This window comes from Ligilactobacillus sp. JN-6 (Y).1, from assembly GCF_058111525.1.
In genome coordinates, this window is sequence record NZ_CM176599.1 from 749,731 (window position 1) to 865,073 (window position 115,343).

Below are 115,343 nucleotides of genomic sequence, written 5' to 3' on the forward strand. Positions count from 1 at the left end.
AGAAAAAACTTAGGACAAGTTGGTGTCTTGCGGATCGGTTACCCAGCCACAGCGTCGATCGTTCCTTACACCGAATGGCCAGAAGATATTGTTCAAACCTTGTCAGGCACATATTCTTTAGTCCACGGTGGCTACGAATTCAATGGTGATCCTCTTTCTGCTTTTGACGAGGATGAAATTCGCCAAGTTTTGGAAGGTTGGCAAGGCAAAGTCGACGGTGTTGCAGTAGTCTGTGTCTTTTCTTCGATCAACGCTGACCAGGAACAAAAAGCCATTGATCTTGTTCACGAAGTCCTGGGCAAGGACTTTCCAGTTTCTAAATCAGCAGACATTGGTTCTGTCGGTTTGATCGGTAGAGAAAACGCAACGATCTTAAACACCGCCTTGTTCAAGGTCATCAAAAAAGTGACTAACGGTTTTTCTTATGCCTTGAAAGCAGAGCATGTCACCGATGCTAAAGAATACTTATGCCAAAACGACGGAACATTAATGGCCCTAGATTACGCAGAACAGTATCCTATTTTAACGATCGGCAGTGGCCCTACCAACAGTATTCGAGGAGCTGCTTATCTTTCTGGCAAGAAGAACGCACTAGTCTTAGATATTGGAGGAACAACTTCTGATATTGGGGCACTCGTCAACGGTTTTCCCCGTGAATCTTCCAAATCCGTGGTCGTCGGTGGAGTTGAAACCAACTTTAGAATGCCGGACATTTTCTCAGTTGGCTTAGGTGGCGGAAGTGTCGTCCATAAAGCAGACGACGGTTCGATCACTGTTGGGCCTGACAGTGTTGGCTACGAGATCACAGATAAAGCCAAAGTCTTCGGCGGAGATGTAGTTACAGCAACAGATATCGCAGTGCGCATGGGAATGACAGAACTTGGCGACCCTAGTTTAGTTGCTGACATTCCTGAAGAAGATGCGGTCAAAGCTCTTCAAGCAATCAAACAGATCTTAGAAGATGGTATTGACCAAATGAAAACCAGCGCTGAGGACATTAGTTTGATATTAGTTGGTGGCGGTTCGATCATTTCCCCTAAAGAATTGGCCGGAGTGTCTGAAGTTTATACTAATGAATTTGGTGGTGTTGCCAACGCGATCGGCGCCACTATCGCTCAAATCGGCGGTGAATTCGAGAAAATGTATCAATATGTAAGTATCCCTCGAAAAGACGCTTTAGATGACGCAACTAAATACGCCTCAGAGCACGCAGTCAGCGCCGGGGCCCTAGCCGATACACTTGAAGTTGTTGAAGTATCCGAAACTCCGCTGTCTTACGCACCAGGCGACACAACTAAAGTGAAGGTCAAAGTCGTGGGTGACGCCCAAACAATGCAATAGATCGTAATTAAGTCCGTAAAGGGAATTGCTGTCCCTTCAAGACAGTAACTCAAAACTAACTAAACAGACATAAAGTCGCCCCGTAACTTGCGAAAGTTATAATGGGGCGACTTTTTTCTCTTCTGCAAATTATAGATTTTTATAAAACTCTGAAATATTTATCGGTTGAAACTTTGGTAATTTTATCACAAAATAGTACTTGTAGTAAAAAGTCAGGAGTACACATATTTATGGTAAAAAAAATCATTATTACATTTATATCTGCTATAGTAATGATAGTAGCAGTCTTCGTCACATTAGTTTTTTCTTTCGACCATCGTATACAAAACGCTACGGAAAAAACACTAAACAATGAAATAGTAAGCAAAGACTATTCCGCTTTGAGAAAGCAGTCCGACAATTATTCCTATACATTCCTAAAAAAGCAAAAACATATCACAGTCACCTTTTTAGCAGACAATCAAGGATCAGGGAGACTTGCCTACTACCCAGCAAAAATTAATGGGAAAGATACTTTTTGGATCACGACTTCACTCAAAAACATTTTTATTCCTCATTCGGAAATACAAGAGATCTATCATTTCAAAAATGATGAAAAGTAAAGATTTGACTGTTAATAACGCCCAGGAGCCTTAATTTTAAAATGTTCGCGCACTTTATTACCGCCCGTTTACCGTATTCGACTACAACAAAAGGCCATACCAAATGACTTATTTTCTCTCATTTGGTATGGCCTTTGTTTTTTTGTTCCGTAATATTCTAAAATTATGAAATTAAAGTTTTATCCAGTAAATTACCCCATGGCTCCATTGGGATCTAGCATCGTCAATACAGAATAAGTGACATCAGGAAAACCAAAGATCATTTGTTCCAAATCTGCATTGGTTAACCCTTTATCGACCACGAAAGTCAAAACGTTGATCAAAGAAGCAGCCTGTCCACCATAGATCACTGCACCTACTACTTTTTGTGTAGCTTTTTCAAAAATGACTGTCATTTCAGCATCATCGTCATGCCTAGTATCAAAGCCCTTGCCATACGGCAAAACTTTAACGTCATATTTATCCGGATCAGCATTACCTTCTTCAGGAGTTAGCCCTATTTGAGCTATCCGCGGCAAAGTATATGCCACAAATGGTACAGCGGGATAATTGATAGGTTGATCATCTTGACCTAAGATCTGGGCAGCAATATAGTTCGATTCAAACGTTGCAGTTGGAGTCAATTTCGGGATCTGTTTATCGATCACATCGCCACTTACATAAACGTTTTTCAAGCTTGCCCGCAAATGGTCATCCACGGTGATCCCACCTTTAGTGTAGTCGATCCCGACTTCATCCAAACCTAAGCCTTGCGTATTAGCTTGCCGGCCAGTTGCACCGAAAACATAGTCTGTCTTTAGTTCTAAACCGGATTTAGTAGTGACTGTGTAGCTGTCACCATCTTTTCGTACAGCATTGACTGCTTCGTTAAAGTGGAGATCAACACCCTCTGCCTCTAACTTAGCAACTAATTTCTTGACATATTTTTGGTCATATTGTGCTAAAGCACGGTCAGTAAATTCGACCACATCGACCTTAGCCCCTGTTTTAATGACCATTGATGCAAATTCCAATGAAATTAAACCAGCGCCAATGAAAACAATGGACTCAGGCAAATGTGGGAGCGATAAGAAATCTTTGCTGTCATGGATATATTCTTGCCCATCGACCGGTAACACTGAATCATGTGCACCAGTTGCTAAAACAATATTTTCCGCAGTGATCTGTTTGTCACCAGTAGAAATCGTATGAGCATCGGTTAATTCTCCATGTCCTTCGTACAGATCGATCCCAGCTTGAGGCATCAACTTGCTCATCATATCAGGCAACGGATCGATCCAGGAATGCTTATATTGCATCAAGTCTTCCCAATTTAATTGGGGAGCAGTATCTAAACCAAAGCCGTTATAGTTTTGACTGTCTTGAATAACTTCAAATGGTCCGTCCAACAATAACTTGGCATCACAACCATAATTAGGACAGGTCCCACCTAATTTAGCTTCTTCAACAAACGCGATCTTCTTCCCTGCTTGTAACAGTTTGAACGCACCATGAAAAGCTGCATGACCACTACCGATAAAAACAACATCATAGTCAAAATTTGCCATAAATATCCTGAATTATTCATACTTTTCGTTGCAGTTAAAACTTTGTGCAAAGTTACTTTAGTGTGTAAAAAAAGCAGCTTTTTGTTAGTTTTGTTGTCGGACTGTTTAAAAAAGGACAGACTTCACCCTTTCCCTAAGAAAAACATTTTTTATTTTGTGAGTTCACAGCGGATATATTTTTAGATTTTGAATCTTGAACAGTGTCTGCCAAAATAATTTATCGAACACATTGGTCTGAGATAAATGGACCCAGACTTGACGCGCATGGTGCGTGACCTTAGCTGCCACATGGAGTAATTTAAAACGGATCGTCCCGACCTGAGCGTGTTTAAGCTTTGTTGGTAAAACTAAGTTCTTCATGGCTTGCAGTATATTATAAGCGACCCCAGCTACCAGCATCCGGAACTCATTGGCCTCAAAACTAGAACTGTCCGTTTTATCAAAGTGAAAGCCACGTTTAACTTCTTTGATCAAGTCTTCCATGGAACCGCGTTGGTGATAGAGGGCAAAGACTTGTGGACCGCTTAATTCTTCCAAGTTGGTCACGATAAACTCATGGTCAAACAGAAAGTTGCCCGCCGGCCGCGTTGATTTAATAATCACACGATAAGGTCGTGACCAACTTTGAGGACAATAGTCTCGCAGGACATGCCATTGGACTTCAGCTTCGGTGAAGTCCTGGTCACCCACTTGGATCAGGTTTTCAGCCCGACTTTGGAGCTGGTAGTTCGCTTTTAAACGAATCACGAACTTAGCCTGCTTTTTATCACACGCATGGTAGATCCCTGGAGCTGCGAAACCAGAATCTCCCCGCACTAAGACATCCAGGGAAGATCCGTCATAGGCCCGTAAGCTCCGTAATAAAAATTTAGTCGCACCTTGGGAAGTATAGCGATTGCCGGGGCGTAATTGAGCATTCAACAAGCAGCCCGATAAAGCATCAAAGGCTAGTAAAGGATGATAACCGTTGGTCTGGTAGTGACCGTTATAAGCACTCTTTTCTTGGTCACCAAACGTATCGGCATGTGTCGAATCTAGATCAAGGATCAGCTGATGTTGATTTAGCTGCCCAAGAACAAAGTGAGCTACCGAGCCGAGCAATGATTTGACTGAAAAGAGCCCAGACGCTGAAATGTGATTGATAAAGCGTGAAAGTGTCGGCTGGGAAGCGACCGCTTGAGACAAGACCAGCTTAAAATCAACGGCGTGTGACAAGGTATTAGCCGACTGATCTTGGCAGTATCCTGCCAGCAATTGCAACAGCAACTGCTTAAATAAATTGTTCAAGGGAAAGGTACAATATTTACGGTCATCTTTAAAATGCAAGTTATCTTCTAAGAGCTGGTCAAAGTGAATTTGGTGCAGAAATTCAGCAATTAATAAAGTTCCGGCATCGTTCGCTAACTCACCACCGTCATTAGAAATGTTGATCTGGTCATTGAATAAAAGTTTTTCATGATGTAAAGTTGACATAAGGAGCACTCCTGTTCTTTGTGGTTTTCATCGACTTTACAATAGCACAGGATGTGCTCTTTTTGTACACCCAACAGGTGAAAAACGAAAAAGATGCGAACTAGCATGACAACAACAAAAAGTAGTCCTTAAGGGAAAAGTATGAATAATTCAGGAATATATTTCCTCCTTAAAAATAAAGGCGCAGAGTCAAGCTAGAAGAGGATCACTAAAGTTCTTTCACACTAAGTTAAGCTTTTAGTAATGTGAGCAAGATCTAGACAAGAACAAACTTCTAGCCTCAGAACACAACTACAAAAACAAAGGATAATAAAATCTTTTGTTAATCAATCGTTCACGACTGATTATAACACATAGATTTCTCTTGGCTAGCAATTCGCATCAACAAAGTTAAAAATATCAGCCTGGGCCTCTCTTTTGGATTTTTACCAGTTAAATATTTTAGCCAGGGTAAAAAACAATGACCATAGTATAAGCCCAACAAATAGAAAGTAGCCAAAAACTACTAGTCCATCCTTAAAGTTATATACGGGGAACCACCCACTAAATAATAGAACTGGGTAAATCGTAACTACCATGAGTAAGAAATGAATAATACTTTGTTTAAGTACATTCCACTGGGCAATATCATAGATGACTGAACTTGCTCCAACAATTAAAATAATCAAAGCTGAACAAAAGGTGCCTCTAGCCTCCCAACTTTTATTTTGAAAATTAAGTAGAAGTGCAACACCACTCATTATTAAAAAAGGTATTCCACCACGAATTAAACCAGAAAATAACAGCTTCATTATAGGAATCCTCCTCGTATATGTATCTTACCTTGCGATAAGTTAGAACTTGTCAAAACACCTTTCTTGTCTAAATATCTAAACCTGCAGTCATTCGTCTAAAAACAAGATATCTGGTTGATTCAAAAGTGCCCGAGCAATATCCGTTCGTCTTTTTTGGCCCCCAGAAAGGCGACCATATCGCCTATTAGCAAACTCACTCAGCCCAAGTTGCTCAATGACTCTAGCAATGTCTTTTATATCTTTTATACCCATCATCTTTTGACGTACTCGCAAATTCTCTTTAACAGTTAACTCTCTATCTAAAACACTTTCTTGAAAAACAACTCCAAAACGAGGTTTCTTGTTCTGATAAATGATCGAACCACTCGTTGGTGCTAGTAACCCTAGCAACATCCCTATAGTGGTCGATTTACCTGCCCCATTAGGTCCAAGTATCGCTGTAAAACTACTTTTTTCGATTGTTAGGTCTAGTCCATCAACGATGGTCCGTTGGCCAAAAGTTTTTGTCAAAGCCTTAGTTTCTAAATACATAGTTTTCACCTGCCCTTTTAGGAAAAGTTATTTCTTTGTCTTGACTTTTCTGTTGATCGCATCAATACTTCTTTTTATCCGCACCATACTGTAGCCCCAACAAACCAAATAAATAATGACAAATACAACTAGCTCTTTAAATATACTTACACAGACTATTTCTGGCGTTACTTTCTTGACATAGAAATCAACGTGTTCTGGTTGTCCAGCATCTATGAAAAAATTTACTTTCACACCTAGTCACCCCTTTTGCTTAGCCTCGACTTAGCATGGCACTATTATACGGTATTTTTTCTCCCCAACCTCTAATTTCGAATAACTGGCTGTTTTGGGCAACTAATCGGTTAAAATCGTTCAATAGACGAAAAAAGTCAGAAATATTTTTCCGACTTTCTACTCTTCTTATTCAAACGTCCCAACTTCGTTGATTATTGATTTTTGTTTTAGCTTCAACTAATTTGACTGGGTCCAAGTTAAGTTGAGCGCACATAAAAAATGAATACGTCAATACATCAGCCAGTTCTTCCTCTAAATGGATCCGTTTCTGTTCCGTTAAAGGCGTATCTTCGGCTTGCCACTGAAAAATTTCCAAGACCTCCGATGCCTCTAAATTCAATGAAAGAGCAAGGTCTTTCAGGTTATGATACTTGCTCCAGCCTTGGTTTTCTCTGAAATCATGCAAATGTTTGACAGCATCTTGATATTGTTGCGAGGTTTTTTGATCGACCTGTAAGTTTTGATTCGAACCATTTCGTTCCAAATTATGAATTTTACCCAAAAGTAATTTTCCCTTCTTCTATTACCCACTTAACTATAAAAAAATCCGTGAATTTTCCTACTTCATAAAATTCACGGACAATTATCTAGCTAACTCCAGAAATTTTTTCTAAATAAAGGCCAATACAGCAAAGTTGATTACAAACAACAATGAAACGACCCAGATCAGCGGATGAACTTGCTTGCCCTTACCCAAGACTGTCTTAACGACTGTATAGAAAATAAAACCAAAGGCGATACCATAAGTAATATTATAGGTAAACGCCATGACGATCGAAGCCATGAAAGCAGGAATAGCCTCTTCCAGATCCTTCCATGGAATGTCATTAAAGTTGCTCATCATCATAACACCAACCATGATCAGCGATGGAGCGACTGCCACTGACGGAATGATAGATAGGAACGGCGACAGAAAAGCACTCAAGATAAACATGATCGCTACAGTCACACTAGTTAAACCAGTCCGTCCACCGGCACCGATCCCGGCCGAACTTTCAACGTAAGCCGTAATATTAGAAGTACCAAAAAGCGAACCAACACCAGTTGCGATCGAATCAGCAAACAATGCCTTATCTAACTTAGACTTGAAGCCTGGTTGTTCTTCTAGCGCCATTTCTTCTTTCCCAGAAAAGATCCCCGTCTGACGTCCAGTCCCAATAAATGTACCTAAGGAATCAAAAGTATCCGACAGACTGAAAGATAGGATGGTCACCAACACCAGCGGTAAGCGATGTAAATCAGTGAATAAATTTCCCATTCCCTTGTCCGAAAAAGCAGCTAAGAAAGTATCACCTAGCTGAGAAACTGAAGCACCAAAAGAGTACTGACCTGAAATATGTAAGTTAGTGACACCTAACGGAATCCCAATAATAGTTGTAATGATGATCCCGACCAACAAAGCAGCAGGTACCTTTTTGACCAATAAGATCACAGTGATCAAAACCCCAATGACGGCCAAAATTATCTCTGGATTATTAAAGTTACTCAAGGATGGCACGATCCCACCACCAGAAACTACATCGGAGATCCCGTGAGAAAAATGTTCCTGTGTCGCCGAAAAAGGCTTGTTGTTGATACTTAAAATATCGGCACCACTAGTTTTAAATTGTAAGAAACCAGCATTTTTAATACCAATATATGCAATAAAACAACCGATCCCACCACTAATAGCTACTTGCAAATTAGTCGGTATAGCTGAGATCAACATTTTACGGATCTTAGTCACAGTGATGATAATATTGACTACGCCACAGAAGAAAACCAACGCTAATGCTTCTTGCCATCGAAAACCCAAGCTCATAACAACAGTATATGTAAAGAACGCGTTTAGTCCGATCCCTGGTGCTAAAGCATAAGGAACATTTGCAAAAAGCCCCATGATCAAGGTGCCGACAACTGACGCGATAATTGTAGCCAAAAATGCTGCTTGACCAGGGATCCCTGCTTCGTTCAAAACACCTGGAATGACAAATAATGCATATGACATTGCAAAGAAAGTAGTTAAACCAGCACTGATCTCAGTACCAACATTAGTGCCCGCTTTTTTTTGATGGAAAAAATGATCCACAATTATTCCTCCTGTATTACGAACTATAAATTGTATAGCAAGTTTATAGTTCGTTTTTATGATAAGTGTAATTGTATCACTTATTTCAGAAATTTCCATATAAAATTATAATTATTTCAGAAACCTGTGCCTTTCGACCTACCTCCCTGCCAGTTCTCAAACGATATACAATTCTCAAGTAAATATTCTTAACGTCGTCAAAGTTTTTACAGTTAACTTTTGAAGTTACGAAAACCGCCTCCGATATTGCCCTGTTACTTTTATTTTGCTTGTTATATAATCAACAATGTAAATAAACGTTTTTCCACAAGGAGGGATCCTACATGGTTGTGACAAATCGTAATATTCATTGGGACACAATATATGATGTTGTAGTCCTGGGATTTGGTGCTGGTGGTGCCTCTGCAGCACGTTTCGCAGCGGATAATGGAGCCAAAGTACTCCTAGTCGATGCCGCACCGAAAGGAAAAGAAGGCGGAAATACCAGACTATCTGACCAAGTCTTGGCATCTGGTACTGATAAAGATAAGTTGAAATCTTACTACAAGGCGTTGGCCGCACCATTTAACATCGATGAAGAAGTGCTAGATACATTTGCTGACGGTCTATGTCACATGAAAGATCACATTGCTAAATATTTCGCAAAAAAAACTTTTAGTTTGCGTGGAAATCCCTTTGCTAATAAAGTTTTTCGTCCTTTCACTGAAGGACAGATAGAGTTCCCCGGAAAGGACGCTTATGACTTAATTACTGTCTGCGAAGGTCCACTGTGGAAAGCCCTTCAAAAAGCCGTAAGTGACCGTAGTGAAAACATAGACGTTTGGTATAGTGCACCAGCTCGTCATCTGATCCAAGATAAAAACTCAAATGCCATTATTGGTGTACAAATCAAATTCGAAAACGTTGAACGCAACGTTAAAGCACAAAATGGTGTGGTAGTCGCCACTGGTGGATTTGAAAACAATGAAAAAATGTTGCAAGATTTCTTGCAAGAACCATACTTACAACCAAGCGGTCCTCCTCATAACAGGGGGGATGGAGTCAAAATGGAAATGGAAATTGGAGCTGATTTATGGAACATGCATAGCTACAAATCACAATGGGTCTCCTCTAAAGCTTCAAAATATACTCCTAAAGAAGATGTCCCTGCTATCTTCCCGATCACACAAACAGGAAGTATCATCATCGTCAGGGATAACGACAACTATTATGTAAGTGGAAATCTATTTACCAGTCATGATCATGCTGACCACTCATATGCAATCTTTGATCAGACCCAGGCCATCGAATTCAAGGATGTCTGGGATAAAAAACAAGCACTCGGGATCGAAACACCTAAAATATTGGAAAATGCTGCGAAATTTACCACCATTGCTGAAATGGCCCAGGCTATCGGTAAGGACCCTGAGACACTAGAAGAAACGATCACCAAGTTTAATGGTCTTTCAAAAAAAGATGGCTCTAACGGAATACCTATTTTCGACGACGGACCATACTATGCGCTCTCTGTTAAGCGTAGGATGTTGAATACTCAAGGTGGAGGAAGAAAAAATGTTCGTGCCGAAGTTTTAGATCCAGCCGGTGAACCGATCCCTCATTTATACGAGGCTGGTGAACTCGGTGCTCTCTTTGTTAATAACTATGTTGCTGGTAGTAACTTAGCCGAAGCGTTGATTTTTGGTAAGATCGCAGGTGAAAACGCAGCAAAAGAAAAGATTGCTCTCGTTCAAGAAGACGGTGAGGAAATAACAGATGCCCTCAATACTTTTCCAGATAGCAATGACTCTAGTAACAAGGAAACATATGTAGTTGGTCCAAACCAATATATTGGTCGTAATGATAATGGTATTGGAGGAGATATCGTAGTTCGCGTTACCCTGGCAGATAACCAAAAAATTGAAGCTATCGAAGTTCTTAAAGAACATGAAACAGAGCATGGTACCGAAGCTTTAGCACACTTACCGCAAAGAATGATCGACCAAAACACCTATGAAGTTGATGCTTATACGGGTGCATCCATTACAAGTTGGGCTTTTAAAGATGCTGTTAAGGATGCTTTACATCAAGCTGCTCTTATTACAAAAAATAATAAATAGAAAACTAGCGCATGAACTGGATAATTTGCCAGGTCCTGCGCTATTTGTTTGCTTATCTTTAAGCTAAACTACTATTTTTTCAAATGTTTTGCCATCGTAAAAAGCTGTATGAACAATGGCTGCTACATTAGCTAAAGGTGCTTAGCCACTATAACAAAACATTTTCCGACAACTACTATCCTTACAAGTTGATTTTCTAATTTTTCCGGATCTACTCTTTAAAACATTCGGTTATCTGGAGTAAAATAAACCTTATGATCAAATAACTTTTATTCACTATAAAATTAAGGCCATGTTCTTAATATAGTTAGAAAAAGCTTATTATAAAGTCAAGTTTTGGCAACCTTTTTTCTGCAAGGCACACTTGACGTCGACTTATTATCAGAGGGAAGGGTCATAATTGAAGCGTTATAAATTTTTTAAAATATCTTTAGGCTGGCAAATTCTAATTGGCCTAGTCTTAGGCGTAATATTAGGGATAGTTTTTTACAAAAATCAAGTAGCGATCACCGCCATGCAAAATATCGGTACCATGTTTATTAACCTAATACAAATGATCGTTTTGCCCATAGTGGTTTCATGTCTGACCGTTGGGATCGCCAACATGGGTGACATTAAAGAGCTTGGACGAGTTGGCTTAAAAACCTTGATTTATTTTGAAATATTAAGTACGATCGCCATCATCCTTGGCATGATAGTTGCTGATGTTCTTCATCCAGGGACCATGATCGACATTCATTCACTTCATGGTTCTGATATCAGCCAGTACATGACCACCGCCAAATCAGCTAAAAATAACACAGGGATCTGGGCCACCTTGCTCGGGATCATTCCAACTAACATTTTTAAATCCTTATCCGAAGGCAACATGATGCCAGTGATCTTCTTTTCCGTCTTCTTTGGCTTAGGAATTTCTGCCATCGGTGAAAAAGGTAAGATCATCATTGACTTCTTAACAGCCGTTCAGCAAGTAATGTTTAAGGTCACTAATTGGGTCATGAAAACAGCTCCGATCGGTGTTTGCGCTTTGATTGGCGTAACTCTTGCAGAAATGGGCATTAATGCCTTACTTCCACTAGGGTACTTCGTAGCCATTACTTATCTGACAATGGTTATCTTTGTCTTAGCAGTGATGGGGATCGTAGCGAAGATCTTTAAATTCAAATTGCTGGACCTACTTCGGGTTATTAAAGATGAAATCATCTTAGCCTTTTCAACTGCCAGCTCTGAAGCAGTTTTGCCAAAAATGATGGAAAAGATGGGCAAATTTGGGGTCGATCAAGGTGTCGTTTCTTTTGTTATACCAACTGGATACACCTTTAATTTAGACGGCTCAGCGATCTACCAATCTTTAGCCGCTTTATTTCTCGCTCAAGCTTATGGTATCCACCTATCTGTCGGCCAACAATTGACCCTGTTAGTCGTTTTGATGCTAACTTCGAAAGGAATGGCCGGTGTTCCAGGCGCTTCCTTTGTTGTCTTATTAGCCACCATTTCAACTATCGGCGTACCGATGAGTGGCTTAACTTTCATTGCGGGGATCGATCGGATCATTGATATGGGTCGGACAGCAGTCAACGTAGTCGGAAATTCATTAGCGACCGTTGTGATCGGCAAATCTGAAGATGAATTCGACGATGAAAAATCACAAAAGTACATTTCAAAATTCAAATAATCATCTTTCCCACGAAAAAGACACGAAACTAAAAACGAAGTTTCGTGTCTTTTTAAAGTCTTGAATCATTTGACAAAACTGTTATTTAACTTCTGCAACGAGTTTCTTAACCATTTGTTGCTGGAATTCTTGGCTGAATTGTTTGGAAAGTTTTGCTTGTTTTGCTTTATCTGTAGCCAAACTAGGATCCTTCTTAACAGCAGTCTTCATCTTTTGTTGCACATATTGTTGTGCCTGTGCCTTAACTTTGGCCTGACCTTCTTTAGTTTTCATTCCGGCCATTTTCTTTTGTAAGGCTTTTGCTTGAGTGGTAGACAAATGCAGCCAATCTTTAGGCAAATTAAAAGTATTAGAACGCTTAATCAGTTTATTTTGCATCCCTGACACGCCAAACCAGAACTTATAGCCACTTGATTTAAACTTCCACCGAGTTTCTTTGACCTGTAAGGTAGCATTCTTATCAGTAGTCTGTTTAATATGATTATTAGCAGCCGTATACTCATTAGCCTGAGTATGACTAGGCTTCTTTTGATCTAAAGCCTTTTTATAAATTTGAACTGTTTCTTTACCATTTGAACCAAGCGGCTGGTAAAACATAATATTTAAACCATTTTTAGAACTAGTTGGATAGATCTGTGTCGTTGTAGTCGTTGTAACTTTATGCATGCCATAATGGCTATTACTATTCATGGTCAACAAAACTAGCGAACCAACTAATACCACAAGAGAGATCAAAGTTCCGATAGTTCTCCAAACGATTGGCTTAATATAGACATAACACAGAAATGCTGCAAGTGCCCCAATTACTAAAGTAGCTAAGATCATGAAGCATCACCGCCTTTACGAGCGAAGTCTTTTTCAGTGATATCTTTACTATGAGTTTCATGATTACGATCTTTCAAGAAGAAAGTCAAAATAACGCCGATGATCGCAAATGCCAAAGAAAAGGCAAAAGCAGCATGATATCCATCTAAAGAAGCAATTAAATATTGATGCTTATAATCAAGTGGGGCTGCCTTTAACAAATTCTTAGCTGGTTCCGCATTATTTGTTACATTAGTCAATAATGTGATCATAATTGCAGAACCAATGGACGATGCAACCTGACGTACAGTATTATTAGAAGCAGTACCGTCGGCGATCAAGCTGTTTGGTAAAGCATTCATCCCTGAGGTAGTTACCGGCATCATAACCATTGATATACCAAACATTCTTACAGCGTATAAGAAAACGATGTATATGGTTGGAGTATCAAGCGTCAACCACAAGAACGGTAAGGTCGCTAATGTTAATAAGATCATACCGGTCGTAGCTAAACGTTTGCCCCCCAATGCATCGAAAGTCTTCCCAGTTATCGGACTCATTAATGCCATCACAACTGCTCCGGACAATAATGTCAAGCCAGAATGCAAGGCGCTCATGCCATGGGCGATCTGTAAATACAATGGTAAAACTGTTTCAACACCAAGCATAGCGATCGTGACGATCGATGACAAAATAGCAGATAGTGTAAATTCACCCGTTTTGAAAACGCGTAATTCCAAGAAAGGCTTTGGGATCACTAACTGACGCCAAACAAATAGTGCAGTTACGATCGCACCGATAACTAGCGAAACAATAACCTTGGTCGAAGTCCAACCATCATTACCGGCAGATGAGAAACCAAATAATAAACCACCAAAGCCAATTGTCGACAGTATTAAAGAAAACCAATCAATTTTTTGCTTGTGCGTTTCGATAACAGGTTTCATAAAAAAGAAAGCCAGAATAATTACAACTACCATGATCGGAATGATCATACCAAAAAGATCACGCCATTGGTATTTATCAATGATCCATCCGGATAAGGTCGGGCCAATAGCTGGCGCGACACCAATTACGATACCGACCAAACCTAAAGCTGCACCACGAGATTGCGCTGGAAAGATCGATAACATGATCGTTTGTAACAAAGGCATAGCAATTCCGACACCAAAAGCTTGTACTAAACGCCCTGCCAACAAAACTCCAAAGGCAGGAGCAGTATATGCCAAGATCGTCCCGCCCAAGAAAATCGTCATTGCAGCAATATAGAGCCATTTTGTATTAATAGTTGTCGATAAGTATGCGGAGAGAGGGATCATGATCCCATTTACCATTAAAAAACCAGTAGTCAACCACTGAACGGTCGCAGTTGAAACATCAAAAGTTGACATCAACTTCGGTAAGGCCGTTGCAAGTAAAGTCTGATTTAGGACCGTACAAAACGTCCCAATTAGTAAAACAATGATCATCATTGTTCTACTAAAACCACTTAATTTATCATCAGCAGTTTTTGACAAAAGATATTCCTTCTTTCAAATTATTTCGTAATAATACGGCCAAATAAGGGCTCAAATAAATTAAGCCAATATTCGACCGTTAATTTACATAACAAACAATATAAATTATTTCGTTCCTAATGTCAACTATTTTACATTTAACATTAAATAGTTGATACGGTTACATTTTTGTGCTAAAACTATGTAGTGAACTCTGATGTTTTACGTAGTTATCAAATGAATAATTTATGTAGGAGAATTTGAATGGATGAATCTCAAAATTTGCCAGACTGTCTGTATGACATAATCAAACCAGATAACATATTGGTCAGTATTAGAGACGCTGCTAGAGCATGTGATGTTACGGATACTCAAGTTCGTTATTGGATCAAAAATGACTATCTAAAAACGGTAAAAGCAGATAATGGTGCGATCAAATTACCATACGATCAAATTACCAGTATCCGCATGATCAAATTTTTTCTCGATAATGGCTACACTTTAAATGGCGCAGCCAAAAGAACACAGGAAAACAAAGATATTGGTCGGTCGATCCGTCATTTATTTTTCTCAAGTATTCAAAATGTTGAACACCAGGATGACAAAACTATTTTTGATCTAGGACCGATCGAAGGAGATCCAACAAAGCACGTCTTCGGAGTTGAAACTCCCGAAAAAATCACTTATGTTATTAAATAAGGATAAACAAAAATGCACAAGGTTCTTTTACCCTGTGCATTTTGTTTATCAGTTTTATTGTGTGATAATTGTTACCTTTGTCATCAAAACGCGCTGATCAAAAAGTTGAACTCTTATGCCACCGTAAGACGATCATTCAACCTAATCATTATATCTTATTATTTTCGTCTAGTAATTTATCCAAATATTGTAAAACACCTTGTTCATTATTTGTCCCAGTTTGATGTTGCGCTATTTTTTTAACTTCAGGCGCAGCATTAGCCATTGCAACACCATCACCGACAGCTTTTAGCATCTCTAAATCATTACCGCCATCGCCAAAGGCACACATTTGTGTTAAAGGTATCCCTAATCGTTGACCAAGATGTTCCAAACCATTAGCTTTATGCATTCCTGGTTGAATAACATCGAAATTATCGTGTCCGCTAGTAGTGATCTCGGCAATTCCCAGTAACTGGTCTTGCAGCTTTTGCATAAAACTCATTGTATCTTGAGTTGTATAGTTAAACGAGTACTTAGTACTTTCATCTATTACCTCTGCAAAGGAATCCACAACTTGCAACTCCCTATTATAAAAATGTGCCTCTTTCTTAAATTTTTCACTGCTATCCGTCAGAATATAAGCACTTTTAAAGCCGCTCACTACTAATTCGTCAAACAAGCCAGGATAAGTATCAAGCTGACCCAAAATTTTCTTTGCTTGTTCAGGCTCGAAACGAGAACCAAAGTACTCAGTGGCGAGATCACGAACATAAGCCCCGTTATCGGAAATATAAATTATCCCCGGAAAATCAGTAAAAAAAGTTTTCAACTGATAGTATTGGTTCCCACTAGCAACCACAAACTGGATCCCTTTTTCCTGCATTTTATTATACAAAGCAGCGAAGTATTGGCGATCATAGTCCTTTTCATCGTTTAAAAACGTCCCATCCATATCAACAGCTACTAATTTACACTGGTCTAACATCCTTTTCCCTCCAGATCAATTAAACGTTTACAATTACGGTACCATATAAGTTTCAACAATGGTAGTGGTAGAGCCACTTACTTCGACTCTTAACGTTGAATTAATAACATTTCAATACAATAACTTACCATACGCGTTAGCTTCTTAATTTAGGGGGTACGACCGCATTATTTAGCTGTTTATTACTTAGGCACTTATACTAAAAAACGTTGCCCATCTTGACCTAGACAACGTTTTTCTTAATTACATTATTAAAGAGCTATTCTGCTGTAGATTTTTTCCCTGTGATCGTCCCATCTTCTACTTGGAATAAATACTCATCTTGGATCCTTTGTCCTGAAGAATCTTTAGTAATGTAGTAAATGATCCCACGCTCACCCGAAGTTTCGACCTGGTATGGTGTACCTAATTTTTCGACCAAGTCATCTTCGCTGATCTCATCATTGATATCAGCATACTTTTCAGGGCTAAACTTGTTATTTTCTACAGTTGGTTGTAACAAGAATTTTGACTGGACTTCGTCTTTATCATTAGTCGAAACTCTGAAATAACCAGAATGTGTATAGTTAGTGTACCAAGTATAGGTTGAGGAACTAGAGTTATCTGGTTTGCCAAATTTATCCTTTAGATCATCAAGCGTCGTACCGCCCTTATTATCCTTAGAAACCTGGACATCATTATATTGTTTCATTGTCAATGGTTTCTTGACTTCCAAATCAGTCTTAGGAAGTTCTTTGTATTTGCCATCCTTAACTTTCTTGTAGCCTTGCTTTTTAATCAACTTCTCGCTCTTTTTAAGACTGATATATTTTTTCTTGCTGCTAGAATCAGAGGTGTTGTTGTCTCCGGATAGTTTTAAAAAGTCATTGACCGAAGCTTTGTTCAGATCAACAGAGACGTGTTCATTTAAGTAACTATCATGATAAGATATTTTATCTTTAACGCCTTTGGTATCATTATACTTTTGAACTTCATCTTTGATCCTATCTTTAGCTTCACTCTTATTATTAGATCTCAAAGATGTATACGTGATCTTATTACTAGTCGTTTGCTTAACAACTTTATCATCCTGGTAATAATAGGTCACTCGGGAATCGACCCCATTTTTAACTTGTTGGTATGTAGCCTTTTCCGTCTTTTTTCCACAACCCGCAATTATCAATAGCGTTGTAGCAACTACTAAGAGCAACTTGCCGGTCCTTAAAGATATACTTTTCGCCTTCATAAAAACTCCTCCTTGTTGTTAAACACAATGACCTTGCATCAGCTAGCCATGCTCACAAGCGAGCCAAAAATAGGTGGCTAGCAAAATGCAACTTAACGCTATTATTAGCTGACTGTGTTAAATATATTTCACAAAGTTAAGTTTACTGAAAGCGGTGTAATAAATCAAGACATATGGTCCAAAAAAAATATCGATTTTTTCTAACTATACATTTTATTATCTTATTTCTCGTTATTTAAGGTCTGTCCCATTTGAAGCGATCACCTTTTGATACCAACTAAATGAATCCTTTTTATAACGTTTCATCGTTCCATTACCAATGTCATCACAGTCAACATAAACTAGGCCATAACGTTTTTTCATCTCTCCAGTGCCGTTCGAAACAAGGTCGATCGCACTCCACATGGTATATCCCATTAAAGCGACACCATCTAATTCAACAGCATCTGACATTGACCTAATAGCTGCACGCAAATATTTGATGCGATAATCATCATGAACACTGTGATCAGTTTCAAGTTTATCGGACCAACCTAGACCATTCTCAACGATCCATAGCGGTTTATGATATCTATCCCATAGTGTGTTCAAAGCCAGGCGTAAGCAATCCGGGTCGGTAGCCCATCCCCAAGCATTAGTTTCTAAATAAGGATTCGCTACTCCAGCCGCACCTAAATTACCAGCAGCTTTTTCATCGCTAGGATGGGTAGTTAAAACAGAGGAGCTGTAGCAAGAAAAACTTAAAAAGTCTGCCGGATACTCGGCCAATAATTCATAATCCTGTGGTCGATCATCAAGCGTGATACCTTCACGTTCATACTTCTTTAACCGATACTCCGGATAACGGCCACCAACTTGAACATCTGAATAAAATAAAGTTTCTTGCTGAGCTTTCATAATCTCAACTTGGTCAGCTGGATCACAAGTATAAGGATATATTGGAGAATAGGCCAGCATTTGTCCCACTTTCATTTCTGGATCGATCTTGTGAGCAGCTTTAACTACCTTCGCACTAGCAACAAATTGATTATGTGCCCCTTGTGCTCTATTTTGCGGAGTAGGATCAGTCAAACCGCCACCCATGTATGGTGCAAGGCTCATCGCGTTGATTTCATTAAAGATAGTCCAATATTTGACTTGACCCTTGTAATATTTAAATACTGTCACTGCGTATTTTTCAAACAGATCAATTAATGTTCGGTCAGACCAGCCGTCATAACGTGTGATCAACGAAAGCGGCGTATCATAATGAGACAAAGTTACCATCGGCTCAATGTTGTATTTATGACATTCCTCAAATATCTGTTCATAAAACTTTAACCCAGCTTCATTTGGTTCTTTCTCATCACCATTCGGAAAGATCCTGGACCAACTGATCGACAATCGAAATGCTTTGAATCCCATTTCTGCCATTAAACCTATGTCTTCTTTATAATGATGATAAAAATCTGTTCCGTGATGGCTTGGATAATGATAACCTGGCAAAATAGCCAGCGTAGCATCAGCAGGTATACTAAAATCTCCTCCCCACACGAACGGAGAATTCCCGGTAGTTCCATCTTCCTTTTTCCATGTTACAAGGCGAGGCTGATCGACCGCACCATTAGTCAAAACATCGATCGCATTCGTTCCTTTGCCATCTAGGTCATAGCCACCTTCATACTGGTTGGCAGCAGTCGCTCCACCCCATAGAAAATCTTTTTTAAAACCCATAATTATCTCCTCATTTCAAATTTTGCCACTTAGTATTCAAACGTTTAAAAAAGGGCAAGAGTTGCCAAATTTCTTTGTCTACTCTTACCCTTTCCTACAATCGGTGTTTTCATAGTCAAGTTCCGTGCAACAGAAAGTTGCGCCTACTAAATTGCCCACCACATTGCCAAAAACACAATATGATGTAAAAGTCTGTTAGTGCTCACTTTCTAAGCGCCACACTGCACTTTGTTTTCATAGTCGAGCTGCACGAGGCAAGAGCTTTCGCTTACCCAGCTTAGGCCTCATAGTGCCTAAACCGCACTATAAGGCCCAAGCTTGATAATGCTCATCTCTTAGGCGCCTCGTTGCGCTCTGTTATTTCTTTAATTCATTAAGCTGTTCATACACGTCAACAAAGTTCGTTGCTAGATCTACAAACGTGATCGCTGTCATTAAATGATCCTGAGAATGTACCATTAGTAACGTTACTTGTGCATGTTCACCCTGTGCTTCTTTGGTCAACATACCTGTCTGCGTATTATGAGCGTCCACCAATGCTTTTTGAGCCTCATCTAATTTATCATGAGCTTCTGAGAAATTAGCTTCCTTGGCAGCTTTGATTGCTTCTACAGCAAATGATTTAGCATTCCCTGCATTAATGATCAGTCCCATCGTTGTCTGCATTTGTTGCTCTTCTTCAGACTGTTGTGATTGCTTTTCTTCTTCGGTCATCTTAAACCTCCTGCTTTCATTACATCAAAAATTAAGTGTTTTTATTCACCCATTAAATCGTAAGCTTGTTTGATGACTTTGTCTCCTTGCATCATTCCATAAGCTTGCATGTCGATAACTGCAACCGGAATATTTTTATCGTCTAGTTTCTTATGAAAATCAGCTTCCATGTAACGAACCTGAGGCCCAAGTAATACACAGCTGATATCTTTGCTTTCCAATTGTGAATCTGCTTCGGCTGCTGGGACAGCGAAAACCTCTGCATCTTTCCCTTGCTCATCAGCAGCTTTCTGCATCTTAGTTACCAATAAACTAGTACTCATACCAGCTGCACAACATAACATGATCGTCTTTTTAGCCATAATAAAGACCTCCATCTTCACCTATTTATTATTTCGCCTTGTTAGCACAGTCACTATTTATTCCTTGCTTAATAAAGCGCTTTCTATTACAATATATTTATACCATATTGGTATCAATTTTACAAGTACCGTTAACTAAATTAAGGAGGACAGGTGCATGGTTCTAAAATACAAGGGAGTTGCACAAGATATCGCACAAAAAATCGATTCTCAGCTATTCCAACAAAAATTGCCCAGTGAATCTGAATTAATGGACATGTATTTAGTAAGCCGTAATACGATCCGTAATGCCATTGATGTCTTGTACGATCAAGGCTTGATCAGTCGGATCCAAGGAAGTGGTTATTTTGTGAATGAACCTCTACATAATGAAGATAATTTGATGAATCTCGCTAATAAGGTTGGGATGAATGCTTTAACTAACGAAGCTCCCGTAACTTCGAAGATCTTAGCTTTCAACAATATGCCAGCAGGTCGAGAAGTCGCTAAGTTTTTACACTGTAATGTTGATGATCCAGTTTATTACGTCAAACGTTTGCGGTGGTCTAAAGACAATTTACTCAGTTTGGAAGAAGCTTACTATTTACGAAGTGTTGTTCCTTATTTGAATAGAAAAATCTGTTCGGCTTCAATTTTCAAGTTTATTATGGATAACTATAATATTGAGATCGTTAATGCCGATGAATACGTTAAAATTCATCAACTCACAGAACAAGAAGCCGCTGAATCTGGGCGTTCGGCTGAAGAAGCAACTTTAAAAATCGAGGAGATCAATTATCTAAAAAACGAGCGTCCTTTTAACTACTCCAAAACCTACTACTTCCAAAAAGATTTAACACTTTACTACCACATTAGTAATTATCTTCACTAAAAAGCCAACTATGAACGGCATTTCCATTACCATTCTTAGTTGGCTTTTAATTATTCATCCTTTCTGTAAACTCACAACTTGACTAACCACTTTTTTGATAAAACGCTGGTCATGTTCGATCAGTAATAACGTTGGCTTGATTTCAGCTATTAATTTAGTCAGCTGATCTTGATTATATATATCTAAATAATTTAACGGCTCATCCCAAATATACAATTCGGCTGGTTGCGACAAAGATTTAGCAACCTCTACTCTTTTTCGCTGTCCCATACTCATATTTTCGATTTTTTGTGCAAAAACTCCTCTTTCTAACCCCAGTTTATGCAAATTGTTAAGAAACATTTCATAATCTAACTGATTGTCCACAGCGAAATCTTTTAGCTGTCCCACATTTTTTTCAAATTCTTGGCAAATATAACTAACATTGACGTTAGATGGTATTTGGATAGTTCCAGAGCTGTTACCAGTAAAAGTACCTAGCAGAGCATTGATCAGACTAGTTTTTCCTATACCATTTGGTCCAACTACACCAACTTGTTTCCCTTTTTGACCTCAAAACTGATTGGTTCAAATAAAGGCTCATTTCCATAAGAAAGGCTAAAATTTTCCACCTGCAGTAAAGTTTTATGATAGCTTGGGCGAAAATTAAGTGCTAATTCGTCGACTTGTTCGATGTTTTTCATTAGCTTTTCTTTATCATGGATCTCATTTTCCATTCTTTTTTTCAAGGACTGCGACCTCTTCATCACCCTGGCAGCACGCGCACCAATGTGCCCAGTATCGTAAATACTGCCACTTCCCTTTTTATGTGGGTCTCCGCGCTTATCTCTTTCACGAGAGCCTGACCACTTTTCTTTTTCAAGAGCCGTCTGCTTAAGCCGATCGATGTCCTTTTTTAGTTTTTCATTTTGCTGTATTTCAAACGAATCTGACAGTTGTTTTTCTCGCTCATAAGTTGAATAATTACCATTATATATGGAAATTTTGGCCTTCTCTATCACCAAAATGTGATCACAAATTTGATCAACGAATCCACGGTCATGACTAACTACTATGAATCCTTGCTTTTTCCTTCTCAAATAGGCAGCAACTTGCTTTCTACTAGCCATATCTAAATGATTAGTGGGCTCATCGATCAACGGAAAATTTTGCTGATCAATAAATAATAATGCCAATCTAAGCTTGGTCTGCTCACCACCAGATAAGCTATCAAAAGGCCGCCAAATAATATCAGGATCAACTTGCATCAAGCTTAATTCTCGCTCCAATTGCCATTCTTCAAACTCGACCACCTCGTTTAATGCATAAATAGCCAGCTGACTGGGATCATTGATCTCCTGGGGAAAATAGTTAAACTCCACATGGTACGAGATCTCTCCTTGATACTCCAACTTGTTACACAGTAGTTTTAATAGTGTAGTTTTACCACGGCCATTCCTGCCAAACAATCCTAATTTCCAGTCTGAATCCAAGTTCAGGTCAACATTATTGAATAACTGTTTTTCCTGTCCTGGATAAGAAAAAGACATATTTCTAATTTTAATTTGAGACATATACAACCTCCTTGCATTAATACCCGCAAGGTCGTAGTTTTTTACGTCAAATCGTAATATTAATGAAATCTTTTTTTAGGCACAAAAAGACCCACAGCACTAAAAACAATTCAACCTTAAAACCATCTGAGCCACATCAAATAACGGCTAGACTCTCGCCTTGCCCAGCTAACGATAGTTTGGAAAAGTTAAATTAGTTTTTCAACGCTTGGATCTCTCACTTTCGTCTTTAGATTACCAATATCATAGCAAAGCTCACCTTAAAAAGCCACAATTAAGCAATGCCTTTATTTTTTTGGTTAAGATACGTGAAAACTATTTCATTTTGACGAAAATTATCGCATAATAGACTTATATATAAAAGCAAGGAGATGTCTTTTTGATTTTCGAAACAATTAAAGCTTTAGCCGCTGTTAGAAATATTCCATTACGCACTGTCGAAATTTCATTGAACTTACCGGCTGGTACTCTTCAGACTTGGAATCAAACGGCACCTTGTAATAAATTAGCTGAAGTTGCTCGTTTTTTTCATGTTTCTATAGAAACTTTGCTGGATTAAGAAATCAAAACAAAAGCCTTTCGTTGCTAATTTGCAATGAGAGGCTTCTTTTTTACCTTAAATTTTGTTTATTTTGGTCAAATAATGGTCAGTGACCGGCTGGTTCTTGACATAACTATATAGTTGACAATTATTCGCCTGCAAAAAATCCTTTTGCTGTTCAGTTAAATCTTGAGAATCACCTTTGAGAGCTGCTCCAGTTTCTGGAACCAGATTAACTACACCTACACCTTTTGTTACCAAATTATTAAAAACATGCTTACTTTTTCGTTCTATCTCTGGTCCATTTTCTATACCAACATGTTTAAAATAATATTTGATAATATAGTGATAAACCATCCTTTCCTGGTCACTTTCTTCGTTTGATCGTACCAGCTGACCATTCGGAAATAACCAAAGCGCCCTTCGGCTAGATTTCGCAAAAATTAAGTCTGACCTTTCGGCTACAAAATTTTTTAACGCTTTAGGATCAAACAATGGATTTGGTCGTATCTGTCTTTCAGCTAGCAGTGTCGAATCGTTCTGCTTGCCCATACCATATGCTCTCCTCTAATTATTCCACTTCTACGTTGCTTTTTATGGCTCGAGGATCTCAGACAATCGAATCAACTCTTCTTGATCAAATTTTGCGAGCGGTTTGTCAAAACCTAATTCTTTTAAACTCTGATCCATTTTTTCTTTGCCTGAATTTAAAGTATCTAACATTGTTTCATATTCCTTCACTTTTTTGTTCAATTGTTCTTGATCCGGGTTATCCTGTTTACGCAACTGTTCCATTTCCGCGATCGTCTGATTTATTTTATTGGCTTGTGCAAAGTAATCTATCAAATATTGCTTAGCCACGTCTTCTTTACTCACCTAAAACCTCCTTGTCTGAGAATATCTTTCTACCAATATGACTAAGAACTGGAAAATAATTTCAAACTTTTCAGTTTGTTTTTATTAGGACGGCTCCGAAAAGCAAGAAGCTCCGTCCATCTAACTCCAGCGTTACAGCGCCTTATTAGGACAGCTCCACATATCAAGACTCTCCGCATATCCAACCTAAGGAATACAGCACCAAGACCGTGCTATATTCCTTAGGTCCGATATTGCTCACTTGCTAAACATTCCATATCTATCCTTTTCCTAGGACGGCTCCGAAAAGCAAGAAGCTCCGCCCATCTAACTCCAGCGTTACAGCGCCAAAAACGCGCTATAACGCTGGAGCCTGATGGTACTCACTTCTTCCCGCTTTTCTCCGCACACTAGTATATATACTGCAAATCGCTTGCCGTTGTTGGGTATGCCCATATCAGGCTTTTTACTTGCTTTGCTGTATATCCCTTTTCGATCAACACACTTAGATAATTGATCATTTCATCTGCTTCCATACTGAGGCATGCCGCACCCACTACTTTTTCACTAACTTTATCAACGACCAGTTGAACCAGCGCCTTCGTTTCATGTTGTCTCTTATATGTGATCCAATCTACCATGTTTACATTTTTAACATGGTAACGTGCTTCATCACGCTGAGCTTGACTTTCTGTCATTCCTACCTGCGCTAACTTGGGCAATGAAAAAACTACCGTTGGGATCTTTGGATAGTCTATCTCGTCATCACGCCCAGTAAGTTGAGCTGCTACGTACTTCGCTTCAATACCAGCCACTGGAGTTAACTTGGGGACCGGAGAAGCTGCCGCATCGCCAATCGCGTAAATGTGTGCCGCTGTAGACCGTAAATGACGATCAACTATTACACCCTGATTTGAATATTCTACACCGGCCTGTGTCAGCCCTAAATTGTCCACATTGGGCCGCCGACCAACTGCAGCAAATACCATTTCCGTGTCTTTAATAAAATCATTAGGGCCAGATAGACGATAGCCTGCTCCAACCTGCTCAACTTGAGTGATATCTTGGTCAAAAACAAACTCTACCCCGTATTTTTGTAACTCTTCAACTAACTCTGTAACTAATTTTTGAGGAAAAGCTTTCAACGGCCGTGAATTATGCAACACAACAGTCACTTCAGCTCCAGCAGAAGCTGCAATACCTGCTAGTTCAAAAGCAACATAACCGCCACCGATAATAGTTAGATCCTTGGGCATTTCATCCAGATCCAAAAAATCAGTACTTGTTTGTAAAAATTCTTTTCCTGGTATATCTAACAAGCCGGGGCGTTGGCCTGTTGCTATCACAAAATTTCCCGCCTCTAGCAGATATTCTCCAACTTTCACTGTCGTACCTGCAACAAATTCTGCGTGTCCAACATATGTCTTAATCTCTGAGTTTTCCATACCTTTTTTGGTAGCCGGGCTAATTTCACTCGTGTAAGCTCGCTTATTAGTCATCAAAGCAGGCCAATCAATAGTATTTTGCGACTTTAATCCATTACCTGCCAATAGTGCTGCTCTTTCTTTAGCCTCAACAGCCGTGTATAAGATCTTTTTGGGATCACAGCCGCGGTTAGGACAAGTACCGCCCCATAGATCTTCCTCGATCAGTGCAACTTCTTTTCCTTGAGCTTTAATTGCTGATGCTGCAGCTGTACCTGCCGGACCTGCACCGATAATGACTGCATCATATTTCTCTAACATTTGTGCCATACTTTTAACCTCCCTGTTCTTCATTTTGACTAAGGTAATTCAATAATCGTTGTCTGTCTATATATCCTTGACTTTGGCCAGTTCGATCTGTGATCTCCACATAGTTCTTAGTACTTAACTTTTTAAACAGGTCACGTAAGACTGCATCCTCTGACAAAGAAGTTGAATCATTACGCTGCTCTCGCGATAATCCTGTTAATGGCTGACTTGCTAACAAGACTTTATTCACAGGAGTATCATAAATATTTTTCGCAGTACTCCCCCTAAAGAAATCACGCACAAAATCGTTAACAGGGTGCTGCGCAATTTCGTGTGGTGCAGCAGCCTGTAACAACTGACCATCGCTCATAATACCGATCCTATCTCCTATTTTTAGTGCCTCATCCATATCATGGGTAACAAACACTATCGTATTATGAAGTTGTTCATGAATATCAAGCACCAGGTCTTGTAAACTTGCACGTGAAATAGGATCTAGTGCACTAAAAGGTTCATCCATCAATACGATCGGTGGTTTGGATGAGATCGCACGCAAGATACCTACGCGTTGCTGCTCCCCGCCAGATAATTCTCGTGGATAACGAGCGCGATATTTGTCTGGATCTAAACCAACTTGCTCTAAAAGTGTATCTGCCAATTCTTGCAGTTGATTCTTAGAAGTCCCCTTCATTTCGGGGATCAAAGTAATATTTTGGGTAACTGTCATGTTAGGGAACAAAGCAATTTGTTGTAACACATATCCCATCATCCATCGTAACTTTTGAAGCGGGTAATCTGCGGCACTTTTCCCATTGACCAGTACTTGCCCCGCAGTCGGTTTTTCCAAACGATTGATCATCTTAAGAGACGTTGTTTTACCACTACCGGAAGACCCGACTAAAACAAAGCGTTCGCCCTGTTGAACACTCATATCCATTCCAGAAATAACTGTATTGTCGCCAAATGATTTTTGAATATTTTGAAATTCAATAGCAGCAGCCATTTAATCCCCCTCCTTTAACAAGTGATGGGTAGTCAAATAATGATGTGCGACTGTAGCCGGCGACTTATCTTGCACATTTACTTCATAATTCATTTCCTGCATTTCTTTTTCTGTTACCTTTCCAGCTAACTTATTTAAACTTTTGACTATCTGAGGATGCTTATCAGCAAAATCCTTCGTCATTATTGGCGCGCCTTGATAGGTAGGGAACATATGCTTATCATCTTGCAAAACACTTAAATGATATTGTCGCAGCTCACTATCAGTCGAATAAGCATCAACGACATTTACCCTATTCTTATTGATAGCCTGGTAACGTAATGCAGGTTCCATCGATTTAACAGGAAAATCCAGTCCATAAGTTTTTTTGATCCCTTTCAACCCATCACCACGGTCAATGAATTCTAAAGTCATCCCTCCGTTCAAGATCGACTGAACATTTTTCAGATCCGTGATAGTTTTCAAATGATGTTCTTGCTTAAATTTGTCTTTGACCGCTAACGCATATGAATTATTATATTTCATCGGCCGTAAGACTTGGATATCTTCTTGCTTTTTCATAATACTTTTGGCTTTTTTATAAGTCTCACTAGCCGTTAAACCACTTGTTTTTTGTGGCTTTTTCGCTAAAGTCTCCAAAACTGTCCCGGTAAATTCAGGATAAACATCGATCTGGTCATTTCTTAAAGCATTAAATAAGAAAGTTGTTTTACCAAAGTTAGGCTTCAAAGTCACCTTAATATGTTGATCATCTTGCTCGATCAATTCTTTATACATGTTGATCAAGATCTCAGGTTCTGCCCCCAGCTTACCAGCGATCGTGACTGTTTCGGTACGGTTGATATAGGCATTATAAGCACTACCCCCGCCCAGTAAAGCGATGATAACCGCTAACACAGAAACAGCAGTCTTAACCGAGGCATGTTCAAGCCACTTGATCAACGAACTCATAATAATTGCTAAAATGCCTGAAGCAACTGCTCCAATCAAAATCAAGGATGTATTATTACGGTCGATACCCAACAAAATAAAGGTCCCCAGACCACCTGCTCCGATCAAAGCTGCTAAAGTAGCTGTCCCAATGATCAAAACTAAAGCAGTACGGATGCCCGAAATGATCGTCGGCATCGCCAGCGGCAACTCCACCTTAAATAATTTTTTCATTCGCGACATGCCAAACGCGTCAGCCGCTTCTTCAAGTGCTGGATCGATCTCAGTCAGGCCTAAATAAGTATTTTGAAAAATTGGCAAAAGGGCATAAACTACCAAGGCAATTACAGCCGGAACTGTACCAATACCTACGACTGGGATCAACAGCCCTAATAAGGCTAGTGAAGGGATCGTCTGTAAAACACCCGTCAATTGCAAGAGAAACTCAGATATTTTTTTATGTTTAACGACCCAGATCGCCAAGGGGATAGCGATCACCATCGCGATCAACAAAGACAAGGTTGAGATCTCCAAATGTTGCAGTAATGCCTGCCACAGTTCGCCTCTTCTTTCGCTGAATGTTTGCATTATTTGTTCCATTGTATTGCCCTTCCATATTTTGAATTAAGCTGCAACCTACCATGTAAAAAAACTATTTCATATTCTATTAGAAAATATTTTCCTAAACACTATCTCGTACCCATTCATTGTTAACCATAGCAATTATTTACAGTTCAGAAAAGCAATAGCCCTCAAAAACAAAAAAATAGTGTAGAAAACGCGTGGTGCTAGTTCGTAATAATTCTATTTTCTGTAAAATCAAAAAAGCCTAAATTATAAATAAAGACGGTCAATTCAATTTTTAACCAAAAGCCTACCACTGACCGCGTGAGATTTTTTTCGATTCCATAATCTTCAACTAGGATCGAGAAACGGGATTCGATCGTGCGCCGGAGATCTTTCAAAGCCGGAACATTGTGCTGTTTGGCTCCTTTCATGTTTGAACGGTAAGGTGTCCAGAGCTCATAACCTAGCTCGCCAAAATCTTCTTGTAAGGGCTGTCCCACATAACCGACATCCGCTAAAACAAAGGGACACGGACAGCCTGCGATCAAAGTTGACGCCGCTTGGGTGTCATGTTTAGAGGCCTCGGTGACAGTGTAATTTAAGATATAACCGCTGAGCGAGGTCTCAAAATGAGTCTTAAACCCGTAAAAATACATGTCTTTGGTCGCATTGTAGCCTAGGTCAGCTATGCCGCGGAAAACCTTGGCCCGCTTATTTCTAACTTTTTGGCATAAAGGGTTAGGCAAACTATCAATGATCGCAAACTGTCCTGTTTGCGCATAGTCGCGAGTCAACCCCTGCCGCATGGCCATGACCACTGGGAGAAGACGTTGTGCTCGTCGGTTAAAACGGGAGCGCTCAATGTTCAATTGATGTGGGATGAAGGTCTGTGCCCAGGCAAAGAATTTACGCTGGGAGTGCATCTGTGTAATGACCTGTAAACACAGTAAGGCTAAGATCTGCACATCAGAAACACGAGACTTAGTGGTGTTACGGCGTTGCGAAATATAGCGCGGGCAGTATTTTTGATAAAGCTCAGCACAAAGAACTTTAAGTTGAGCTAAATTGACTTGTAAATTATGTCGTTTTTGTTTAAACTTTAAGTGGTCCAACAAGATCAGGTCTCCTTTGTTTAAGTCACTTAAGAGTCTAACCTTGTTGGGCTTTTTTTGTAAAATTTTGTACTAAATAGTTGAATGTTACGAACTAGCACCACGCGTTGTAGAAAATGTTTTTCTACACTATTGCGGGGATGATCTATGCTAGAAATTCCCTGTACAGCGGGCACTTTAACTTACTAATGCACATTAAAGGCTTGAGGAGACGCTCAATCAACGACTCCCCCCTTAAGAGGAAAAATCTATATGTTATACATGCCTAAGCACGTGTAGTTATATATACGCAATTTCCGTGAATTTTTGCTTTTTTTGTGTAACTTTTTTAATTATTTTCAATAAAAAGAGAGCATAAGAAGCAACCCGCCCTTATGCCCTGTGAAAGGTAGTGCCATGAGAACAAAAACTATCGACTACTAAGTATGTAATAATTACATACACTACTACATACGCAATTTATTGCCAAATGTGTTTTTCTTTTTTTAATCAATTTTCAGCCTGTTCCTCCTTATACATATAAGTAGTCGTAGTAGTTTACCTAAGTCAAGATACTATACCAATTATTTTCAATACTCATTTAAGAGCCTCTACATATATATATTTGGCAATTCCTCGGTTGACCATTATCTGTTGTTTGTTTTTGGAAGACAAGAGCAGCATATCAAAGTCAATATCCACTTTTTCTAAAGAATACTCTTGGCCGATCTCCAGTCCCAATTTAGATAAATATTTAATAACTCGCTGATTATCCAAATACTCTTTTAAAATATATTTTTGTTGTATTTTCATCAAATTTAATGAAAGTAAGCTTTCATTAAAAAGTTGCGGTTCCTGCACACTGGCACCAAACGGAGTTTTAGCCGGAAAATTTAAGTGTTCATTCAATTGTTCACACATAAGTTGGCTGTCGAAATTTGCAATCTTCCAGGCCTGCGCTGCGATCTCGTCTAATGACAGATCCAACTCATTAGCGAGCCACACTTCACATAGACGTAACTTCTTCAATAACTGTTCAGTTCTTCGTTCGCCCTCTTCACTCAACGAGATCGCACCATATTTTCGACTAACTACTAAACCTTTTTGAGACATTTTTTTGACTTGTTCCGTGGTCGTTGCTGGAGAAACACCCAATAAGCCAGCCAGTCGTTTATTAGATACTTTACCGCTCAAATAACTGCCTTCAAAAATCGCCTTTAAGTAATTGTCCGTTACACTATGCATTACTTTGCTCCCCCTTCTATTATTTTTAAGTATACCAAATTTTTTTATTTTAATCTATGAACTTAAGGTGTACAATATGGAATGGAAAAGGAAAGGTGGTTTTATAGGTGAGTCAAAACGAGCAAAAAACTCAAAAGAAACACCATTTGGTTCAATATGCAAATGGCCGCTCGCTCGAAGAAATCAACGGGACTGTGGAAGTTCCTAAAGGTAAGGGATTTTGGAAAACGTTGTTTATGTATTCCGGCCCTGGCGCATTGGTCGCTGTAGGATACATGGACCCCGGTAACTGGTCGACCTCTATCACTGGAGGCCAGAACTTCTCATACCTGTTGATGTCCGTGATTTTGATGTCGAGTTTAATTGCCATGTTGCTACAATACATGGCTGCTAAACTGGGCATAGTAAGTCAGATGGACTTGGCACAGGCAACACGCGCCCGAACAGGTAAAGCACTAGGGATCATTTTATGGATCTTAACCGAATTAGCTATTATGGCTACTGATATTGCCGAGGTTATTGGTGGTGCGATCGCTTTATATCTCTTATTTGATATCCCTTTGATCTTCGCTGTCTTCCTAACAGTTTTAGATGTTTTAGTACTGCTATTGTTGACGAAGATCGGTTTTAGAAAAATAGAAGCGATCGTTGTTTGTTTGATTTTTGTTATCTTGGGGGTATTTATTTATCAAGTAGCATTATCTGATCCAAACTGGGGAGAAATGTTCAAAGGTTTTATTCCAACTGGTGACACTTTTGCAAGTTCTCCTGAAGTTCATGGGATGTCACCGATCTCCGGCGCGCTTGGTATTATCGGAGCCACCGTAATGCCGCACAATCTCTATTTACACTCGGCTATTTCTCAAACTAGGAAAGTTGATCATAACAACGAAGAGGATGTTGCACAAACAGTTAAATTTACCACTTGGGATTCAAACATCCAATTATCACTCGCATTCGTCGTTAATGCATTGCTATTGATCATGGGTGTTGCTGTCTTCAAATCAGGGGCAGTTGAAGATCCTTCTTTCTTCGGTTTGTATGAAGCTCTTTCTGATACTTCTGCATTAAGTAACGGCATCTTGATCAAAGTAGCCCGTTCAGGTGCGCTATCCGTCCTATTTGCGGTCGCCTTATTAGCTTCCGGGCAAAACTCCACCATCACTGGGACATTAACAGGTCAAGTTGTTATGGAAGGTTTTGTGCATATGAAAATGCCGTTGTGGGCTCGTCGTCTAGTTACCCGGTTGATTTCCGTTATCCCTGTTTTGATAGCCGTTTTGTCAACAAGTGGCCAAAGTGAAGTTCAACAACACGTAACTATTAACAATTTGATGAATAATTCCCAAGTTTTCTTGGCCTTCGCTTTGCCATTTTCAATGATCCCGTTGTTGATGTTGACCAATAGCAAGACTGAAATGGGCTCCCGTTTCAAAAATTCGACTTGGGTCAGACTACTAGGGTGGATCTCGGTCCTTGGTTTAACTTACCTTAATATGAGGGGGCTTCCTTCCTCGATCGCAGCCTTTTTTGGTGATCATCCAACAGCTGCTCAGGCTACGCTGGCCAACAATATCGCCTATGTTATTATTGCATTGATCATTGCATTATTGGTTTGGACTGTAGTTGACATCTACCGTGGCGACAAACGTTTAGCACAAGAACAAGCAAGAAAGAAGGCATAGAAGACTATGGAGGATAAGCAACCTAAATTCTCGCGACTGCTTGTTGGAACTGATGATTCACGAGACGCTCAATTAGCTTTTAATTACGCAATCAACTATGCTTTAGAAAACAGGGCTGAACTTTTTATCGTTTCAGTACTCGAAAGCGATGAAATGAACATTTATCAAGCGTTAGATGATGACTATATCCACGGAGAAAAATCAGATTTAGAAGAACATCTATCAGGATACAAAGAAACTGCTGAAAAAGCAGGAGTTAGCAACGTTCACACAGTAATTGCCGAGGGAGATCCAGGAAAGACGATCGTAAATGAAGTAATTCCACATATCGATCCGGATCTATTAGTCATTGGCTCTTTTGATAAAAAGGGTATCAGCAAGCACTTCGGGAGCCAAGCAGCTTATATGGCTAAATATTCCCCAATACCTGTTTTAGTCATGCGTTAGATAAAAAAATTTAACCCATACAAAAAGGCACGAGTTCAATCAAAATCTCGTGTCTTTTTGTTACGTTTCAAATTAAAATGGGCAAAGAACTCTCAAAGTTCCCTCTAGTCCAACTGAAAGTGGAGTGATGTTTCTTAAACTTCTCCCGGTCTAGCCGAACGGGTATAGGTCGAAGAATTTTCTCACTGTTCTAGTTAAGAACAGATCCGGAAACTATCACAGCCAAAAATCTAAACTGAAATGTGTCCAATATCTGCTAATAACCGATCTCAAGGGCCATTTTTTGAAATACAGATTTTCATTTATGCCGTGTTTCGATAATCTCTTGCAAACTATCAAATGTTTGATCAGCTTTTTTACCGAAGTATTGGGCCGTTAACATATATAAACATTCTGTAATTGCTAACTGTGAAGTCATCGATAAGAATGCCTTTTGACGATATTGCAGGGACTTTGAAATTGAAAAGAAGCAGACCTTGCCGTAGGTCGTCAGCGGCGATCTCGGAGTACTTGTGATCACTATCATCGGAACATGCCGCTTCTTTAAGATCTCAGCAATATTGAGTGTATCTTTATTATTGCCCGTGTGCGAAATAACAATGGCACAATCGTTTTTGGTTAATTTAGAAGCCTGCATTAATGACATGTGATATTCAGAATTGTACGAAACATATAATGGGACGCGTAAAAAACGGTGATAAGCATCGAAAGCAACAATATTAGAACCACCCAACCCGAAAAAAGAGAGGTTTTTTGCTTTAACGATCAATTCTCTCGCAGCAAACAGATCTTCTTCATGCATCAAATCAAAAGTTTCAGTCAAAGTTTCGATGTTAGCACTCAAAACTTTTTGCGAAACGATCTTTAGTGTATCCTTGTCAGAGATCTCGCTACCTATCGCCAAAGGATTTTCATTTTGACTATTTAAAGCCCACTTAAACTGCGAAAAGTTGCGGTAGCCCATATCTTTAGCAAATCGTGATACTGTTGCCAGTGAGACCCCGCTTTTGTTTGCAAGTTGAGCCAAAGTCATTGATGGAACTTGCGAATAGTTGTTCGTAATAAAATCAGCTAATTTTTTACTGCTTGCTCCCATCCTTGCATAATCTTTCTTGATCCTTTCTGTAATTTGTCCTTCCATCATGTACCACTCCATTTACTTTGATATGCTAATTTTTTGTACTAACTTTTTTTTCAAGATTTTCCCTTGCATTGTAAACATTTTCAATTATAATAGAGTTGTAAAAAAAAGTCATCTTTTTTATTTTTATTATGCTATTTTCTTTCATATCAATTATTTTTTAAGACTCTGAAATACAGAGTTATACAAGAAAGGACGCTTTTTCTATGAAATTAGTGATCGTTGCGGCTGCGGTCGTATTGCTTATCTTTTTGATCGTTAAGGTCAAATTAAATACTTTCATTTCACTGATCGTTACTTCTTTTCTAACGGCTTTAGCTCTACAGATCCCTTTGTCAAAAATTCCTGACATTATTACTTCAGGGATGGGTGACCAGCTAGGTGACCTTGCTATTGTCTTTGGACTTGGGTCAATGATCGGTAAACTTGTTTCCGATTCAGGCGGTGGTTACCGGATCGCTCACACTTTGATCGATGCATTTGGTAAGAAAAGGATCCAAATTGCCGTAATCATAGCTTCATTCATCGTTGGTCTAGCTCTGTTCTTTGAAGTTGGTCTAGTTGTTTTATTGCCGATCATCTTCATGATCGCCGATGAATTAGGCTTACCGTTGCTGATCCTTGCTATCCCAATGGCCGCAACATTAAATGTCATGCATGGTTTTATTCCGCCACATCCAGCTCCAACTGCAATCGCCGGGATCTTACACGCTGACTTAGGTCAAGTGATCTTGTTCGGGATCATTGTTGCTATCCCAACTGTGATCGTTTCTGGTCCTATTTTTAACCGTGTTTTGCATAAACTTTACCCTCAAATTTACCGGATCCAAAAATCGATCCCAGGACTGGGTGAAGTAAAAGAATTTAAACTAGAAGAAACACCATCGTTTGCTAAAAGTGTAATTACTGCAATGATGCCAGTTATCTTGATCGGGATCTCAACGATCTTAAAGTATTCATTACCTAATAATGGCTTCAATAAGGCGATACAATTTGTCGGTAATGCCGACGTCGCTATGTTGCTTTCATTGATCTTGGCTATCTTTACTATGGGGATCGGTCAGAAGATCTCTATGAAACAAATTGGTTCGACCTTAGAATCTGCTATCACTCAGATCGCTGTCATGCTCTTCATTATTGGTGGTGGCGGTGCCTTCAAACAGGTCTTGGTCGAAGGCGGGATCTCAAATTACATCTCATCATTATTTTCCAACACAAATATGTCGCCGATCTTCGCTGCTTGGTTGATCACCGCGATCTTGCGTGTCAGTCTTGGATCCTCGACAGTCGCTGCATTAACAGCTGCTGGTTTAGTGGTACCTTTGATCGCACAAACAGGTGTCAGCCCTGTCTTAATGGTCTTGTCCGTAGGTGCTGGTAGTATCTTTGCCGACCATGTCAATGACGCGGGCTTCTGGATGATCAAAGAATACTTTGGTTTGACTTTAAAAGAGACTTTCCTTTCTTGGACGACGTTGACCTCAGTCATCTCGCTCACTGGACTGGCCTCAGTCTATGTTTTATCGCTTTTCATGTAACACTAAAGCAACAGCAAAAAATTTAGCATTATTATAAAAAAGAGGATATTCAATTTTTCATCACCCTATTTTGTGAAAGGATGTCAATAATGAACTATATCATTGGAATGGACATCGGAACTACCAGCACAAAAGCTGTGCTGTATGGCGAAGATGGTCAGGTTTACACTCACGCTAATGAAGGCTACCCTTTATACCGTGACGCGACTGGGATGGCAGAAGAAGATCAAGAAGAGATCTTAACAGCCGTTACCAAGGCATTAAAAGAAGTCGTTAACCAAATAGACTTCAAAAAAGATAACTTAAAGGGTGTTAGTTTTTCTAGCGCAAATCAAAGCTTGATCGCGTTAGATAAAGATCATCAACCACTGACTAGGATCCAAACCTGGGGAGATACTCGCTCTACAAAATACGCCGAACAGATCAAAGATTCTGATCGTGGTCAGGCCATTTACGAAAAAACAGGGACACCGATCCATCCCATGTCCTTATTATGTAAAATACTTTGGCTAAAAAATGAGAAGCCGGACATTTATAAAAAAGCTGCTTACTATTGCGGCATTAAGGAATACGTCTTTTATCGTCTTTTCGGTGTTTGGCAAATGGATATTTCAGTGGCCAGCTGCACTGGATTATTTAACATTTTTGACCAAAAATGGGATCCAGAAGCGATGGAAGTTGCTGGTGTTAATGAAAACCAGCTGCCTCCAGTTGTAGATGCTTACGAGCAATTTACTAGCTCAAAAGATGAATTCTCCAAGGTAACTGGCTGTCCTGCCGATACCACCTTTATTCAGGGAGCTTTCGACGGCGCATTATCAAACCTTGGCGTTGGTGCGATCGATGAGGGTGTCGTTGCCGTTACGATCGGTACTTCTGGAGCAGTGCGGATCGTAACAGATCATCCAGTTACTGATCCTAAAGGCAGGATCTTTTGTTACGCGGTAGACAAAGGACATTATGTAGTCGGTGGGCCCGTCAACAACGGTGGTGTCGTCTTCCGTTGGGCGCGCGACAATCTGTTCGATGCTGAAAAGAGTACCGCAGAATTGTTGCATAAGAACACTTATGACTTATTGACCGAAATTGCCTCACAAGTACCTGCTGGTTCTGACGGCTTGCTGTTCCATCCATTTCTAAGTGGAGAACGTGCACCGATCTGGGAAGCAAATGCACGTGGTTCTTTCTTCGGTTTAACGCAGATGCATACCCGCGCTCACATGGTGCGTGCCGTCTTGGAAGGCATTGTCTATAATCTCTACACTGTCTTACTAGCACTAGAAGAAGTAGTGGGACAACCAAAAGAGATCTTAGCAACTGGTGGCTTTGCCCGTTCTCAATTATGGCGGCAAATGCTGGCTGATGTTTTTGAAAGGCCCGTCACGATCCCACAAGATTTTGAATCATCATGTCTAGGCGCAGCAGTAATTGGCATGAAATCACTCGGGATCGTTGCTGATTTTAATGTCGTTAAACAATTTATCGGCGAAACCTCAACTTATGATCCAAATCCGGATAACTTTGACGTTTACCGTGAATTAGTTCCGATCTATATTCGTTTAACACGACAATTGAGACCTGAGTATGAAAACATAGCACGTTTTCAAATCGAACATAGTCATTCGAAAGACGAGAACAAATAGCTTTTTAGTACTTTATTATTCAAAGACCGCTAATTAACCATTGATCACGCACAAATTATCTAGGAGGAAAATAAAATGCAACTTGGTTTGATAGGCTTAGGAAAAATGGGCTGGAATTTGATGGAAAATATGTTAGATCACGATGTCAAAGTCACCGTTTTTGACGTCAATGAAAACACGCGTAAAAAAGCTCAAAATTCGCAGCTCGATATTGAGGTAGCAGACAGTTTGGAAGGATTAGTCCAATCATTGCCACAACCACGCATCATTTGGTTGATGGTCCCGGCCGGTACTCCAACTAATGACAGTATTGCCAAACTGGTTGATTTGATGGAACAAGAAGACATCTTGATCGATGGGGGTAATTCATTTTACGAAAATTCCATTTCTCACGGGCAACTTGCTGCCGAAAAAGGCATCCATTTCTTTGACGTCGGCACTTCAGGAGGAATGTCTGGTGCACGCCACAACGGTAACTTTATGATCGGTGGAGAAAAAAATATTTTCCCACAGATCGAACCGTTATTTGAAAAAATTGCAGCCAAAGATGGTTATCTTTATACTGGTGAGTGCGGGTCCGGCCATTATCTAAAAATGGTCCATAACGGTGTAGAATATGGCATGATGCAAGCTATCGGCGAAGGCTTCGATGTCTTGTCCAAAAGCCAATTTGACTTCGATAACGAAGGTGTGGCTAAGGTCTGGAACAATGGTTCCGTTGTACGCAGCTGGTTAATGGAACTTGCACAGCAAGCATTTGCTAACGATGCTAACCTAGATGAGATCAAGGGGGTAATGCACTCTTCCGGTGAAGGTGCCTGGACCGTTGAAGAAGCAATTCAACTTCATGTTCCAACCCCTGTGATCAGCAGTGCTTTGATGATGAGATATCGCTCTGAAGAAAATGATACGATGACTGGTAAAGTCGTCTCTTCCTTAAGAAACGGCTTTGGCGGACATGCTGTCGATAAGAAATAAATATTAGGTAAGCGTAACTAAAAGCACGAGATTCCTTAAGTTTAATTCCAGGAAGCCCGTGCTTTCTTATTTCGATATATTTTATAAACCTCATTTTCTTACCAAAGAATTAACAGATAATATCGACCTAAGACAATGAGCTGATTTATTTAAAACTAAGTGGTAAACTAAATTTGAATTTAATTTTAATAATACGAGGAGATTTACTCTGATAAAAATACAGCGAATTTATTCAACTGACTCTACCCAATCTGGCTATCGAATTTTGATTGCTCGTCTTTAGCCTCGTGAGGTTTTCAAGACTAAAGCAAACCTTGGCGATTGGGACAAAATGATTGCTCCTTCAAATAAACTTCGCAAATGGTTCAACCATGACCCACAGAAATTTCCAAAATTTAGTAAAGCATACCGCAAAGAATTAGCTGAAAATCCAGAAACACCTGAATTTATCGCTAAAATCACGAAAAAATGGCACATAACGATATTATCTTACTTTATAGTGCTAAAAATAAAGAGCACAAACAAGCTAAGTACTACGCAACTACCTCCAAGAAAGATTAAACATTGAAAGTTAATAAAGGTGAGAACATATGCAGTCTACTGAAAAAAAGAAGTGTGTTGCTTTGGTGCCAATTTTTGCTACTTTAGATAAAGATAAGTTAACCAAATTAGCTCAAAAAGTTACTAGCAGAAAAATAGCCAAGGGAGAATTTCTATACAACTTCGCGGATCAAAATGATGCTTTATATATCGTACATCAGGGACAATTAAAAAATTATCAGATCCTAGAAACTGGAGAGGAACAGTTAATACGTTTATTAGGGCCAGGAGAATTTACTGGTGAGTGGAGTATCTTTCAACCGCAGCAACAACATACTGACATAATAGAGGCCCTTATAGATACGGAAGTTTGTCAATTAACACGAGAAAATTTTAAAAAGGCTTTGTTAGACTATCCCGAAATTAGTCTGAGCCTCTTACAACAAATGTCGAAGCGTTTAGAAACTTCTGAAAAACAAACGGCCACTGTGGCATATCCTTCAATTACTAAACGTATTACTTCTTATTTAGCAAGCCTGAGCATAAATAAGAAAGATAAGCCCATCAGAGTCGAATTACCTATGACACGAAAGGCTTTGGCATCCTACTTAGGGACAACACCAGAATCTATTACTCGAGGTTTTCGAAAGTTAGAAAAACAAGGTGTAATAAGGTCAATTTCAACTAGGAATATCCAGATCAATGATCTTAATGCTTTGCAAAAATAAAAAAGAGCGTGTTATCTCACACCCCTCTCATTGATACAAACGATAATTTAGTAAACGGATCGCATTTAAAATCACAACAATAATACTTGCTTCATGTACAAACATTCCAATTCCCATGTTGATCCAGCCACTAAACAAAAGACTACTTAACAAAAAGAGAACTACCCCTATCGCTATAATAATGTTTTGCAGCATATTGTGACTAGTGGCCTTGGCTAATTTAAGTGTAGGAGCCAAACGGCTAAAGTCTGAATTCAGTAAAACAATATCTGAAGTTTCAATAGCGACGTCTGTCCCGTTGCCCATGGCTATCCCTGTATTAGCTGTAGCCAATGAAGGACTGTCATTAACTCCGTCACCAACAAATGTTACATTCTGTCCTCTCTCTTGTAGTTTTTTAATATACGCTGCCTTATCTTCTGGCAGCATATTTCCTTTGGCCTCAGTCAGACTTAGTTGATGTGCAATTTGGTCAACTGTTCCTTGGTTGTCTCCTGATAAGAGGACCAAATTTTTAACTCCCAATTTTTTTAGTCTGGCTAGTTCAGTTTTTACATTCGGTCGTAATTGATCCTTGATCCCTAAAATTAACGTTAGCTGTTTATTTATAGCCATGAAAATTAAAGAGTTACCTTCAGCTTCTAATTTCTTACTTTGTGCTATTTCTTTTGGCTTTAAGTTAATTCCGTTAGTTTTTATTAACTGTAAATTGCCTAAAGTAACTTTATTGCCCTTTACAGTTGCAATAAGTCCACCACCTTTAATCACCTGTGTCTGCATAACTGGATACTTTAGAGCGTTTGGATACGTCTTTACTACAGCTTGCGCTAACGGATGGTCACTTTCAGCTTCTATGCTAACTAGTATGCTAATGGTCTCATTCTCATTAACTTCAGCGCTTGAAATAACTTTATTCACTCGTGGAATACCAATCGTTAGCGTACCAGTTTTATCAAAAACCATAGTATCAACTTTACTGAAATCTTGTATTGTTTCACTCCCCTTTAGTAGTATGCCATGTTTAGCACCATTTCCAATCCCAGCCACGTTTGAAACAGGAATTCCAATAACCAAAGCGCCGGGGCAACCAAGAACTAAGACCGTCACGGCAAGCTCAATATCCTTGGTGATCAACGCCACAATAATCGCTAATAATAATACCACTGGTGTATAGTATTTTGAAAATTTATCAATAAAGCGTTCCGCACCAGATTTAGAATCTTGTGCTTCTTCCACCAATTCAATGATCTTACCAAAAGCGGAGTCTTCGCCAACGCGCTCGGCCTGCAGCTGAAGCGTTCCATTTTCTAGGATAGTGCCAGCATAGACCGCCGAACCTACTTGCTTATTAGCTGTCTTGGGTTCGCCGGTTATACTAGCCTCATTGACATATCCCGAACCAGTAAGTACTTTACCGTCGACTGGAACCTTTCCACCAGTTTTAACTAAAACTATATCTCCTTTATTAACCTCGTCGATCAGAACTTCCTCAAATTGACCAGCTTGATTTTTCTTTAAACTGACCTCTGGGGCCATTTCGGTCAAAGACTTGATTGCCTTACGTGTTTTACTAAGCGTAGCTTGCTCTAAGTAATGTCCCGCTAAAAAGAGAAATGTCACTACAGCCGCTTCTTCGTAACTTTGAACAAAAAAAGCACCCAATACCGCAATCGTTACTAAAACGTCAATACTAACTACCCGGACCTTTAAAGATTGAAGGGCTTGGACAGTAATCGGTAAAACTCCGGCAACCCCCGAAAGTATTAGTGCAAGGGGCGCTATTTTTCCTTGTGTCAGAAAAAAGCGGTCTAACAAAGCTAACAAAAGTAAAGAACCATTAATAATCGTTAACTCCTTTTTGTGAGTCAAAATATACTTCTGCATTTCAAGCTTCCTTTCTGATATAAAAACAGGTACTATTAACAGCACCTGTTTATATTTATCAAGACCAGTTTCGTCCCATTCCCTTTTATACCTTATATTCTATTCTCCGTACTGTATGCTTGATCTAGTTCAGACAAAAAATTGTAAGTTTTTTCCATTGTCGGGCACGCGTCTGCTGGAATTTTATAGTTATCAGTTAATTTTCTGATTTCTTGGTATTCTGAACTTGCATCTTCCATTAGCTGAGACTTTGCCTCTATTTTGTCAAATAATTCATGCACTTTAAATGTCTCTGGATGATTTTTTCCGTGCGCACGAGTGATCGCTAAAGTATAGATTTCTAAATTGGGAAAGTACTCTTCTTGTAACTCACTATATTTACTCATTTATTGACTCCTTTTTTCTTTAAACCGTGACAACCTTTGATTTGATTACTGGGTATCCAATATCTTCAATGGCCTTTTCAATCTCTTCAATCATCACCTCTTTTTCATTAAAGTTGACCTTTAATTTACTAGCGTTAAACATTACTTTAATACTAGATTTATCGACCCCTTTAACCGAAGTGGTGGCAGCTTCGATCTTTTGCATGCAAGTCGGACATGCCAATTCCTCTAAATTGATAATAGCTTTTTTCATCATAAAAACTCCTTTCTTGCCTTTCCTTATTTTGTAGTATATACACCTTGTATTTTTTTCTAATTGATCATCGTCAATTTTTCTTTAATTTTCTGAACCTTTAATTTATATTTTTTCTAAATGTTATGGTTATGCCCTGATTTTAAAAAACTAATATACTAAGCTCATAGAGTAATAAAAAATAATTTAGGGAGGTCTTTACTATGAAAAAGGTGTTAGTCATTCTATTAATATTGCTAGTTATTTTGGTTGCAGCAATTGGACTGTATGCTTATCATAATCTTCATTACGACAAAAAAACTGCACGATTGATCAAAGGTGCAAATATAGCTGAAAAGCAAGTGACACTACCAGATGGTTCGGTTTTGAACTATGGAGAAAATCAAAACGAGAAGACGCCGCTTTTGCTTTTGCATGGGCAAAATGTGTCTTGGGAAGATTATGCACCGGTTCTGCCGCAATTAGCTCAAGAGTTTCATATTTATGCTGTTGATTGTTATGGGCACGGTGGTTCCAGCAAAGATCCCGATAAGTATTCAGCTAAAGCAATTGGTAAAGACCTTATCTGGTTTATCGAAAATGTAGTAAAGGAACCGGTAGTTGTATCGGGACATTCTTCAGGAGGCTTGCTGACTGCATGGCTAGCTGCCCATTCCTCACGAAATGTACTGGGCGTCGTGATAGAAGATGCACCCTTTTTCTCAACGGAACCGGGTAGAGCGGAGCAGTCATTTGCTTGGCAAGGATTCAAAGTTACGCATGACTTTTTAAGTCAGAACACAGAGAATAATTACACTCGATATAGTTTGGAGCATAACTATATGCAAACTTTTTTCAATCAGAAGGGAAAGGATAATTGGTCTACTGTTGTCAAAAATCCAGCATACAAATATATGAAGAATCATCCTACCCAAGTTCCTCGTGTTTGGCTCTATCCTCCTCGTTTAGGTGTGAATGAAATTTACGATTTGACCGCTAATATGCAAGACGGAACAGGTGAGTTTGACTTGCGTTTTGCCGACACTTTTTACGATTATTCTTGGTTTGATGACTTTAACCAAGAGGAAACATTAGCAAATATTACGGTTCCTGCAGTCTTGCTACATGTAGCGCCAGGCGAGGTAACCGCACCCTCTTACTATGATGAAAATGGCATCTTACTATCGGCTATGGATGAAAAGGATGCCACTCGTGCTGTAAGACTGATGAAAAATGCGCGTTTAATAGAAGGTTTTAAATCCATGCACGATATCCATAAAGACCAGCCGAAACAATTCACGAAAGTAATGAGGGAATTTAAAAATGATTTGAAATGAGAGTTGGGAACTTGTTCTTAATACATTTTTCGACTTGAAACTTGTTTAATGGAGTTGTTTGAATGGTTGGGGCGCTGGTTTCTTTTGCTTTTTCCCTTATTTTAGCAGTCTGGAGATTAAAATGGGAGTCCAATTGAGCTGGCAGCAAGGTTGGATTATTCCGGTTGTATTTGGCGTCTTTTACTTGTTGAATGTAATTTTTAACATTATTGGTGGTGAGTGGCTGACACTCTTGTTCAGCCACCCGCCCATTTTGATTTATAGTGAGATTTTATGGACTGGTTTTGGTCGAGACGGGTAACTTAAAATTTAATAACGGTAGACTGAGACGAATTTGCGAAGAAAGGTTTGCATTAAACTGATGATTTGGCAAGCAAGTTTTTGTTGTTTGTCAGATTTTTACGCTGAGATAAAAAAATGGAGAAAAATATCCAAATAGTAGTTTTGGATAAACAAGGCGGCGTTAGATATCCGAATGAGGCTGCAAGATGAAAAAGGTTGCCGAATTAAATTTCAATAGCAGATAACATATTAAACGGGGCATAACTTGAAAGTTATGATTTTTTCTACTTACCTATTTTAATGCTTTTTTAATTCTAACAAGAGTATCTTTTTATTTTGCAATATAAAGATAACAGTGTTATCTTTAATGAAAAGAGGTGCATATGCTTGGGTAAAGATACAAAACAAAAAATAATTACTTTAACTCTTCAAGAAATTGCGGATGGAAATTTCACAACTTTGTCATTAAGAAGCCTTTCAAAAAAAATGGGATTAACTACAGGGGCTTTTTATAAACATTTTACTAACAAAGACCAACTTTTGACTGTTGCAGCTAAACAACTAAACGCGGATTTGGTTGAAGAAATTCAGCAAACAGGTATTCTAAAATGGGAGGAACCAGAAAGATCTTTAATTGCTCTTGGAAAATTCTTAATGAAAAAAATCGAGCATGATACAGCCTCAATGGACTTCCTATTTTTTGAAACTCAAAATTCCTATGAAACCTTGAGTGAAACTTCGCCTTTATTTAGTGTAACTATGCAAATCATTAACAAGATAGTCAAAAAGCAAACACGAAGTAAATTAGCAGAAAAAGTTTTTTATCGCGAGTGGTCTTTTATTCTAGGATATGGCTTATTGCTTAAAAATAACGTCATTTCATACGATGAACAACTCTTTGAAAGTACGGTATTGACACTATTACATGAGGTATGACTATGCAAAAAAATCTTAGTGCAGTTAAAACAGTATCGATTACCACTCAGGAATCCAATTGGCAAATTTTAAAAGATGTTTCCAGTAACTTTATTGGTTCTTTGAGCAGTAACATGTTTGCCTATGGTTTAGGCCTAATGCTTTTAGATCAAACCGGTTTAGCTATTAGTTTTGGAATTGACATGGTTATTACACCTATAATAGGACTATTATTTTTAATTCCTGTTGGCAATTTAACCGACCGTTACCCACACAAAAAAATTCTTACTTACAGCATTGCTACCCGATTATTTGCACTAATTATCTTTGCCTGCTACGTTGACCATTTTAATGGTCTGTATAAAATGATCCCCGTGATTATTTTCCTAGTTGTTAATTCAATTTCAATTAACTTTAGCAATGCGAGTTATTCATCAGCCGTGCATGAATTAGTGAATGACAATAAGATTCAACAACTAAGTTCCTTAACGCAAGGCTCGATCTCTCTTTCACAAATTTTAGCTCCGGTGATTGGTGTTGCTTTATATAGTGCCGTAGGTTTTGATACTTTTATCTATTTTGAGATTTTTGCAACTTTACTAACTCTCTTAATTTTACAAACTATGCACTTCCATTACAGTAATTCTTCAAACAGTTCAAACAAAAGAACTCCACTTGAAGATTTTAAATCTGGCTTAAACTACGTTGACCAACGCAAATTGATAAAATATATTATTATTATGGCTGTCGTAGTCAATTTTATTTTTACCGCTTTAAATTTAGGAATCCCTTACGTAATTAAAAACCAGCTTCATTTAGGAAACGGGCCGGTTGGTTATTTACAATCTGGAATAGCACTTGGAACATTAGTAGGAAGTATTCTGATGTTGTTTTTGCCAGATAAAAAGTGGTTTGCGCAAAAGCTATTACTTCCTTTGCTGTTTTTTGGGGTAGAATTTGTCCTTTTGGGGTTTATCTTTCTAGGAAAGTTAAATTTATGGGAACTAAATATCTGGGGCACAGTGATCATGTCCTTGATCGGGTTAACTTTAGCCGTCCTAAATATCACTGTACAAGTTAGGTTACAAAAAACCGTACCAACACATATTTTAGGACGAGTAATGGCACTGTTAACAACTGCTAATACCTCTGTTATGCCACTAGGAACACTCTTTTATACTTTCTTTTTCCAAAATAATTTTAACGGCGGTTATATTTTTATGATTAATGGGATTTTCATGTTTAGTTATACTGTGATTTTGTTCCCTGTTTTGTTAAGAAATATAAAATGCGATAACAAATACATAGATTGACAACCCAATATCCATTTTGAAGTAATCTAAAAAGATTCTAGTGTTAAAATTACTTGTTTTTTAGAACATGTTATAGTAATTTTGCGGAACGAGATAATCTGAAGTGCATTACAGCACGAAAGCCCGACCTACCGCGAATAGGTCGGGCTCTTTTTATATTTGCTGCGATTACAAATATGTGCAATTAAAGTACAACAAAATTTTTAAAAGGCACTACTATTAGAAAACAAGCACGAGATTTCTGCGATTCACGGCCAGGAAATCTCGTGCTTGTTGATTAAAACGGTTTTTCTTTACTTACACTACTTTTCTTTGATCGAGCCAACTATCTCATCATTATCAGCCGGTGGATCTGCAAGTAATTTTCTAACATCATCCAAATCCACTGGAACATTCCATATCAAGACGCCTACAAGTTTGTTATCATCTAAGAAATAAACGATAGTGCCGCTTTCTCTTCTGTCGAAGGTCTGCTTCAAACTTGTGTCGATATTACCAACGGCTTGCCAAGAAATATCAAAGATCATTGAATAGAAGTACGGCGTATGCTCATATGCAATATGCGCACCTGCCATATTGCGACCTACTAATTCACCAGAATTTCTAGCATGGTCAACGTGTTCGATCCGTTGACGTCCTAAGATCTTATCTGGATAGGAAGCAATATCACCGGCAGACCAAATCGATGGATCACTAGTCTTGAAATATTCATCAACTTTAACACCGCCATCGGCCAGCTCCAATTCACTAGCCTTAGCTAATTCGATCCTTGGTGTAACTCCAAGCCCAATAATAACGGTATCCGCCGAAATTTCGGAACCATCAGCTGTAGAAATAGTTAAACGATCCCCTTTTCGTTGATAAGACTCAACCATTTTACCGCTTAAGATCTCAACGCCATTTTTCTTAAAGGTTGCTTCATATTCCTTGCGTATTTCTTCAGGAAACTTTCCTTCTCCCAAGGATTTTTCAGGGAAAATCATTGTAACCTTAGTATCATTTTGCGTTAACGAAGAAGCCAATTCTGTTCCGACATAGCCACCGCCAATAATGGCTACATGCTTATTCTTTCCACTAAACTTACGTAGTTTACGATAATCTGACCAATCTCTAAAAATCAAAACATGCGGATCATCTGGGCCTTTAATATTCCGCGGTTCACCACCAGTTGCCAACAGTAACTGATCATAGTAAACAGCGGTATTATCGCCTAACTCGATCTTCTTTTCCTGACGATCTACTTTATTAACGGTCGTATTGAATTTGAAAGAGACATCTGAATAATCCTCTGCACCAATTCTGATATTCTCTTCAGTAAATTCATCATCTAACCATAACTTTTTACTTAAAGCAGGACGTTCATATGGCACATCTGCTTCTTTTGAAACAACTAATATCGAACCACTTGGATCCTCTTGTCGAATACCTTTGATTGCATAGCCAGCGACCATTCCGCCACCGACAACGACATATTGATAATAATTCTTGCTATCTATGTCACTCATTTTTTCGCCTCCATACATAAGTCTTCTCCTACTGAGTTCATTGTAATATAAAAAGCGACATGTGAAAAAAGTGCTGTTTATAAAATTGATAATTTTAACCAAATATATAGTTTAACAAGTGGAGAAACAAGCACAGGGTGGAAGTGTGATCAATATGAGCTATATTTTAGGTGTAGTTGGTGGAGAAAAATCTCAAGTTTATTCTGCAGCTAAGGCGAGAGTATCCGGCTATACAAAATCACAAACCATCACATATGCAAGAAAAGTATCAGATTTAACTCTGTTCCGCCAGGCTATATCAACACACCATTACTAAAAACACTACCTAAGGAAACAACTGACCCGATGATAGACAAGATGCCGATCGGACGTTTAGCTGAACCCGAAGAAATTGCAAACGTAGTCGCATTCTTAGCAAGTGATAAGACTTCGATCGTTACGGGTGCTTTAATTAATGCAGACGGCAGCTACACTGCTTTATAGGTAACTTAAAACGACCTCTTATACTGAATGACTTTGTCCTCATAAAAGTTATCCTTAATACGACGGGCGTAAAATTCAAAAATTTCCCACAAAAAATGCTTAGCAACGCTGATAGTTTTACCTTCGCTGTTAAGCATTTTTATTGATTATAAGTTACTAGTTGATCTTTCTTTTTGGATTCATAATATTCATTGGATCAAACAAATTCTTTAATTGGTGCTGGATCCGATCAACAGCGCCGCCCAATTCAACGTTGTTCCATTGGTTCTTCGACATCCCAACAGCGTGCTCCCCTGAAATAGTACCCTTCAGGTCTAGAGCCTTATGGAAGAGCGAACGAATAGCTTTGATGACTCGCTCTGGTGCATCTTCTTGTTCATCCCACAAAAGAGTCGGGTGCAAATTACCATCGCCAGCATGTCCAGCTGTATAAATATCGACATCTAGTTCTTCTCCGACTTTGGTAATGTAATCAGCCATTTCAGCTAATTTAGACAATGGAACTGCCATGTCTTCCATAATATAATATTTACCTTTGGCAAATACCGCTGGTAACATATCTTGCCGTAATTTGATCAAACCAGCAATTTCATCGGGATCCGAAGTAACTTGGATACCCCAAGCTTGGTGACTTTCCAATATCTTCTGAGAGCTCTGTTCTTGTAAGTCGCTAGCTCCATCGAAACTAAAAATCAATAAGGAGGATGTTGCGCTCTTGCTATAGCTTGTCCCTTCATATTCATCCAAAGCTTTGACTGTCTTACCGTCCATTGCTTCAAGCATGGCTAGATCCAAGCCAGAGTTTCGCAAGTCTGCGACACCTTCAGCTAAAGCTGACATGTCTTCGAAAAAAGCGATCCCAGTAATAGACTTACCAACAGGCTGAGGGTAAAGTTTAACAGTAATTTCAGTTATGATCCCAAATGTCCCCTCTGAGCCAACAAATAATTGTGTTAAGTCGTAACCGAAAGCCTGCTTAAACGTTCGACCACCTAGACTGACCTCTTCGCCGCTTTCCAACATGACCTTCAATCCTAAAACAGAGTCTTTGGTAGCACCATACTTTACTCCACTCATACCGCCTGCATTGGTCGAAACATTGCCTCCGATCGATGACATTGGCTTGGAAGCCGGGTCCGGGGCATAAAACATACCTTGCTCGCGAGCTGCCTTATCCAAATTTTGATTGATCACACCTGGTTCAACAACGGCTAAAGAGTCACCCTTGCTAACTTCTTTAATATGGTTCATTCGTGCAGTAGAAATGATCAGAGCATTGTTGATACCATCGGCTCCGATCACTGTACTCGTGTCGGCACCCTGAGGGACGATCGGCAAGTGGAATTTAGTTGCCGTTTTAACAACACCACGAATATCTTCAACGTCACCGACTTCTACGTATGCTAGAATGTGACCTGATATTTCATTTTGTGCGTTCCCATTTGCTGCATGTTTATCTGCAACTTCGTCATCCAAATGAATCTCAGCATGAGGTGCATTTTGTTTCAAAAAATCTAGGATCTCGTCATTAGTATATGCTGAAAAAATTGCCATAATACTGGTACTCCCTTCCTATTTCTCGATCTCACTATCTTGAATATCACTTACTTTAAGTAAGTTAACTACAACATTTACTCTAGTTCTTTTTTTCTATAAATGCAAGAAATATCCAGAAAAACTTTAGAGAAACAGTCCACTTAATATAATAGCAAGGAGTTTTAACATTTAAAATTTCGTCTGCCAAATCTTGTGGTAATGATACACCCAAAATATGCAAAAAAGGAGTAACCCGCCACCAACGACTATATTAGTTATCAACGGGAAAAGATTAACAACAAGACCATAAATCGTTAGGCCGATCCCACCGATCAAAATTGAACCAACTGCATTAAAAGCGATCCCGACATTACCAAATCCTCGGGTAAATAATTGGCTTATTTCAGTCCAATCCAACCGTAGTAAACGAAAATCGCGGTAAAAATAATACAGTGCGAACAAGTATGTCCCTAATAATCCCCCTAACATCAAACTCACGATATGCAACAAAGGAAAATGAAAAGTGAAACCTACGATAGCTGCGACCAAGAACACTAAAGTTCCTTGGATCTTAAAGGCAAACAAGAACTTCTCATTTAAGTATTCCCGCAGAGACAGTGGCAAGGACTTAACAAAGGAAAAATTTTGTTTATCCAGTGAAATTATACTTCCAACAAGAGATGTTTGATTCGTCATTATTGACGCTAATGCTATCCCTCCGAAGAAAGTCACACCTAACATATTAGCCTCAAAGTGGTTAAAATTAAAGTCTCCTGAAACTGCAAAACTCAGGGTAAAAATTAACGGAAACATAACCGAATTAGAAAACAGCTGCATTAGTAAACTTGCATTACCGATCAACTGCTTATTATAGTGCCTAAGCATCTGATGGATATTTCTATTTTGTTTATATTTTTTCTTAGTAGAACTTTGCATTTGTGTTGAAGAAAGCAATTGTTCTGTCAACTTAGGTAAAAACAGCTTATCAAATGCAAATATCAACAGACCCACTACGGCCAACAAGCCGCCCCAACTCAACAAACCTTGCAAATGTAATGGCTTTACTAAACTATAGAAAAAGGGCAGCAAGAAACTGATCGGTCCTCGATCATTACTAACAGACCCGTTTGTCTGTTGATTCATGACCAAGACGCCAACGACAGCCGTCCCTGCAGCGATGACCAACAACAGACTCGTCACCAATTGACGATGGTTTTTAAAAAGATTTGTTTTGGTCAACCCAAAAACAATAAAACTACATAAACTAAAAATAATTGCCAAAAAGATAACGAAAATCGCTAACCCTAAGACAATTGCCAGCAGCGGCTGAACTTTAGCACGCAACGCTGTTAATATGAACAGGATCCCGACTGGCAAAACAAGTGGCAATGTAGCTAAAGTCACAACAAAAATCTTAGAAAGAAATATTTCTGCTTGTGAGAACGGCAAAGGTAAAAAGCCGCCTAAATCATTACTCTCGAAAAAAACGTTGTAAATGGCTGAAATTCCTTGAGAAAAAGCAATGATCCCAAACAGTGCGACATAATAAGTAAATAGCCCTGGTAATTTACTGAAATCTAAAAATACCATCACAACTCCGTAAATCAGCAAGAAGATAAACCCAGAATAAATATATTGAAGACTGATAGCACGTGTCAAAGCCTTGCCACTCTTGCCTTTATCACGCTGCTGGGTCGTTTATTGCGGATTAATATAACGTAAATTGACCTTCATCAGTTCCTTTAATTTTGCCTTATTCATCTGGTTCACCCTCTTCATGTTGGGCTTTTCTGCCAGCCATGCTTAAGTAAATATCCTCTAATGATTCACCTTCGTTTTGAGACATTAAATCTTCTAACGTGCCATTATAGATCAACTTTCCCTTTTTCAAGATAGCCAATTCATCACATAATTGTTGTGCTGTAGCTAGATCATGGGTCGAAAAAATAACTGTTCTGCCTTTTTGTGCATGCTCTTTCATCAATTGTTTCAAATCATGTGCAGCTTGCGGGTCTAATCCTTGCATGGGCTCATCCAATATCCAAATGTCCGGATCCGAAAGTAAAGCTCCGATCACGATCACTTTTTGCCTCATCCCATGAGAAAAGCTGCCAATGGTTTCGTCTTGCCTATTTGTTAATTCAAATAAAGCAGTCAAATCCTTCAAACGGTCTATTTTTACTTCGTTTGTGAGTTCAAAGGCGGCACCGATCAGATCCCAATATTCTCTTGCGCTTAATTGTAAAAATAAATCAGGTGTATCTGGAACATAACCAATTTTCTTTTTTATGGTTTGCCGGTGCTCACGTAATTCTTGCTCATCAACCAAGATCTGCCCTTCCGTGGGCTCGATAACACTGACTAAACTCTTGATCGTTGTTGATTTCCCGGCCCCATTATGACCTAAAAAGCCAAAGATCTCGCCTTCTTTGACTTTCAAGTTTAGTTGGTCTAGTGCTTTTTTGTGCCCATATACCTTGCTGACGTTTTTTAATTCGATCATTCGAACGCGTCCCCCCCCCTTTAACTATCTATTACCTAATATTTCATAATTCAGTTACTTAAATCTTATCAAGGATCTTCACCTGATAGCAAATAATAGCGATTTTAAAAAATCCCAACAAATTCAATTTTAGCAATGAAAATCGTAGATAAAAAAACGCGAACAGAAAGTTCTAATGGTTGAATGAGAAATTTGTTAAAAAATGCTTTTCTTTTTCAATTTTTGTGCTAAAATAAATTTCAATAAAGTTAAAGACGATAAGAAAGACAAGTAAAGTATTCAGTACTGATAGAGAGTCGGGAACTGGTGGAAGCCCAATGAGCCAACGAATACTTGAATAACACTTTCTTAGTCTCAGGCCCAAATGAGTGATCAGAGTAGGTTTTGACGTATTTCGGTCCGTTACCACCGAACGCGTATGTTAGTACGTGAATAGAGATGTTTATTTAACTGTAAACAATTTGGGTGGTACCGCGAGTCCTTCGTCCCGGAGATGGGATGGAGGACTTTTTTGTACAGAGCGAAACAGGCTGTTTAAGCCTCGAGCATTATCGTAGCTAGACTGGGATAAGCGGAAAGGCTTGGCTTGCGGAGCTCGAATACAAATACACTGCAGCCGCCCGAACTTGAACAATCAGTTTATGTTGCTCCATTAATTGTTTCACGTGAAACATATTTCTTCTATGACTCTCTATGTCAAACTTTACCCACTTATCCATTTAAGCTAACTTTATATAATACAGTGAAAGGAACGATCTATATGCCAACTATTTTCCCAAAGGATTATCATTCAACATTATCCGTAAAAGAAACAGAGAAAGCAATTCGTTATATCAGAGAAACATTCCAAGACGAATTTGGTAAGCAAATGAATTTAAGTCGTTTGACTGCACCAATGTTTGTCAGCAAAAGCACGGGGCTCAACGATAATTTGAATGGTGTGGAAACCCCAGTTTCGTTCACAATGCAAGCATTACCTGGACAAACGATCGAGATCGTTCATTCCTTGGCTAAATGGAAACGGGATGCTCTGCGGCGTTATGACTTTGGTATTCACGAAGGATTGTATACAAATATGAACGCGATCCGCAAAGACGAGGAGCTTGATAATTTCCATTCGATCTATGTTGATCAGTGGGACTGGGAAAAGGTTATTACCAAAGATGAACGTAACTTTGATACCTTAAAGGCAACAGTCAAACAAATTTTTAAAGTGATCAAGCATATGGAAGACGAAGTATGGTACAAATATCCTCAAGCAGTCAACCATTTGCCAAAAAAGATCCATTTTGTAACAACACAAGACCTAGAAGACCGTTACCCGACCTTGAGTCCTAAAGAACGCGAAGACGCTATTTGTAAAGAATTAGGTTCCGTCTTCTTGATGCAGATCGGTGGCCAATTAAAAAGCGGTGAACGCCATGATGGTCGGGCACCTGATTATGACGACTGGCAATTAAACGGCGATATTTTATTCTGGTATGAGCCCCTCAACTGTGCTCTTGAACTTTCTAGCATGGGGATCCGTGTTGATAAGGACGCATTAAAAAAGCAATTAGCGATCGCTGGCGCCACTGATCGCTTAAAATACCCTTATCATCAACGAATAATGCATGACCAAATGCCCTTTACTATTGGCGGAGGCGTCGGACAATCACGACTTTGTATGTTATTACTAGGCAAGGCGCATGTCGGGGAAGTTCAAGCTAGTGTTTGGCCCCAAGAACTGATCGATAAGTGCGAGCAGCATCAGATCCACCTGCTTTAAAATTTATGAAAAAATGTACTTTTAAACATTAAAAATACGGCGACCTGACTTTTTAGTCGAGGCCGCCGTATTCTGTTAGTTAACTTTTATTTTAGTAGATCACTGGTTTAATATTCGCGAATTCGTAGATCCCCCAGTCGCTTAATTCACGACCATAACCAGAATCTTTAACACCACCAAATGGTACTTCTGCTTGAGAACTCAAAATTTGATTGATCGTAACTTGTCCGGTTTCGATCCGAGAAGCGATTTTTTTACCGCGTTCAATATCTTTTGTATAAACTGCACCGCCTAGACCATGACGTGAATTATTTGCAATTTTAACGACCTCATCATCTGAATGAGCCTGGTAGATTTGGGCTACTGGTCCAAATAATTCTTCCTCATACATTGGGTTGCTTTCATCCATCCCAGATAAGATCAGTGGTGAAAAGGCGGATCCTTGGCCTTCATTTGGTGTCGGATCACCATACAAAACCTCTGCACCTCCCGCGATCACTTTTTGAACTTGTTCTTGCAATTGCTTTTGGGCACTCTTGGAAGAAAGAGGAGCCAAGGTCGTATTTTCATCCAGTGGATCACCAACTTGGTATTTGGCAAATTCATCTTTTAAAGCTGCCAAGAAATCCGGATAAATTTCAGAAGATACTATATAGCGCTTAGCAGCGGTACATACTTGCCCTGCATTGGTCAATCTTGCCTTGGCTGCATCCTGAGCGGCTTTAGCAATATCAACGTCATCAAGAACAACAAAGACATCAGTACCGCCTAATTCCAAAGTAGACTTGGTCAAATTTTGTCCCGCACTAGCAGCGATCTTACGGCCAGCTCCTTCAGAACCGGTCAAAGCTACTCCTTGCACCCGCGGGTCCTCGATTATATGATCGATCTGATCATAACTTGCAAAAATGTTAGTAAAAGCTCCTAGAGGTAAACCGGCATTATCGCACGCTTCTTGAAAAGCCAAAGCAGCTTCCGGCACTATACTTGCATGCTTTAAGATCACTGGATTCCCTAAAATAAAATTAGGAGCAAAAACACGCATAACTTGAGTATACGGAAAATTCCAAGGTTCAACAGCTAAAATGATCCCAGTTCCTGAAAATTCAACTTGTGCCTGTCCACTAGGTAGGTCATTATAGTCTTGCGGTTTCAAGAATCGCGAACCATTTTTAGCATAGTAACGCGCAAAAGAAACAGTCTTAGCAACTTCTTGACGAGCTTCAGCTATCAATTTACCCATGTTACTCGACAAAACCCGTGCATACTTTTCAGTATTATTTTCAAACTCATCTGCCAACTCATTGAGAAATTCTGCTCTTTCTTCAACATCTTTTTTTTGTGCATCTTCATAAAATCCTTGAGCTTGATCCAAAAGCATTTCTAACTGCTGGTCAGTCACATTTTTAAATTCACGGATCGTCTGACCATTATAAGGATTTGTTGCTACATAACTCATTATTATTGCCCTCCTTATTTACGCTTCTTATCCACTACCTATGATAAAAGCTAACCTAGCCAGAATACCAATTATTTGCTTATAAAGAAGATTACTCTTGAAATGATTGAAGGAAAATTCAGCCTGGAATTTCTACTTTAGCCAACTTTATAAATCATGATACTTTCCATGTTAGCCTTGTAATCTCTGCTACTTAAAACCAAATTAAGAACTGCTTGGTTAACACAGAAACTTGAGGATCTGTCCGATCAGCCTTTGACTGGACTCACATTCCTGATACTTGGGGCCGGTCAGCCCTCAACCGGACCTTCATTTCTCATACTTGAGGTCGGTCAACACTCGACCGGACGTTCATCTCGCATACTTTGGGCCAGTCATCATGTCCTATACTTGGGGCCGGTTAGAACTTGATTGGACCCAAATTGCCCATACTTTAGTCCAGTTGGAGCTTAACCAGAAGATATTACCGCAGATATTAACCTGAATTATTCATACTTTTCCCTTAAGGACTACTTTTTGTTGTTGTCATGCTAGTTCGCATCTTTTTCGTTTTTCACCTGTTGGGTGTACAAAAAGAGCACATCCTGTGCTATTGTTAAGTCGTTGAAAACCACAAAGAACAGGAGTGCTCCTTATGTCAACTTTACATCATGAAAAACTTTTATTCAATGACCAGATCAACATTTCTAATGACGGTGGTGAGTTAGCGAACGATGCCGGAACTTTATTAATTGCTGAATTTCTGCACCAAATTCACTTTGACCAGCTCTTAGAAGATAACTTGCATTTTAAAGATGACCGTAAATATTGTACCTTTCCCTTGAACAATTTATTTAAGCAGTTGCTGTTGCAATTGCTGGCAGGATACTGCCAAGATCAGTCGGCTAATACCTTGTCACACGCCGTTGATTTTAAGCTGGTCTTGTCTCAAGCGGTCGCTTCCCAGCCGACACTTTCACGCTTTATCAATCACATTTCAGCGTCTGGGCTCTTTTCAGTCAAATCATTGCTCGGCTCGGTAGCTCACTTTGTTCTTGGGCAGCTAAATCAACATCAGCTGATCCTTGATCTAGATTCGACACATGCCGATACGTTTGGTGACCAAGAAAAGAGTGCTTATAACGGTCACTACCAGACCAACGGTTATCATCCTTTACTAGCCTTTGATGCTTTATCGGGCTGCTTGTTGAATGCTCAATTACGCCCCGGCAATCGCTATACTTCCCAAGGTGCGACTAAATTTTTATTACGGAGCTTACGGGCCTATGACGGATCTTCCCTGGATGTCTTAGTGCGGGGAGATTCTGGTTTCGCAGCTCCAGGGATCTACCATGCGTGTGATAAAAAGCAGGCTAAGTTCGTGATTCGTTTAAAAGCGAACTACCAGCTCCAAAGTCGGGCTGAGCACCTGATCCAAGTGGGTGACCAGGACTTCACCGAAGCTGAAGTCCAATGGCATGTCCTGCGAGACTATTGTCCTCAAAGTTGGTCACGACCTTATCGTGTGATTATTAAATCAACGCGGCCGGCGGGCAACTTTCTGTTTGACCATGAGTTTATCGTGACCAACTTGGAAGAATTAAGCGGTCCACAAGTCTTTGCCCTCTATCACCAACGCGGTTCCATGGAAGACTTGATCAAAGAAGTTAAACGTGGCTTTCACTTTGATAAAACGGACAGTTCTAGTTTTGAGGCCAATGAGTTCCGGATGCTGGTAGCTGGGGTCGCTTATAATATACTGCAAGCCATGAAGAACTTAGTTTTACCAACAAAGCTTAAACACGCTCAGGTCGGGACGATCCGTTTTAAATTACTCCATGTGGCAGCTAAGGTCACGCACCATGCGCGTCAAGTCTGGGTCCATTTATCTCAGACCAATGTGTTCGATAAATTATTTTGGCAGACACTGTTCAAGATTCAAAATCTAAAAATATATCCGCTGTGAACTCACAAAATAAAAAATGTTTTTCTTAGGGAAAGGGTGAAGTCTGTCCTTTTTTAAACAGTCCGACAACAAAACTAACAAAAAGCTGCTTTTTTTACACACTAAAGTAACTTTGCACAAAGTTTTAACTGCAACGAAAAGTATGAATAATTCAGGATTAATTTATTATTTAAAAGTCGACAATTTCATGTAAGGAGCTTTTATAAATTCAATTCCATCATTTGTTTTATGAACTGTGGCAAAGCCTCTAACATCTGGATAATCGATCTTCGTGACCTGTTTTCCATCAACTTCGTAAACGTAAATATCAGTGTCTAGCGGTTGATTCCCATATGCATATTCCAATCGTTTGATTTTTTTCATAATAAAAACTCCTCGTATTGTTAAATTAATCTATAGAGTAACAATACTTGCTTTTTTATTCAGCTTCTCCAAGTTGGATAACCCTTTGTGAGACCAAAATTTTCTATAATGTCTGCACATGGTTGACATTTTATTTTCAGGAACTTAAAAATCAGTTGGATCATCTCACTCTCCTATTTCAAAATATAGAATAAAGTATTTTATCAAAATTATATTGTAATATTTTTGTAATTTCTTTTGATCATACTTTAGTGTTATACTGAGTTGCACGAGGGTTTATCATATAACTCGCTATACGCCTGGATTTGTAGCATTCGCTCTATATTTCCAGTGCCATAAGGAAGTTTTCTTTACATAAAAAGCTGGTCAAATGACCAGCTTTTTTTGTTTCACTTTTGCAAAGTTATCTATGAAACAGCATCTTCTTTGGCGATTCTCTTTTCTGAAAAATGATAGAAGATCCATGCAACGATCCCAAAGAAAATTGGTCCGATCATTGTCCAGAAGGCTGTTTGATAGTCATGTTCGAGTATAGGTTGAACACAGGTAAAGATGATCCCGCCAGCTAAAATAATTAAAATAATAGTTACTATGAAATTAGTAAAAGTGCGATTCTTATAAATTTCAAACGGTCGTTTTAAATCTTGACGTTTCTTAAAAAATGGAAAAGCCCCAACCAAGAAAAGATATGGGAAAGTAGTTGAAACATTAGCCATATCCGTTAAAATCGTATAGAATTTTTGTGCAGCAGATCCGCCAAAAGCAACTAGGAAAATAAATAGTGCAACGATCACAGTTTGCAACCACATCGCATTAGCCGGCATATTATGTTTGTTGATCTTCGTTAGTTTATGCGGCCATAAACGTGCATCTGAACCAATAATAAATGATTTGATCGGAGAATAGATCAAAACAAAGAAGGCACCTAAATAACCCATAAACATCCCAATACCAGCAAAGCGCGTCATAATGTCACCAAATAATAAACCAGTAGCATGCGACAGTCCCAATACACTTCCGAGCTGAACTCCCAGGTTATTCATCAAAATATAAGTAATATTCCCCAAGTTGACCTCGGAACCGCCCAAGTCTTTTTGCCAATTACTACTAATACCCCAGAAAAAAATCATCAAGGCATAACCAACAGTAATAATAACAGTGGAAATTATCAAAGCCCTAGGGAAAGTCTTTTCGGGTTTTTCAATATCATCCATGATACCGCCCATTGACTCCATGCCACCATATGCAAATACCGCATAGATCACAAACGAAATCAAAGCAAGCGAACTACCAAAGTCCGGATTAGGAGACTGGAAGAAACTAGAGGCTCCGTTGATCGGTTGCGCTAAAGCACCGCTGTTACCGACCCAAACAACTAAACTAGCCACTAAGAAAATCGCATCCAAAATGATGATACAAGTCCCCCCGAGAGAAGAAATCTTGGCAACAAAATTGACGCCATGTGTAGTAGTAAAAGCTACAAAAAGGATCCAAAGTACACCAAGCAATCCGATCGTTTGCGTAGAATTTAGTCCAAACAAAGACCAAGATTGAGTTGCATCATGCCCAAAAATCAAAGCAGACAACGGGATCCAAACTTTAGAAGAAGTTGAAACTAACCAGATCACCCAAGAAGATAGCCAGATAAATGTGCCAATAAAGGCCGGCTTTTCACCGATCGATCCTTCTAACCATGAATAGATGCCACCCTTTGCTTCCTTAAATGACGCACCATATTCAGCAAACATCAATGAACTAGGCAAAAAGAAAAATAAAGCGGCTAATATATACCAAAAAATACTAGCATAGCCCATTTGATAGTACGCAACAGTTGTATTAGCAAAACCGAAAATGGATGAAAAAATCATCATCACTAGTGCTTTGGTTTTGATTTTATGTGAATTTTCCAAAAGAAACTCTCCTAACGACAAAACAAGCAAGGCAGTTTAGGAGCTGTCTCACATAGTTTGAAAAAACATGTTAAACCATTTCTCCTAGTGAAAAAATCAGGTTTATCTTGAATTTGAAAGTGTTTATAATTGCAGGCACAGTTCCACTAGCAATTTAACTGATACTTTATTCAAACTATTTTATTTATTCTGCATTTTTATTCATACAAGTGGAAATTATAGCACTTCTTCTAGACCAAATTCATAAATAAAGCATTTTATTATTTCCCTCCAATTATTATTTAATAACTTGAAATGATACTGTTTGTCTACGGAAGCTTATCCATGGTAACTCGCTTTTTTTAAAATAAATATTTTTTAATTTGATTAGATGTCTACTAACGATCCCCAAGAAATTTTAAGCTAATTTCTATTCGCTAGTAGTGCCGAAAAATTCCAAAATAAATATGCCATAATAGAAACTTTAGTTCTTTCAGAGTTTCATATTACGGCATATTTCAGCTTACCTTTTCTATTCAATTTTCCTAGAACAGATCATCGCCACTTTGATTCTCTAAGCCCGGATGATTATCAAAACGAACGACACCAACAACAACGTCTTTGCTGACCGCTTCTTTGATCTTAGCTGTTCCTAGGATGCCAAAGCCGCCACAGAGTTCCAGTGATTTTACTCCGTTTTGTTCCATTTCCTTTGCTGCTTTTACTGCATCCGCATAGTCTTTGGCGCCGTATACACTTAAAGCAACTCCGGGAGTTTCCACGACCTTATGATCTGACTGATAATCTGCACCTGGCGCTAAGAAGATAAAACCAGCTTGTAATTGTTCCATATTTAAAGACACCCTCTTATTCTAAAATACCTAGTCTATAACAAGATCCAAATCGGATATCCATTTACAAAACTTATAAATTAAAGGATCAATTTATACGGAACTTGCAAATTGTCAGCGAGTTTGCCAAAGAATTGGGCTGCTTGTTGACCATCGATGATTTGATGATCAAAAGTTAAACTCAATGGCAGAGTTGATTTTGTACCGATCTGCCCGTCTTCACTGAGAGTTAACTCTTTTTGCAACGTACCTACGCCCAAGATCCCAATTTCTGGCGGGTTAATGATCGGCGTAAAGTACTCGATCCCTTCCTTACCTAAGTTGGTGATCGTAAACGTACCGCCCGTCATTTGATCAGGTGTCAAACCACCTTCACGAGCAAGGTCAGCAACATGTTTTAATTCACGACCAAGTACTGTCAAATTCATATTTTGTGCGTCTTTAATGATCGGCACGACCAATCCGTCGGCCAATCCAACTGCTTCACCGATATTAACAGAATCAACTTGGGCCAATTGTCCATCTGCATAATTACTATTCATCCGTGGTGTATCTTGTAATGCCAGGATCACTGCCCGTGTAAGCAAAGTATTAATACTTAATTGGCCATCTTCCAGCTCGCCAGCCTTGGCTTTAATATCACTTCTAAAGGCCATCAAAGCATCCAGATCGACTTTTCGCTGCAAAGTTACTTGAGCTGTAGTGTTCAAACTTTGCATCATGTTAGTAGCAACTGCTTTGCGCATACCTTTAAGACCAGCACCCCATTGTGGAGTTTGAGTCGTTGCTGTCTCAGCAGTCTGTACAGAAGGTTCTGGCTTAGTAGCAGCATAATGTTCTACATCCCGCCGTGTTATCCGGCCATTACCGCCGGTTCCCACAATTAAGGAATAATCGATGCCTTTTTCTTTAGCTACTTTCCGTGCCAACGGAGTAACAAAAATCCGTTTGCCTTCTTTTCTCGCGGGAGCTTCTGCTGTTGTCTCCGCAGCAACTGGAGTTTCTTCTTTTTCTGGAGCACTTGGTGCGGCAGCCGTTGGTGCACCACCCTCTGGAACTTCCTCACCAGCTTCGCCAATATACCCCATATTTTGCTTGATGGGCAGATCTTCACCTTCTTGGACCAAGATCTTCAAAAGTGTTCCGCTAGCCGGGGCTTCTATATCAGAAGTCAATTTTTCGGAACTAATACGTGCAACAACTTCGCCTTGTTCAACTTTGTCGCCTTCATGTTTCGTCCATTCTTCAATTGTTCCCTCAGTCATTGTGAGACCAAGTTTTGGCATTGTGATCGCTGTAGCCATGTTAGCCCCCCCCTTATTTCGAACTCTTCAAATCGTCGATTATCTCTGCTGCTTCATCGAGTACCCGGTCAGCATTAGGCAAATAAGCTTGTTCCAAATTTGTAGCAAATGGGACCGGTGTATCTGGAGCTGTAACACGTTTGATAGGCCCATCCAAATAATCGAAAGCTTTATCAGTTACAGTTGCTGCAATGTCTGTCGCAGTATTATTATGCGGCTGTGCTTCATCGATCACGATCAAACGTCCAGTCTTTTTAACAGAATCAATAACCGTTTCTTCATCCCATGGAGCAACAGTCCGTAAATCAATAACCTCGACTTCAATGCCCTGGTCAGACAATTTATCGGCGACTTCCATAGCAACAGAAACCATCTTACCGATCGTCACGATCGACAGGTCCTTCCCTTCACGTGTAACAGCAGCCTTGCCCAATGGGATCGTATAATACTCTTCGGGAACTTCGCCTTTGAGCCCATACAAAGTCTTGTCTTCACAAAAAACCACAATATTATCTTCTTCGATAGCTGATAATAATAGACCTTTTGCATCGTACGGATTTGATGGTACAACAACTTTTAACCCCGGAAGCGAGGCAAAAATCCCATAATAAGCGCCTGAATGTTGCGCCGCGGCACTGGCACCTGCACCGATCGTTGTCCGAACAGTCAAAGGTAATTTAGCTTTGCCGCCAAACATATAACGCATCTTAGAGCCTTGTGTAAGCAATGAGTCAAAGGATACTCCGATAAAATCGCTAAACATCAATTCCGAAACTGGACGCAAACCGGTAACAGCCGCACCGACTGCAGCTCCCATATAACTTTGTTCGGAAAGAGGAGTATCGATCACACGCTTTTTGCCATATTTAGGTCCTAATCCTTTGGTTACACCGAAGCAGCCACCCCATGAATCCTCATTCTTTTCTTCCAAATGTTTGACGCCAGCACCACCGACGATGTCTTCGCCCATCAAAAAAACTTTATCATCTTTCTCCATTGCTTGGTCCAAAGCCTGGTTGATCGCATTCATAAACGCTATTTTAGTCATAATATTTTCCTCCTTGTACACAGGGTGTAGTGAAGCGCAACTTTCTACTTCACAAACCCAACTTACCCTGGACTACTAATCAGCGAAAACGTCTGTATAAAGTGCCTCTGCTTTTGGAACTGGGCTGTCCTTAGCAAATTCAACAGCGTCTTTAACATCTTGAGCAGATTTCTTTTCGATCTCCTTAGCCGCTTTTTCAGTAAAGAGTTTTTTCTTAATAGCATAATCACGGAATTCTTTAATATCATCGCGATCATGAAAGGCAATTTCTTCGTCAGTGTCATATTTGTATGTCTGCTCGTCACCTTCAAAGTGTCCGTATTCTCTATAAGTGTGGCATTCAATGAGTGATGGGCCTTCACCCTTACGTGCCCGTTCAATAGCTTTACCTGCTGCTTCATAAACGGCCATAAAGTCCTTACCATCAACTTTTTCACCCGGAATATTATAAGCTGAAGCGCGTTTTGCGATCGTCGATGAAGCTGAAGAGTATTTCTGTGGTGTCGCCTCGGCAAAAGTATTGTTTTCGTTAATAAATACTACTGGCAAATTCCAGATCGCAGCCATATTGATAGATTCATGGAAGTTCCCCTCGTTTGCAGCACCATCGCCAAAGAAACAAACCGCAACATCATCCGTGCCTAAATATTGGTTACGTAACCCAGCACCGATCGCTAATGGAAATCCACTACCAACGATCCCATTTGCACCAAGCATACCTTTATCAAGGTCGGCAATATGCATAGAACCGCCCTTACCTTTGCAAAGGCCAGTTTCTCTACCGAAGATCTCGGCCATTATGCCCTTCAAGTCACAACCTTTGGCAATACAGTGTCCGTGACCACGGTGAGTGCTTGTAATATAATCATCATCCGTTAAACTTGTACAAACACCAACTGCAACAGCCTCTTCACCTGCATACAAATGGACAAAACCAGGGATCTCACCTTTGGCAAAAATATCATGGACCGTATTTTCAAAGTTGCGAATATCATTCATTTTTCCAAAAGCTTCTTTTGCTTTTGCTGATGTCAATTTTTTCATTAATATGACCTCCAGTCATTACACTTAGCACTTGTATGAAATCATTCACACACGCTGTTGCCAAACTTCATATCCCTAACCATCTCTTTGCTAAAACGCTTTTTTGATATCGCTTTCAAAAAGAAGTTCATTTCTCCTTTTACTTATTTGTCGATTTGTCTAATAAAACTTTAGCAGCATCATTGATCGCTTCAGAATACGTTGGATGTGCAAACAATGTATCGCTTAATTCATCAACGGTTCCTTCACATTGAACAACTGCGATAATAGTATGCAAAGTCTCGATCGCATCAGGACCAACAACAACAGCACCAAGGATCTGATGATATTTCTTTTCGCTAATGATCTTAACGAAACCTTGTCCGCCAGAAGTAAGGTTACGACCGTTCGCAACTAAAGAACTAACAGCGATATCCACGTCATAACCCTTATCGGTCGCGGTTTTTTCACTATTCCCAAAGTGGGCAACTTCAGGTTCTGTATGCAAGAACAATGGTAATAATTCACGATCGACTGGTGGTTCAGGATATCCTGCCACTGCAGCAGCAGCTTTCATAGCTTCAGCCATGGCCTCTCCCGCTAACATATATCCGCCGATCAAGTCCCCGACTGCATAAACATCAGCAACACTTGTTTGATAATGCCGATCAACTTTGACATGACGATTACTTTTATCCAGTTGAAGCCCTAGGTCTTTAGCTATTGTTAAATCAACTTTTCGTCCCGTAACAACTAATAACTTATCAAAATTAAAAGTCTCTCCTTGCTCAGTCTCAACTTTATTTGGTTTGATCTCGCTGATCTTAGCACCAGAGTGGATATCGACTCCCATCCGCTTTAATTCATTTCTGATCACCTCTCTAGCATCATTGTCTTCAGTCCCCAAAATATCTGGGGCAGAATCGATCATCGTGACTTTAACACCAAGTGGTGCAAAAACAAATGCCATATCTACCGCAAAGATATCTCCACCAATGATCGTCAAGTCCTTAGGCAATTCTGTTAATAAAAAAACGTCTTCGGTAGTCAAATAGTCTACCTGATCTAGACCATTGAATGGCACTATTTTTGGTCTACTTCCTGTAGCTAACAAAAGCTTCTTGCCACGTAATTCCTGATCATCAACAACAACCGTTTGCCGGTCCTTAACTACACAACGTCCCTCGATCAAATCGATCTGATGAGTCTTAAATAGTGAACGAACTCCCATTTGAAGCTGGTTAGAAATTTGATCTTTACGCTCCTTCAAAACTTTAAGATCGATCTTTCCGACTTTAGCTGTGATCCCTAATTCTGCTGCATTGCCGATCTTAGTAGCTAAACGACTCGCCTCAAGGTAGGCTGTTGTTGGAATACACCCATAATTAATACAAGTTCCGCCAACATTTTCAGAGATCACACCGACCTTCAAACCGAGCTCGGCCGCACGAATCGCAGCAGTGTATCCACCGGGGCCAGCACCGACAACAATTAAATCGTACATGAAGCTATCACCGCCTTCAATTAAGATTTAAAACTTAAACATTTACGACCCAAGCTTTTAATAAGTATCTTCTTATTACTTATTTTTGATAACTATATAATATTTACTGGATATTTAGCGTTGAACAAAACATCGATTAAAATTACTGTATATCTTTTATATAAGTGGATTGTAAACGTATTCACAACTGAATAGTATCATACATTTGTCTTGTTGTGTTGCCTTTTTTAATTAATTTTTCAGAAATTTTTTGTTATAAAATCAACTGCTTTTTTGACCACTAAAAAAAGCTTTGGTCGTCGAAGGATCAACCAAAGCAATTATTTTTTTATCCATTAATTTTCCTTTTCTTAAATATCCAAATAAATATTACAGCTAAAATAGCTGCTGCCAAAATAACATACAGCCATTCGTCAACTACAACTAACATTTGTCGCCAAGCCTTCCCGGCATGATGACCTATATTTATCAAGATAAAATTCCAGATCAAAGTTCCAACAATAGTCAGTAAACTGAACTTGCCCAGCGGATATCTTGTCATACCTGCAGGGATCGAGATCAAACTCCTGATCACAGGTACACAACGCCCGAATAAGATCGCCCATCCGCCATGTTTCTTAAAGAAAGTGGCCGTTTTATCAATATCAGCTTCTTTAAGCCTCAAAATTTTTCCACCCCGGCTGCGTGCAAACCTTTTAAGTTGATCAATATTCAAAAAACGTCCAATTAAATATAAGATCAGTGCCCCAATATAGGCACCTACTGTAGCCGCTACAGTGGCCCCAATAAGTCCTAAATCTGTATGCAATGTAGAGTAGCCCGCAAAAACTAAGACTACTTCCGATGGGATCGGCGGAAAAACATTCTCTAATGCGATCAATAAAGTAATTCCCAAATAGCCATACTGTTCGATCGCAGCGGTAATCATTTCTGTATTCAAATGGTTGCCTCATTTCGAATTTATTTATTTGATCATACCAAGTGACTTAGAATTTCAACAACATTTACATGTAAATGCTAGAAATTTTTAAGATTTAATGGCTAAAAAATGGGCAAAAGTATATATCTGCTACGACGTGTGAGGCCTGGTTGAAAAAGAAGAAGACCTAGATAAGAGCGATTTTGAGTTAAAATCATATATGCTACCATAGTTAAAGTACATGAAAAAAGGGATATTTCACGAAAAAAAGGACAAAAAAGCCACTTACCTATTTACTATAAAACTCGAGTTTCCAACCAGAAAAATGCTATTATGCAATTAGTTTACTTAGGCTCTAATCAAATTTATCAATTACTTTTTATTAGAATCAGAGAAAGGACTGTCTTCTATGCCGGAAAGTTTAAATCTCATAATTAAAGGAACTAATGAATTATCACCCCAAGAACTATTGAATATTATGCAAGAAAGAGTGAGGGTTTTTGTCGTTGAACAGAATTGTCCGTATCAAGAAATTGACGAGGCAGACAAACAAGCCTTCCATGTTGTGCTAAAAAAAGCAGGTAAAATTGTTGCTTATACACGGATCGTCCCTCATGAAGATCAAGTGCATATTAGTTTCGGCAGAGTCTTAGTCGTCAAAGAATATCGCAAACAAAACTTAGGTAAAAAGATCATAAAGGCCACTCTTGAAGAAATACAAAAACAATTTCCAGACAAAGGAATCAAAATTCAAGCACAAAGCTACTTGAAAAAATTTTACAGTTCGTTTGGGTTCAAAGCTATTTCCGATATTTATTTGGAAGATAACATCCCACATCTGGATATGATTTTAGAAAAATAAATGCCTAAAGCAAAAGAAAACTTGTTATAGTAATAAAAGCGCGCTAGTTGAAAAAATAGTCAACTAGTGCGCTTTTGATTTGGATTTGATAATTTAATATTTTATTTCTAGCCTCGAATTGCGGTGAGTCTTGCTAAATTACGAGATATACATAAGGCCTTCACTGCATATCTTTAACCAATTAAATCCTTGCTAAATGCATGGCTGCTTTGCGACCCTGATGAATGATCCCAGCAATTGCTGTACCTGAACCTGGATAGTATGGGCCTAACCAACCGCCAGCATTTAATCCTGCAGCATACAAACCACGTATTGGTTGCTCAAGGTTATCCAAGACCTGACAGTCAGCTGTTATTTTTAGACCGCCGATCGCTCCAAGATTTGTAGCCAAATTTTTATATGCATAATATGGGCCTGTTATTTTTTCTAAGCCTGTTTCTCGCCCATATTCCGTGTCTGCTCCCTCTTGAACAGCTTTGTTCCATTTCTTTATACTTACTTGGAGACTTTCGGCAGGTACGGCAATTTTTTCAGCCATTTCTTCAACCGAATCAGCCTTTAAAACGACTCCATTTTTGACATCTTCGTTTAGCGATTCAGTTGTCCAGGGACTGCCTGCTTCAGTAATGGAAGCTTTGCCAAAAATCATATAAGTTGGATGAGCAAACTGTTTTTCTTGCTCGAAAATCGCACGGTACTGATAAGCATAGGTTGCATCTTCACAAACAAAACGCTCGCCCGCTCCATTGACAAAGATCAACGGGATCGTTGGCACACGGTTATCTGTCCCATTTCCAGTTTTACCATCAAAATCTATACAACCTCCCATACCAGAGATCGCTCCACCAACTGACATCCCCATTATGATCCCATCGCCCGTATCTGTCTTAGCTGACAAACAAGCTTTGTTTTGCAGATCAAAATATTGTTGTCGATTTAATTTAAAGGCTAAGTCGGTATTTTGATCAATACTTGCTGTAGCTAGAACTACGCCTCTTTTAGCTCTGATTTTTTTCTGAATTCCTTTCACTTCAACTACGACACCGGCCACTGAATTTTGTTCGTTATCTTTGATCAAAGAAATTACTGGCGCATCATACCAAACCTGGGATCCTTTTTTCTTTGCAGCGTTTAACAAAGTCTTTGTTAAAATGATCCCGGCTCCTGTACCGCCTCCGTTTTGATATACATGGATACGATCTGCAAACAACTTGTCATCTATATAAGGGATATGACAATTACCGTACATTGAATCCCACTTGATCCCTAGATCCGCTAACCACTCAATATTTTTTGGCGCTCCATTTGCCAAGTCGTTGACTAGATCCTCATCAACATTGTTTTCTCCAGCTTTCATCCAATATTCAGCATGCTTTTCTGGGGTGTCATCTGAATATTTAGTATATTTTTGTTGGTAGCTAGTGCCGGCTGCTTGGATCACCCCGCCAGAATAACTGGTCGATCCGCCAGCTACGCCTGACTTTTCACAAAGTAAAACTGACAGGCCTTCCTCCGCTGCCTGAGTCGCTGCAGCTAATCCTGCGCCACCGCTTCCCACAACAACAACTTCGTATTCAACATCAAACTTTGTTTGCTCATTGACATAAACTGGTTCCTGAACAGGAGAATTATTTTGTACTTTTTGCCCTTCTGAATGCACCGAAGCACTAGTCTGTGCATCGAGTTGCTCCTGTTCATGTGTCCACTTGATGTCAGGATCTAAGGCATCTTCTGGTGTTAATTTTCCTTGATAAACAGCATAAGCCTTTCCTACAGCACTTTTATAAGCTTGAGAAGTACCCGTAGCCCCAGTGACCGCGTCGATTTGCACAGATTTTTTAGCTACAATTTCATCTTGCATCCTTTCGATCGCTAAACTACCTACTGTATTGTGATCATAATCTGTTTCGACCCTGTTTATTTTTCCGTCTTCGATCTCAAGAGTCGCTTTTATCGTTGAATGAAATCCTTGTGTAGCACCTATATATTTATTCGTTTCATTACTCATGATATTCCTCCTGTTTTACCTCATAAAAAATTGCAAATGTGAGGCTTCTTTTTGAGCTTGTGCAATCCTTCTCATACATTGTTATTCTATAATATTAGACCAGGCTTTTCCACTAATTATCTATCGATAAAATAACTACGTTGAACCATTGCTCTCTGATCCTCTCTAGAAAATTGCTTTAAAGGCAACAAAAAAGAGTGAAATTGATCACTCTAAAAATATCTATTTGTAAAATCAAAAACGTATCTCTAATAGATTCCTTCAAACATGCTTTAACTCTAGTCTTTGATCGCAGCGACCTCTTCCAAGAACCACTTATTAAAGGCTTCTGCATCAATATCAACGCAGACTTTAGTGTTCGTTTTTCCATGGTGATATGCACCACGAATATCGCCAACTGTTTCACCCATAGCTGGCCCTTCCGTTTGAACGTCTACCCACATCTCCTCTGTCGTCATTGCTTCGGGGTGTAAAAGATAGAAGATGGTGTTAACATCGTGCATCGGATGCCCATTCTCATCCCCATCATTATAATGAGTAACTAGTGCTTGCAGCATTTTGCCGGACCGACCCATCGTACCTAGTTTATCCATCGTTTCAGGTGTTAGTAAGGCCTTCAATGTGACGTCTAACCCCACCATCACGATCGGGATCCCCGAATCGTACATAATTTTTGCTGCGTGTGGATCAGTAAAGACGTTAAACTCAGCAGCACTTGTCATGTTGCCTTTTGATAAAGTACCCCCCATCGCGATGATCTCTTTAATATTTTCTTTGACCTCGGGATATTCGATAAATAACAACGCAATATTAGTGTACGAACCAGTTGGTATCAAAGTGATCGGTTCATCACTAGCCATGATCTCATCTCTCAAAGCCTCAACAGCAGATCTTTGAATTGGCTCGCCATAATCATTACCAAAATCATAGCCCGGCATCCCCGATTCACCATGAATTCTTGCAGCATCTTCAAATGGTTTGATCAAAGGCTGTTTAGCACCTGCCGCCACAGGGATCTCATTTTCTTTACCAAAAAAATGCACGATCTTTAAAGCGTTCGCAGTTGTTTTGTCAACCGTAACATTTCCAGCGACCGCGGTAACCAGCTTCAAGTTGATGTTCGGGTCGTTGATCGCCATCGTGAGAGCAGCTGCATCATCGATCCCAGGGTCTGTATCCATAATAACGTTAATTGCCATCTTTTATTCCTCCTTGTAATTATAAGAGCTATTCATATTAAGTTTGATCCATTTAGATTTGAAACAATACTCCATGATAAACTTATCGTCTTACTAACGTTTGCTAAAACGAATCCAACTGTCTGGAAAAATGGGATATTTTAAAAACGTAGTGCAAATTAAATATACTGGTTTTATATGTTCATGTAAAGCGCTCTACCGAACTATCAATTATTATCATGCAAATTTCATTTTATGCTTTCTGGGCTCGCACACAAAAAAGCAAAGGCCCTTATTTTTCAAAAAGTTCCTTTGCTTCATCTCAAAATCACACAATTATTTTATTTTTTTAAATATTCATCCGTATCGTCCCATTGATCAATACCATCCGAGACACCATTTGGATTTTGTGGGTCATGCCAGGCAAAATCTTTATACCATAAACTTCTTTTAGCCTGATCCAATTGATTTATCTCTTCTTGATCTTCCTTGGATAATTCAAAATCACCGACCTGACTATTTTCAATGATACGTTTTTCATGCACGGATTTAGGGATCGTGATCGCGCCTTGCTGGATATCCCATTGTAAGATGATCTGTGCAGCTGTTTTATGATATTTATCAGCTAACTTCTGGATCGTTGGATCACTTATGGACTCGCCGCCGCCTAAAGGAGACCATGCTTCCAGCTGGATCCCTTGTAACTGCATTATCTGCCGAATATCCTTTTCTTGATTCAATGGGTTAAATTCCAACTGATTAACAGCCGGTGTAACAGCAGAATTATCCATCAAATATTGTAATTTAGCAGTATCAAAATTAGAAACACCAATGGCCTTGATCTTACCTTCATAGTATAGTTCCTCTAAAGCATGCCAAGTATCTAAATAACGTCCGTCTACCGGCCAGTGGATCAAATAAAGGTCCAGGTAACTCAGTTGCAGTTCTTTCATCGTATCTTCAAAGCCTTGCAATGTCGCCTTATAACCAACATCCCCATTAAATACTTTGGATGTTACAAAAAGGTCCTTCCGGTTTAATCCTGTTTTAAGCAAGCCATCCTTTATCCCTACACCAACACCGGGCTGATTACCATATTGTTTAGCCGTATCTATCATGCGGTATCCATTCTCGATAGCTGTGGTAACCGAGCTTGCTGCATTTGTATTATTGGTTTTCCAAACACCTAAACCAAAAATAGGCATTTCAATACCATTATTTAATTTAGTCGTTTGAGTCAAAATATCTTTACTCATCTGATCACTCCTCGTAATTCGTTAAGTCCTTGCCATTTTGTTCATCGACAAATCTTTTTCAAGCACTTATAAAGCAACATTCTTTCACCAACAATAACTAAAACATCTTCCATGTTCAGTGTCTGACATACAAGCAAAATTGTCAAACGATCGCGATCAAAGAGCATTTCTACCTCACCTCGCAGGGGTGGTTCAAAAACTCCTTTGTTTTTTAAGGACACAACCATTACAATGTGTATAATACAATCTTTAGCAGAGGAAAAATTATGATCAAGTCTAAAAATATTACCAACGATCTGACCCTGATCCAGACAAAACGTTTGACCACTGAAGAAACTACTCAATTGCAGCAACAATACGACTTAACGCAAGAAGTCATCAACTATGTTATTGACCGAGATGAAAGTCCGAACTATGTCTATGATGAAGATAGCGGAGACGAACTCTTCATTGTTCAGATCCCCCATGCTTTATACAAAAGCCAAGCAAGATATATTACTCAACCAGTGGGCTTTTTATTGCACGATAGTCTTCTTTTCACTTTTAACCCTAGTGGAGAAGACAATTTTGAAAAAATTATCCATAAACATAGCGAAAAAAATCATCAAACTCGCAATGAGCTCATATTCGCTGCTCTTTTTGACCTAATGGACAGTTTTATGCCTATCATGCATGGCCTGACCAAAGAACGAAATCGCCTAGATAAGGTGCTTAATAAACAAATTAAGAATAAAGAATTGATACAGTTCTCTCATTTACAACAAACACTTTCTTATTTCTCAAGTGCCAACGAATTAAATCTAACGATGTTTCATAAATTACCACATACTCATTTTTTCACGCCCCACACTGAACAAGACGAAAAAAAGGATATGCTTGAAGATGTCGTGATCGAAGGCGAGCAGGTCTCACGCATGATTGAAACTGAACTGGCAGTCGTCGGCAGGATCGGTGATACATTTAACACTATCGCAAACAATAATTTGAACGATACAATGAAGGTCTTGACTGTCTGGTCACTTGCTTTGACTATTCCGACGATTTTGACCGGATTTTATGGTATGAACGTTGGATTACCAGCAGCCCATACATCATACACATGGGTCATGGTCCTGGTCTTATCAGTAGTCATCGCTCTTATCTTATTGTGTGTATTAAAGATCGGTCATAAACTTTAAGGAGCACAATATGGAACTAAAAATTACCACTTTTAAAGAGCCAACTGCACAACATTACCAACTGTTATTAGAAGCTGACCCTTCAAAAAAAATAATAGATTCATATCTCGAACGTTCTTCTTGTTACCAGGCAACCGTTAATGATCTGCTCATTGGCAGCATTATACTATTACCAACACACCCGGAAACACTGGAAATTGTTAATTTAGCAATTGATCGTAAAATGAGAAACAATGGGATAGGTCAGCGGTTGATCGAATTTGCAGAAGTAACTGCAGTCAAAAGGGTTATAAACGCTTAGAAATCGGAACCGGAACAACCAGTTTTGGACAATTATACTTGTACCAGAAATGTGGCTTTCGGATAGTCAGTGTTGACCAAGACTTCTTTTCCACTCATTATGACAAAGAAATCGTAGAAAACAAATTAATTTTAAAGGACATGTTACGGCTTAGGAAGAAACTTTAAATTTATACCCCAAATGAAACGTGACGACTTAACTTGATGTCGTTGCGTTTCTTTTACACCATTTGGAAGGATAAATTTGTTTTTTAAAACTATAAATCATAGTTATCCCAACAAATAAATTTCCTTTAAGAGTATAATATTAGCGGAAGAGTCTGCAGTGCCTCGTGCCAACCAAGCTAACATACGAAATAACTCGTTTTGTTATGCTACTATAAATGAATGACACAAACTGTTATCAGACTGAAAGATATTAAAGGAGACAACTATTTTGATAACACTGAAATCTAAAAGAGAAATAGAAGGAATGCAGCATTCAGGTGCCATTTTGGCAGGTGCTCATTTAATGTTACGCAATAAAATACATGTAGGCATGGATACCTGGGAGATCGAACAATTAGTAGATCAATATATCCAAGCTCACGATGCGGTTGCATCGGAAAAAGGAGTCGATGGCTACCAATACGCTACCTGTATCAGTATCAACGATGAAGTTGCTCACGCCACACCGCGCAAGGGATTAAAACTCAAAAATCACGATGTAGTTAAAGTCGATTTTTGTGTTAGTTGGCACGGTTATCAAAGTGACTCCGCCTGGACATATGTCATCGGCAATTCAACACCAGAGATCGATGAGTTATTAGCAGTAACTCACAAAGCTTTATATCTTGGGATACAACAGGCACAGGTCGGCAATAGAGTCGGTGACATCGGCCATGCCATCGAAGAATACGTTGAAACAAAGCATCATATGGGCGACGTTAGAGAATTGATCGGGCATGGAATTGGTCCATCAGTACACGAAGCTCCGGATATCTATCACTATGGTATGCCACATCAAGGTTTACGCTTGAAAGCCGGTATGGTTATCACGATCGAACCAATGGTCAATGCTGGAGGGGCATGGCAGATCGATACAGAAACTGTGCCAGAAACAGGCTGGGAATACTACGTTTCTGGCGATCGTAGTCTTTCTGCACAGTTTGAACATACTCTGGCAATTACTAATGACGGACCCAAAATTTTGACTTCACAAGACCCATTAGGAGACAAAGAGTATTTGCTTTAATAGCCAACAACAAAATTTAACTAACAAGAAAACCTATATAAGGAGGGTTGAATAATGGCCTTAAAATATAAAAAAGTAGCATTTGAAATTTCCAGACAAATTGCAGATGGAGAATATACAGACAAATTACCTAGTGAGGCAGAATTAGTTGAGAAATACAATACTAGTCGCAACACAATACGAAATGCAATGGATGCGTTATTTGAACAGGGTCTGATCAAGCGTGTTCAAGGAAGTGGCTATTTCGTTAACGTGCCTCTTCATAGCAACGGCTATTTTATGAATATCGCTAGTAAGAATGGACTTGGAAACCTAGGGCAAGCGCCGATCATTAAGTCTAAAGTTCTAACTCTAAAGGTGATCCCTGCTGGAAAAAAAGTAGCTGAACATTTAGAATGTGATCCAGATGACCAAGTTTATTATGTTAGTCGTTTACGTTTTTCTGATCAAGACCTGGTCAGCTTAGAACATGCATATTATTTAAAACAACAAGTTCCCTACCTGAATAAGGAAATATGCGAGGACTCAATTTTCAATTTCATCGTCGAAAATTATGATATCGAGATCACTAATGCCGACGAATACGTGAGCGTATACAGTTTGGAGGAACAAGAAGCACAGGAATCCGGCCAACCGATCGGTACTCCAACTCTGAGGATCGAAGAAATAAATTGCACTAAAAATGAACATCCTTTCAATTATTCTAACGCTTTCTACTTTCAAAAAGGGATGACTGTTTACATGCACATTAACAACTCTTTATCCTAAAAAAAACGATTATTGCTTAAAGCAACCGTTAATGAAGTTTTAACTAATATCTTTAACCTGATAACAAAAATTTATATATACCAATGTATACATTTTCATAAATAATTTCCTTTTTTCGGTTTTTTCACCTTGATTTTCTGTAAAAACTGAAGTAACCTTATCGTTGTATGTTAATCAAATGCAATTGTGTTCATGTTTACATTCTCCAAATGAAGCATGCGACGTAATTTGTCGACAAACAAAGATCGAAACCCTTTAATAATTGGGTTTCTTTTTTTATCCCCACTTTTTTCGCGGGAAACGCATCAAAATAAGCAGCAATTGTTTCACGTGAAACAATTTGTTCCTTATTTGCTTTTTGATCAAGTAAATTGAGAACAAGCAGCTTATTTTGTTATAATATAATTGGATTGGATCAATGGGGTGGTTGGTCCGCCTTAAATATACTGATCCTCAAAGGAGGGATCAAAATGTTAAGACTAGTTGGTCTATTTCTTTTCCTTTTAATTGTTTTGGCTCTGGTTTCGAATATCACTAATGACATACGAGCATATTCGAGATCCACACGCAAAAACAATTTGTCTTTTTTAAATTGGCGCAAAGAAAACATCTATGACGACATTTTCTTGCCGATAAAGTAATTTTCTGTCATGTTAAACTAATCAAGGAGGAAATGACACATGGATAATCCCCGAAGTATAAAGGAATGACCGGTACATTTGTTAAACACAAACGTACCGGTCATTCCATTTTTTATTTTCATTTCCCAATTGGAACCACCACAGGGCTGTGGACAACTGGATCTTCAACGATCAATGAATTTAACCCGAAAATTTCTTTGATCAGACTTTTTTTAATCACATTTCCAGGTGTTCCTTCTTCGATCAACATCCCGTCTTTCAAAGCAAAAAGACGATCTGCATAGCGAGCAGCTAAATTTATATCATGTAAAATAACTACTATCGTCTTGCCAAAACGCTTGTTCAAATCAGCTAACAGATCCAAGATCTCAACTTGATAAGTCATATCCAAAAAAGTCGTCGGTTCATCTAGGAAAATGATATCAGTTTGCTGAGCCAAGGCTAGTGCGATCCAAACTCGCTGCTTTTGCCCACCAGATAACTCACTAACATCCCTTTCAGCCAGATCCGTAATACCGACCATCTCCATGGCTTGTAAAACGGCATCTTCATCTTCTTTATTAAATCTACTAAAAATAGAATGATGTGGAAAGCGCCCCTGGCTGATCAAGTCGATCACTTTTAAGCCTATGGGAGTACTAGATTGTTGTGGCAACACTGCCAGTATTTGTGCCACCTGCTTAGCAGAGTATTTTTTAAGTTGCTTTCCATCCAAACTGACCTTTCCTGCACTAGGAACTAGGAAGCCCGCTAAAACACGTAGTAAAGTAGATTTACCGCAACCATTTGCCCCGATCAAAACACTAATTTTGCCAGATGGGATACACAAAGAAACATTATTTAATATATTCTTATCTGAATATCCGGCATTTATATTCTCACAGTAAAACTCATGCTCTTGCATTCCTTTCACCTCGTTTATTCATTACCATCAATTGCCAAATTAGATAAGGAGCCCCTATCAGCCCAGTCACAACACCAACTGGAAAGCGATAACTAAAGGCAAATTGCCCTATCAGATCTGCGGTCACAACTAGAAGCGCCCCAACAAGCCCAGCGGCTAATACATTATTTCCATTTTCTCCCATGGTCTTAGCCGTCAAAGGTCCAGACAAAAAGCTAACAAATGCGATCGGTCCTGTAACTGCTGTAGCCATAGCTGTCATTAAAATCGTAACACCAAGTAAAACCATTTTGGTCACATTACCATTGACACCTAAAGACAAGGCTAATTCATCACCTAATTTAATGACGCTCAGGTTTTTCCCAAAATAGATGCATATCGGAATAACGACTAAAACTACCATTGCGAACACAGGCAATTGACTTAATGAAACACTATCTAGGCTACCATTTAACCAACGCAAGGCTTCTGGCAGATCTCTTTGATCCCCAGTCACAGTCAGGTAGGAAATTATTGCATTATAAAAGGCTTGTAAACCAATACCGATTATAATGATCCGAGTCGCAGCAATTTCTTTACGCCCTGATAATCCAAATAAAAGAGCTACTGTCAGTAAACCCGCACAAACTGCTACAAGAAAACGAGTACTTTGGCTGGTGTGAAAAATCAAGATACAGACTACAACAGCACAGCTTGACCCGGAACTAATACCTAAAACATCTGGATTAGCTAGTGGGTTTCTCAACATAGTTTGAAAAACATACCCAGCTATTCCAAAAGAAAAACCTGCTAAAACAGCAGTGATCATCCTCGGCAATCTTAAAGTTAAGATCGTAAAAGAAGCTCCTGGAACGAACTTTCCTAACAGTACTTGCACAACCTCAGATATTGAATATATTGTATTGCCATATATGAGTGAGAAAACAACTAAGCCAACTAACAACAAAAACAACGCACTCATTGCAAAAAAACGATATGCTTTCCGTCGATGTTGTCCCGTAAATTTTGCTCGTTCAAAGCGGTCATCATCTATCATTGGCCCTGCACCTTCATTCTTCTGGCTATATAGATCAACAAAGGAGCCCCAAACAATGCTGTGATGATCCCCACACTGATTTCAGCAGAATCACTAACTAACCGTCCAATAATGTCGGCAACCGTTAAGAATAACGCACCCGTCAATGCTGACAACGGGATCACTTTTCTTAAATCTGTTCCAAACAACAACCGTGTGCAATGAGTAGCCAGCAATCCAATAAAAGCGATCGGTCCAGCCAAAGCAGTTGAAGTTGCACACAAAATGATCCCTGCCAGACAAGCACAAACATTAATGATCGTCGCATTGACTCCTAAATTTTTTGCGACTTCATCACCAAGCATCAAGGCATTCAAACCCGGAGCACAACTCAATGCCATAAGAAATCCTATAATAAATATTGGGATAAAGAGCATCGTGCCCTGAGAAGTGGCTGAGCCCAAGCTTCCGACTTGCCAAAAACGGAACTGATCCATCGAGTCTTGTCTAACTAAAATAACGATCGTGACTAAAGAAGAAAACATGATGCTGACTGCTGTCCCAGATAGGATCAGTGTTAACGGGGCAATTTTGTGTTCAATGGCGATGACACCAAAAACGATCACAGCAGCTGCTAATGCTCCGACAAAAGCCAAAACAATATATTGCCATGCCGAACTGATCTTCCAAAAAGCTAGACCACAAACTACCAAGAAAGAGGCACCAGTATTTATTCCCAAGATACTTGGGTCAGCCAAAGGGTTGCGAGTCACCCCCTGCATTAAAGCCCCTGCTATTCCTAAAGCCGCACCACATAAAACCGCAAAGAACGTACGCACGATCCGTTTATAAATGATACTCTCAACAAGATGATCATTTGTTGACTGCATAAATAGAATGGAAGTAACTTCATCAGAAGAGATATTTTTAACACCATAAAATATAGAAGTGATCCCCGCAAAAATTAATAAAACTAATAAAAGCAAAATCAACTTCCACCCAATATAGTTATGAAATTTTATGTGTTCAACTCTCTTCATTGGATCTTGTCAGCTGCCTTCCCCAATAAACTTAAATATTCGTTCAAGGTATAGTCTATCGATAATGGTGTAGGGGTTCCAGCTGCAACGATAGGTGAGTCACTATCAATAAAAGCAACCGACCCGCGTTTAATGGCTGGGATCTTTCCTAAAACCGGATCTTTTTTTAATGCGCGATATAGGTTCTTATCTCCATACCCAACAATGATATCTGTATCATTTAAAACAGATGCTTTTTCGGAACTAAAATCTTTTGAATAGCTATTTTTACTTTTTATTTCCCGGGTTATACTTTTCGGATAATTCAAGCCAAATTCTTTTAACAAAGCTGGTCTTGGATCCGCAGATGTATATATTTGAAATTTAGACAGATCTTTAGCCGAAAAGTCGACCCAGGTTACTGTCTTGCCGTGGAGTTGTGGATGTTTTTTTACACCATCAGTGATTTTCTGTGCTGTTTGTTTAATTAACTTATCTCCCTGTTTTTCCATTCCCATTCCTTTAGAGTCAAGATGGACCTGCTCTTTCCACGAAGTAGTCCAAGGGATTTCGGATAAGCAACAACTGGCGCGATTTTAGATAATGTTTTGTACTCTTCTTTAGTGATACCAGAATAAGCAGCTAAAATAACGTCTGGTTTTGAATCAGCAATAGCTTCAAAATCAAGACCGTCCGTGTCTCGATAAACATTTGGGTCTTTCTCATCGAGTTGCTTGAGTCTCTTCTTAGTCCATGGCAGAAGGCCGCTATTATCTTTAGCACCAAAATTGGCTGCAGAAAAGCCAACAGGAACAACCCCTAGTGCCAAGGAGACATCTTGATTGCCCCACTGTATCGTAGCTACTCTTTTAGGTTTCTGATTAATGACTGTTGTTCCAAATTTATTTTTTATCTTAATTGGATATTGGCTATTGTTATTTTTCTCACTATTTTTGGAGCCATTATCTGATTGTGAATCACTTAAACATCCATTTATAAAAACCACAGTAAGCAGCAACATAAAAAAAGCCCTTAGCAAACGTTTGCACCTTTTCATAGCAATAACCACCTCTTATATTAATACCGGTTTAGCGCCAGCTTCGATTCTCAATTGAGAATCGTTTTCAATTACAATTATTCACAAATTAAAGAGAAATAGCAAGTCTTATTTGCAGAAACAATATTGTTTACAATTTAATTCACATTAAGTTCCATGCTTGACCTGATATGATAGGACCTATATTTAATTTTCACAATAAAAAAATTCAGCACACACGCCTTTTTATCAACGTTTGTGCTGAAATCTTTTTTAACAGTTATTCAATTATTACCTAATATCATCCAAATTTAATCCTAGCGCTTCAGCGACCCTAGTTCCATAATCTGGATCAGCCTGATAAAATTGTTTTGTTTCTAAGATCTTAACATTTTCATCATCAACTACACCAAGATTCTCTTTGATCGTTTTGATCAACCGTTTCTTTTCGTCCTCGCTCATTACATGATACAAATCGCCAGCAGCGGAAAAATTATCAGTTTCATAAGCCTCATAATTTCCTGTTTTACCTTCTAATTGGTCACCATGAATCCTAGCCGAATTATCTTCAGTTGGTCCGTTCTTGCCATTAGGTTCATAGTTGACTTCAGATCCTTGCGCCTCTGACATAAAACCATCACGTTCGTAATTTTTGACTTCATTTAACGGACGATTGACTTTTAGTTGCTCGTAATTTGCACCTAAGCGATAACGAGCAGCGTCTTTATAAGCAAACAGGCGTCCTTGTAATAACTTATCTAGTGAAGGTTCGATCCCGGGTACCAAGTTTGCCGGTGCAAAGGCAGCTTCCTCAACGTCTTCAAAGTAGTTAGTAGGGTTTTCATTCAAAGTAAATTCACCTACTTCGATCAAAGGATAATCTTTGTGGGAAACAACCTTAGTCACGTCAAAAATATCATGTTTATAATGCAAACCTTCTTCATAAGGTAGGATCTGGACGCAAACCTTCCAAGATGGATAGTCCTGCCTTTCGATCGCATCGAATAAATCATGCAACAAATAGTCGGTATCTTCGCCAGCCGCTTTAGTAGCTACTTCATCGGTCATATTCTGAACGCCTTGCTCGCTAATGAAATGATATTTGACCCAGTAAGCAGTGCCATCAACATTGACCCATTTATAAGTATGACTTCCATAGCCGTTCATAGTTCGATAACTAGCAGGGTTTCCACGATCCCCCATCAAATATGTTACTTGGTGACAAGACTCAGGAGAATGCGCCCAAAAATCCCACTGCATATTATTATCACGCAAATGAGTCCTGGGATCGCGTTTTTGCGAATGAATAAAATCTGGAAACTTTAACGGATCTTGGATAAAGAAGATCGGGGTATTGTTCCCAACGATATCGTAGTTTCCCTGTTGTGTATAAAAACGCAAAGCAAAACCACGGACATCACGTAATGTATCAGGATATCCAGCTTCACCCGCTACTTGAGAGAAGCGTATAAAAACAGGAGTTTCTTTACCAGCGCCATTAAACAGATCAGCCATAGTATAGTCACTCATATCTTTCGTTAACTTGAACGTTCCATAAGCTCCCGCACCTTTAGCGTGAACAACTCGTTCCGGGATCCGTTCCCTATTAAAATGAGCAAGCTTTTCTTGCAGCTGATAATCTTGTAATAAGACTGGTCCACGCACGCCAGCCGTTTGTGAATGGTTATTATCAGCCCATGGTTGACCGGAACCAGTGTTCAGTTTGTTATCAGACATTAAAATTCCCCCTTGATCAAAAAACACAGAGCGCAGTGAGACGGGAGAAAACGAGCATCATCGAGCCTTCGCACCATAATGTGGTGAGGAAACTCGATAAGCGGAATTTTCTGTCCCACGTAGCTCGACTACAAAGAGCATCAACAAGCAAAATCAGTACTATCTAGATTCGATTCGACATTAAAGTGCAATTCAAGCAAAGTAATGCCAAACTAAAAGAATGTTTCTCCTACTTGTTGAGGTTCACTAAGCTTTATATGTCTACCTTATCAAACAATCAGTGAAATGTAATTTGAGACGCTCTATGCATATTGTAAGTTGTCATTTTAAAAAGGATATGCTATTTTATTAATGTTAACTTTTTATCGCTTTAGGGTTAACAGTTAGGAGAGTAAATTTGAAAACTAAAGATCTTACATCTATCGCCTTGATGACTGCTCTTTTAGTTATCCTCGGGTTTATACCTGGGATACCATTAGGCATTATTCCTGTACCTATCGTTTTGCAAAATATGGGGGTAATGCTGGTTAGTTTAGTACTTGGCTCCAAACATGGGACATTATCAATTTTCTTATTAATATTACTGGCTGCCGTTGGATTACCAGTACTATCTGGGGGACGTGGTGGTCTGCCGCTTTTGCTAGGGCCAACCGCAGGTTATATGCTTGGCTGGCTTTTAACTCCCTTTTTAACAAATTTCGGGTTATCTTTACTTAAAAAAAACAAAGTTGCCGTTCTTCAACTTATAGTTGTTTGGGTAGCAGGCGTTATATTTGTCGATTTAATTGGTACTATTTGGCTGACTTTCCAAAGTCACATTCCATTTATAACAGCATTAATTTCAAATTTAGCTTTTTTACCAGGCGATACTATTAAACTTGTCCTGGCTTTTACCATGGCAAAAGCACTAAAAGTACAGTCTTTCAGTAAAAATGCACTGCTCTAAAATTTTCTCATTGTTTCACGTGAAACATTTTGGGATAAAGTAAAAGTTCAGGGACGAAGACTATTTGTCATCCCTGAACTTTTATCTTATTCTAAGATGTTCTCTAACAACATATCAACTTGACGATAAGTTTGTTCTTCACTACCGTTGTTATCAACGACAAAATCAGCCCGTTGTCGGCGCTCAGAAGGCGGCATTTGACTAGTGATCCTAGCTTGTGCTTGTTCTTTTGTATAATCATTCCGTTCCATTAAACGTTGGATCTGTGTATCGGGGTCGATGTCTACCACCATGACAAAATCACAATATTTTTCACACTGGCTTTCAAAAAGTAACGGAATTGCCAATACTGCCAAGTCAACGCCCTCTTGTTCAGCTTTTTTTACTTGCGTTAGCATTTCTTCTTTGATCAAAGGATGTAAGATCCCATTAACTAGGTCCCTTTTTTTCTTGTCGTTGAATATCATTTCACCCAAAGCCGCACGGTTTAATGTACCATCTTCATTCACGATGCTCTGACCAAATTCAGAGACCAACTCTAACAGCCCTTTTGCACCTGGACGCACAACCTCACGAGAAACTATATCAGCATCAATGATCACTGCGCCTTGCTCATACAAATAATTGCTAACGGTACTCTTGCCGCTGGCAATACCGCCAGTTAAACCTAAAACATACGTCATAGCAAATCCCTGCCTATTCATCAAAATAATTTTAATCATTACTCATGCTGTTAAATTTATTCTACAAGAAAAAAGCTACAAATGCTAATGGTCTACACACCGCTTTTTATCTAGTAAACTAAAATACTAATTCATTTAATGCCTGAGCTATCCCATCGTCGTCATTAGTCCCCGTTACATAAGAGGCATGCTCTTTAGCAATTACGGAAGAATTTCCCATAGCTACTGCTTGGCCAGCAAAATCAAACATCGGAACATCATTTCGTTCATCTCCAATCGCCACCACTTCATCCGTATTTAAGTCCAACTTCTCTGTCAATTTTGCCAGTCCTGTTCCTTTATTAGCTGAACTATTCATAATTTCCAAAAAGTTGTCTGCTGCGCGAACAACATAATTAGCCGCGCCAAATTCTTCACGGACATCATCTTCCACCCGGTCTAAGTCCTCAGTTTCACCACCGAAGACCCCTTTAACAATTGTAAAATCTTTTGGCATTTCATTTGGTTTTCTGATCAATAAACCCGCATTATTTTCCCATGCTTGAATAACAGTGATCCTATTTAGATTATGATTACTAGTATAGATCTCCCCATTCCTGTCCAGCACGTTGTATCCTAAACCATGTATCCCAGCAAAAGTATCAATCTGTCGGTAAACATCATTACTTAAACCTGTCTCAGTGATCACCGTACCAGAAACAGTTTCAATAACACTACCATTATAAGTAATTGCATATTGTTCATCGCCCATAATGTTTAGCTCGTCTAAAAATGGCCGAACTCCCGGCAAAGGACGGCCAGAACATAAAACAACTTTCACACCCTGTGACAGAGCTTTTTGAAGTACTTTTCTTGTACTTGATAAAATTTTCCCCGCTGAATTTAGTAAGGTATCGTCAATGTCGATCGCAATTAATTTTATAGCCATGTCATACCCCCCTTAACGTTGGCCAGACTTGCACTAAAACTTAATGGTATAAGTATAACAAACACCAAAAAAAAGCGCTCACTCCTTAAAATTCGTGAGCACCTTAAATTTTTTATTCCAAATTTCTGACAGACACACAAAAACCAGCAACCCATGTTAACCTTTCATCACCGCGATAAATTTATTTTTTATTTTACATTATCGGTGATCCGTTATCATGACCTGCTGGCTTGGTTATTTGAAAGGAGTACTTAATCCCATCATTCACCTTTACGCTATTTTCTCTGACCGTGTCTAAAATAGCTTATCTCTTTAAAACTCATGGTATGATGTTGAACCTTGATCATACCTCCGTGGGATCTAACCCCTTTCCAATTCTTATACTACACTATTTTTTTAAAATTGCAAGCGTTTTCTTTAACTTTTTTGCACTTTTTCTCGCATGATTTTATCTCATTTCTATCACGGTCGAAAACAAGCTACAGACAAACATCTTTTCCTTATGTTAAGATAGTTATCGGTGTTTTTTATCGAACGGGATTTAAGAACGTGAAATATATCGCGTGTGTTAGTAAGCACTCAATTATTAAGCTGCACAAATCGAAACCCAATGTGATGATGTCCAGAGACATTGTGATATTGAGTTTTTAATTTTAGTTTAATTACATGGATCGGAAGGCTCAGTCAATTTCGACAATACTTTTCTTCTGTTCAGCTTACTTTATATTACAAATATTTTGAGGGGGCAATATTTTGAAACAACAAACTGGGATGCCGGCCAAGTGGTTATTTGCCGGATCATTCTTAGCAAATACCGGCACAAGTTTTATCTGGCCGCTAACAACGATCTACTTACACGACACATTAGGAAAAACTTTGATCATAGCAGGACTAGTTTTACTTTGTAATTCACTATGTGTCGTACTAGGGAACACAGTTGGTGGTTATTTATACGATCGTTGGTCACATTTTTATACGATCCTTTTAGAAAGTATCATTGTTACCAGTGCAAGTATTTTTCTAATGTTTAACAATGGTTGGCCCGCCTTTCCACTAGGCCTTGTTATGCTGGGCTTTGGCAATGGCTTAAACTTGACTTGCATTAATTCATTTGCCACGACAGTTAAGAATAAACGGACTAGCTACATCTTCAACATCCTATACTTTATGAGCAATCTTGGAATGGTCATAGGTACTTTAATGGTAGGCTATATCCTACCTCTTGGAATTAGCAAAGTTTTTGCAGTATCTTCTACCCTATTTATAATTTTTATGGTCATCGTTATTTTGTTCTATAGAAATCATGAGAGTAGTAAAAATATTAGTCGCAGCGACGCATTACCGAAACCAGATAAATTGACCCCGGACAAACTTTGGCCTTTATTAGCACTGCTGTTTAATATTGTGATCCTATGGATCTTCTATGAACAATGGCAAAGTAATATCGCAACTTTCATGGTAGAAAACAATTTAAATATTAAACATTATAGTTCTGTCTGGACTTTAAATGGGGTCATGATCGTTTTGATCCAGCCAATCATGACTTATTTTGACGAGTGGTTAATGAGTCACCTGCATATGCGTTTGTATGGAGGACTGTCCTTGATCGGTGCTTCTTTTTTGATTTTAATAGTTGCTGGAGATCACTACTTTCTTTTCCTAACAGCGATGGCAATTTTAACTCTTGGTGAAATTTTAGTTAATCCTGCTGCATCTACCTTTGTTAATGATATCAGTCCGGATGGGCAAAAAGGGCGTTTTCAAGGTTCCCTCGCTAGTGCTACATCCTTTGGTCGAGCTTTAGGACCAATAGTTGGTGCTGTTATTATTCAATACATTTCTTACACCACGTTGTTTATATTAGCCACACTTTGTATCTGGCTTGCAGTATTTGGTTTTTCATTAGTAAACAAACATTATGCTCAATAACCATAGATAACACACAGACTTTTGAACCAAAGGGTTTGTGTGTGTGTTTTTATATATGTTAAACAAGCGTTAGCGTAAAGTATTTGTGAGTAGAGCCAAAAAAAGAGAAATAACTCTCTGTTACAATCGTAACGACAAAGTAAACCACGAAAGAGAGAGTTATTTCCTAATGAATATTCTACAACAATGCTAGACAAATTGTGGCTGGATTTTACCAAAAATGGAGAGAAGGTACTGCATCAAGAACTTGCTTTTGATGACTGGCTTGAACTTATCTAAACAAGCCAAGAAATTGACTATCAAGCTTCGATAGGATAAGTTAGAAACATTGAAAAGAATGATGTGTGCAAAAGATAAAAGAAAAGATGAGAAACAAGATGGGAAAATTAGCGATTATTTCAGACTTACACGTCGATATTAATAAATTCACTTTACACGACCTACTAGAGATCGGATCATATCTTAAGGATGCTGGTGCAACAAGACTGCATATTGCAGGGGATATTACAAACCATTTTGCTCGTGAGGGAAATGAAATTATTCAAACACTTAATTCGATCTTACCCACAACATTTAACTTTGGCAATCATGATATGCTTGACACCACCAATATCGAGAACAATAAAACACCTGGCTTTCTAAACTTTAAAGCTTTAACTTTAAACTCTGATACGGTGTTATTGCCTTTTAATGGTTGGTATGATTATGGTTTTGCTAGAGGAGAAACTGACGCGCAGCCAGCTAACGAGATCGTGGCAAATTATAAAAATAAGTATTGGATCGACAAATTCATCAAACGTTCTGCAAGTGATCCGGTGATCAGCAAAGACCAAGCTGACCATCTTACCCACTTGTTAGAAGAATTTCGTAAGCAGGACAAAAGGGTGATCATTGCGACCCACTTTGTCCCTCGCCAGGAATTTATCATGTATCCACGACCCTTTAACAGAAAAGCAGTAACTTGGCGCGCTTTAGGTGGTGTACTTGGTAGTAAAGAAATCGGCGATGTAATTTCAAATTACAATGAAACTGTCAGTGATGTGGTTTTCGGACACATTCATGCACGTGATGGAGCTAAGAATATTAATAGCGTCAACTGGCATTGTCGTCCTATCGGCTATCGTTATGAATGGCCATACACTAAAAAATGGTTGGCTGACCATGGAGAGCCCCAAAAATTTCATTTTGCCAAACATCCAGCTGAGCAGGCAGCTTTTGTTCAAGACATGCGCCATAATTGGGACAAAGTTTTAGATAATGCATTTACGCTGTTTGATTACTAATGGAAATTTACAAGTATCCACTTTTAATGCCAATGTTCTATAGAAAAAAAGACCGCTATATTGAAGAATTCAACATTGCTACACTTTAAGCTGCAATTTAGAGATACTTCAATACAGTGATCTTTTTATTCGCCGATCTTCTTGTCCTTTTAGATAATAGCCACTCATTTTTTAAGAATATTCTTCCCAAATAGTTTGTCTTTGGCGTGCTGGACCTGCTCGTTAACCTGCGCAAATCCAGTCGATCCAAATGAGACTCGTCGTTCAACAGCTTTTTTAGGATTCAAAACACTGTAGACATCATTCATTATTTTAGGTTCAAATTTTTGAAGAAAGTCAAGTTTCATTTCCTGCAGTGGCATCTGGTGTTTTATCCCGTAATGAACCAAATTTCCAACCACTTGATGCGCTTGTCGAAATGTTAATCCTTTATTCACTAAATAATCTGCCAATTCTGTTGCATTTGAAAAATCGTCCTTTAACCCAGCTGCCATCTTATCTTTTTTTATTGTGAGTGATTCAAGCATTCCCGCAAATAATGATAGACAGGATCTCACAGTATCGATGGTGTCAAACAACCCTTCCTTATCCTCTTGCAGATCCTTATCATACGCTAAAGGAAGGCCTTTGAGTGTTGTTAACAAGGAAAAAAGCTCCCCGTACACGCGACCAGTTTTTCCGCGGATCAATTCAGCAACATCTGGATTTTTCTTTTGCGGCATGATCGAGCTACCCGTAGCATACTCATCACTAAGTTCAATATAGCCAAATTCAAAGGAATTCCACTAAATGATCTCTTCACAAAAACGACTTAAGTGCATCATTAAAGTCACTGAAGCGTACAAAAAATCTAGCAAATAATCCCGATCCGACACGGCATCGATCGAATTTCGATATATTTTTTCAAATCCTAACTCCTGAGCGCTATACTCCCTATCGATCGGAAAAGTCGTACCTGCCAGAGCCGCAGCTCCCAAAGGAGAATTATCTGCACTAGTTTCAGCCTGGCGAAACCTCTGTAGGTCACGCACAAACATCTCATAATATGCCATTAAGTAATGTGCATAAGAAATAGGCTGCGCATGTTGCAAGTGCGTATATCCGGCCATTAAAGTTGTAATGTTCTTTTCAGCCTTAATGACAATAACTTTAAGCAAACGGTCTAACAGTTCGCAGATTTGAGAAAGTTCGTCTTTCATAAAAAGGTGCATATCCGTAGCAGTTTGATCATTGCGGCTGCGTGCAGTGTGTAATTTACCAGCAACCGGCCCTATTTCTTGCTGAAGCAAACTTTCAATATTCATATGAATATCTTCGTAATTACTCGAAAAATTTATTTGACCAGCTAGTAGTTTCTTTTGTAATTTTTCCAGCCCCACAATTATCTGTTTCCCGTCCGCTTGAGAAAGTATCTGCGTATGGATCAACATCTTAGTGTGTGCAAGAGAACCTTGAATATCCTGTTTAGCTAGACGTTTATCAAATGAGATCGACTCATTAAAATCTATAACTTCCGAATTATTGCCTTTTTCGAACCTGCCACCCCACATTTGTTTCGTAGCCATTTTCTTCCCTCCTGTTTTACTTAAAGCTCTGCTTTTGTAGAGAATGTTTTTTATTTTGAACTTCTGCATGTACTATTGACGGTAAGCCATATAGCTTAATAAAACCAGCAGCAGCTTCTTGATCAAATGAATCAGCTGAAGTATAAGTCGCTAGATTTAAATCATATAATGAGTTATTTGACTGCCGTCCCTCACAAATAACATTACCTTTAAATAACTTAACTCTTACAGTGCCGCTTACTTCTTTTTGACTCTCATCTAAAAATGCCTTTAAAGAGTCGAACAAAGGAGTATACCATAAAGCATTGTAAATGATATCTGTGATCTCCTTTTCAATAAGCGGCTTAAAATGTGCCAGATCCTTAGTCGTGGTCAGATCTTCTAAGTCTTTATGAGCTTTTAACAAAACTTCTGCTCCGGGACACTCATATATTTCTCTGGACTTGATCCCTATTAAACGATTTTCTACATGGTCGATCCGTCCAACACCATGTTCACCTGCTATTTTATTGATGTGTTTTATCAAATTATGCAGTTGATATTCACGGCCGTTAACAGCAACAGGAACACCTTTTTCAAAAGCAATTTTTAAGTATTCGGGCTCATCCGGCGTATTCTCCAAAGCATTTGTTCTTTCATAAGCATCCTCAGGCGCAGTTGCCCACGGATCTTCCAACACACCACATTCATTCGCCCGGCCCCATAAATTCTCATCGATGGAGTAAGGACTTTCTTTATTGATCGGTACTGGAATTCCATTTTCTTTAGCATACTCAATTTCCATTTCCCGGGACATATGTTGATCACGAATCGGATCTTCGATTTTTAATTCTGGCGCCAGAGAATGGATCTCTGTCTCAAAACGAACTTGGTCGTTTCCTTTACCTGTACAACCATGTGCGATAGTTGTTGCCTGATACCTCTTAGCGACCTCCACTAGCTTTTTTGCGATCAAAGGACGCGACAAAGCGGAGACTAAGGGATATTCACCTTCATAATAAGTATGTGCTTGCAGTGCGGTCAAACAATATTCTTCAGCAAATTCTTGCTGGGCATCGATCACAATAGAAGCTATTGCCCCAACCTGCTTACCCTTTTGTTGGACCTTATCTAGATCCTTTTCTTCACCGACATTAATACAACAAGCGATCACATCATATCCAGCATTCTTAAGCCAAGCGATCTCAACAGACGTATCCAATCCACCAGAGTATGCCAAAACTACTTTTTCCTTGTTCATGTCCCATTCCCTCTCCCTAAAATATTTTCCTTAATGTTAGGATAAATATACATCAATTGCAAGAGAAAATTATTATTTATGCATTTAATAGAAATGATATTCATTTAAATTGCATAATTGAGGCGAGATACCCAAGATACAAGCTTTATTCAGTAAGTATATTGCTCTGTGCTATAATTACTCAAACAAATTCAAACTGTAAGGAGGCTGTTTCCAAAATGAATAAGAATGAAACATTACATATCTTACAAGCTTTGATCAATAATTCCGCTACACATGCATGGGAAAAGCAATTACTCCAGCAAACACAAAAAGACCTCCGAACTGACAAAGATGTCAAATCATCCTTAAGACAACTTGAATTTAATTTACGACCGTTAGCCTTAAGAAATAACTTAACACCTGATGTTTCAGACTTCTATTTACAATTAGTAGGTGACCCAGCCGGACAGATGCATTTTGACTACAGTCCCCATTATCAAAAAGACTCTCCGTTTCAAGAACGTGCTATTTTTTCAGGCGGTTGTTTTTGGTGTTTAGTTGAGCCTTTTGACACTAGAGAAGGAGTTAAATCAGTCATATCTGGTTATACCGGTGGAGTCCTGAAAAATCCCACTTATGAACAAGTCAGCACACAAACAACGGATCATGTAGAAGCAGTAGAAATCATTTTCGATGCTAGAAAAATTAGTTACCAGTCAATTTTAAAAACATACTGGAGCATTGTGGATCCTACGGATGCTGACGGACAATTTGACGACCGTGGAAAAAATTATCTTCCAACAATTTTTTATACAACACCAAAACAAAGACAACTAGCGGAAGAATCAAAAAATGAATTACAAAGTTCCGGTAAGTATGCTAAACCGATCGTTATTCCGATCAAACCCGCAAAAAGCTTTTGACCGGCAGAAAATTACCATCAAGAATTCTATAAAAAATTTAAAAAAAGATATAGTCGCTTAGAACAGCCGCGTAAACAAATCTTATTTCTAAAGCATTTACATGCACAAATAAGAACATTATTCAAAAAGACAACTAAATAAAATTTATAGTATACTAAACCCTAAAAACAGAACCACTAAATATTTTTCTATTAGCAAATAACAGCCTATAAAAGTACAAGCTTATTCATATTACGACTTTTAGAAAAAATAACCCGGGAAATAATTTTTCCTACACAAAATATTTTTAGACAAGTAAGGTGCTTTTCATTTGAACAAAAAAATGCTGTCAGGGTCCTTTTGGCTTTCTTTTGGAAGTATTTTTTCACGTGCCTTGGGTGTTATTTATCTGATACCTTGGCTTTACATGATAGGATCAGCTCACAATATTACAACAGCTCAAGCTCTAAATAATTCTTCTTATACTATTTATGCGATTTTTCTTTCATTAGGTACCGCAGGTTTTCCATCTGGTATCGCTAGACGTGTCGCCATGTATAATGGACAACAAAAGTTTAAAAACGGACAGAAATTATTCAAAACTGGTTTTTGGCTAATGGTTATTTCTGGCCTATTTTTTGCAGTGCTTTTATATTTATTTGCGCCACTTTTTGCAAAGAATACTCCTGTCGTTTCACCACACAATTCTACTATTGCGATCAGAACTTTGGTTCCAGCTGTAGCTATCCTACCTTCAATGAGCATTTTTTCGGGCTGGTTTCAAGGAAACCAGGATCTTCGACCATTTGGCATCTCCCAACTGTGGGAGCAGTTATTGCGGGTGGTATTCATATTAGTCAGTACTTATTTACTGATCTATCAGCTTCACATTAGCTATGTAGTCGCTGTCTATTTCAGTGTTTTCGCTGCTTTTGTCGGAGCGCTGGCAAGCTACTTTTACTTAATTTATCATTATCAACGCCAATTACCGCTTTATCGTTTGGCACAAAGAAAAAGTCTGCCTGTTGACTTGTATGGCATTAAGCACACCTTATTCATGATCGCTTATGAATCGATCCCTTTTGTTATTGTTGGTGCCGGCATCACTCTTTGCCAAATCGTAGACCAATTATTTTTCAAGCAGATCATGCAAGGCTTCTTAAACAAATCGTCTGCATACACACAATACATCTATACTATATTTTCAGCTGATCCTTCAAAAATAACTGCAGTTATTATTGCTTTAGCTACGGCACTAGCAGAAACCAGCTTGCCTTTGATTGCGGGAAAAAACGCAATTCATGACCGTAAAGGTGTCAAAAAATTAGTAGATCAAAATTTAACCTATCTGTTATTTGTTTTGCTACCAGCTGCCACAATGTTAGGTGTACTTTCACCTGAAATCAATGGGATCTTCTTCACGTATGATACCAGAGGCGCAGTGTTTCTATATGTCAACATCTGGCAAAGTGTCATCATGGCCATTGCAATCAACGGTTTGACCTTATTACAGTCACTACACTATAGTCGTAAAGCGATGATCTATCTTCTGATCGGCCTGGTCACCAAGATAGTATGTCAATTTCCTTTAGTTTATTATTTTCAAGGAATGGGCGCCATCTTGGCGACAGTCATTGCTTTTGGTTCTGTAAGTCTACTTAGCTATTATAAGATACATGAACACCTTAGTTTCAGCCTACGTCGCCTTTTTCCGACTTTAATAGTGAACGTTGTCTACTTCATTTTGGTAACGTTAATTACCCTGCTGGCCAGACAAATTTATGTTCCAGCCGGTAAACTTTCCGGTTTTATATTTTGCGGAATAATAGGTATTGTCGCACTAATGGTTTACATTTTCCTTACAAACAAAACTGGGATAGCACAAAGAATTTTCGGAAAAGCTATCGGAAAATAAATTTAAAAAGGTTGTAAAAAAATGTCTAGTTTTCTGCAACCTTTATTTTTGTTGTAAGTGTCAGCAAGTCGTCTTTCTTGCTTTATCGAATTGTTTTGATAAGATGTAATTTATGAAGCATGTGAAAATTACGAAGAAAAAATTGGTGTACAGCAAGGTTTTAATTCAAAGATGCTCTATGTGAGAGTCAAAATTACTTGCTAACCGCTAACTTTCTTTAAAAAATTCACAAAAAACAATTACTTTTTTATTTATTGTTAGCTGCTGTTACAGGTTTCGTATGAACGAGGAAGGACGCTTATGAAATATTTTAACTTAACCATGGCAATTATCTGCTTTATTGCCGCTATTGCTTCTATCATCGGCACAATTATGTCCATTTTATCCTGGACATATATCTTTGTTTTTCTAGCAATCGGTCTACTTAATTACTATTACTACAAACATCCGAACAAACAGAAAAATAAGACTAAAGAAAAGGAGTGATTTTTCTTCCATGTCAAAAAAAGCATCTGGTGTCCTATTCCTTTTCCTGGCAACCATAGCAATACTACTTAGCTTATTTACAACATCTGAGAAAACTGCAACTCGTCTGTTGCTATTAGCTGCCTTACTCCTTTTCACAACTGGTATTCGAAACATACGCAGTAAAAGCCCAGAGAAGTAATTTCTCCATTAAAAAATCCCATAACATTCGCCTCCAAACCAAAAAGGATTGGAGGGTTTTGTTATGAGATCATGTTGACCGATCGTTACAAACATCCGCTTAAGTTGTTTACAACGGCGATCATTACACCACCATTAGACTTTTCTATAATTCTGTTGTTCCGTTATGTGCCTTCACCGGCTTTACTACACTAACAACATGCACTGTGTTATCCTGAATTACCGTTGTATCAGACACCGTAGATTTTCTATTGAAATAAAGAGCGGCTAGTATTATAAATAACAGAGCTATCAAAAGGGCTTTAAACAATCCTTTTTCTTTCATTCTGATCAACCTCCTTTGAAATTGAACAAGAATAACCTTTTCCCCGTCTCATTTTTACTACTTATCAGCCTTTGTTGCTAAGAAGAGATTTTGAATAGTTTGTCTCTGCTTACTACTGATGTTTTGATGATCGATACAATGCAAAGCAATCGTATAAGCTGGAAATTTATGCTGAGGCACATAGTTATCCAGTTTTCGCGGATCAGCACAATTCTTTATTACCTGACAAAAAGCCATATCCTCTAAAGGTTCTAAATACCGTTTTAACTCGTCCGGATCATTCGTAGCATTGACTTTTTCTTCCAATTCACTCTGCATATTTCTCATTCCCTTTCTTAAGTATTTAGCAAAAAAGAGATCCATTATTTAAGATCTCTTTTTATCAGCAATATTTTTTATCCATTTTCTGGTTCAACTCGCATAAAATGCTCGAAATGATGGGGGTATACATTTTTCTCATCAACTCTACCCTCAACAAAATCACTCAACATAAAATGTGAGTAATCAATTTGTGGCATATACGTATCGACTTCAAATTCATGATCGATCGTTGTCCGATAAAGATCAGTGGCGTAAGGTAAGAAATCCTCAAATAGACGAACGCCCCCAACAATAAACAACTTTTGTCTCGGTTCTCTAGTATAATATTTCAGTACTTCTTTAACACTATGAAAAACGACTACGCCTTCAGGAAAATCTTCCTTATCATGCGAAGTCAAAACTATGTTTCTCCGATTATGCAGTGGGCGTTTAAACGTCTCAAATGTTTTTCGTCCTGCTACTATCGCGTTTCCGGTAGTCGTATCTTTAAAAAATTTCATATCAGCCGGCATATGCCAAGGAAGTTGACCTTGATAACCAATACCATGCTTACTATCTTCAGCCCAAATAAATGCTAACATCAAATCACCCTTCCATTTTTTATTTTTACATCCCTAATGATACACTGTGTATAGCATTTCAGCATTAATTTTATAGAAATGTTTCACGTGAAACATTTTCAAAACACCAAAGTTCTTGTACCATAATTCCTTATGCACGTTAACTATTCTCATATCCTTTCTCAAAAAAGCATACATGTTTTTTGAAGCCCGCACTGTAAGCGGTTGCCTAATGTGATATTATTAACATAACAAAACGATCACATAATTAAGGAGGTAAAACATGAGCAATCTAAATAAAGTCAACTGGGACGCAATCTATGATGTCGTTGTACTAGGGTTTGGTGGCGCAGGAGCAACCGCAGCTCGTTTTGCAGCAGATGATGGCGCACGCGTGTTATTAGTAGATTCTGCGCCCGAAGGCCATGAAGGTGGTAATACACGTTATTCTGCTCAATTGGTCGGGACCGGTAGCAACTTTGATAAAACCAAGCTCTACTATCAGCAACTAACCGCTCCAAAACAGCTGGATGAAAAAATGGTCGAAACTTTTGTGGCTGGAATGGTCAAGATCCCTAACTATATTCAGGAATACCTTGGAGTTGAACCATATAGTTGGCGTAAAAATGCCCCTCAGGCTTCCGGGATTTTTGAAGAATTTCCAGAATATGCTGGAGTTGAATCTTATGACTTTACTACGGTCAGTCCCAACATGTTTGATGCTGCTTTATGGAAAAACTTAAAAAATCAAATTGATCAACGTAAAGACCAGATCGACGTCTTTTACAACACCCCAGCAGTTGAATTAATACAAGAACCTACTCCAAAAACGATCAAAGGTGTAGTGATCAAACGCGAAGGAATTTTACGCCGTATCAAAGCCACTAATGGTGTAGTTTTAGCCACCGGCGGTTTTGAAAATAATCAGGCTATGTTGGAAGATAACCTAGGGGCTACTGCATTGGCGCCATTAGGAACACTTTATAATAAAGGCGCCGGGATCAAAATGGCTCAAGCAGTTGGCGCAGATCTGTGGCATATGAATAACTACGAATCACTAGGGTTGTTACATGGCATGACCTTTGCAGTAACTCAAGGCAAACGTGGGCGTTTAATGATCAACGAACAAAATAATGCTGTTTCTCGTGGTAGTGTATTTGTTGTCGGTGATGATGGCACTCGTTATTTCAACGAAGCCGAAGAAAACCGCCATGGTCACATTAAAAACCACGGTCAGTGGAAAGTACCCCTTAATCAGGCCCATCCTTTCTTGATCTTCGACTCGATCAAGAAAAAAGAGCTGGATAACGATAAGATTATTGGTCAACACAAACCATATAAAGACAATGTGATCGAAGCTGATTCTATCGCAGAATTAGCTCAAAAGCTTGGTTTCGACCCAGGAAACTTGAAAACTACTCTAGCACGCTTTAATCAAGCCGCTCTTGATCAAAATGATCCTGAATTCCATCGCCCAGCTGAAACTTTAGCTGCTTTTGCTACAGGACCGATCTATGCAGTACGTATGGAACAGACCATGCTCAATACGCAAGGCGGCCCAAGGCGTAATTCTCATGCAGAAGTAGTGGACACTACTGGAAAACCCATCCCTCATTTATATTCTGCCGGTGAAATTGGAGGTATCTGTGCCAATGAATATCAAGGCGGAGGAAATTTAGCCGAATGCTTGATCTTTGGTAAGATTGCAGGGCAAAATGCCGCCTTTCTCAAGGACGACCAAGAAATCACTTCTGATCCAGAAGTTGAAACTGATCAATCAGATTTTATTGTAAAAAGTGACGAAAACTCTGACAAGGAAGCTAATTTTACCCTTGAGCCTAACCAATATCTAGGACGCAGTACAGCCGGTATTGGTGGTGAGATCGTGGTCCGTTTGACGGTGGCACCTGACAAATCGTTCAAGAATGTTGAGATCCTAAAACAAAGCGAAAGTGATGATGTTGGTCTCCAAGCCTTACAAGATATGCCGGCCAAAATGATCAAAGAAAACACGGTCGATATCGACTCTGTTGCCGGTGCCTCAGCCTCAAGCTACGCCCTTAAATCAGCAGTCCAAGACGCTTGGAGCCAGGTAAAATAGAAATCTGTTCCATTCTCTTAACAAATAAAAACAGGAACGAAATACTTGTAAACAAATTAGATTTCGTTCCTGTTTTTATTAATAATTTTTCCGACTTGAGTATTAGTATTGCTTAATTTACTCAACCGAGAAACTATGTGCGCCTTTTAGACATCTCCATCTTTTTTATTTGGTACCTCAACATTTACAAATGTCACAAGTTGCCCCTTACTGCTTTGAGGAAGTTCGAGCTTCATAGGAGGCAGTTCATTCGCCAAACTTTGATTTTCAATAAACTTAACAGCTACACGAAGTGCTTCAAGAACGCTATTAGCCTGACAGTATGCTCCAAAATCCGGTAGAAAAATTAAGTAATCATAATACTCGTTGTTTATTTCTGAAGTGATCACTACCGGGTAGGCTACAAAATTATCTTTCATAAAAATCTCCTTATCATAAAACAGCGTGGAGCATGGCGTATAGAAGGCGAGCACTAACTGACTTTCGCACTATAATGCGCTTTTCAGCATTGTAGTGTGGAAGTTGGTTAGGCACAACTTTCAGCCATGCGCAGCTCAACTAAGAAAACAGCGTGAAGCGTGGCGTCCAGAAGACGAGCATTATCAGACTTGGACTTTATAGTGCGCAGTTTGCACTGTGAGGATAAGCGGGATCTTCTGCCACGCGGAACTCGACTATAACAACAGTGAATCAACAAACCGCCTAAGCCTCGAGCGTTATCGGAGACAGGTGCTATAGTACGGTTCTTAGCGGTGTATGACTAGACTGCGATAGGCGGAGCTTTCTGCTTCACGGAACCGGACTAAGAAAACAGCAGCACAGTCCCAAAGACCAAACACTAACACCTAACAATAAGTCACCCTTTTCAGCATGTTAACGTAATTTATTAGGAAAAAAGCTTTGACCTATTTGATTGTACTCCAAAATAACATCTACTGATCACATCATAAGCTACTGACCTTTAAAATTAAACCCACTTTTTTACATCTTTGCTAAAGATTGTGAATTACTTATGTACTTTATTTCAGTCGCGCATTTTTATATCAGTTATAGTGATTTTTGTTGCTGGTAAGCGTAGTTACTCTCCAATTAGTTCTAACACTTTGCGCTTATTAATTCGAAATAATATATTTCATTCAAGGTAATGTGCAAAAATTCACTAAGAAGGGCTATAAAAATTTATTTTTATATATTTTTGCCTTGTTAGTAGTAACAAAAATTTTAAATATAATGTGCACAATTTGTTAAAGTTTACATTTATCTCAAACCGTATTACCATTAGGATGAAAGCGTTATGGTAAAGCTTTTCAGAATATCATTAGCAAGTTTTCGAGGAGGGAAAATTTACAAATGAAAAAAATAGATTTTGAACAACTCAAGAGTACTCCAAATACTGAAACTCTCAGCATTTTGGACGAATCAGGTCAAGTCGTCAATAAAGATCTATTACCTGATCTTTCAGACGATGAACTCAAAGAATTATTTAAACAAATGGTTTGGTCACGTGTACTGAACGAACGGTCCACCAAGTTGAATCGTCAGGGCCGGTTAGGTTTCTTTGCACCAACTTCTGGTGAAGAAGCCAGTCAGATCGGGTCAAACTTTGCAATGACTAAAGATGATTTTATTCTGCCTGCATACCGTGATGTGCCACAACTTGTCCAACACGGGTTACCGCTTTATCAAGCATTTCTCTGGTCCCGCGGTCATGTAGATGGCAATAAGTACCCTGAATCATTACAAGGACTACCACCTCAGATCATTATTGGTGCACAATATGTTCAAACGGCTGGAGTCGCTCTAGGTATCAAGAAAAATGGTAAGAAAACTGTAGCATACACTTATACTGGTGATGGTGGTACTTCTCAAGGTGACTTCTATGAAGGGATCAACTTTGCAGGTGCTTATGAAGCTCCAGCAATTTTCTTTGTGCAAAACAACGGTTATGCTATTTCCGTTCCGCGTGCAAAACAAACAGCCGCTCCTGCTTTATCACAAAAAGCTGTTGCAGCAGGTATCCCCGGGATTCAAGTTGATGGGATGGATGCCTTAGCAGTTTACGCAGCAACTAAAGCTGCTCGTGATTGGGTAACTGCTGGTAACGGTCCTGTCTTAATTGAAACTTTGACATATCGTTATGGTCCACACACATTGTCTGGTGACGATCCAAAACGTTACAGAACGTCCGCAGAAGTAGACGACTGGCAACGTAAAGATCCATTGATCAGAATGCGTAAGTACCTGACAGATAAGGGTATCTGGTCAACGGATGAAGAAAAATCCTGGGAAGACGAAGTCAATCAACAAATTGATGATGCAATCAAGAAGACTGAAAGCTTTGCACCACAAAAAGTCAGTGACTTCCTGAAGAATACGTTTATCGACACCCCACCTACAATTCAAGCGGAGATAGATGCTTATACTGCAAAGGAGAGTGACTAAATAATGGCTAAATTATCAATGGTCAAGGCCATTACTAAGGCCCTTGATGAAGAAATCAAACGAGACGAAAAAGTTTTAGTTTTTGGTGAAGATGTTGGCCGTAACGGTGGTGTTTTCCGGGCAACTGATGGATTACAAGACGAAAATGGCGAAGATCGTGTTTTTGATACACCATTAGCTGAATCAGGTATCAACGGCTTAGCTATGGGCCTTGCTTTAGAAGGCTTCCGTCCGGTACCTGAGATCCAATTCTTTGGTTTCGTGTTTGAAACTATGGATGAGATCGCTGGTCAGATCTCCCGGACAGGCCATCGGATGGGCGGCTCACGTAAAATGCCGATCACGATCCGTGCACCTTTTGGTGGCGGTGTTCACACACCCGAACTGCATGCCGACAGTTTAGAAGGTTTATTGGCTCAAACTCCCGGTTTACGTGTGGTGATCCCTAGCGGCCCGTATGACGCTAAGGGACTGTTAGCTTCAGCGATCCGTTCTGATGATCCTGTTTTCTTCCTTGAACACATGAAACTTTATCGTTCATTTAAAGAAGAAGTTCCGGATGAATCTTATACAGTTCCATTGGACAAGGCTGACGTTAAACGCGAAGGTAAAGACATTACCCTCATTTCTTATGGTTATATGGTTCAAGAAAGTCTTAAAGCTGCTGATGCTTTAGCCAAAGACGGCGTTGAAGCTGAGGTTGTCGATTTGCGGACTATTTCTCCATTAGATGAAGAGACTATCGTCAATTCTGTTAAAAAGACTGGTCGGGCTGTCCTAGTTCAAGAGGCGCAAAATCAAGCCGGGGTTATGGGACAAGTTGCTTCTGTCATTGCTGAAAAAGCGATCCTTTCACTTGAGTCACCAATTGGCAGAGTTTCGGCACCAGATACTCCATACCCATTCAGCCAAGCAGAAGAAACATGGTTACCAAATAAGAACGATATTATTGAAAAAGCCAAAGAAATCGTAAATTATTAATTACAAAGTAAGATGAGGTGTATAGAAAGCAAGTCTTACCAAGTACACATATTGCTGTTAACTTGTAATATGTGTCTTTCAATAAGACTTGCTGTCTCCTCATTAGGATGACTTGATCAAATATACGGGGGTATATAACAAATGGAGAAATATCAATTCAACCTGCCTGATATCGGCGAAGGTATTGCTGAAGGTACAGTTGGTGAATGGCATGTTAAAGAAGGCGAAGAAGTTAAAGAAGACGGCGATTTGGTGCAAATCGAAAATGATAAATCCGTTGAAGAACTTCCTTCACCTGTTGGTGGTAAAGTTACTAAGATCTTGGTCCCTGAAGGTGAGACTGCTGAAGTCGGCCAACCTCTAGTTGAACTTGAAGTTGAAGACGGCAAAGGTAACGTTTCTGGAGATGCTTCTTCCGCTTCCGAAGAAGAAAAACCAGCTGAACCTGCTGCTGCTGATTCTAACGGATCTGGTAAAGATACCTACCAATTCAACTTGCCTGATATCGGCGAAGGTATTGCTGAAGGTACAGTTGGTGAATGGCATGTTAAAGAAGGCGAAGAAGTTAAAGAAGACGGCGATCTGGTGCAAATCGAAAATGATAAATCCGTCGAAGAACTTCCTTCACCTGTTGCTGGTAAGGTTACTAAGATCTTGGTCCCTGAAGGTGAAACTGCTGAAGTCGGCCAACCTCTAGTTGAACTTGAAGTCGCTGCTGGGCAAGGCAATGTTGAAGGCGGCGCTAAAGAAGAAGCTGCTCCTGCTGCTTCGGAAAGCAAAGAAGCTCCTACCGCTTCAACATCATCTGCAACAGCACCAACTGGTGAAAAACAAGACCATTCCTTGCCAGTTTTGGCTATGCCTGGTGTTCGTGCATACGCACGCGATAAAGGTGCAGACCTAACACAGATCAGTGGTAGTGGTAATCACGGTCAGATCTTGAAAACTGACATCGACAGCTTCTTAGCTGGTGGCGGTGCTAAAGCAACTGAAAGCGAAACAACCGAACAACCTGCTGAAAAAGAAAAGGCAGCTGCCGCTCCAGTTTCAACTTCACCAGACTGGCCAGAACATGCTGAAAAAATGTCTGGCATCCGTTATGCTACGGCTAAGGCTATGACTCGTTCTAATGACAACATCCCACATGTGCATATCTTTGACGAAGTTGTCGTTGATAAGATGTGGGATCACCGTAAGAAGTACAAAGAACTCGCTGCTTCTAAAGGCGTTCATTTGACATTCTTAGCTTACGTTACAAAAGCACTTGCAGTTGTCTTGAAAGAATTCCCGATCTTCAATTCGCAAGTAGATATGGATAACAAACAAAGTGTATTCAAAGACTATATCAATATTGGTATTGCTACTGATACTGATCGTGGTCTCTTTGTTCCAAATGTTAAACACGCTGACCAGCAAAGCTTATTCGATGTCGCTCGTTCGATCAGCGAAAACACTGAAAAAGCTAAAGATGGTAAGTTAAGTTCTGGTGACATGAGCCATACAGGTATTTCGATCACTAATATTGGCTCAGTCGGTGGCGGCTTCTTTACCCCAATTATCAACTTCCCTGAAGTTGCAATTCTAGGTTTCGGTAAGATCAGCCCAGAACCTGTCGTTGTTGACGGTGAAATTAAATCTGCCCGTGTCCTGAAATTGACTATGGCATTTGACCACCGTGTGATCGATGGTGCAACTGCTCAACGTGCAGTTAACCGTCTGAAAGAATTGTTGGGCGACCCAGAGTTGCTTTTGATGGAGGGATAATTAAATGGTAGTTGGAGATTTTGCAGAAGATTTAGATACTGTTGTGATCGGTGCCGGCCCTGGTGGCTACGTCGCAGCGATACATGCAGCTGAATTAGGACAAAAAGTTACCGTGATCGAACGTGAATTTATTGGTGGCGTTTGCTTAAACGTTGGCTGTATCCCTTCTAAAGCTTTGATCGAAGCAGCACATCATTATCAACAAGCCTTAGGTACAAGCGACATGGGCATTGCCACTAAAGATGCAACGATTGATTTTACTAAGACACAAGAATGGAAAGGTTCCGTAGTCAACAAATTAACCAGCGGTGTTGCTGGTCTCTTTAAAAAGCATCATATTGATGTTTTGTGGGGCGAAGCATTCTTAAAAGATGATCACAGTTTGCGAGTGATCGGCAACGATGATTCCGCTCAAACTTATAACTTTAATAATTTGATCGTGGCTTCTGGTAGTCATCCGGTCGAAATCCCTAACTTTAAGTTCGAGGGTCGTGTTGTTGATTCAACTGGTGCTTTAGCACTTAAAGATGTTCCAAAAGAGTTAGTCGTTATCGGCGGTGGATACATCGGCAGCGAATTAGCATCAGCTTATGCTGAACTTGGTTCCCATGTAACCATCATCGAAGGTTTGGATTCAATTTTAGCTAACTATGAATCCGATATGGTCAAAGTCGTTAAGCAAAACATGACCGATCACAATATCGACATTTATACTTCTGCCATGGCCAAAAAGGCAGAACAAACAGATGATTCTGTCACAGTCACTGCTGAAGTCAATGGTGAGACTAAGGAATTCAAAGCCGACTACTGCATTGTTTCAGTTGGACGTAAACCAAATACGGCTGAGATGGGACTTGTACAGGCTGGAGTCAAAACAGATGACCATGGTTTGATCGAAGTCGATAACCAAGGACGTACCAATATCTCACACATCTTCGCTATCGGTGACGTAGTTGCTGGTGCAGCTTTAGCACACAAAGCTAGTTATGAAGGTAAGATCGCTGCTGAAGCTATTTCTGGCAAATCAAGTATTGTTGATTACCGTGCTATGCCAGCCGTTTGTTATACTGGTGAACAGATCGCTACCACTGGCTTAACAGTCGCAGAAGCTAAAGATCAAGGCTTGGATGTTAAAAAAGCACAATTCCCATTTGCAGCAAATGGCCGTGCAATTTCGATGGATGCGACAAGGGGCTTTATCCGTCTAGTATTTACTAAAGACGAAGAACAAATCGTTGGGGCACAAATTGTTGGAGCAAATGCTGCCGACTTGATCACTGAGTTAACATTAGCGGTTGAATCAGGCGCAACTCTTGATGATGTTGCTTTGACTATTCATCCACATCCTTCATTAGCTGAAGGTGTCATGGATGCCGCTGATGTTGGTTTAGGTTTCCCAACTAATATTTAAAAATTTGTCAAATCAATTTTTGATCCCCTTTACTGGGGATTTTTTTATGACTAGTCACTATAGTATAAATATCCTTGAATTCAATAATTTTTAATGCTACCATGAAAGCGTAACCATAGCTGCTTTCAATAGTAGTTTCTATGATCTATCACAAAATAAACAAAATATCTGACAGTTATAACAAGAACTATTTGAACAACATCTTGCTAACTGGTGGATTTTTGCGTAATAGAGAGGGCAATAACATGCAATATATCGCAATGGACACTAAAGATATTCGGACTAACCTTGCTACAGAACAATATCTGATGAACAGTAGTAAAATGACACCACCGTTTATGCTATTCTATATTGAAGAACCATGTATTATCGTGGGCCGAAACCAAAATACGATGGAAGAGATCGACCCAGAGTATTGTAGAGAACACAATATTACGATCACCCGTCGTTTATCTGGTGGCGGTGCTATGTACCAGGATCTGGGTAACATGTGTTTTAGCATGGTCGTCCCTGCTAAGGACCAAAAGTTTGGCGATTTTAAATCGATGGTCCAACCTGTTGTTGACGGGCTAAAAGAAATGGGCGCAAGTAACATAGAAGTCACTGGACGTAATGATATTGTGCTAAATGGACGTAAGTTTTCTGGTAACGCTATGTACACACGTGATGGTAAAACTTTCTCGCATGGAACTTGCATGTTCGATGTAGACACAGATGTAGTAGCTGATGCCTTACGTGTCCCTAAAGACAAGATCGCATCTAAAGGGATCAAATCAGTTCGTTCACGCGTGATCAATATCAAACCATATTTGAAGGAAGAATATCAAAATATGGATACATTCCAACTTCGCGATGAATTGATCAAAAAAATCTGGAAAACTAATACGATCGAAGAAGCCGAAGAAAATTATGCTTATGTCTTGGACGATGAGGATAAAAAAGAAATCGCTAAAATTGAACAGGAGATCTATTACAATTGGGATTGGGTCTACGGCAAATCACCAAAATTCACTGTCCAGCGTCGTAAACACTTTACCGGCGGCACGATCGACGCCCGATTCAACGTTGAAAACGGGATAATAAAAAATCTTGTGATCTACGGAGATTTCTTTGGGCCTGAAAACGTTGATGAATTACAAGATGATTTAAAAGGCACGAGGTATTCACAGGCAGAGATCAAAGAAAAATTAAACTCACTTGATCTTTCGCGCTTTTTCGCCGGGATCCCACAAGATGAAATTACTGAATTACTAAGTACACAGAATTAATTTTTAATAGCTAACAACTAAGGGTGGTCAGTTCTTATTGTAAGAGGATAGGCCGCCTTTTTTAGTAGTCTCTTAGGTAAGGAGCATTACATATCTAGCTAGCTGGTGGCCTATTACGCTATGAATTTCATATGTTAGAATGAAAGAGAAATTAATTTTGTGTTTATAAGACAAGGATGAAAAATATGACGAACAATAAGGAGGTTCTCTGGACAGATATCCATCCGGAACCTGTAAAAAAAATAGCCGAACAGCGTTTTACCAAGCAGTACTATGGTTTGGGGACAAAAATCACCCTAACGACTTTTGGTGCTACAACTGAAACAGATTTGAATGCAGCCAATGAGTTGGTCGTTCACTATGAAGACCTGCTGACTGTCAACAGACCAGGATCTGAAGTAATGGCCGTCAATGAAGCCGCAGGTAAAAAGCCGGTTCAAGTATCGAATGGTGTCTATGCTTTGATAAAAAGAGCCGTGGATGTCAGTCGCAAAAACCTAGGTTTTAATACTGCGATCGGGCCTTTAGTCAAACTCTGGGAGATCGGCTTTGATGATGCCCATTTGCCTACACAAGAGCAGATCAATGAACGACTACCGATAGTCGATCCTAATGAAATAGAACTAAACGACAAAGACCAAACTGTTTTTTTAAAAAAACATGACATGATGATCGATCTTGGCGGGATCGCAAAGGGCTTTATTGCCGATAGGATCAAAGATCTCTGGGCTGCCCGTGGGATCAATAATGGAATGATCGACCTTGGTGGCAATCTTTTGCTGGTCGGCAAACAACCGGTCCATGAAGATGGTTTATGGCGCGTAGGGGTTCAAGCGCCTAAAAATCAAAGAGGCCAAGCTGTTGCGGTTGTCAAAACACCAGCTTGTTCTATCGTTACCAGTGGGATCTACGAGCGTCATTTAGACATCAATGGCAAAAGCTACCACCATATCCTGGATTCAAAAACAGGCTATCCGCGCAGTAATAACCTAGCCAGTGTCACTGTCTTCTCAAAATATTCGATCGATGGCGAGATCCACACAACTGAACTGTTCTTTGCAGGTGAGCCCGTCAAAGACTGGGGTGAAAATGACCGGGACCTTTACGGTGCTGTTTTCGTAACAAAAGATAACAAGATCTTAGTCAGCGGAATAAAGCCCGAAAACATTAAAGTAATCGACCCGGATTTTGAATTATTATCATAACATAAACTCAAAGAGCCAAGGAAGTGAAGTGAAACCCTTTCTCGGCTCTTTTTACTTATACAATTGATTTCTCATATTGGCAGACTGTTGCGCTACCAATACTGTACTTTGTCTTCATAGTCAAGTTCCACAAACCAAGATCACGCTATATGACTAGACTACGATAATGCTCACTTTCTCCTGCTTCACTTCAATCTTTGTTTTATATTATAGTCGAGCTCCGCAAGCCTGGACTTTCCGCTCTGTGTTTTAATATTCCTCCAACAAACTTCGTAATATTTTTACATTTTCCTGCAATCTGGCTCCGATGTCTGTATCAGCTACCGACTTTCTATTAACTTCATGATTGACTACCCTTCTCGTAGAGACAATGTCTTTACCATTAACGATCGAATCTTCCTTTGAAGTAAATGGGTGGTGCTCCACCAGCTGCAAACCATATGAGTTATACAAGAGTGTATAGCCGCCAAAGCCCGTTGTCGGTTGGTATGCCTTTGAATAACCCCCATCGATCACTAACATCTTGCCATTAGCCATAATGGCATCATGCCCTCTTTTAACGGGCGTATGGCCATTGATAACGTGACCATCTTTTGGATCCAGCCCAAATTCTTCTAACAAACTATCAACAAAATCTTCATTGTGACGTAATTTAAAATATGGGTTACGGACTTCCTCATGAGTAGCCTGCTCTTTAATAAAATAACGTTCAAACGTTGTCATGGCTTGTTTGCCGAATAACGGTGAGATCGGACCCTGCCACAAGTACCAAATCAAATCAGCGGCGCTCTGATCATCACCACACGGATCATTATAGGCATGACGTACTTGCTGGTCGAAGAAATCTACCAACTGCTTGCCACGATATTTCTTTCCATGATACTTAAACGGTAAAAGTTCACCCTTTTCTGTAACTGGCATGCAGCCGTGTAACAGCAAGTCATCATTATAGCGCAAGTACATGCTCCCTTTATTTACCAAAAGATCCAAATGCTTCTGCAACCTTTTAGATCCTACAAATGAATGCAATAAACCTTCAATGAGTTCTTGCTCTTCATTTGTTAATTTACCAGGTTCCCTGGGGTCAATTAATTTAAAACATGTGTTAGTTAATTGGTAGGTCTTACCCTGCAATTCAATGGTATTATTCTCGTAATCGACCTTGTTCAGTAAAGCCCGCTGATCCATATGAAAGTCTGGTTCTCTAGCAATTGTTTGGACTTCCATTTTAAACTGCATTATGGCCACCGCTTGTTGAATCTGGGTCAATTGTAACCTTTCCCCGTCAAAGTTGAACGAGTCTCCATCAACTAGCTTCGGCCGAAAAGCCGGGTTATCTGTATAATTTTCTTCGGCAAAACGCGATAAATGACGTAAACTGATTCCGTAGGCATCTTCGATCGTTGCTAAGTTATTATACCTTGCACTGATCCGCAACAAATTCAGCATGCATAATGCCGAGCCAGATGAAGCTCCGACCCATAACATGTCATGATTTCCCCATTGGATATCGACTGAATGGTAAGACATTAAACGGTCCATGATCAATTCTGGATGGTCTCCTCGATCATAAATATCACCCAGGACATGTAAATGGTCAACAACTAATCGTTGGATAGTATAATAAGTTGCAATAATAAATTCATCAGTAACTTCCATTGACACTAAGTTTTTCATCAGTTGGTCAATATAACTACGTTTATCAAACTCTTGTGGGTCAGTATATAATAATTCTTCCGTAATATAAGCAAAGTTTGGATCAAGTGCTTTACGGACTTTTGACCGGGTATATTTAGTGGAAACGAATTCTAGTAATTCGACCAAGCGCTGGATGGTATCCAAATACCATTGTTCTAAAGTATCATCTTTATCTTGTTGCAGCTGCTGTTTTTTATATTCAAGTTTTTCTTCAGGATAATAGATCAAGCTCGCAAAATTTTGTAACCGGCTAGGCGTCAGTCTTCCGCCAAAAACATCCGTGATCTTATTTTTAATATTACCGGAACCGTTGCGCAAAATATGGTCAAATGCACTATATTCTCCATGAAGATCGCTAACAAAATGCTCAGTTGCCTTCGGTAAGTGTAAGATCGCCTCTAAATTCATGATCTCAGTAACCACTGCTTCCTTAGTTGGAAACCTTTCTTTCATTATTTCGCGTAAATATTGTTTTTCATTATCTTCTGTCCGGCTTTTAAATTGGTTTAGGTTATTTAACCCGTTTTCCATCATAAATTACCTCACAAAGTAAATATACTCGTATTTTATATAAAGTTGATACAATCATAATATTACTTAATTTGAGCAGTTTCAACCGTTAACTATCGTTATTTACTCAAAAACGATTATGTTATCCTAGGGTCAACTATAGTTTTTCACAAATAATCGAGCTCATTATTATAAATTGGTATAGTATTATTGCTAGAATAAAGCACACTGTATCGTTGCATTCATTTGTGTTAAGATACACCAATATATGAGTATTGATTTCCAACCCTTAATTTTCAACAAACAATTATCAAAGAATTAGCTATTATCTATGAATATGCGTTATATTTAGAGTATATTAACTAATTTAAAGCTCAGAAAGGTGTTTTAAATTTGAAAAATAAAAAGAAGAGCTGGCTGCTGCTCATTTTAATTGTCATCGTAGTTGTCTGTGGCAGTTATTATGGCTGGCATGCCACGCATTTTGCAAAAAACACAGTTGTCCAAGGGGTCAAGATCGGCAAATTATCCTATAAAGATGCTGATTCAAAAATCAACTCTGACCTTAAGGAACCAGAGTTTACGATCAAAGACCCTCAAACAAAGGAAACAATTTATCATGCCAAATTAAACATAGCTGCTAGTCATGCATACCGGGATGAACTAAAAGAGTTACTCCATCAACGTCGTATTCACCCCTTTGCAACGAAGCCTGAAGCAGGAAAAAAGGCTAGTATCTACGATAAAAAGTCTGCTATCAATAATGTAAATTCACAAAAAGAGCAGATCACTCAAGCAATCGCACAAGCAAATCAAAAGCGTACTGCGCCGCAAAATGCACAGATCACTATCGCTAGTGGGCAAGCAACATTAAAAAAGGCTGTCCCCGGTAATCAGATCGATCAAACTGCCACGATAAATAATTTGATAAAAAAGCTTGATCCTAATAATGACCCTAAGCAGACCGTAGCAGCTATCTTCAAAAAGCCTACTTGGTATGGGAAAAATGAATATCAAAAGATAAATAAACTTTTAAAACAAGATTTTAAATATAAAGTGATGGGGAAAACAGAAACTACCCCTGTTAAAAAAGTTTTAACTGAAGGAACGATCAACGAAAGCGGGACACATGTGGGAATAAATCCAAGTTTTAAGTACATTCGTGGTCTGAATCAAAAGTACGCTTTAGCAGGGTCATCAAAAGCAAACTTTACTACTGCTCAAGGACAAAGCGTTTCTTTTGATAATTCTCAAGGGACTTTAGGTTGGAATATCCAAGAGTATAACGAAGGACGTTATTTACAAAAGCAGCTATTAGCTGGAAAACTTGATATCTCTGCCAAAAATATTACTAACTCTGATCAAAAATTTGATAAAACTAACCTAGCTAATATTAAAAAACAGAATCACATCGAAGTGGATCTGACTAATGAACAACTCTATTTGGTAGAAAATAATAAAGTAGTCCAAACTGCACCAGTCAATACAGGGACACCTAAGGTCAATATCCCCACTCCGACAGGCTACTATTATATCAAGTGGCGCAAAGCTCCAATGACTATGCGTGGAACTGAGAAAGATGGCACTAAGTATAGTTCTCATGTTCCACAGGCAATGGACCTGACTGACGACGGGATCTTTATTCATTCGGCTCCTTGGGTAGCAAAAAGCGTCCTAGGCAATCCATCTGCCCGCCATGAGCATGGCTCAAACGGCTGTATCAACGTTGCCCCTGCCGCTATGAAAAAACTATTTGCCCGCAGTCATCAAGGAATGCCCGTGATCGTATACGGTAATGGTTTGGCATCCTAGCGAAAACTAAAAAACATTAACGTAGCAAAACACATCCAGAATTTTGCGATCAGCTATTGTAAAACATTTATCAGGGAATAACTCTTTCTTTCGTTGCTTATTTACACTTACAATGTAATAGGGGGTTATTTCCTTTTTTGTCTCTTGAATTTACACTTTAAGTGCAACACCACACTATAATCAAAAACACGTAGTTCTTACCCAAAGCCAGTACCCGCCATCTGATTTTACAAGGAGGACAACTATGAACAATGACAGCAATTTTTTGTGGGGGGCATCATTATCTGCTCACCAAACAGAAGGGGCAGTTCACGTCGGAGGAAAACAACCATCAGTCCAAGATACACGGAAAAGAGATAATACCGAAATAGCAGATTTTTCTGTGGCAGTTGATCACTTCCATCATTACAAAGAAGACATTGATCTATTAAAAGAGATGTCCGTCAATGCTTTAAGGATCTCATTTGCTTGGACACGGATCATTAAAGAAGATGGCAGCATTAATCAAGTAGGCTTAAAACATTACACTGATGTGATCGACTATATGCTCGCACAAGGAATCAAGCCGATCGTGACTACTTACCATTTTGACCTACCCGACCATCTCCAAAAGGCCGGGGGCTGGACAAATTTTCAAACAGTCGAGGCATATAGTGAGTATGTCGAAGTGTTATTTAAGCACTTTGGCAACCGCGTTAAATACTGGTTAACGATCAACGAACCAAACATTATGTTGCTGGCTGACCAAAAAATCGTTGGTTTCCATAATAATAATCAGGATCGCTACAAATCTTTTTATAACTTAATGATCGCCGAAAAAATCGCTATCCAGAAATGTCATTCATTGATCCCTGACTCTAAAATTGGTCCCATTCCCAATATTTCCTATGTTTATCCATTGTCATCTAAGCCGGAAGATATTAGGGCTGCAACTACGTTCAATGCAGTTCGAAATTGGGCCTATCTAGACTTTTCAATCAAATGTCGGATCGATCCCCTTTTTAAAGCACATTTAAAGGACTTGGGGATCACTATGGAAATCAAGCCGGAACATTTAGAACTGGTGCGAAATAATCGTCCTGACTTTATCGGGCTTAATTATTACACGAGTGCTACAGTTAGTTTTCCTAAAAAAGGAGAAAGTAAATTAGCTGGTGTTTCTGATCAGCAATCAGAAGACGTATATGAGCCGAATTCATATAAAGGAGTCACTAACCCATTTTTAAAAAAGAATGAATTTAACTGGACACTTGATCCTACTGGTTTACAAACTACGCTTGAAGTTACTAATGATCGCTACGAAATGCCAATTATTATCACTGAAAACGGCTTAGGAGCTTATGATGAGTTAACCGCAGATCATAAAATTCATGACCAGTATAGGATCGATTATCTGCAAAAACATTTAGCCGCAATTGAAAAGGCAAAAGAAAATGAAGTTCCAGTTTGTGGCTATTTGCCATGGTCTGCGATCGACTTAGTCAGCGTCCATGAAGGTATGCATAAAAGGTACGGATTTATTTACATAGACCGTACTGAAGATGATCTAAAAGATCTGAAACGTTATCCAAAAGATAGCTACTATTGGTTTAGGCAAGTTATTAGACAAGGAGGGGTGTAACCATGAATAATTTTTTTGCTTTTTTAGAAAAAAGGCTGCTTCCTCCTTTGAATAAAGCTGCTAATACTAAGGTAGTCAAGGGGATCATGAATGCTAGTTTAACGGCAGTTCCATTTACAATTGTGGCTTCAATTTTCTTAATTATTAATAACTTACCGCAAATTTTCCCCTTTGCTGCTGATTTCCTTAATAAAACAATTCTTCGCTTTAGCGCATTCTATTCGTTAGGCAATACCATGGCACTTGGATCGATCGCAATTTACTATTCATTGGCTGTTGGATACTATTATGTTGAGGAATATCGGCGTGCTGGTGAAGAAAAGCTAAATTCATTTTCAGGAGCAATTTTATCGCTTTTCGCTTTTCTTATGACTATCCCATCGATCATCTGGAAAAACGGAACTGCTACAGGACTTTCGGTAGCTATTAAAAACGGTACAGGAACAGTTAACGGAACAGCTCTTACAGATGGTTGGATCACTCGTTTTGGCGGGGTAGGTATTTTCATTTCAATAGTAGTGGGCGTTTTGGCAGTTCAAATCTACCGTTTTTGTGTTAACAAGAACCTCTCCATCAAGATGCCAGAAGGCGTGCCGGATGGAGTGAGCCGGTCCTTTGCTTCACTGATCCCTTTGATCTTAGTCGCTTTCACTATGATCCTTATCATAACGTTGCTAGGATTTATGCATACTGACCTGCATGCGTTACTATCTGTCCCCTTCGGATTTGTTAAACATTTGACTGGCTCTTGGATAGGCATGTTGATTATCTTGCTTTTAATTCATTTACTATGGATAGTTGGGATCCATGGAACTGCGATCATTAAAAATAGTTTTATTAACCCGATCTTACTAGTGGCACTGACCGAAAATGTTAATGGTGCTCATAATGTTTTTGCAGGTGACTTTATCAACATGTGGATCTTCATTGGCGGTGCTGGTGGTACCTTGGGGCTAGTGTTATTGATGAGTTTTCAAGCAAAATCTTAACAATTACGCGTTTTGGGCAAGACTGCGATCTTACCAGCGATCTTTAATATTAATGAACCAGTAATATTTGGGGCACCGATAGTATATAACCCATATTTAATGATCCCATTCTTGATCAACCCTTTGGTCACATCCTCACTCACGTATTTTGCGATCAAACTAGGCCTTGTCGGAATTGTTAAGTCTGCGATCGCATGGATCTTACCCGTGGGTTTGGGAGCCTGGTTAGGGACAAACGGAAATATTGCAGCTGTTCTACTGGCTTTTATTAATTTGTTTTTGTCGATCGTCATCTACTATCCATTTTTTAAACTTTACGATGAAAAATTATTGGCAGAAGAAAAATAAGTATATAACTATACTGGTATTAGAGTCTCTTAAATTTGAAGTAAAAAACATAAAGTATTATGAAATGCTCCTTTATAGTAAAACATGGGCTCAAAAGCCTATGTTCTACTGTAAGGGAGCTTTTAATATTTAGTGCTGAGCAGCTTAAAATAATACCACATCAATATGTGCAAATAATATAAACTACAGACACCGCCTGTCGATCAATCATGCGAGTGACGTACACAAACAGCCAAACTTTTTAACTATCTTTTAAACTAAAAACAGGGCAGCCCTTTAAAAGACTGTCCTGTTTACCCTTATGATTCGACCGTTGCAAGTTGATTGTCTAGATTCCTGACGAAAGTTGTTTCACGTGAAACAATTCTCCGTAAATGTCGTTTACTTAATTTCTACTAAATTTGCGCAGTACAAGTTTGCCAAATCAACAACTTGCTGTTCACTAGCAGTGAATGAGAATACCGTATGGTGGCCACCACCAGCATGGATCCAATCTGTAGCGCCCTGCTTCAAGCCAACCTTTGGTGTCCACAATTGTTTAGCAACTGGCAAATGTGGAGTTTCCTTTTCAGGCTTGTTTGCATCAACTGGGTAACTAATGATCTTGAATCCGTCACGGAAATCAGCCATTGTAACATCAATAGCGTCACCTTCTGAACCTGTAAATACCAAACGTGCGGGATCTTCTTTATCACCAATATCCAATGGGTGAACTTCAACACGTGGTTTTTCAGATGCGATCGAAGGGTCAACTTCAAGCATATGTGAGCCAAGGATTGCTTCGTGTCCCTTACGCAAATCAAGTGTATAGTCTTCCATGAAGGCTGTTTGCTTGTTGTGTGTCATGATCTTGAATGTCCGCAACAATGCGGCTGTCTTCCAGTCACCTTCACCAGCAAAACCATAGCCATCGCGCATCAATAATTGTGCTGATAATCCTTGCAACTCTTCGATATCATGCAAGTCTTGGAAGTTGGTAGTAAATGCTGAATAACCTCCACGTTCAAAGAAACGTTTCATAGCAATGTATTGCTTCAATTGATAACGAACTGCATGTTCATATTTTTCAGGGTCATTATCACCTTGGACTAATTCGTACTTGCTCTTCAAATCCTCGTATTCTGCATCAATTTCTTTTTCAGTAACTTTGTTGATCTCCTCAACTAAGTCAGCAACTGGATAATAGTCGACTGTCCAGCCAAGTTGGATCTGAGCCTGAACTTTGTCACCTTCTGTAACGGCAACGTCACGCATCGTATCACCAAAACGAACAACTTTTAAGTTGAATGATTCGTTATAAGCAACTGCAACGTCTTCCCAGTCAGCGATTTCTTTTTGAACTTCTTCGTCACCCCAGTAGCCATAAATAATTTTATTACGTTTGTCTAAACGTGCGTTAATGTAACCATATTCACGGTCACCATGAGCACTTTGGTTCAAGTTCATATAATCAAAGTCCATCGTGTCATACGGAATATTGTTCAGATATTGCGTAGCCAGATGCAACAATGGCTTTTGCAACAGCTTTGTACCACGGATCCAGTTTTTAGCTGGAGAGAATGTGTGCATCCATGTGATCACACCAGCAACCTTATCTTGATAGTTAGCTTCCTTCATGAACTTTGTAATACCATCTGCATCTGTCAAAACCTGTTTAAAGACGATCTTATATGGCAAATTACCCTTTTCGTTCAAACCTTCAACAATTTTCTTAGCATCTTCAGCCACACTCTTCAATGTGTCTTCACCATAAAGAGGTTGACTACCTGCAGCAAACCAAAATTCATACTCTGGTACTGATAACATTAAAAACACTCCTTAGATTATTATTTGAGTTTCCTGTTTTGTAGTTATAATTGGCTAAAAACATTCCACTCGGTTTTTAAATTTGATACACATATTTTATGAACACTCGAGCTTCAGCCGCTCATTTACGCTTGGCATGTGACTGCGACTGTGCATTGTCCTGACCATAGTAGGCATTCTTACCATGTTTTCTATAATAGTGCTTGTCTAACAAATACTGTGGAACACCGATCTGCTCATGCCCAGCCAACTGCAAGGCGTGATAATCCATCTCAGCAGCCACCTCAAGGACTTTGGAATTATAAACTGCCTTATCTGCAGTTGCTCCCCAAGTAAACGGACCATGTTGGCTGACTAAGACAGCTGGTACTGCATCTTCATCAATTCCGCGTTCTTCAAAAGTTCGCACGATCACTTTCCCGGTATTTTCTTCGTAGGCATCTTCGATCTCTTTTTTCGATAACGGATCTGAAACAGGTACTGGTCCGTAGAACGTATCCGCATGTGTGGTATTTAATGCTGGAACATCGACCCCAGCAGAAGCAAAGGAAACTGCCCAAGGAGAGTGAGTATGCGCTATTCCGCCAATATTTGGAAACTTATTATATAAGACGGTGTGTGTCGGAGTATCACTAGATGGGTTCAGCTTGCCTTCAACGACCTCTCCGTCTAGGTCAACGACCACCATATCATCAGGAGTTAATTTGTCATATTCCACGCCTGAAGGTTTGATAACAAATAGTCCCTTGTCACGGTCAATCCCTGAAACATTACCCCATGTAAAGGTAACCAAGTCTAATTTAGGAAGCTGCATATTAGCTTCATAAACTTCTTGCTTTAATTTTTCTAACATTTCACTTCACCTCTTATTGTTGTTTTTCAACCGGATCTTCTAAAACAGATGCTTTATCTTCTACTGGTAGTGCTGCTTGATAGCGCTCAATGTACTTCTCATAACCTTCAACACCAGATTTTTCTGGGCTCAATGTCATTGTTTCTGAACTCGAGAAGACTTTAGTATCCAAGAAATCAGCCAAGGAACTCTGTGCTCCAGAAGCAACATACTGCGCTAAGACAGCCATGCC

The 115,343-nt window shown here is 39.2% G+C and carries 95 protein-coding genes, 6 pseudogenes and 1 other annotated feature (2 of these 102 only partly in view); of the genes and pseudogenes, 40 read left to right on the plus strand and 61 right to left on the minus strand.

The features are described 5' to 3' along the window. Both AC3XNE_RS03600 and AC3XNE_RS03605 read left to right on the plus strand, forming a co-directional pair. Positions 1-1,341: the 3' portion of a hydantoinase/oxoprolinase N-terminal domain-containing protein gene (locus AC3XNE_RS03600; RefSeq protein WP_489832942.1), read on the plus strand. 222 nt of this gene lie to the left of the window's left edge; only the last 1,341 of its 1,563 coding nucleotides appear in the window; the start codon falls outside the window, past its left edge; the stop codon is at positions 1,339-1,341. Positions 1,342-1,571: 230 nt separating this feature from the next. Further along, the gene (locus AC3XNE_RS03605) at positions 1,572-1,943 is read left to right on the plus strand and encodes a hypothetical protein (protein ID WP_489832944.1); all 372 of its coding nucleotides are present in this window, start codon (positions 1,572-1,574) and stop codon (positions 1,941-1,943) included. Positions 1,944-2,134: 191 nt separating this feature from the next. Here the strand turns inward: AC3XNE_RS03605 and AC3XNE_RS03610 are convergent, their stop codons facing one another. The 7 genes and pseudogenes from AC3XNE_RS03610 to AC3XNE_RS03640 form a co-directional block, all read right to left on the minus strand. Further along, positions 2,135-3,490, minus strand: a complete 1,356-nt coding sequence (locus AC3XNE_RS03610; RefSeq protein ID WP_489832946.1) for a dihydrolipoyl dehydrogenase family protein — start codon at positions 3,488-3,490, stop codon at positions 2,135-2,137. A gap of 162 nt (positions 3,491-3,652) precedes the next feature. After that, on the minus strand, positions 3,653-4,963 hold the full coding sequence (locus AC3XNE_RS03615) for an IS1380 family transposase (RefSeq protein WP_010499933.1): 1,311 nt from the start codon (positions 4,961-4,963) through the stop codon (positions 3,653-3,655). A gap of 425 nt (positions 4,964-5,388) precedes the next feature. Continuing rightward, the gene (locus AC3XNE_RS03620; protein WP_489832948.1) at positions 5,389-5,754 is read right to left on the minus strand and encodes a DUF3021 family protein; all 366 of its coding nucleotides are present in this window, start codon (positions 5,752-5,754) and stop codon (positions 5,389-5,391) included. Between the two features lie 73 nt (positions 5,755-5,827). After that, a pseudogene (locus AC3XNE_RS03625) lies at positions 5,828-6,288 on the minus strand (ABC transporter ATP-binding protein); the annotation flags it as partial. Between the two features lie 27 nt (positions 6,289-6,315). Continuing rightward, on the minus strand, positions 6,316-6,522 hold the full coding sequence (locus AC3XNE_RS03630) for a DUF3021 family protein (protein ID WP_489832950.1): 207 nt from the start codon (positions 6,520-6,522) through the stop codon (positions 6,316-6,318). Between the two features lie 172 nt (positions 6,523-6,694). Next, entirely contained in the window at positions 6,695-7,066 is a 372-nt protein-coding gene (locus tag AC3XNE_RS03635; protein ID WP_489832952.1) for a nucleotide pyrophosphohydrolase, read from the minus strand. A gap of 108 nt (positions 7,067-7,174) precedes the next feature. After that, positions 7,175-8,632 (minus strand): NCS2 family permease, encoded by a 1,458-nt coding sequence (locus AC3XNE_RS03640; protein ID WP_489832954.1) that lies wholly within the window; start codon positions 8,630-8,632, stop codon positions 7,175-7,177. 323 nt (positions 8,633-8,955) lie between these two features. Between AC3XNE_RS03640 and AC3XNE_RS03645 the strand changes: the two genes are divergently transcribed. Both AC3XNE_RS03645 and AC3XNE_RS03650 read left to right on the plus strand, forming a co-directional pair. Further along, on the plus strand, positions 8,956-10,728 hold the full coding sequence (locus AC3XNE_RS03645) for an FAD-binding protein (RefSeq protein ID WP_489832955.1): 1,773 nt from the start codon (positions 8,956-8,958) through the stop codon (positions 10,726-10,728). Between the two features lie 400 nt (positions 10,729-11,128). Beyond that, positions 11,129-12,403, plus strand: coding sequence for a cation:dicarboxylate symporter family transporter (locus tag AC3XNE_RS03650; RefSeq protein ID WP_489832957.1), 1,275 nt, complete (start codon positions 11,129-11,131; stop codon positions 12,401-12,403). 81 nt (positions 12,404-12,484) lie between these two features. Here the strand turns inward: AC3XNE_RS03650 and AC3XNE_RS03655 are convergent, their stop codons facing one another. Continuing rightward, complete coding sequence (locus AC3XNE_RS03655) at positions 12,485-13,228, minus strand: DUF4811 domain-containing protein (protein ID WP_489832959.1); 744 nt, start codon at positions 13,226-13,228, stop codon at positions 12,485-12,487. Further along, positions 13,225-14,724 (minus strand): MDR family MFS transporter, encoded by a 1,500-nt coding sequence (locus AC3XNE_RS03660; RefSeq protein ID WP_489832961.1) that lies wholly within the window; start codon positions 14,722-14,724, stop codon positions 13,225-13,227. Before AC3XNE_RS03660 ends, AC3XNE_RS03655 begins: the two co-directional genes overlap by 4 nt. A gap of 243 nt (positions 14,725-14,967) precedes the next feature. Here AC3XNE_RS03660 and AC3XNE_RS03665 point away from each other — a divergent pair, with 243 nt between their 5' ends. After that, complete coding sequence (locus AC3XNE_RS03665) at positions 14,968-15,402, plus strand: MerR family transcriptional regulator (RefSeq protein ID WP_489832963.1); 435 nt, start codon at positions 14,968-14,970, stop codon at positions 15,400-15,402. Between the two features lie 148 nt (positions 15,403-15,550). Here the strand turns inward: AC3XNE_RS03665 and AC3XNE_RS03670 are convergent, their stop codons facing one another. The 5 genes from AC3XNE_RS03670 to AC3XNE_RS03690 all read right to left on the minus strand — a co-directional run bounded on the left by AC3XNE_RS03670 (position 15,551) and on the right by AC3XNE_RS03690 (position 20,383). Next, complete coding sequence (locus tag AC3XNE_RS03670) at positions 15,551-16,369, minus strand: Cof-type HAD-IIB family hydrolase (protein WP_489832965.1); 819 nt, start codon at positions 16,367-16,369, stop codon at positions 15,551-15,553. A 259-nt stretch (positions 16,370-16,628) separates the two neighbouring features. Then, positions 16,629-17,594 carry a YehR family lipoprotein gene (locus AC3XNE_RS03675; RefSeq protein WP_489832967.1) on the minus strand — a complete coding sequence of 322 codons (966 nt, stop codon included), beginning with the start codon at positions 17,592-17,594 and terminating at the stop codon, positions 16,629-16,631. Between the two features lie 231 nt (positions 17,595-17,825). Next, entirely contained in the window at positions 17,826-19,307 is a 1,482-nt protein-coding gene (locus AC3XNE_RS03680; RefSeq protein ID WP_489832968.1) for a family 1 glycosylhydrolase, read from the minus strand. A gap of 357 nt (positions 19,308-19,664) precedes the next feature. Continuing rightward, on the minus strand, positions 19,665-20,021 hold the full coding sequence (locus AC3XNE_RS03685) for a PTS lactose/cellobiose transporter subunit IIA (RefSeq protein ID WP_489832969.1): 357 nt from the start codon (positions 20,019-20,021) through the stop codon (positions 19,665-19,667). Between the two features lie 41 nt (positions 20,022-20,062). Then, positions 20,063-20,383: a PTS sugar transporter subunit IIB gene (locus AC3XNE_RS03690; RefSeq protein WP_489832970.1), complete on the minus strand. Its 321-nt coding sequence runs from the start codon at positions 20,381-20,383 to the stop codon at positions 20,063-20,065. 157 nt (positions 20,384-20,540) lie between these two features. Here AC3XNE_RS03690 and AC3XNE_RS03695 point away from each other — a divergent pair, with 157 nt between their 5' ends. Continuing rightward, positions 20,541-21,254, plus strand: coding sequence for a GntR family transcriptional regulator (locus AC3XNE_RS03695; RefSeq protein WP_489832971.1), 714 nt, complete (start codon positions 20,541-20,543; stop codon positions 21,252-21,254). A gap of 54 nt (positions 21,255-21,308) precedes the next feature. On the opposite strand, the pseudogene abc-f reads toward AC3XNE_RS03695, so the two are convergent. After that, positions 21,309-22,807 (minus strand): annotated as a pseudogene (gene abc-f / locus AC3XNE_RS03700) (ribosomal protection-like ABC-F family protein). A 379-nt stretch (positions 22,808-23,186) separates the two neighbouring features. Here abc-f and AC3XNE_RS03705 point away from each other — a divergent pair. Further along, positions 23,187-23,366, plus strand: a complete 180-nt coding sequence (locus AC3XNE_RS03705) for a transcription repressor (RefSeq protein ID WP_489832972.1) — start codon at positions 23,187-23,189, stop codon at positions 23,364-23,366. 57 nt (positions 23,367-23,423) lie between these two features. On the opposite strand, the gene AC3XNE_RS03710 is transcribed toward AC3XNE_RS03705, so the two are convergent. The 7 genes from AC3XNE_RS03710 to AC3XNE_RS03740 all read right to left on the minus strand — a co-directional run bounded on the left by AC3XNE_RS03710 (position 23,424) and on the right by AC3XNE_RS03740 (position 30,772). Continuing rightward, complete coding sequence (locus AC3XNE_RS03710) at positions 23,424-23,900, minus strand: hypothetical protein (protein ID WP_489832973.1); 477 nt, start codon at positions 23,898-23,900, stop codon at positions 23,424-23,426. Between the two features lie 42 nt (positions 23,901-23,942). Then, positions 23,943-24,224 (minus strand): hypothetical protein, encoded by a 282-nt coding sequence (locus AC3XNE_RS03715; RefSeq protein ID WP_489832974.1) that lies wholly within the window; start codon positions 24,222-24,224, stop codon positions 23,943-23,945. Positions 24,225-24,613: 389 nt separating this feature from the next. Further along, positions 24,614-25,957 (minus strand): dihydrolipoyl dehydrogenase family protein, encoded by a 1,344-nt coding sequence (locus AC3XNE_RS03720; RefSeq protein WP_489832975.1) that lies wholly within the window; start codon positions 25,955-25,957, stop codon positions 24,614-24,616. A 4-nt stretch (positions 25,958-25,961) separates the two neighbouring features. Continuing rightward, complete coding sequence (locus tag AC3XNE_RS03725; protein WP_489832976.1) at positions 25,962-26,939, minus strand: ABC transporter ATP-binding protein; 978 nt, start codon at positions 26,937-26,939, stop codon at positions 25,962-25,964. Further along, positions 26,940-28,469, minus strand: a complete 1,530-nt coding sequence (locus AC3XNE_RS03730) for an ABC transporter permease/substrate-binding protein (RefSeq protein ID WP_489832977.1) — start codon at positions 28,467-28,469, stop codon at positions 26,940-26,942. It abuts the gene before it with no gap. Between the two features lie 188 nt (positions 28,470-28,657). Then, on the minus strand, positions 28,658-29,551 hold the full coding sequence (locus AC3XNE_RS03735; protein ID WP_489831357.1) for an IS982 family transposase: 894 nt from the start codon (positions 29,549-29,551) through the stop codon (positions 28,658-28,660). Between the two features lie 573 nt (positions 29,552-30,124). Next, positions 30,125-30,772: a metal-dependent transcriptional regulator gene (locus AC3XNE_RS03740; protein ID WP_489832978.1), complete on the minus strand. Its 648-nt coding sequence runs from the start codon at positions 30,770-30,772 to the stop codon at positions 30,125-30,127. A 107-nt stretch (positions 30,773-30,879) separates the two neighbouring features. Here AC3XNE_RS03740 and AC3XNE_RS03745 point away from each other — a divergent pair, with 107 nt between their 5' ends. Then, complete coding sequence (locus tag AC3XNE_RS03745) at positions 30,880-32,457, plus strand: Nramp family divalent metal transporter (protein ID WP_489832979.1); 1,578 nt, start codon at positions 30,880-30,882, stop codon at positions 32,455-32,457. A gap of 6 nt (positions 32,458-32,463) precedes the next feature. Further along, positions 32,464-32,904, plus strand: coding sequence for a universal stress protein (locus AC3XNE_RS03750; RefSeq protein ID WP_489832980.1), 441 nt, complete (start codon positions 32,464-32,466; stop codon positions 32,902-32,904). Positions 32,905-33,202: 298 nt separating this feature from the next. Here the strand turns inward: AC3XNE_RS03750 and AC3XNE_RS03755 are convergent, their stop codons facing one another. Beyond that, positions 33,203-34,048, minus strand: coding sequence for a MurR/RpiR family transcriptional regulator (locus tag AC3XNE_RS03755; protein ID WP_489832981.1), 846 nt, complete (start codon positions 34,046-34,048; stop codon positions 33,203-33,205). Positions 34,049-34,251: 203 nt separating this feature from the next. Here AC3XNE_RS03755 and AC3XNE_RS03760 point away from each other — a divergent pair, with 203 nt between their 5' ends. From AC3XNE_RS03760 to AC3XNE_RS03780, 5 genes are all read left to right on the plus strand, one after another. Continuing rightward, positions 34,252-35,583, plus strand: a complete 1,332-nt coding sequence (locus AC3XNE_RS03760) for a gluconate:H+ symporter (protein ID WP_489832982.1) — start codon at positions 34,252-34,254, stop codon at positions 35,581-35,583. Positions 35,584-35,672: 89 nt separating this feature from the next. Then, positions 35,673-37,226 carry a gluconokinase gene (gene gntK / locus AC3XNE_RS03765; RefSeq protein ID WP_489832983.1) on the plus strand — a complete coding sequence of 518 codons (1,554 nt, stop codon included), beginning with the start codon at positions 35,673-35,675 and terminating at the stop codon, positions 37,224-37,226. A gap of 75 nt (positions 37,227-37,301) precedes the next feature. Continuing rightward, positions 37,302-38,204, plus strand: coding sequence for a phosphogluconate dehydrogenase (NAD(+)-dependent, decarboxylating) (gene gnd, locus AC3XNE_RS03770; protein ID WP_489832984.1), 903 nt, complete (start codon positions 37,302-37,304; stop codon positions 38,202-38,204). A gap of 331 nt (positions 38,205-38,535) precedes the next feature. Further along, positions 38,536-38,772: a DUF488 domain-containing protein gene (locus AC3XNE_RS03775; RefSeq protein ID WP_489832985.1), complete on the plus strand. Its 237-nt coding sequence runs from the start codon at positions 38,536-38,538 to the stop codon at positions 38,770-38,772. A gap of 22 nt (positions 38,773-38,794) precedes the next feature. After that, entirely contained in the window at positions 38,795-39,472 is a 678-nt protein-coding gene (locus tag AC3XNE_RS03780; RefSeq protein ID WP_489832986.1) for a Crp/Fnr family transcriptional regulator, read from the plus strand. Positions 39,473-39,499: 27 nt separating this feature from the next. Here the strand turns inward: AC3XNE_RS03780 and AC3XNE_RS03785 are convergent, their stop codons facing one another. From AC3XNE_RS03785 to AC3XNE_RS03795, 3 genes are all read right to left on the minus strand, one after another. Continuing rightward, on the minus strand, positions 39,500-41,356 hold the full coding sequence (locus AC3XNE_RS03785; protein ID WP_489832987.1) for a heavy metal translocating P-type ATPase: 1,857 nt from the start codon (positions 41,354-41,356) through the stop codon (positions 39,500-39,502). Positions 41,357-41,448: 92 nt separating this feature from the next. After that, complete coding sequence (locus AC3XNE_RS03790; RefSeq protein WP_489832988.1) at positions 41,449-41,742, minus strand: iron-sulfur cluster repair di-iron protein, ric; 294 nt, start codon at positions 41,740-41,742, stop codon at positions 41,449-41,451. Between the two features lie 19 nt (positions 41,743-41,761). Continuing rightward, complete coding sequence (locus tag AC3XNE_RS03795; RefSeq protein WP_489832989.1) at positions 41,762-41,995, minus strand: heavy-metal-associated domain-containing protein; 234 nt, start codon at positions 41,993-41,995, stop codon at positions 41,762-41,764. 203 nt (positions 41,996-42,198) lie between these two features. Between AC3XNE_RS03795 and AC3XNE_RS03800 the strand changes: the two genes are divergently transcribed. Further along, a complete protein-coding gene (locus AC3XNE_RS03800; protein ID WP_489832990.1) occupies positions 42,199-43,311 on the plus strand; it encodes an alpha/beta fold hydrolase in 1,113 nt (370 codons plus the stop codon). Here the strand turns inward: AC3XNE_RS03800 and AC3XNE_RS03805 are convergent. Next, positions 43,292-43,555: a hypothetical protein gene (locus AC3XNE_RS03805; RefSeq protein ID WP_489832991.1), complete on the minus strand. Its 264-nt coding sequence runs from the start codon at positions 43,553-43,555 to the stop codon at positions 43,292-43,294. The two genes, AC3XNE_RS03800 and AC3XNE_RS03805, sit on opposite strands and share 20 nt — an antisense overlap. 425 nt (positions 43,556-43,980) lie before the next feature. Between AC3XNE_RS03805 and AC3XNE_RS03810 the strand changes: the two genes are divergently transcribed. Both AC3XNE_RS03810 and AC3XNE_RS03815 read left to right on the plus strand, forming a co-directional pair. Further along, positions 43,981-44,529 carry a TetR/AcrR family transcriptional regulator gene (locus AC3XNE_RS03810; protein WP_489832992.1) on the plus strand — a complete coding sequence of 183 codons (549 nt, stop codon included), beginning with the start codon at positions 43,981-43,983 and terminating at the stop codon, positions 44,527-44,529. Between the two features lie 2 nt (positions 44,530-44,531). Beyond that, on the plus strand, positions 44,532-45,821 hold the full coding sequence (locus AC3XNE_RS03815) for an MFS transporter (protein WP_489832993.1): 1,290 nt from the start codon (positions 44,532-44,534) through the stop codon (positions 45,819-45,821). Positions 45,822-46,123: 302 nt separating this feature from the next. On the opposite strand, the gene AC3XNE_RS03820 is transcribed toward AC3XNE_RS03815, so the two are convergent. Further along, positions 46,124-47,326: an NAD(P)/FAD-dependent oxidoreductase gene (locus AC3XNE_RS03820; protein WP_489832994.1), complete on the minus strand. Its 1,203-nt coding sequence runs from the start codon at positions 47,324-47,326 to the stop codon at positions 46,124-46,126. Positions 47,327-47,480: 154 nt separating this feature from the next. On the opposite strand from AC3XNE_RS03820, the pseudogene AC3XNE_RS03825 reads away from it, so the two are divergent. Further along, a pseudogene (locus AC3XNE_RS03825) lies at positions 47,481-47,809 on the plus strand (SDR family oxidoreductase). Positions 47,810-47,965: 156 nt separating this feature from the next. Here the strand turns inward: AC3XNE_RS03825 and AC3XNE_RS03830 are convergent. The 3 genes from AC3XNE_RS03830 to AC3XNE_RS03840 form a co-directional block, all read right to left on the minus strand. Next, the gene (locus AC3XNE_RS03830; RefSeq protein ID WP_489832995.1) at positions 47,966-49,363 is read right to left on the minus strand and encodes an FAD-binding oxidoreductase; all 1,398 of its coding nucleotides are present in this window, start codon (positions 49,361-49,363) and stop codon (positions 47,966-47,968) included. 171 nt (positions 49,364-49,534) lie between these two features. Next, positions 49,535-51,004 carry an ABC transporter gene (locus AC3XNE_RS03835; RefSeq protein WP_489832996.1) on the minus strand — a complete coding sequence of 490 codons (1,470 nt, stop codon included), beginning with the start codon at positions 51,002-51,004 and terminating at the stop codon, positions 49,535-49,537. 94 nt (positions 51,005-51,098) lie between these two features. Then, positions 51,099-51,848 (minus strand): ABC transporter ATP-binding protein, encoded by a 750-nt coding sequence (locus tag AC3XNE_RS03840; RefSeq protein ID WP_489832997.1) that lies wholly within the window; start codon positions 51,846-51,848, stop codon positions 51,099-51,101. A 248-nt stretch (positions 51,849-52,096) separates the two neighbouring features. Continuing rightward, positions 52,097-52,341, plus strand: a binding site (T-box leader). A gap of 267 nt (positions 52,342-52,608) precedes the next feature. On the opposite strand from AC3XNE_RS03840, the gene asnA reads away from it, so the two are divergent. Continuing rightward, complete coding sequence (gene asnA / locus AC3XNE_RS03845; RefSeq protein WP_489832998.1) at positions 52,609-53,616, plus strand: aspartate--ammonia ligase; 1,008 nt, start codon at positions 52,609-52,611, stop codon at positions 53,614-53,616. Positions 53,617-53,707: 91 nt separating this feature from the next. Here the strand turns inward: asnA and AC3XNE_RS03850 are convergent, their stop codons facing one another. Continuing rightward, complete coding sequence (locus tag AC3XNE_RS03850) at positions 53,708-55,075, minus strand: aldehyde dehydrogenase family protein (protein WP_489832999.1); 1,368 nt, start codon at positions 55,073-55,075, stop codon at positions 53,708-53,710. A 634-nt stretch (positions 55,076-55,709) separates the two neighbouring features. Here AC3XNE_RS03850 and AC3XNE_RS03855 point away from each other — a divergent pair. After that, on the plus strand, positions 55,710-57,020 hold the full coding sequence (locus tag AC3XNE_RS03855) for an IS1380 family transposase (RefSeq protein WP_079578404.1): 1,311 nt from the start codon (positions 55,710-55,712) through the stop codon (positions 57,018-57,020). A 165-nt stretch (positions 57,021-57,185) separates the two neighbouring features. Here the strand turns inward: AC3XNE_RS03855 and AC3XNE_RS03860 are convergent, their stop codons facing one another. The 8 genes from AC3XNE_RS03860 to AC3XNE_RS03895 all read right to left on the minus strand — a co-directional run bounded on the left by AC3XNE_RS03860 (position 57,186) and on the right by AC3XNE_RS03895 (position 65,942). Further along, entirely contained in the window at positions 57,186-57,383 is a 198-nt protein-coding gene (locus AC3XNE_RS03860; RefSeq protein ID WP_489833000.1) for a hypothetical protein, read from the minus strand. A 407-nt stretch (positions 57,384-57,790) separates the two neighbouring features. After that, entirely contained in the window at positions 57,791-59,293 is a 1,503-nt protein-coding gene (gene yjeM / locus AC3XNE_RS03865; protein ID WP_489833001.1) for a glutamate/gamma-aminobutyrate family transporter YjeM, read from the minus strand. Positions 59,294-59,817: 524 nt separating this feature from the next. Further along, complete coding sequence (locus AC3XNE_RS03870; protein WP_489833002.1) at positions 59,818-60,123, minus strand: DUF6506 family protein; 306 nt, start codon at positions 60,121-60,123, stop codon at positions 59,818-59,820. Positions 60,124-60,203: 80 nt separating this feature from the next. Beyond that, positions 60,204-61,427 (minus strand): dihydrolipoamide acetyltransferase family protein, encoded by a 1,224-nt coding sequence (locus tag AC3XNE_RS03875; protein ID WP_489833003.1) that lies wholly within the window; start codon positions 61,425-61,427, stop codon positions 60,204-60,206. A 13-nt stretch (positions 61,428-61,440) separates the two neighbouring features. Then, positions 61,441-62,475, minus strand: coding sequence for an alpha-ketoacid dehydrogenase subunit beta (locus tag AC3XNE_RS03880; protein ID WP_489833004.1), 1,035 nt, complete (start codon positions 62,473-62,475; stop codon positions 61,441-61,443). A 75-nt stretch (positions 62,476-62,550) separates the two neighbouring features. Continuing rightward, on the minus strand, positions 62,551-63,519 hold the full coding sequence (locus AC3XNE_RS03885) for a thiamine pyrophosphate-dependent dehydrogenase E1 component subunit alpha (RefSeq protein WP_489833005.1): 969 nt from the start codon (positions 63,517-63,519) through the stop codon (positions 62,551-62,553). Between the two features lie 139 nt (positions 63,520-63,658). Continuing rightward, positions 63,659-65,002, minus strand: coding sequence for a dihydrolipoyl dehydrogenase family protein (locus AC3XNE_RS03890; RefSeq protein WP_489833006.1), 1,344 nt, complete (start codon positions 65,000-65,002; stop codon positions 63,659-63,661). 328 nt (positions 65,003-65,330) lie between these two features. Continuing rightward, positions 65,331-65,942, minus strand: coding sequence for a DedA family protein (locus AC3XNE_RS03895; protein ID WP_489833007.1), 612 nt, complete (start codon positions 65,940-65,942; stop codon positions 65,331-65,333). A 388-nt stretch (positions 65,943-66,330) separates the two neighbouring features. On the opposite strand from AC3XNE_RS03895, the gene AC3XNE_RS03900 reads away from it, so the two are divergent. Continuing rightward, positions 66,331-66,783: a GNAT family N-acetyltransferase gene (locus tag AC3XNE_RS03900; RefSeq protein WP_489833008.1), complete on the plus strand. Its 453-nt coding sequence runs from the start codon at positions 66,331-66,333 to the stop codon at positions 66,781-66,783. A 181-nt stretch (positions 66,784-66,964) separates the two neighbouring features. Here the strand turns inward: AC3XNE_RS03900 and AC3XNE_RS03905 are convergent, their stop codons facing one another. The 3 genes from AC3XNE_RS03905 to AC3XNE_RS03915 all read right to left on the minus strand — a co-directional run bounded on the left by AC3XNE_RS03905 (position 66,965) and on the right by AC3XNE_RS03915 (position 71,225). Then, on the minus strand, positions 66,965-68,791 hold the full coding sequence (locus AC3XNE_RS03905; RefSeq protein ID WP_489833009.1) for an FAD-dependent oxidoreductase: 1,827 nt from the start codon (positions 68,789-68,791) through the stop codon (positions 66,965-66,967). Positions 68,792-69,069: 278 nt separating this feature from the next. Further along, complete coding sequence (gene rihC, locus AC3XNE_RS03910) at positions 69,070-69,990, minus strand: ribonucleoside hydrolase RihC (RefSeq protein ID WP_489833010.1); 921 nt, start codon at positions 69,988-69,990, stop codon at positions 69,070-69,072. A gap of 320 nt (positions 69,991-70,310) precedes the next feature. Then, a complete protein-coding gene (locus tag AC3XNE_RS03915; protein WP_489833011.1) occupies positions 70,311-71,225 on the minus strand; it encodes an aldo/keto reductase in 915 nt (304 codons plus the stop codon). Between the two features lie 266 nt (positions 71,226-71,491). On the opposite strand from AC3XNE_RS03915, the gene AC3XNE_RS03920 reads away from it, so the two are divergent. From AC3XNE_RS03920 to AC3XNE_RS03935, 4 genes are all read left to right on the plus strand, one after another. Beyond that, positions 71,492-72,403, plus strand: a complete 912-nt coding sequence (locus AC3XNE_RS03920; protein ID WP_489833012.1) for a magnesium transporter CorA family protein — start codon at positions 71,492-71,494, stop codon at positions 72,401-72,403. A gap of 10 nt (positions 72,404-72,413) precedes the next feature. Then, on the plus strand, positions 72,414-72,704 hold the full coding sequence (locus AC3XNE_RS03925) for a GNAT family N-acetyltransferase (protein ID WP_489833013.1): 291 nt from the start codon (positions 72,414-72,416) through the stop codon (positions 72,702-72,704). A 435-nt stretch (positions 72,705-73,139) separates the two neighbouring features. Beyond that, the gene (map, locus tag AC3XNE_RS03930; protein WP_489833014.1) at positions 73,140-73,937 is read left to right on the plus strand and encodes a type I methionyl aminopeptidase; all 798 of its coding nucleotides are present in this window, start codon (positions 73,140-73,142) and stop codon (positions 73,935-73,937) included. 54 nt (positions 73,938-73,991) lie between these two features. Continuing rightward, positions 73,992-74,705 carry a GntR family transcriptional regulator gene (locus AC3XNE_RS03935; RefSeq protein WP_489833015.1) on the plus strand — a complete coding sequence of 238 codons (714 nt, stop codon included), beginning with the start codon at positions 73,992-73,994 and terminating at the stop codon, positions 74,703-74,705. A 759-nt stretch (positions 74,706-75,464) separates the two neighbouring features. Here AC3XNE_RS03935 and AC3XNE_RS03940 read toward each other — a convergent pair. From AC3XNE_RS03940 to AC3XNE_RS03965, 6 genes are all read right to left on the minus strand, one after another. Beyond that, positions 75,465-76,250, minus strand: a complete 786-nt coding sequence (locus tag AC3XNE_RS03940; RefSeq protein WP_489833016.1) for an ABC transporter ATP-binding protein — start codon at positions 76,248-76,250, stop codon at positions 75,465-75,467. Beyond that, positions 76,237-77,286 (minus strand): FecCD family ABC transporter permease, encoded by a 1,050-nt coding sequence (locus AC3XNE_RS03945; RefSeq protein ID WP_489833017.1) that lies wholly within the window; start codon positions 77,284-77,286, stop codon positions 76,237-76,239. The genes AC3XNE_RS03940 and AC3XNE_RS03945 overlap by 14 nt, the downstream gene beginning before the upstream one ends. Further along, positions 77,283-78,251 (minus strand): FecCD family ABC transporter permease, encoded by a 969-nt coding sequence (locus AC3XNE_RS03950; protein ID WP_489833018.1) that lies wholly within the window; start codon positions 78,249-78,251, stop codon positions 77,283-77,285. Before AC3XNE_RS03950 ends, AC3XNE_RS03945 begins: the two co-directional genes overlap by 4 nt. Positions 78,252-78,301: 50 nt before the next feature. Continuing rightward, positions 78,302-78,796: a TroA family protein gene (locus tag AC3XNE_RS03955; RefSeq protein WP_489833019.1), complete on the minus strand. Its 495-nt coding sequence runs from the start codon at positions 78,794-78,796 to the stop codon at positions 78,302-78,304. Further along, positions 78,772-79,341 carry an ABC transporter substrate-binding protein gene (locus tag AC3XNE_RS03960; RefSeq protein ID WP_489833020.1) on the minus strand — a complete coding sequence of 190 codons (570 nt, stop codon included), beginning with the start codon at positions 79,339-79,341 and terminating at the stop codon, positions 78,772-78,774. Before AC3XNE_RS03960 ends, AC3XNE_RS03955 begins: the two co-directional genes overlap by 25 nt. A gap of 270 nt (positions 79,342-79,611) precedes the next feature. Next, the gene (locus tag AC3XNE_RS03965) at positions 79,612-81,057 is read right to left on the minus strand and encodes a catalase (protein ID WP_489833021.1); all 1,446 of its coding nucleotides are present in this window, start codon (positions 81,055-81,057) and stop codon (positions 79,612-79,614) included. A gap of 397 nt (positions 81,058-81,454) precedes the next feature. Here AC3XNE_RS03965 and AC3XNE_RS03970 point away from each other — a divergent pair, with 397 nt between their 5' ends. After that, entirely contained in the window at positions 81,455-82,003 is a 549-nt protein-coding gene (locus tag AC3XNE_RS03970) for a biotin transporter BioY (RefSeq protein ID WP_489833022.1), read from the plus strand. 86 nt (positions 82,004-82,089) lie between these two features. On the opposite strand, the gene coaE is transcribed toward AC3XNE_RS03970, so the two are convergent. Continuing rightward, positions 82,090-82,725, minus strand: a complete 636-nt coding sequence (gene coaE, locus AC3XNE_RS03975; RefSeq protein ID WP_489833023.1) for a dephospho-CoA kinase — start codon at positions 82,723-82,725, stop codon at positions 82,090-82,092. A gap of 79 nt (positions 82,726-82,804) precedes the next feature. After that, entirely contained in the window at positions 82,805-83,614 is an 810-nt protein-coding gene (locus tag AC3XNE_RS03980) for a Cof-type HAD-IIB family hydrolase (protein WP_489833024.1), read from the minus strand. Positions 83,615-84,367: 753 nt separating this feature from the next. Between AC3XNE_RS03980 and AC3XNE_RS03985 the strand changes: the two genes are divergently transcribed. Together AC3XNE_RS03985 and AC3XNE_RS03990 are read left to right on the plus strand one after the other, a co-directional pair. Beyond that, a complete protein-coding gene (locus AC3XNE_RS03985; RefSeq protein WP_489833025.1) occupies positions 84,368-85,543 on the plus strand; it encodes an MDR family MFS transporter in 1,176 nt (391 codons plus the stop codon). Positions 85,544-85,920: 377 nt separating this feature from the next. Then, the gene (locus tag AC3XNE_RS03990; RefSeq protein WP_489833026.1) at positions 85,921-86,826 is read left to right on the plus strand and encodes a metallophosphoesterase; all 906 of its coding nucleotides are present in this window, start codon (positions 85,921-85,923) and stop codon (positions 86,824-86,826) included. A gap of 164 nt (positions 86,827-86,990) precedes the next feature. Here AC3XNE_RS03990 and argH read toward each other — a convergent pair. Both argH and AC3XNE_RS04000 read right to left on the minus strand, forming a co-directional pair. Next, positions 86,991-88,391: pseudogene (gene argH, locus AC3XNE_RS03995) on the minus strand (argininosuccinate lyase). 16 nt (positions 88,392-88,407) lie between these two features. Then, entirely contained in the window at positions 88,408-89,631 is a 1,224-nt protein-coding gene (locus AC3XNE_RS04000; protein WP_489833027.1) for an argininosuccinate synthase, read from the minus strand. A 218-nt stretch (positions 89,632-89,849) separates the two neighbouring features. Between AC3XNE_RS04000 and msrA the strand changes: the two are divergent. Next, a pseudogene (msrA, locus tag AC3XNE_RS04005) lies at positions 89,850-90,677 on the plus strand (peptide-methionine (S)-S-oxide reductase MsrA). A gap of 169 nt (positions 90,678-90,846) precedes the next feature. Continuing rightward, positions 90,847-92,430 carry a putative polysaccharide biosynthesis protein gene (locus tag AC3XNE_RS04010; protein ID WP_489833028.1) on the plus strand — a complete coding sequence of 528 codons (1,584 nt, stop codon included), beginning with the start codon at positions 90,847-90,849 and terminating at the stop codon, positions 92,428-92,430. A gap of 811 nt (positions 92,431-93,241) precedes the next feature. On the opposite strand, the gene AC3XNE_RS04015 is transcribed toward AC3XNE_RS04010, so the two are convergent. Genes AC3XNE_RS04015 through AC3XNE_RS04025 form a run of 3 tightly spaced genes read right to left on the minus strand, consistent with a single transcriptional unit; the run spans position 93,242 to position 94,323 of the window. Further along, positions 93,242-93,421: a hypothetical protein gene (locus AC3XNE_RS04015; protein WP_489833029.1), complete on the minus strand. Its 180-nt coding sequence runs from the start codon at positions 93,419-93,421 to the stop codon at positions 93,242-93,244. A 57-nt stretch (positions 93,422-93,478) separates the two neighbouring features. Then, positions 93,479-93,784 carry a hypothetical protein gene (locus AC3XNE_RS04020; protein ID WP_489833030.1) on the minus strand — a complete coding sequence of 102 codons (306 nt, stop codon included), beginning with the start codon at positions 93,782-93,784 and terminating at the stop codon, positions 93,479-93,481. 32 nt (positions 93,785-93,816) lie between these two features. Further along, on the minus strand, positions 93,817-94,323 hold the full coding sequence (locus tag AC3XNE_RS04025; protein ID WP_489833031.1) for a dihydrofolate reductase: 507 nt from the start codon (positions 94,321-94,323) through the stop codon (positions 93,817-93,819). A gap of 262 nt (positions 94,324-94,585) precedes the next feature. Here AC3XNE_RS04025 and AC3XNE_RS04030 point away from each other — a divergent pair, with 262 nt between their 5' ends. Next, the gene (locus AC3XNE_RS04030; RefSeq protein ID WP_489833032.1) at positions 94,586-96,403 is read left to right on the plus strand and encodes an FAD-dependent oxidoreductase; all 1,818 of its coding nucleotides are present in this window, start codon (positions 94,586-94,588) and stop codon (positions 96,401-96,403) included. A 146-nt stretch (positions 96,404-96,549) separates the two neighbouring features. On the opposite strand, the gene AC3XNE_RS04035 is transcribed toward AC3XNE_RS04030, so the two are convergent. Next, positions 96,550-96,822: a hypothetical protein gene (locus tag AC3XNE_RS04035; protein WP_489833033.1), complete on the minus strand. Its 273-nt coding sequence runs from the start codon at positions 96,820-96,822 to the stop codon at positions 96,550-96,552. A gap of 931 nt (positions 96,823-97,753) precedes the next feature. Here AC3XNE_RS04035 and pdhA point away from each other — a divergent pair. The 6 genes from pdhA to AC3XNE_RS04065 all read left to right on the plus strand — a co-directional run bounded on the left by pdhA (position 97,754) and on the right by AC3XNE_RS04065 (position 105,474). Continuing rightward, a complete protein-coding gene (gene pdhA / locus AC3XNE_RS04040) occupies positions 97,754-98,845 on the plus strand; it encodes a pyruvate dehydrogenase (acetyl-transferring) E1 component subunit alpha (RefSeq protein WP_489833034.1) in 1,092 nt (363 codons plus the stop codon). A gap of 3 nt (positions 98,846-98,848) precedes the next feature. After that, a complete protein-coding gene (locus AC3XNE_RS04045) occupies positions 98,849-99,826 on the plus strand; it encodes an alpha-ketoacid dehydrogenase subunit beta (RefSeq protein ID WP_489833035.1) in 978 nt (325 codons plus the stop codon). 141 nt (positions 99,827-99,967) lie between these two features. Next, a complete protein-coding gene (locus tag AC3XNE_RS04050) occupies positions 99,968-101,590 on the plus strand; it encodes a 2-oxo acid dehydrogenase subunit E2 (RefSeq protein ID WP_489833036.1) in 1,623 nt (540 codons plus the stop codon). Between the two features lie 4 nt (positions 101,591-101,594). After that, entirely contained in the window at positions 101,595-103,001 is a 1,407-nt protein-coding gene (gene lpdA, locus AC3XNE_RS04055; protein ID WP_489833037.1) for a dihydrolipoyl dehydrogenase, read from the plus strand. 245 nt (positions 103,002-103,246) lie between these two features. After that, a complete protein-coding gene (lplA, locus tag AC3XNE_RS04060) occupies positions 103,247-104,269 on the plus strand; it encodes a lipoate--protein ligase (protein WP_489833038.1) in 1,023 nt (340 codons plus the stop codon). 185 nt (positions 104,270-104,454) lie between these two features. After that, a complete protein-coding gene (locus AC3XNE_RS04065) occupies positions 104,455-105,474 on the plus strand; it encodes an FAD:protein FMN transferase (RefSeq protein ID WP_489833039.1) in 1,020 nt (339 codons plus the stop codon). Between the two features lie 249 nt (positions 105,475-105,723). On the opposite strand, the gene AC3XNE_RS04070 is transcribed toward AC3XNE_RS04065, so the two are convergent. Continuing rightward, positions 105,724-107,625, minus strand: a complete 1,902-nt coding sequence (locus AC3XNE_RS04070) for a fructose-1,6-bisphosphatase (RefSeq protein ID WP_489833366.1) — start codon at positions 107,623-107,625, stop codon at positions 105,724-105,726. A 450-nt stretch (positions 107,626-108,075) separates the two neighbouring features. Here AC3XNE_RS04070 and AC3XNE_RS04075 point away from each other — a divergent pair, with 450 nt between their 5' ends. From AC3XNE_RS04075 to AC3XNE_RS04085, 3 genes and pseudogenes are all read left to right on the plus strand, one after another. Continuing rightward, complete coding sequence (locus tag AC3XNE_RS04075; RefSeq protein WP_489833040.1) at positions 108,076-109,494, plus strand: L,D-transpeptidase family protein; 1,419 nt, start codon at positions 108,076-108,078, stop codon at positions 109,492-109,494. A 244-nt stretch (positions 109,495-109,738) separates the two neighbouring features. Further along, positions 109,739-111,115 carry a glycoside hydrolase family 1 protein gene (locus tag AC3XNE_RS04080; protein WP_489833041.1) on the plus strand — a complete coding sequence of 459 codons (1,377 nt, stop codon included), beginning with the start codon at positions 109,739-109,741 and terminating at the stop codon, positions 111,113-111,115. A gap of 2 nt (positions 111,116-111,117) precedes the next feature. After that, a pseudogene (locus AC3XNE_RS04085) lies at positions 111,118-112,452 on the plus strand (PTS transporter subunit EIIC). A gap of 381 nt (positions 112,453-112,833) precedes the next feature. Here AC3XNE_RS04085 and araA read toward each other — a convergent pair. The 3 genes from araA to AC3XNE_RS04100 form a co-directional block, all read right to left on the minus strand. Beyond that, positions 112,834-114,258 carry an L-arabinose isomerase gene (araA, locus tag AC3XNE_RS04090; protein ID WP_489833042.1) on the minus strand — a complete coding sequence of 475 codons (1,425 nt, stop codon included), beginning with the start codon at positions 114,256-114,258 and terminating at the stop codon, positions 112,834-112,836. A gap of 121 nt (positions 114,259-114,379) precedes the next feature. Further along, positions 114,380-115,111 carry an L-ribulose-5-phosphate 4-epimerase gene (locus tag AC3XNE_RS04095; RefSeq protein ID WP_489833043.1) on the minus strand — a complete coding sequence of 244 codons (732 nt, stop codon included), beginning with the start codon at positions 115,109-115,111 and terminating at the stop codon, positions 114,380-114,382. 13 nt (positions 115,112-115,124) lie between these two features. Continuing rightward, a protein-coding gene (locus AC3XNE_RS04100; protein WP_489833044.1) for a xylulokinase crosses the window boundary here: on the minus strand, positions 115,125-115,343 show its end. 1,395 nt of this gene lie beyond the right edge of the window; 219 of the gene's 1,614 nt are visible here — the last part of the coding sequence; its start codon lies beyond the right edge, outside the window; it ends in the stop codon at positions 115,125-115,127.

What these genes read in the sequence shown, in the direction of transcription:
- AC3XNE_RS03790 (WP_489832988.1), bottom strand. Translation starts at nt 41,742, where the DNA reads ATGAGTAAATATAGTGAGTTACAAGAAGAGTACTTTCCCAATTTAGAA.
- AC3XNE_RS03960 (WP_489833020.1), bottom strand. Translation starts at nt 79,341, where the DNA reads ATGAAAAGGTGCAAACGTTTGCTAAGGGCTTTTTTTATGTTGCTGCTT.
- AC3XNE_RS04080 (WP_489833041.1), top strand. Translation starts at nt 109,739, where the DNA reads ATGAACAATGACAGCAATTTTTTGTGGGGGGCATCATTATCTGCTCAC.
- pdhA (WP_489833034.1), top strand. Translation starts at nt 97,754, where the DNA reads ATGAAAAAAATAGATTTTGAACAACTCAAGAGTACTCCAAATACTGAA.
- AC3XNE_RS03830 (WP_489832995.1), bottom strand. Translation starts at nt 49,363, where the DNA reads ATGGCAATTTTTTCAGCATATACTAATGACGAGATCCTAGATTTTTTG.
- AC3XNE_RS03905 (WP_489833009.1), bottom strand. Translation starts at nt 68,791, where the DNA reads ATGAGTAATGAAACGAATAAATATATAGGTGCTACACAAGGATTTCAT.
- AC3XNE_RS03615 (WP_010499933.1), bottom strand. Translation starts at nt 4,963, where the DNA reads ATGTCAACTTTACATCATGAAAAACTTTTATTCAATGACCAGATCAAC.
- AC3XNE_RS03695 (WP_489832971.1), top strand. Translation starts at nt 20,541, where the DNA reads ATGGTTCTAAAATACAAGGGAGTTGCACAAGATATCGCACAAAAAATC.
- AC3XNE_RS03815 (WP_489832993.1), top strand. Translation starts at nt 44,532, where the DNA reads ATGCAAAAAAATCTTAGTGCAGTTAAAACAGTATCGATTACCACTCAG.
- gnd (WP_489832984.1), top strand. Translation starts at nt 37,302, where the DNA reads ATGCAACTTGGTTTGATAGGCTTAGGAAAAATGGGCTGGAATTTGATG.
- AC3XNE_RS03740 (WP_489832978.1), bottom strand. Translation starts at nt 30,772, where the DNA reads ATGCATAGTGTAACGGACAATTACTTAAAGGCGATTTTTGAAGGCAGT.
- asnA (WP_489832998.1), top strand. Translation starts at nt 52,609, where the DNA reads ATGCCAACTATTTTCCCAAAGGATTATCATTCAACATTATCCGTAAAA.
- AC3XNE_RS04050 (WP_489833036.1), top strand. Translation starts at nt 99,968, where the DNA reads ATGGAGAAATATCAATTCAACCTGCCTGATATCGGCGAAGGTATTGCT.
- AC3XNE_RS03990 (WP_489833026.1), top strand. Translation starts at nt 85,921, where the DNA reads ATGGGAAAATTAGCGATTATTTCAGACTTACACGTCGATATTAATAAA.
- AC3XNE_RS03665 (WP_489832963.1), top strand. Translation starts at nt 14,968, where the DNA reads ATGGATGAATCTCAAAATTTGCCAGACTGTCTGTATGACATAATCAAA.
- AC3XNE_RS03610 (WP_489832946.1), bottom strand. Translation starts at nt 3,490, where the DNA reads ATGGCAAATTTTGACTATGATGTTGTTTTTATCGGTAGTGGTCATGCA.
- AC3XNE_RS04015 (WP_489833029.1), bottom strand. Translation starts at nt 93,421, where the DNA reads ATGAAAGAAAAAGGATTGTTTAAAGCCCTTTTGATAGCTCTGTTATTT.
- AC3XNE_RS03820 (WP_489832994.1), bottom strand. Translation starts at nt 47,326, where the DNA reads ATGAGTGACATAGATAGCAAGAATTATTATCAATATGTCGTTGTCGGT.
- gntK (WP_489832983.1), top strand. Translation starts at nt 35,673, where the DNA reads ATGAACTATATCATTGGAATGGACATCGGAACTACCAGCACAAAAGCT.
- AC3XNE_RS03880 (WP_489833004.1), bottom strand. Translation starts at nt 62,475, where the DNA reads ATGACTAAAATAGCGTTTATGAATGCGATCAACCAGGCTTTGGACCAA.
- AC3XNE_RS03940 (WP_489833016.1), bottom strand. Translation starts at nt 76,250, where the DNA reads ATGCAAGAGCATGAGTTTTACTGTGAGAATATAAATGCCGGATATTCA.
- rihC (WP_489833010.1), bottom strand. Translation starts at nt 69,990, where the DNA reads ATGGCAATTAACGTTATTATGGATACAGACCCTGGGATCGATGATGCA.
- AC3XNE_RS03655 (WP_489832959.1), bottom strand. Translation starts at nt 13,228, where the DNA reads ATGATCTTAGCTACTTTAGTAATTGGGGCACTTGCAGCATTTCTGTGT.
- AC3XNE_RS03725 (WP_489832976.1), bottom strand. Translation starts at nt 26,939, where the DNA reads ATGGCTGCTGCTATTGAATTTCAAAATATTCAAAAATCATTTGGCGAC.
- AC3XNE_RS03720 (WP_489832975.1), bottom strand. Translation starts at nt 25,957, where the DNA reads ATGGCACAAATGTTAGAGAAATATGATGCAGTCATTATCGGTGCAGGT.
- AC3XNE_RS03690 (WP_489832970.1), bottom strand. Translation starts at nt 20,383, where the DNA reads ATGGCTAAAAAGACGATCATGTTATGTTGTGCAGCTGGTATGAGTACT.
- coaE (WP_489833023.1), bottom strand. Translation starts at nt 82,725, where the DNA reads ATGATTAAAATTATTTTGATGAATAGGCAGGGATTTGCTATGACGTAT.
- AC3XNE_RS03730 (WP_489832977.1), bottom strand. Translation starts at nt 28,469, where the DNA reads ATGGAACAAATAATGCAAACATTCAGCGAAAGAAGAGGCGAACTGTGG.
- AC3XNE_RS03980 (WP_489833024.1), bottom strand. Translation starts at nt 83,614, where the DNA reads ATGGCTATAAAATTAATTGCGATCGACATTGACGATACCTTACTAAAT.
- AC3XNE_RS03900 (WP_489833008.1), top strand. Translation starts at nt 66,331, where the DNA reads ATGCCGGAAAGTTTAAATCTCATAATTAAAGGAACTAATGAATTATCA.
- AC3XNE_RS03755 (WP_489832981.1), bottom strand. Translation starts at nt 34,048, where the DNA reads ATGATGGAAGGACAAATTACAGAAAGGATCAAGAAAGATTATGCAAGG.
- AC3XNE_RS04045 (WP_489833035.1), top strand. Translation starts at nt 98,849, where the DNA reads ATGGCTAAATTATCAATGGTCAAGGCCATTACTAAGGCCCTTGATGAA.
- AC3XNE_RS03860 (WP_489833000.1), bottom strand. Translation starts at nt 57,383, where the DNA reads ATGAAAAAAATCAAACGATTGGAATATGCATATGGGAATCAACCGCTA.
- AC3XNE_RS04070 (WP_489833366.1), bottom strand. Translation starts at nt 107,625, where the DNA reads ATGAAAGAAAGGTTTCCAACTAAGGAAGCAGTGGTTACTGAGATCATG.
- AC3XNE_RS03675 (WP_489832967.1), bottom strand. Translation starts at nt 17,594, where the DNA reads ATGAAGGCGAAAAGTATATCTTTAAGGACCGGCAAGTTGCTCTTAGTA.
- AC3XNE_RS03680 (WP_489832968.1), bottom strand. Translation starts at nt 19,307, where the DNA reads ATGGGTTTTAAAAAAGATTTTCTATGGGGTGGAGCGACTGCTGCCAAC.
- lplA (WP_489833038.1), top strand. Translation starts at nt 103,247, where the DNA reads ATGCAATATATCGCAATGGACACTAAAGATATTCGGACTAACCTTGCT.
- AC3XNE_RS03775 (WP_489832985.1), top strand. Translation starts at nt 38,536, where the DNA reads ATGATTGCTCCTTCAAATAAACTTCGCAAATGGTTCAACCATGACCCA.
- AC3XNE_RS04030 (WP_489833032.1), top strand. Translation starts at nt 94,586, where the DNA reads ATGAGCAATCTAAATAAAGTCAACTGGGACGCAATCTATGATGTCGTT.
- AC3XNE_RS04065 (WP_489833039.1), top strand. Translation starts at nt 104,455, where the DNA reads ATGACGAACAATAAGGAGGTTCTCTGGACAGATATCCATCCGGAACCT.
- AC3XNE_RS03955 (WP_489833019.1), bottom strand. Translation starts at nt 78,796, where the DNA reads ATGGAAAAACAGGGAGATAAGTTAATTAAACAAACAGCACAGAAAATC.
- AC3XNE_RS04020 (WP_489833030.1), bottom strand. Translation starts at nt 93,784, where the DNA reads ATGGATCTCTTTTTTGCTAAATACTTAAGAAAGGGAATGAGAAATATG.
- AC3XNE_RS03850 (WP_489832999.1), bottom strand. Translation starts at nt 55,075, where the DNA reads ATGAGTTATGTAGCAACAAATCCTTATAATGGTCAGACGATCCGTGAA.
- AC3XNE_RS03645 (WP_489832955.1), top strand. Translation starts at nt 8,956, where the DNA reads ATGGTTGTGACAAATCGTAATATTCATTGGGACACAATATATGATGTT.
- lpdA (WP_489833037.1), top strand. Translation starts at nt 101,595, where the DNA reads ATGGTAGTTGGAGATTTTGCAGAAGATTTAGATACTGTTGTGATCGGT.
- AC3XNE_RS03750 (WP_489832980.1), top strand. Translation starts at nt 32,464, where the DNA reads ATGGAGGATAAGCAACCTAAATTCTCGCGACTGCTTGTTGGAACTGAT.
- AC3XNE_RS03760 (WP_489832982.1), top strand. Translation starts at nt 34,252, where the DNA reads ATGAAATTAGTGATCGTTGCGGCTGCGGTCGTATTGCTTATCTTTTTG.
- AC3XNE_RS03785 (WP_489832987.1), bottom strand. Translation starts at nt 41,356, where the DNA reads ATGCAGAAGTATATTTTGACTCACAAAAAGGAGTTAACGATTATTAAT.
- AC3XNE_RS04000 (WP_489833027.1), bottom strand. Translation starts at nt 89,631, where the DNA reads ATGAACAAGGAAAAAGTAGTTTTGGCATACTCTGGTGGATTGGATACG.
- AC3XNE_RS03670 (WP_489832965.1), bottom strand. Translation starts at nt 16,369, where the DNA reads ATGTTAGACCAGTGTAAATTAGTAGCTGTTGATATGGATGGGACGTTT.
- AC3XNE_RS03965 (WP_489833021.1), bottom strand. Translation starts at nt 81,057, where the DNA reads ATGTCTGATAACAAACTGAACACTGGTTCCGGTCAACCATGGGCTGAT.
- AC3XNE_RS03605 (WP_489832944.1), top strand. Translation starts at nt 1,572, where the DNA reads ATGGTAAAAAAAATCATTATTACATTTATATCTGCTATAGTAATGATA.
- AC3XNE_RS03885 (WP_489833005.1), bottom strand. Translation starts at nt 63,519, where the DNA reads ATGAAAAAATTGACATCAGCAAAAGCAAAAGAAGCTTTTGGAAAAATG.
- araA (WP_489833042.1), bottom strand. Translation starts at nt 114,258, where the DNA reads ATGTTATCAGTACCAGAGTATGAATTTTGGTTTGCTGCAGGTAGTCAA.
- AC3XNE_RS04035 (WP_489833033.1), bottom strand. Translation starts at nt 96,822, where the DNA reads ATGAAAGATAATTTTGTAGCCTACCCGGTAGTGATCACTTCAGAAATA.
- AC3XNE_RS03875 (WP_489833003.1), bottom strand. Translation starts at nt 61,427, where the DNA reads ATGGCTACAGCGATCACAATGCCAAAACTTGGTCTCACAATGACTGAG.
- AC3XNE_RS03935 (WP_489833015.1), top strand. Translation starts at nt 73,992, where the DNA reads ATGGCCTTAAAATATAAAAAAGTAGCATTTGAAATTTCCAGACAAATT.
- AC3XNE_RS03800 (WP_489832990.1), top strand. Translation starts at nt 42,199, where the DNA reads ATGAAAAAGGTGTTAGTCATTCTATTAATATTGCTAGTTATTTTGGTT.
- AC3XNE_RS03855 (WP_079578404.1), top strand. Translation starts at nt 55,710, where the DNA reads ATGTCAACTTTACATCATGAAAAACTTTTATTCAATGACCAGATCAAC.
- AC3XNE_RS03685 (WP_489832969.1), bottom strand. Translation starts at nt 20,021, where the DNA reads ATGACCGAAGAAGAAAAGCAATCACAACAGTCTGAAGAAGAGCAACAA.
- AC3XNE_RS04025 (WP_489833031.1), bottom strand. Translation starts at nt 94,323, where the DNA reads ATGTTAGCATTTATTTGGGCTGAAGATAGTAAGCATGGTATTGGTTAT.
- AC3XNE_RS03840 (WP_489832997.1), bottom strand. Translation starts at nt 51,848, where the DNA reads ATGATCGAATTAAAAAACGTCAGCAAGGTATATGGGCACAAAAAAGCA.
- AC3XNE_RS03710 (WP_489832973.1), bottom strand. Translation starts at nt 23,900, where the DNA reads ATGGGCAAGCAGAACGATTCGACACTGCTAGCTGAAAGACAGATACGA.
- AC3XNE_RS04095 (WP_489833043.1), bottom strand. Translation starts at nt 115,111, where the DNA reads ATGTTAGAAAAATTAAAGCAAGAAGTTTATGAAGCTAATATGCAGCTT.
- AC3XNE_RS03915 (WP_489833011.1), bottom strand. Translation starts at nt 71,225, where the DNA reads ATGAGTAAAGATATTTTGACTCAAACGACTAAATTAAATAATGGTATT.
- AC3XNE_RS03925 (WP_489833013.1), top strand. Translation starts at nt 72,414, where the DNA reads ATGGAACTAAAAATTACCACTTTTAAAGAGCCAACTGCACAACATTAC.
- AC3XNE_RS03945 (WP_489833017.1), bottom strand. Translation starts at nt 77,286, where the DNA reads ATGATAGATGATGACCGCTTTGAACGAGCAAAATTTACGGGACAACAT.
- AC3XNE_RS03795 (WP_489832989.1), bottom strand. Translation starts at nt 41,995, where the DNA reads ATGAAAAAAGCTATTATCAATTTAGAGGAATTGGCATGTCCGACTTGC.
- AC3XNE_RS03780 (WP_489832986.1), top strand. Translation starts at nt 38,795, where the DNA reads ATGCAGTCTACTGAAAAAAAGAAGTGTGTTGCTTTGGTGCCAATTTTT.
- AC3XNE_RS03620 (WP_489832948.1), bottom strand. Translation starts at nt 5,754, where the DNA reads ATGAAGCTGTTATTTTCTGGTTTAATTCGTGGTGGAATACCTTTTTTA.
- AC3XNE_RS03890 (WP_489833006.1), bottom strand. Translation starts at nt 65,002, where the DNA reads ATGTACGATTTAATTGTTGTCGGTGCTGGCCCCGGTGGATACACTGCT.
- AC3XNE_RS03870 (WP_489833002.1), bottom strand. Translation starts at nt 60,123, where the DNA reads ATGGAACAATTACAAGCTGGTTTTATCTTCTTAGCGCCAGGTGCAGAT.
- AC3XNE_RS03920 (WP_489833012.1), top strand. Translation starts at nt 71,492, where the DNA reads ATGATCAAGTCTAAAAATATTACCAACGATCTGACCCTGATCCAGACA.